The sequence below is a fragment of the Carnobacterium gallinarum DSM 4847 genome (assembly GCF_000744375.1).
Classification (GTDB): Bacteria; Bacillota; Bacilli; order Lactobacillales; family Carnobacteriaceae; genus Carnobacterium; species Carnobacterium gallinarum.
On record NZ_JQLU01000005.1, the window covers coordinates 461,372 to 576,714 of the forward strand.

The window sequence follows — 115,343 nt, forward strand, 5'->3', positions numbered from 1 at the left end:
TTAGTTCCTTTAAGCAGAGTAATTAACTTATAAACAAAGAACCAAACAACGATAATATCAACTATATTTAAAAAATTACGCCACGTAAATATTTGTGTCCAATCAAAAGACATACGTGCACCTCCAACATGTTCTTCGTGCCACTTGCACTTTATTATACCACAACTCCCTACGATACCTATTGAAAATTGTGTTTTCAAATAAGGTTAAACAATTGAATCCCTCATTTGCTTCTACATTTATTCAAAATAAACTTATTTTTTCCGTTTATTCTTCTTCCATCCATTATAACTAACTAGACCAATTAACCAAAAAACACATATATAGCTTACCCACGTTCCAATTTTAAAACCTTCAGGATAATAAGTTAATGAAATCGTATGTGTACCTTTATCCAGTGGAACTCCTATAAAATCACCTAAAACTTTTTTCAGAGCAACTGGTTTTCCATCAACTTCAGCCTTCCACTTCGTATCATGAGGAATCGAAACAAATAACACATCTTGATTTTTTTCAACTTGAACCTCACCTTGAATATTGCTTTCACTCCAACTAGATACCGCTAAACGAGTCTGTTGCAGTCTATTCGTCACTTCACGATAGACTGTATCATCCAGTGTTTGAATATTTTCTGATTCAACGATAACCTCTCGTTGACTTTTTATTTCAAGATAAAATTGTTTTCCGGCACTAAACTCACCAAGATTAATTAACGCTTGATTTGTCACCGCGACTTGTGGACTAATTTCTTTTCCATCAACGTACAGACGAATTGTTTGAAACTTTATCTTAGGTAAATACAGGTACGTCGGACCAGTTGTTTTAACTGTAACCATATAAGCATTAGTTGCAACACTTTGCGTAACATCCGTAGACTGGAATAACTTCTTTTGAGAACCAATAATACTTCCAACTAATCTATTCTGATTATCAAAAGGTCGCTCCTCTTTTAATTTTATTTCACTAAATTCTGATGGAACCATATACCCAATACTCGTCTCCATTTCTGGATGAAGAGGCAGAATCTGACCAAACTCACTTTTAGCAATTGCTAACTCTGTTCCTTTAGCTTGATAACTTCCTAAAACGTAACGAGTATTAAACAAATAATCCAAAAACGGCGTTTGACCAACATCACTAATTCGACGTTCATTCTTACTGAATAGTCCTAGTTTCCATAAACTATCTCGTAAATCTTCATTTAAGGTAGAACTATAATATGGGATACTATGATAATTGTAAAGAAAACTTTCATTATATCCATTATCTACACCCTTGATTGTATTTTTAATTCTATAAAGTCCCTGATCTTTTTCATCCATTTCATTTAACAACTGTGTGTAATTTTTCATATCTACTTGGAAACGCGTATTATCTGCTAATGGCGTATCAGCTAACATTTGGTGAAAATTATAACCAATCTCTAACGTAACCGTAGCAAATAATAACAACATAATCATTTTAGAAGATTTACCCCAGATTAATAATATAGAAGTTAAAATAATTGCCCCAGCAGAAACCCAGAATAAATAAGGCTGTAACGGAATAGCTGATTGAGACTGTATAAATTGGCTTAGCTTACTATTTTTTATAAGCCAAGGTACAATTAACCAACTATATACATAACCAATTGCCAGTAAACCAATCAAGGTTCCACTTATTTTTAGAATGAGTCTTTCCGATAGCTCAGAACGTTTCTGCCAGCTAGAATAACCTAATAAAATTAAGAAAAAGCTGAACATATAGGCATTACGATAAGGAAAACCAGCAGTTAACTGGAACATATGCCACACCGTATTAAAACTCTGCAACCAAAAACTTAGAAACAGCACAGCTAACATTGAAAAACTCAACCACTTTTCTTTCTTTGAAATTGATCCAATAAAGAAATAACTAACAGCCAGTAATAAAAACAAGCTACCAATAAAAATTGTCGGTAAATGGTCTAAACGACTAGTAAAATCAGTATTTTCAATTCCTAATTGTAAGAAAAAATCAAGTCCAAATGTAGGAAATGGTAAGAAAATTTTCCAATCAACAGCAGATTTACCTGTTTGAAGCATTCCCAATAAAGCGGGAATTAAAATAAAACTAGTTAAGCCTGCACCAATAATCGAGTACGTAATAAAGCTCAACCATTTTTTCATTGTTTGTTGAAAATAGTCTTTCAGATTTTTAAATTCAGTCTGTCTCATTGTCCAATAAATAAAATAGCTTAACGCAAACAAACACGTCATGTAACCTAAATAATAATTGCTGACAATCACTGCAAATAAACTAAAACAATAAAACAGTTTTTTATTTCTATCCACTAGATATTGAATACTTAGCGCAACAATCGGCAACCATATCAGGGCATCTAACCACATAATATTATAAAGATAAATACCTACAAATCCACAAAATGCATAACCTAATGCAAAAAACAATTGAGCTACTTCTACTTTTTGATAGGTTCGGCTTAGATAAAAAACTAAGCTCCATGAAATAAAACAAATCTTCAGCATAATCACAAGTGTCACCGCTGTAGCCAAATAGATTTTAGGCGTTACTAAAAAAATCAGATTAAAGGGGCTCATCAAATAATAGGCGGCTAATGGCAGAAAATCATCTCCCATGCCACTTGAGAATGAATACAACGGACTACCATTACCAAGCACCATTTCTTTAAAATAAGAAAAAAAGGGAACATACTGTGTTCCAAGATCACTCACTAATAAATTGGATTTTCCAAAGGGCGCCACTCCCATGCTTACAAAAACCGGAATCAAAATAAGTAATGGTAGTAGCAAACTAGCTAGTTGAAAAAGGAATCGTTTTTGTTTCATTTTTTTCTGCATCAAAAAACCTCAATTTCTAATAATAATTTACTTTTTTATGTAAACTTCACTACATATCACCTCTGTCACAAAAGGTGCCTCAGTTGTTTAGTATACCATCCAGATATTATAAATTCCTAAAGATATCTATTGAGAATACCATTAAGTTGATTAAATCAACTTTCTTCCTATATATTTTGGCAACAAAAAAAGTGCCTACGATAACGATATCGTAAACACTTAGTATGAGTCATGTAGGATTCGAACCTACGACCCTCTGATTAAAAGTCAGATGCTCTACCAACTGAGCTAATGACTCTAAAAAATGTAAAAGACGGGCAACGTCCTACTCTCGCAGGGGGAAACCCCCAACTACTCTCGGCGCTAAGAAGCTTAACTGCTGTGTTCGGCATGGGAACAGGTGTATCCTTCTTGCTATCGCCACCAGACAATATACATTCTTTAGATAAAAAAAGACTTATTTCTATTATAATGTGTTTCAAAGTGCCACACTATTACATAGAGGACAAGTTCTCATTACTACATACTTCAAATTAAAAATTTAAAGCAACTGGGCTAGCTGGATTCGAACCAACGCATAACAGAGTCAAAGTCTGTTGCCTTACCGCTTGGCGATAGCCCAATAATGGTGGAGGGGGGCAGATTCGAACTGCCGAACCCGAAGGAGCGGATTTACAGTCCGCCGCGTTTAGCCACTTCGCTACCCCTCCATAAAAATGAAAAGTTCGTTAAAATAAATTACTCAACGAAAGCTATTATAACAGGTTTTAAGAAAGTCTGTCAACACTAAAAAAATAATTTTAGTTGCTTCTTTTTTAGTGATTTTTTTCAACAACTTCATTAGTATAATATAGAATTTGTAAATTCGCAACCATTATTTTAAGAATTTTTATTTTTAATTTAAAATCCAAAAAAAACCTACCAGATTTGTACTCTGATAGGCTTTTATCTTAAAACATTTCATTCAGTCTACTAATTCCAGTTTACAAAATAGCTCACTAATTTTTTGATTAATGTCGGAGCCCCTTGTTCTTTTCTACGATTTCGCCATTCTGCACTACTAGCAACAATAATTAACAGCATTCCACCCAAAATCAGATACATCCACCAAGGAATAGTACTCCAAAATCGTCGTTGATTATACGCTAAGCTCAGTAGTATTCCAACACTGCCGCTAATGAAGTAAGATTTATATTTGAACATAAACCCTCCAATTACATACATCAAGGCTATAATCGAAAACGTCAATTGCTGAACTAACCCTCCTGTAACTAAAGCTTCTATCATTAAAATCACTAAACCAAATGCCACTACCCCAAACTCAACAAACAGATACTTGTCGATTACCTGCCATACTTTACGTAATAAAATACTGACTAAAAGAAGCGCAATCGTTACTTTTATAGATAGGATAGCAGATGAATACAACATTTCTTGCCAATTACCTACACACCAATAAGCTAAATCTGCTAAACTTACATAAAAAATCGTCTGTAAGAAAGATTTTTCCTTTTCCCCTGTTTCAAATTTGAAAAATGCTACTAGATATAACAGCAAATACAGAATCAAACCTGCTTCAAAATAAGGCTGACTTTCATTAGCCACTAACAGTCTTAAAAATAAATAACCAACACCGGTTAAAATCAGCGAAGTATCAATCTTCAGTGGTTGAATAACTAACAACGGCTGGCGTTTTACATAACTAATCATACTTCTAACTACAATAATCAGTAATAAAATACCAAAGTATCCGTAAAAGAATAAAGTTTGTAGTTCCCATGCAACCAGACAAAAAATTCCAATCCACAGTAAATTATCCACATTTCCTTTTAAATACGCTTTTAGATAAATCGTGATTATCACCCATGCAACTAGACTCATCATGACTTGTAACCACTCAATGGCACTATAACTCAAAGGAATATTTACAACTAATGCAATACAGCTCATTATAAACCCAATTGGTTCAATAATTTTTTGTCCTTTTTTAAATTTCCAATAACTAACCACTAATCCAGCCGCCAAGAACCAAATGATAAGCCCACTAGTAAGCCAAACTAACTCAAATACCTGACTTAGACTAATGAAAAAGAAATAACATAAAACTAGCAATAGTCCTAAATATCCCTGTTTGTTGCGCAATTTCCCAGTCAGTTTAATTGATATTCCGTAAATAAACATCGGCAAACAAAAGACTACTGGATTTGCTAATAAATCCCCGACATATAAAGCAATTACAAGGCTAATAACAAATAAAAAGTGAGACATACAACGACTATACCGTTTTAAATAATAAATTACTTCTACTTCTTTTTTCATTAAATAACTAGCAAAAAAGAATACACTAGCTAGCACCTCTAAATAGATAATTTGAACAAAACTTGAAGCATCAATTAGATAAAGTGGATAAACAAAAGTTAATGTAGCAAATAAAAGGCCACCTAAACTTCTAAATTTAAGTTGAATCTGATCTCTTAATAGATAACAAAAATAAACACCATATCCAAGAACGAAAAGTCCAAACCAATTAGCTGTTTGTGCTACAACTTGATTTAAAAGAACTAAACCACTCATTAGATAGAAACCACTCGCTACCAATTGGCTCGTCTTCACTAAATCTTTTTGTTTGACCAAATTCATCATCATGCTAAATAGTAAAATAACCAAACTTACTGCAACATAAGCCCAGGCCTGCTCTTGATAAAGAAACAATACTGGTCCACAAACAATTCCTAACCCCACTGACACACACCAAGCCATCACCTTTTGAGGAATGAGCTGAATGCGTAGTTTTGTCATTAAAAAGAGCAACCAAATCATTCCTAACCAGAAACTTTGTTCAAAAGCTGACATCTTCATAAAAATTGTATTACTTGCAAGTTGAAAAACAATCCAACTTGTAATACCTAAAGTTAACCAATTAGGCTGTAATCTTTTGATAACGAAGACAAGACTATATCCTAAGAGACTAACAATACACATCAGATAAGCAATCGTTTGTCGTGGAAATTCCATCAAGCTAAACATTGATCCACTGACTAAATAACTCATTAAAATCAAAAGACTAAAAGTTAAAATATTCTTTTTAAAAAGAAACATCTGGTACATTCCCGATAACAGAACAAAGAGTGCTATCCCCAATGAAATCCGCTCCACAGGGCTACCAATAGTTACTCCTTGGCTAGTTAACAAAATCCAACTCCCTATCACTAGTAGCACGAATAAGTTAACTAAATAAGAAAAAATCATTTGTCGACGAATAAAAAGATCCGGAATCTTTTCTAATAGTTTTAACTTCGTTAACCAGCTAAATGCTACAACCAACATACTTGCTAGCAAAACCAAAAAACTATCTGAAATAGTCGCATTTAAAAACAGAATAGATACAATTCCAAGATACATCAACACATTTCCTATTATCTGAAAAACTAATCCGAATCTTATCCGTTGAATCCCACAAATAAACCAAAGTATGCTAAATACGAAATAAGCTACTATGGAACTAATACTTACATTAAAGCTAGCCAACAACCAAAAACTACTGCAAATAATAACTAAAACTTGATAATTACTCCATTCATTTTCAAAAAATCGTATCACTGTTTTCCCTTTAAAATAACTGTTACTAACTATCAGCCCCATTATTAAAAAACCTAGAACTGCAATAGCCATTTGAGATGTTCCTGTAAGCATTATCGCCAGAAATACCTGTGTTAAATAAAATAATCCTAACGATAACCATCTGAAAATTTTTGACTGATAGACTTTCGCTACCCAATAATATAACAAAGTAAAACTACTACAAACAAGAAATCCCAATACATTTCGTCCATCTCCAGTTAAAGAAAGATAGGAACCAAATAATTGATAATACGCTCCACTAATAACGGTAATTGGTAAAAATAGAAAAGCTAACGAAACAAATGCAAAACTTGTTTGTTTAATTTTTAATTTATGGGCAACAAATCCCATTCCTCCAAACAATCCTGAGATAGATAAAATCAACGTAACTTTCATGAATGAGCCTAATATAAACCAACTGGTTGTTGCCAATACTAATCCACCTAATAATAACAGCACAACACCTAACGTAAGAATTAATGAAAGATTATGCTCCCGTCGTTCCACAGAAGTTCTCACCGCTGGTTTCTTTAAAATAGATGGAACCGGTGTTTCTTTTGCTAGAATTGGTTCTACCTCATCTTTTCTTGGTTCCCGATTGGAGTTTTTAGATTTTCCAACTAAACTATTGATAAACTCACGTCGCTCTAGTTCTTTCTGTTGATTCTTCTCAAAATCACTCAATTCATTTTTGGGTGCAGCAGCCTTTAACTTAAGCTCCTCATCACAATCCATTAAATAATATCGATAAGCATTTTTGACTTCATCAATTGAGTTTTCATCAAGATACTGACCTTTTCTCAGTTGTTCTAGCTCTTCTAAAAAAAATTTTTTTCGTTCACTATCCAAAGAATCAACTCCTTTTTTTAACTTGAATTTCCTTAGTAAAAAGCAACTCTATTAAAATAATAACTTATTTAACTTAATTATGCTATACCAAAAAAAAGAAAAAACTCTATATAAAAATAAGAATTTTTTCTTTCTATTACAAAATTAAATGAATACTACTTCATTAATAAATCTTTAATTAGTTGCACTTCCATTTTGGCACCAATCGCTAACGAACCTTCATTAATTTTAAACTTAGGATGGTGATTCATATAACCACATCCCTCTTCTACCGTACCACCACCAACAACAAAGAACGATCCTGGTACAACATCTGTATAAGCTGAAAAATCTTCGCCACCCATCATTCTCGGTGGAGTCATAATCGCCGCTTCACCAACCACCTTCATTGCAGCCTCACGGACCATCTCAGTTGCTGCCTCATCATTAATCACAGCACTGTAGCCTAATAGATAATTCAGTTCATAGGTTGCTCCATACATCTTGGTAATATGGTCAATCATCTCCTCGATACGTTGCTTAATATACAAACGTGTCTTAGGATCATTCGTCCGAACAGTTCCTTGGATTCTTGCCGTATCTGGAATGACATTCGCACTGCCGCCACTTGTAAATTCACCAATTGAAATAACTGCACTATCCAAAGCTGCAATATTTCTTGATACAATGTGATTTAGATTTGTCACAATTTCAGCCCCAATTAAAATCGGATCTACCGCTAATTCTGGCGTTGATCCATGAGAACCGACACCTTGAATCGTCAATTCAAATATATCAGATGCCGCAGTCAATGATCCTGAACGCACGCCAACTACTCCAACAGGAATCATTGGAAAAATATGAATTCCAAAAACCAAATCAACGTCTTCCATTACTCCGGCTTCGACTAAAAACTTCGCTCCACCAGGTGGTACTTCTTCCGCTGGTTGAAAAATGAATTTCACAGTTCCAGCAATCTGCTCCTGCATACCCGTTAAAACCTTACAAGCACCCAGTAACATAGCTGTATGAGTATCATGACCACAAGCATGCATTACACCCGGATTCTTAGATGGAAAGGCAACATCTGCTTCTTCTGTAATTGGCAATGCATCAATATCAGCTCTCAACGCCACTGTCTTCCCTGGCTTCGCTCCTTTCAAAATAGCTACAACACTATTCTCAATCGGTGTTGATAGCTCTAAATTAGGAAACGTGCTTAAAAGATCGTAAATATATCTTGCTGTTTCAACTTCATGAAAAGACAACTCAGGATTTTCATGTAAATGCCTTCTCCACTTCACCATATCTTCTACCGGTACCGTTACATGTTCTGTCATTTAAATCGCTCCTTTAATTCATCTATTTTTTTATTTTTAAAAATAAAATCACAACTCCAGATGCTACTCCCATAACTAAAAAGAATAAAAATGCTGTATAAAAACTTCCACCAGCAAAACGAACAAGCTCACCAATAGCGATAGGGGCAAATACGCCACCTAAAACACCACCTGTTCCAATTGTCGCATAACTTGGTGAAAAACGCTCGCCAACAAATAATTTCAAAGGCATACTCATTAATGTAACAAAAGCTACTAACATAGCAAAATTAGCAACACCTAAAAGTAAAATAAGTAATCCTACAGATTCTAACATATATACACCAATCATTGCTATACCACCAATTAAAGAGAACAGCGCAATAATTTGTTTTTCTTTTCCAGCAAAATATTTTCCAACTACGTAACTTCCACCTAACGCACCAACTAAAGCAAAAACACCACTTGCTGAACTAATTGTTCCCGCTTCCGTTAAACTCAATCCTCTTGCAGACGTAAAGAAAGTTGGCAACCAACTTGTAAAGCCATAAACTAATGAATTGATAAAAAATGCACAAATAGTTAAAATCCAAACACGAGAATCTTTCCAAACCATATTAACAGGCATTTTTGTTTTCACTACTACTGTAGTCTCTGAAGTTTTAGCATGCTCCTTTGGTAAAAATAAAACTAAAAACAAAGCAATCGCTAAGGAAAACCCTGCCATAATATAGTACGCAAAACGCCAGCCTGTATTTTCAATTAATGGTGAAACTAACAGTGGCCCAATAACTCCAGCAATCCCCGAAGAAGCTAACAAAATACCTTGAGCAAACGTTCGTTTCTCTAAAGGTAAATTTAATGAAATTTCCTTACTAGCAGAAGCTGGATAACCTGAATGAGCAATTGCCCCAGCCATAAAACGAATTGCCATAAAATAAAACAATGACATCCCAAAACCAAACAATGTCATGAAGATTGCAATAAATACAATAGAAGAAACCAATATCTTTCGTGAACCAATCTTATTATTTAACAACCCCATTGGTATTTGCATGAATGTATACCCTAGAAAAAAAGCACTCATTACCAGACCAGTTTGAGATGTTGTTAAATCAAATTCTTTTGCAATAGGAACTAAGGCTACACCAATACTTAACTTATCTACATAAATCATGATATACCCCAAAAACAAAGTAAATATCATTAAATTACTCTTACTTTCTTTCATTTCCCCTGTCATTCTCTCACTCCTTTTTAATCTATACTATTAAATATACTAATTTAATTAAAAAAAACAACATTATTTTAAGGCTAACAAACTTTTATTCATATAAATAGTTGAAAAGAATCTAAATATTTCATTCATGTAACAATAAAAAAATAGAAAACTCTTTAAAAATGGATATTCATTCTTAAATCTAATAAAAAAAAACTTTCTGTAATATAAATGTAAAAAAAGACTTGATAAAGTAATCTTAACTGTTATAATCGTAATATAGAAACAAATTAAAGGAGTGTTTTACTCATGAAAAAGCAAAAAGTTATTTTAGCTACTATATTAACAGCAATTTTTCTCTTAACAATTTATCAAAATAATACTGACAAAGCATTACCAGTAGTTTCAGCAAACACTATCTCTCAAACTAAAATAAAAGAATCTACTATCATTACTAATCCTGTAACTAATGAAAACGTAACGACTCAATCTGTAGTCGCTGACATAGATACTAAGAATAACTCAACTATAACATCTTCTGAAATTCCAATAGAATTAACACCTGAAGAAGCTGCTGCTTCTCAACAAGATCCTATTACTATTGATTTAACTTACCAAGGAACGTGGAAATCATTAGATGGTAGTCAAACGATTATTGGTGATTCTTCTGGCTTTAAATTTGATGGTGCTCCATTTGGCTGGTTAGTTCGCTATGCTAAAACTGATAATGCTTTAATTTTTGGCGATACTAATTACCGTACTTTCAGCGCTCGTCTTACAGATAACGATCACCTAATTATTGAAAAAATTGACGGTAGTCAAACAACAGAATTTACACGGGAATATCAATAAAAAAGATAGACACTCTCTGATGGAAATTGGAGTGTCTATCTTTTTTATTGATTCACTATTAATTAAGCCGTTAAATAAAGAACACATAGCCCTTTTTAATAACTCAACTTACTAACCTTCTGTATGTTTTAAGATAACTCGCTCATTCAATGGTTGAACTTCACGATTATTAGCATCATAGTATTTGTTGAATTCTTCAATCTGTTCTTTAGAAACTTCAACAGGAGTTTCCATCATATACCACTCAACATTCTCAGAAAGTGGTGGTGTTGTTAATGAACCTAAGTAATGATAATATGTTTTATTTGTTGGAAGCATGTCAGCAACTTGAATTGTTCCTGCAACTTCAGTTTTTTCACCTTTTTTAATATTTTTCAAAACACTATCAAAGCCAACATTAGCTTTACCTTCTTTGAAAAACACTCCAATTACAGCTAAGCGTCCATCTTGTGCTTTATTAACAAAATGCGCTTCAATCGGGAAATGTTCACCATTTAAAGTATGTTCACTCTCTGCGTGGAAATGAAATTGGTTTAATTCATAATTGCGACCATTAATTACCGCTTCACCCGTATCATTTACTTGAATGCTATGTCCATTATCGACTTCATCAATTACTTGATCCTTATAGTTCAAATCAAGAGTACCTGCATCTTTCATTGCCTCAGCCTTATTCGTTACAATATCAATTGGTGATTGTGAATCGCCAGACTCAAAAGTCCAGTCACTTTGATTACCATAGTCAAGGTGATCATCATGCCCCTCTTTTTTCTCTTCCTTTTCACTACTTACTCCTTTTTCGACCTGTGTACTACTTGTTGTACTTGCAGTATCCTTAGTTGTAGTGCTACAACCTGCTACTAGCCCCATTGAGACAAGAGTTACTGCTGTTAAATATTTTAATTTCATCTTTCATTCCCCTTTCAACTGAAAATAATAATAGCATATTTTCACTTAAAATTGGTTTATTCCTTTTTTTTTTTCTGATGCTTTTTTGGAAGTAATAAAAAACCATTTTTTTACAAATTTATGATAAACATATATTTATTGACATAGATTAGCACTATTCTTGATTAGAACAAGCTTTTCAGCTACTATGTAACTATAACAAGGTGTAAGAGAGTCTTCCCGTTTTCATTTTTTTATCTAACAATAAATAATTGAAATAAAAATATTTATGAATCAAATAGAATCATTATTAAAAACTTATGTGAATAAATCCGGAATTCTGAGTATTCAGGTAGGATTTTTAATTTAACTCAACATTCTATTCATTTTCATATTGAAAGAAAAACACTAAAAAAGTTGGATTATTTAGTGCTATTTGAAAAAAATCAACTGTTTACTTATAAAGATACTACAGACTTTCTCGTAATTACATGCATAGAGAATAAAAAATGTTCTTTTGAAGGAAAATATTTATCAAACTGCTATAAACTGACAATTCAAGTTTGTCCAACCTAGTAATCTCTGACTAGTCTACAAGCACTTAAGAGTCAACATTGTCACTATTTTATTGATCTAACTACAGCAAAATTAGATACTTCTCAACAACTAAATCATCTTTATTCTATAGAATAAACAAAAAAAGATTCTTTGAATTTTCATCAAAGAATCTTTCAAAAAAATGACCCGTACGGGAATCGAACCCGTGATACCGCCGTGAAAGGGCGGTGTCTTAACCGCTTGACCAACGGGCCATAAGCTTAATCTATTCATAAGCACAAGATTTATTATATAAAGAAAATGGCTATTTGTAAAGCAAAATTTTCATTTTTTTTAAATATAATAAAACATTTCAAATTCCGTTAGTTGATCGTTTAGCAATTGATTAAAAGAAGAACCTCTATTATTTTTATTTCTTCATGGATTCTACTTGCTTATCAGTCAAAAGAGGTATATAATCCCTAGTTTGTGGGCATAATTTTTTATCTAATTTTATTTATTAAGGAGTTATTAAAATGTGGAGTGTGATTAAGCGTTATTTAATTGGAAAGCCTTTAAAAACTTCTGAAGAAGGTGACCAAAAATTAGGACGTTTTAAAGCGTTAGCTCTTTTATCTTCAGATGCATTGTCTTCAATTGCATACGGGACAGAACAAATTGTTTTAGTTTTAGCTACTTTATCTACCGCGGCTATTTGGTATTCTCTACCATTAGCAGGATTAGTTTTAATTTTATTATTAGCACTTGTTATTTCTTATAGACAAATTATTCATGCTTATCCTCATGGTGGCGGAGCCTATATGGTTTCCAGTGAGAATCTAGGTAAAACTTCAGGTTTAATTGCTGGTGGTTCATTACTAGTCGACTATATGTTAACTGTTGCAGTTAGTGTTTCTGCCGGTACAGAAGCAATTACATCAGCTATACCTGCACTCTATAACCATCGTGTACCTTTAGCAATACTCATTGTTGTTTTAATCACTGCAATGAATTTACGTGGTTTAAGAGAATCTGCTTCATTCTTAATGTTTCCTGTCTATTTATTCGTAGCAGTTATTACCTTGTTAATTATCGTTGGAATTGCCAAAATAGCATTAGGTATGGCTCCTTTTCATGCTACCGCTACAGTTGGAGCCATTGTTCCAGGAATCACCTTAGGCTTACTATTAAGAGCCTTCTCCTCAGGTTCCTCTTCCTTAACTGGGGTTGAAGCCATTAGTAATGCTGTTCCTTTTTTCAAAAAACCACAAGCACAAAACGCAGCTGGAACATTAGCTTTAATGGGAGCACTCTTAGGTTTCTTCTTTGCTGGAATCACCTTTTTAAACTATTGGTACGGAATTATTCCAGTTGAAAAAGTAACCGTACTTTCACAAATCGGAACTTCTGTTTTCGGCAAAGGTTTTCTCTATTATTTATTGCAATTCTCTACTGCTTTTATTTTAGCTTTAGCAGCCAATACAGGTTTCTCAGCATTTCCTGTACTTGCTTACAACCTTGCTAAAGACAAATACATGCCACATATGTATTTAGCTAAAGGAGATCGCTTAGGATACTCTAATGGGATAATGACCCTATCCATTGGTTCCATCCTTCTAATTACCCTATTTAACGGTGAAACTTCACGTTTAATCCCATTATATGCTGTTGGCGTGTTTATCCCTTTCACCTTATCTCAAACAGGCATGATTATAAAATGGAACCGAGAACGACCTAAAGGCTGGTTCACAAAATCCATTTCTAATTTTGTTGGTGCCTTTATTTCCTTTTCAATTTTTGCTATTCTACTATTCTATCGCTTAAATGAGATTTGGCCATTCTTCATTATTATGCCAGTCATGTTGTTTATCTTTCATAAAATTCATGACCATTATCAAAAAACAGCATTGCAATTGCGCTTAGATCATTCTGTTCCTATCGTTTATGAAGGAAATACAGTAGTTGTGTTAATTAGCAATGTTACGAAAGTAACCAATCAGGCTTTAAACTATGCCAATAGTATTGGTGATAATGTAATCGCCATGCATGTTTCCTTTGATGAAAATCCTGAAAAAGAAGCTGAATTTATGATAGAATTCAAAAAGAATTATCCCGATGTCCGATTAGTCAATTTACATTCTTCTTACCGTACCATTATTCACCCAGTAGTACGTTTTGTAAAATTAGTTGAAGCCAAATCTACACAAAAAGGGTTTACCACAACTGTCTTAATCCCACAATTTTTACCAAAAAAACCTTGGCAACATATTTTACACAACCAAACAAGCTTACGCTTAAGAGCTGCTTTAGTTGCTAAAGAAAACATTGTTGTTTCTACCTACAGCTATCACTTTAAGAAATAAATAGATAGGCAAAAAAAGACAATAGGAAGAGTATCTTCCTATTGTCTTTTTTATAGCTCACTTTATTTTGCTTCAATATCTTGATATTCTGGTTTACGATCAAATTCAGCTCTTGCAAAAGGACACAAAGGAACAATTTTCTTACCTTCTACACGCATTTCATCTACAACACGTTTTACAAGTTGTCCGGCAATCCCTTGGCCACGTAGAGAAGGGTCTACAAAAGTATGATCCAAGATTACTTTTTCTGATCCTGCAGGAACATAAGTTACCTCAGCAATCATTTTGCCATTCTCATCATTTTTGTAAAAACGGTTTTCTGATTTTTCAAATTCCATTCATTACACGCCCTATCCTTTTTATTCTAACTCTATTTTAACACTAAGTTAGAAGATAGTCAGTAAATTAACTTATTTTTTATTTAAAAAAAAGGTTCTATAATATATCGTGTTGATGAGTGAAACACTCACCAACATTTCTTTGTTGAAATCAAAACCAAGAAATACTGATCCTAGTTAGACTAAAAGATCAAATTACTTTGGATTTAACCGAAAATTTATCTCGTAAATACATTGGACAAACCCCAAATGACTCAGATACAACCATTGTTCTTATTTTACGGTCAGCTAGTCCAAAAAAGGAAGATTTTTTACTCGATTGATAAAGAGCAAAAAAATAGACAGTGATAATTTCTTATCATGTCTTTAAAATTATACCATTATAAATAAAAAAAGCCACTTACCAGATTTGAACTGGTGACCCCTTCCTTACCATGGAAGTGCTCTACCGACTGAGCTAAAGCGGCAAATTTAGGTCTTTATAAAAAAAAATACTCCGCAAGTAGGACTCGAACCTACGACATCATGATTAACAGTCATGCGCTACTACCAACTGAGCTATTGCGGAATAATAAATATGAATCAATCTCGCGTGGCAACGTCCTACCCTCACAGGGGGAAACCCCCAACTACTCTCGGCGCTGAAAAGCTTAACTGCTGTGTTCGGCATGGGAACAGGTGTATCCTTCTCGCTATCGCCACCACACTTTTTTTCCGCCAACTTACGTTGCGACTCTTCGGCTGTTTCCTTCACTTTTCTCCTCATGTACATTAGTACATTCCGATGCTCGCTCAGTTACATCCTCGATTCACTTGCAATTTGTTGAAAAAATGCTTTGCTGATTCATTATTTAATTGAAAGAAATTGTTCTCTCAAAACTGGTACTGTATTAAAGTAAGTTGTTCTGTTGCCTTCTTCACCGTTTCTTTCTTGGTTAAGTCCTCGACCGATTAGTATTGGTCCGCTCCATACATCGCTGTACTTCCACTTCCAACCTATCTACCTGATCATCTCTCAGGGGTCTTACTTGCCGAAGCAATGGGAAATCTCATCTCGAGGGGGGCTTCACGCTTAGATGCTTTCAGCGTTTATCCCTTCCACACATAGCTACCCAGCGATGCTCCTGGCGGAACAACTGGTACACCAGCGGTGTGTCCATCCCGGTCCTCTCGTACTAAGGACAGCTCCTCTCAAATTTCCTGCGCCCGCGACGGATAGGGACCGAACTGTCTCACGACGTTCTGAACCCAGCTCGCGTACCGCTTTAATGGGCGAACAGCCCAACCCTTGGGACCGACTACAGCCCCAGGATGCGATGAGCCGACATCGAGGTGCCAAACCTCCCCGTCGATGTGGACTCTTGGGGGAGATAAGCCTGTTATCCCCAGGGTAGCTTTTATCCGTTGAGCGATGGCCCTTCCATGCGGAACCACCGGATCACTAAGCCCGACTTTCGTCCCTGCTCGACTTGTAGGTCTCGCAGTCAAGCTCCCTTCTGCCTTTACACTCTACGAATGATTTCCAACCATTCTGAGGGAACCTTTGGGCGCCTCCGTTACTCTTTAGGAGGCGACCGCCCCAGTCAAACTGCCCGTCTGACACTGTCTCCCGCCACGATCAGTGGCGAGGGTTAGAGTGGTCATACAGCAAGGGTAGTATCCCACCAATGCCTCCATCAAAACTGGCGTCCTGATTTCTATGGCTCCTACCTATCCTGTACAAGCTGTACAAACACTCAATATCAAACTGCAGTAAAGCTCCATGGGGTCTTTCCGTCCTGTCGCGGGTAACCTGCATCTTCACAGGTACTATAATTTCACCGAGTCTCTCGTTGAGACAGTGCCCAGATCGTTACGCCTTTCGTGCGGGTCGGAACTTACCCGACAAGGAATTTCGCTACCTTAGGACCGTTATAGTTACGGCCGCCGTTTACTGGGGCTTCAATTCTGAGCTTCGCCGAAGCTAACCCATCCTCTTAACCTTCCAGCACCGGGCAGGCGTCAGCCCCTATACGTCATCTTACGATTTTGCAGAGACCTGTGTTTTTGATAAACAGTCGCCTGGGCCTATTCACTGCGGCTGACCAATTGGTCAGCACCCCTTCTCCCGAAGTTACGGGGTCATTTTGCCGAGTTCCTTAACGAGAGTTCTCTCGCACACCTTAGGATACTCTCCTCGACTACCTGTGTCGGTTTGCGGTACGGGCAATTTCTTTCTAACTAGAAGCTTTTCTTGGCAGTGTGACATCAGAAACTTCGGTACTTAAATTTCCCTCCCCATCACAACTTATCCTTATAGTCGCAAGCATTTAACTCACGTCAAGACTTGTTGCTTAGACGCGCATATCCATCAGCGCGCTTTTCTTAGCCTACTGCGTCCCTCCATTGTTCAAACAAAAGAAACTGGTACAGGAATATCAACCTGTTGTCCATCGCCTACGCCTATCGGCCTCGGCTTAGGTCCCGACTAACCCTGGGAGGACGAGCCTTCCCCAGGAAACCTTAGTCATACGGTGGACGGGATTCTCACCCGTCTTTCGCTACTCATACCGGCATTCTCACTTCTAAGCGCTCCACCAGTCCTCACGGTCTAGCTTCGACGCCCTTAGAACGCTCTCCTACCATAGAACCAATGGTTCTATCCACAGCTTCGGTGTACTATTTAGCCCCGGTAAATTTTCGGCGCAGGGTCACTCGACTAGTGAGCTATTACGCACTCTTTAAATGATGGCTGCTTCTGAGCCAACATCCTAGTTGTCTAAGCAACCCCACATCCTTTTCCACTTAATAGTAACTTTGGGACCTTAGCTGGTGGTCTGGGCTGTTTCCCTTTCGACTACGGATCTTATCACTCGCAGTCTGACTCCCGGATATAAATCAATGGCATTCGGAGTTTATCTGAATTCGGTAACCCTAGAAGGGCCCCTAGTCCAAACAGTGGCTCTACCTCCATGATTCTTAATTCCGAGGCTAGCCCTAAAGCTATTTCGGAGAGAACCAGCTATCTCCAAGTTCGATTGGAATTTCTCCGCTACCCACACCTCATCCCCGCATTTTTCAACATACGTGGGTTCGGTCCTCCAGTGCGTATTACCGCACCTTCAACCTGGACATGGGTAGGTCACTTGGTTTCGGGTCTACGACCACATACTCATTCGCCCTATTCAGACTCGCTTTCGCTACGGCTCCGTCTTCTCAACTTAACCTCGCATGTAATCGTAACTCGCCGGTTCATTCTACAAAAGGCACGCTATCACCCATTAACGGGCTCTAACTATTTGTAAGCACACGGTTTCAGGTACTCTTTCACTCCCCTTCCGGGGTTCTTTTCACCTTTCCCTCACGGTACTGGTTCACTATCGGTCACTAAGGAGTATTTAGCCTTGCGGGATGGTCCCCGCGGATTCCGACGGAATTTCTCGTGTTCCGCCGTACTCAGGATACACAACAGAGTGAACTTTGTTTCAAATACGGGGCTTTTACCCTCTTCGGCAGACCTTTCCAGGTCGTTTCTTCTACAAAACTCATTTATGACTCTTAATGTCGTGTCCTACAACCCCAACAAGCAAGCTTGTTGGTTTGGGCTCTTCCCGTTTCGCTCGCCGCTACTCAGGGAATCGAATTTTCTTTCTCTTCCTGCAGGTACTTAGATGTTTCAGTTCTCTGCGTCTACCTCTACTAGCCTATGTATTCAGCTAGCAGTAACATTCTATAAAAAATGCTGGGTTCCCCCATTCGGAAATCTTTGGATCAAAGCTTACTTACAGCTCCCCAAAGCATATCGGAGTTAGTCCCGTCCTTCATCGGCTCTTAGTGCCAAGGCATCCACCGTGCGCCCTTATTAACTTAACCTTATTTGTTGGTACTGCTTCAGTCTTCATCGTCTTGTTCCTTCATTCACTTCTTACGTACGTTAGTACGCTTCGAGGCTCATTGCAGTTCAATCCTAAAATTCTGTTGCATTCCTGCACAAATAGTTTGTGTGGAAGATTTTATTGCTAAAACAATCCTGTTAGTTAATGTTTATTCATTATCTTACGATAAGAACTAATTAAAAAACTCATTTAAAACGCGGTGTTTCTCGGTTTCTTACTTAACTTACTTTTTTAATACAGTATCCAGTTTTCAAAGAACAAATTCAAGTAATCTAACAAAAGATTACTAATGGAGCCTAGCGGGATCGAACCGCTGACCTCCTGCGTGCAAGGCAGGCGCTCTCCCAGCTGAGCTAAGGCCCCTTTTTAAAAGGTATTTAATTAATTTAGTTCAAAAAAAATTAACCTCTCAAAACTGAACAAAATAAAGACGAATGTGTTGGGTTCCGTTAATTCCTTAGAAAGGAGGTGATCCAGCCGCACCTTCCGATACGGCTACCTTGTTACGACTTCACCCCAATTATCTATCCCACCTTAGACGGCTGGCTCCTAAAAGGTTACCTCACCGGCTTCGGGTGTTACAAACTCTCGTGGTGTGACGGGCGGTGTGTACAAGACCCGGGAACGTATTCACCGCGGCGTTCTGATCCGCGATTACTAGCGATTCCGGCTTCATGTAGGCGAGTTGCAGCCTACAATCCGAACTGAGAATGGCTTTAAGAGATTAGCTTGGCCTCGCGACCTTGCGACTCGTTGTACCATCCATTGTAGCACGTGTGTAGCCCAGGTCATAAGGGGCATGATGATTTGACGTCATCCCCACCTTCCTCCGGTTTGTCACCGGCAGTCTTGCTAGAGTGCCCAACTGAATGCTGGCAACTAACAATAAGGGTTGCGCTCGTTGCGGGACTTAACCCAACATCTCACGACACGAGCTGACGACAACCATGCACCACCTGTCACTTTGTCCCCGAAGGGAAAGTTCTGTCTCCAGAATGGTCAAAGGATGTCAAGACCTGGTAAGGTTCTTCGCGTTGCTTCGAATTAAACCACATGCTCCACCGCTTGTGCGGGTCCCCGTCAATTCCTTTGAGTTTCAACCTTGCGGTCGTACTCCCCAGGCGGAGTGCTTAATGCGTTAGCTGCAGCACTGAAGGGCGGAAACCCTCCAACACTTAGCACTCATCGTTTACGGCGTGGACTACCAGGGTATCTAATCCTGTTTGCTCCCCACGCTTTCGAGCCTCAGCGTCAGTTACAGACCAGAGAGTCGCCTTCGCCACTGGTGTTCCTCCACATATCTACGCATTTCACCGCTACACGTGGAATTCCACTCTCCTCTTCTGCACTCAAGTTCTCCAGTTTCCAATGACCCTCCCCGGTTGAGCCGGGGGCTTTCACATCAGACTTAAAGAACCGCCTGCGCTCGCTTTACGCCCAATAAATCCGGACAACGCTTGCCACCTACGTATTACCGCGGCTGCTGGCACGTAGTTAGCCGTGGCTTTCTGGTTAAATACCGTCAGGGGATGAGCAGTTACTCTCATCCTTATTCTTCTTTAACAACAGAGTTTTACGATCCGAAAACCTTCTTCACTCACGCGGCGTTGCTCCGTCAGACTTTCGTCCATTGCGGAAGATTCCCTACTGCTGCCTCCCGTAGGAGTCTGGGCCGTGTCTCAGTCCCAGTGTGGCCGATCACCCTCTCAGGTCGGCTACGTATCATTGCCTTGGTGAGCCATTACCTCACCAACTAGCTAATACGCCGCGGGTCCATCCATAAGTGGTAGCCGAAGCCACCTTTCCTTCAAGAATCATGCGATTCCTGAAACTATGCGGTATTAGCATCCGTTTCCGAATGTTATCCCCCTCTTATGGGCAGGTTACCCACGTGTTACTCACCCGTCCGCCACTCACTTGGTTAGAAAGCAAGCTTTCCAACTTCGTGCGTTCGACTTGCATGTATTAGGCACGCCGCCAGCGTTCGTCCTGAGCCAGGATCAAACTCTCATATAAAAGTATGATTAAGACCGAAGTCTTATGCTCATTTTTTTGACTTGCTAGCGAATATTTATTCACTTTTTTGTTTGTTCGCTTCAACCTTGTTGAAGCTCCCTACACATTTGGTTCGTCTTACTTTGTTCAGTTTTCAAAGGTCAATAGTTTGTTTTGACAACTTCTATATATTAGCAAATATATAAATGTTTGTCAACACTTTTTTAAAATTTGTTTTTTGTGTTAGACGCGAATACGTCGTAACGACATGTATTAATATACCAAGATATTCTGAATTCGTCAATAGTATTTTATACATTTTTTCATTTTTTTTATTTGATTCTATTTAATTCCTTGTGGTTATTGAATTTCAGTAGAAATAAAAAAGGATTTTATTCAAATTTAATTGTATAAAATCCTTTTTTATAAGTTTATTTTTCTTCAATTAAGTAAGAAAAATCTGTTTCATCTTGTTTCACAATTAAAAGTAGTCCATCTCCTAATGGCAATAGGCTACTTTCAATAGAAGGATGTTCCATAACTACTTCTAGAAAAGCATTTAATTTTTTGTGTATTGCTCTTGAGCGTTTTGGAATTTCTTCTTTAGGAAGTAAAATTGTACCACCTTGCAACACATCGTCTACTATCAACATTCCACCAACTCTTAATAATCGCATACATTCTGGGAAAAAATCGTAGTATTTTGATTTTGCGCTATCCATAAAAATAAGATCATATGGACCCGTTAATGTTGGCAAGATATCTGATGCTTGCCCTTCTAGTAATGTTACTTTATCAGTTAATCCTAAAGTTACATAATTTGCTTTAGCTTTTTCAATCATTACATCAAAACGATCTATCGTTGTAACATGTCCTTTTTCTCCAACATGTTGCGCCATTAAACTAGATGAAAATCCTATTGCTGCTCCAATTTCTAAAACTTGTTTAGGTTTTAATTGTCCTAATAATAAATTAAGAAACACAACTGTTTCATGTGGAATGATTGGTACACCACGTTCATTCGCTCCACGTTCAATTTCACCTAGTTCTCCTGCCAAAGGCTTTTGCTTTTTCCGAATAAAATCTAGCACATCTCTATTTACTACTGGTCTGTCCATCATTTCGTTAATTGCCATTTTCCTACCTCTTTCATCTATCATATAATCTAAATTTAGGATTGGATTTTTTTGACTAGAAATCTGTCTCATGTAACATAAGTCTGTTCTATTATAAATTCCTCTTTATAAAGAAACAAGCCTTTAATGAAATCTTTTTTTGCACTCGCTTCATTTCTTACTAAATATCTCTGTAAATATATGTGAAAACATTGTATCCTTCGCATTTTATGTGGTATCATCAAGTATACGTTCGAATTAAAAATTAACTAATTATACTTTATATAGGAGGATACCTTTATGTTAATCAAATCACTTTGTATTCCTAAGAAAAATTTAACGACTGTTAAAGAAACGGTTACTCTTCAAGAAGCAATTGAAATTTTAGAAGAATCAGGTTATCGTTGTGTTCCAATTTTAGATGAAACTGGTACGATTTTCCGCGGAAATATCTACAAAATGCATATTTACCGTCATAAAGCTAACGGTGGTGATATGTCCTTACCTGTTACTCATTTATTAAAAAATGCGACTAAATTTATCTCAGTTGATTCTTCATTCTTCAAAGTTTTCTTTACAATTAAAGAACTACCATACATTTCTGTATTAGATGAAAATAATCGCTTTTATGGTATTTTAACTCATAGCTCATTACTAGGCATGTTACAACAATCTTGGAGTGTTGATGCTGGAAGCTACGTTTTAACCATTGCTTCATCTGGTTTAAAGGGTGACTTAAGCAATATGACTAAAATTATTAACAAATATTGTACGATTGCTAGTTGCATTACTTTAGATGTAGAAAAAGATGAGTTAGTTCGTCGTACAATGATGACTCTTCCTGCTGGGGTAACCCAGGAAACTTTAGACCAAATTATTGAGCATTTAGACAAACGTGGTTTCCGTGTTGTTGAAATTGAAGATTTAAGTCGCTTGAATAGCTAATTTTTATAAAAAAGAGTGTACCAATTAACTGGTACACTCTTTTTTTGTTCTTTCATTTAAGCAAATACGCCTTTTCCTTCAATTCGATCGCTAAAGTGTAAAACTTTATCTAAATTTTTCATAATTGGCATACCAACCAATAAAACTGTCACTTCACCAATTACAACAGATGTATAACCGGCCCAAAATGGAACTTCTAGAGCAAGTAACAATTCCCATGCAATCAGAGTTGAACTTAGAGCAAATAAAACTAAAACTACTGACATTTTTAACCAAGTATTGTTTAAATACTTAATAATCATGACTGCCAACACTAGTGAAATTAGTGATTGACCAACACCAAATATCATATCGTATTGAATGATAGGAGACCCTAAGTTTGAAATTAATACTCCAGCAACAATTCCAGGAATATACTTTTTATTAAAGACAACTAGGTAATTGAGCATTTCCGCTACTCTAAATTGCACTGCCCCATAAGACATAAAAGAAAGTGCTAAGGTTATAACAACATAAATCGTTGCAATCGTCGCATTAATCATTAATGTTTTTGTTTTCATATTTTTCCTCCTAGTTTTTTTTCGTGGGATGGTATGAATGAACCACGTTTGTGTTTTTCTTGAAAATTAAATAGTCTAAAGTTTTAATCATTTAAGAATCACTAGTGGTTATTTTACGCGATTCGTTTCATGAATACAAGTTATTTTCTTAAGCAACTTCTCTCTTTAAATAAAATGCCTAAATAGATGAACTAAAAAAGCTACCTACATTTTAAACTGTAGGTAACTTTTTTAGCTTGGAAACAATAATTTTCCCAGAAAAAATTAAGTACATTTTTAGACGCTACTAGAAAGTCCGACACTCACTTCTAAAGCTTCATCAACTTTTTGCATTAATTGATAGTCTAATTGTGTTACTTTATCTTTTAATCGCTGTTTATCAATCGTTCTAATCTGTTCTAATAAAACAACTGAATCACGTTCTAATCCATGATTTTCAGCTGAAACTTCTACATGAGTTGGCATTTTTGCTTTTTGTATTTTAGCGGTGATTGCCGCTACGATAACGGTGGGACTGTAATGATTCCCCACATTATTTTGAATAATTAAAACCGGACGCATTCCACCTTGCTCAGACCCTACAACTGGAGATAAATCTGCAAAATAAACTTCCCCGCGTTTTACCATAGGTATTCTTCTCCTCCTCACTATATCAAATTAGGAAGTAGAGTAGCTGTCCTTAAATTACATTTGAACCTAATGTGCAGCAACTCGTCTATTCTTCATACATGATATTTTCTATTTTCCGACCGTCTTAAATACTTTCTATAAATCATCTTTATTGATTAACCATCTCTAGTTATTAACTGTGAAACATAATCACTCAGGTTTGTATGTAATGATTTTTCCAAATCACTTACAATTTCATTGATAGACTCTTGGTAAACGAGCAGTTAACCCACAGGTAATTTCATAATGAATAGTATCCAAATGCTCAGCTAACTCTTGCATCGTGACTTCATCCTGCTGACTCTTCCCCACTAGAACGACTTTTGTTCCCAAAGGAAATTCTTTCGGCAAGCGAATCATACACTGATCCATGCAAACTCTACCAACAATTTCACAACGGTAACCCTCTACCAAAACAGTTTGCCCTTGCAAGCTTCTTCGCCAGCCATCTGCATAACCAATTGGCAACGTCCCTATCCATTCGCCTTCTTTACTTTTATACGTGGCACCATAGCTAATCGTATCTCCTTGATGCATTTGCTTGACAGCCACTAGCTTAGTTTCAATGCTCATAGCTGGTTCTAATGCAAAGGGAAGTTCAAGCTCCTGTCCTGATGGATTCAGTCCATACATGGCGATTCCTAATCGAACAATACTTTTTTGATTGCCTAAATGCCATAAGCCAGTCGCACTATTTGCGGAATGAATATAAGGCGGAGCTTTTTTCAAACTCTTCACTAATTTCTCGAATTTATCAGCTTGACTCTCAAACAAATCAGCATTTTCAATATCTGCCGTAGCAAAATGTGTAAAAATGCCCTCAAAATTAAAGGCTTTTACCTTTGATAGATAAACCTCAACTTCTTGCACCTCAGCTATAGTTCGTAAACCAATTCGACCCATTCCCGTATCTATCGCCAAATGAATCGATAACTTTTCAGTACAACGACTACTCACTAATTGACGATTAGCATCTTTCAGCCAGTTCAAGCTACTAACATTCACTCTTATCTGATACTTTGCTAACAAATCAGCGTACTCAGCATCAACAATTCCTAAAATTAAAATAGGTTCCGTAAAGCCTGCATGCCTTAACTCTAGAGCTTCATCAAGAATAGCTACACAAAATCCGTTAACACCTGCCTGGCGAGCAATTTCTGCAACTTCCAATGCTCCATGCCCATAACCATTTGCTTTAACGACTGCATAAACTTCTGTATCTGCTTCTAGGTAGTTCATTTCATTTTTCAAATTATTATAAATAGCATCTTTATGAATAATGGCCACTGTATCTCGATGTTTACCAGATATCAATTAATTTCCTCCTTATTCTATTATTTTTTAATGCAAAATAATGCCTACTTCATTCTTTTTATTATTATGTCTCTAAAACTACTTGAGCAGCAGCAATAGCGGTTGTATGGGTAATCGAAATAAATGCATTTCCTTTAAATGGACTTTTGGTTACTTCAGGTTTTCCGTAATGATTATTTAAAATTTCAATATCTTGAAAACCGACTTTGCCTATACCTGTTCCTAAGGCTTTGGAAAAAGCTTCTTTAGCAGCAAAACGACCTGCTAAAAACTCAATCTGACGGCTTCCTTTAAAATCATTAAAAATGAACCATTCCTTTTCTGTTAGTACTTTTTTTGCAAATTTTTCACTTTTTATATATGCTTGCTTAATCCTAGAAATCTCAGTTAAATCTAAACCGATTCCAACAATCATTTTATCCCTCTTTTATGTATCTTTATTAGTGACTTATTTATCATTACATTATAATGTTTTCATAGTTTTTCACAAAGTTTAGTTAAAAACTAACTAGATGTAATTTTATCAAAAAAAAATTCATTTGTCATCTTTTATACTTCGTTTTTCTCTCTCTTTTTCAATTCTTTTTCTTCGTTATTTATTTTATAAAAAATCGTTTGCATTTTTTCCCTTTTATACACCGATTTTATACAAAGAAAAAGTCAGTTTCCCTTTTAAAAAGGAAACTGACTTTTTTAGTTTTAGTCTTCTTTATTACGGATAGTAAAGTTACGATCTCCGCCACTACGACGATTATCTGAAGATTTACTTCTGTTGTTTTTGCGAGCATCACTGCTTCCAGCTGAAGTTCCGCTACGTTTAGCATCTTTACTCCAGTTTCCACCACCGCCACTACGACGATTGTCTTTGCTTCCACCACTACGGTTTCCGCCACCACGACGATCTCCACCGCCGCTATTGCTTCCACCACGATATCCACCTTTACCACGATTTCCGCCACCACTGCTGCGACCACCGCCGCCGCCACTTCCACCTTTACGGCTTGGTAATGGACGTTCAGGGGTAATTTTAACAGGGATTTCACTAGCATCTTTAGAAATACTCTTCAAGAATGCTGCTGCGATATCTGTAGTATCATAATCTTCAAGTAATTGAGCTGCTGCTTTTTCGTAGCGCTCTAGTTCATTACTCTTGATTAATTCTTCAGCTGTTTCCATAGAAGCTTTTACTTGACCTTCAAAAGCTTCAGCATTTGTTGGTGGACGTAAAGCTGTCATTTTTTTCTTCGTTAAATCTTCAATCACACGTAGGTAGCCCATTTCATTTGGTGTAATGAATGTTACGGACATACCTTCTTTACCAGCACGACCAGTACGACCAATACGGTGAACATAGCTTTCTGGATCTTGTGGAATATCGTAATTGTAAACGTGAGTAACTCCTGATATATCTAATCCACGAGCTGCTACATCGGTTGCAACTAAAATATCTAAATCACCTTTTTTAAATGATTTTAAAACACTCATACGTTTTTGTTGTGATAAATCGCCATGGATTCCTTCAGCACGGTAACCACGCATTTCTAATCCTTTAGCTAATTCATCAACACGACGTTTTGTACGACCAAATACAATTGTTAATTCTGGTGTTTGAACATCTAATAAACGTGTCATAATATCAAATTTCTCGAAATCTTTACAGCGAACATAATATTGATCGATTAAGTTAGCTGTCATTTCTGTAGCTTTAATACGAACATGTTCAGGCTCATTCATGAATTTAACACCGATACGTTTAATTGCATCTGGCATTGTTGCTGAGAATAATAATGTTTGACGAACACTTGGAACTTCTTTGATAATTTTTTCGATATCTTCTAAGAATCCCATGTTTAACATTTCATCAGCTTCATCTAAAACTAAAGTTTCAACATGATCTAATTTTAATGTACGACGGTTAATATGATCAAGTAAACGACCTGGTGTACCAACAACGATATGCGGTTGATCTTTTAAGGCACGGATTTGGCGGCTAATATCTGCTCCACCATAAACTACTTGAACACGAACTTTTTTGTCACGACTTAAGCGGAACAATTCTTCTTGTGTTTGGATAGCTAATTCACGTGTTGGTGCAATAACTAATCCTTGAACGGTACGGTTAGTAAGATCAATTTTTTGTAACATTGGTAAACCAAAAGCAGCTGTTTTACCAGTACCTGTTTGTGCTTGACCAATTACGTCTTTTCCTTCAAGTGCCAACGGAATCGTTTGTCCTTGGATTGGTGTTGCTTCCTCAAAGCCTAGACGTTCAACTGATTGTAATAATTCGGGTGATAACCCTAATTCTGAAAATTTCAATTTTTTTCCTCCCATTTGGAAAACCTTTAAGAGAGATTTTTGCGAAATACAGGCGATGGATTTTTGTTTGAAAAATGCCTGCTGCTGTAACTCCATATAAAAACCTGGTGTCTGATGTACGAAAATTCGTACTACACCAGGCCCCTCATTTCATATCAAAAGCTTGGAGAATCTCCAAGCTTCTTTTCTGCTTATCTATTCACAAAACCCTCAACGGTTTTACTTTTTCTTTTATCTTAGCAATAGTAACATGAATACCTTTAGTTTTCAATCAATTTGAAGTAATGTTTCAATGAACACGTTTTCTACATTAGAAACCGTTTATAAAAACAGCATTATCTCCTTTGTAACAACAAATTTGAATAACCATTCCTATAAAAAAGAACCTAAGACAAAATGTCCTAGGTCCTCACTATTGTTTTTTAGTTGCGTCCGCCGCCGCCAAAAATTCTCAAGACAGCTAAGAAAATATTAACAAAGTCTAAGTATAGACTTAATGCACCACTGATAGCAATTGCGCCTAATGATTGACTATCCGCATAGTGGAAGTAAATTTCTTTTAGTTTTTGAGTATCGTATGCTGTTAAACCAACAAAGATTAAAACAGTAATATAGGATAGAACTAAGCTACCAATACCACTTTTCAAGAAAAAGGCATTTACTAAAGTAGCAATGATTAATCCAATCAATGCACTCCGTAAGTGACCACCTAAACTAGTCATATCTCTTTTTGTAACAAAACCATAGATGCTCATTGCTGCAAAAGTTCCAGCTGTAATCATGAAAGCTGAAGCGATATTGCCTAAAGAATACAGTAAGAAAATAGAGGATAATAAAATCCCATTAACAATTGAGAACGCAATAAACCCGACAACTGAAGAACCTGTTGAACGTAATTTATTCCCATTTGATGCTAATTTCATTACTAAGAAAATTTCTACTAAGAATAGTGCAATGAACCCAATCGGATTTCCTAAAACCAATCCTCTGATTAATGGACTTTGTGCCGCGTAAAATGCTGTAATTCCACTTAACGCTAATGCCAATGTCATATACCCATATACAGTTGCAAAAAAGCGACTTAAGCCTTCTGTAGCGACTTCTTTTCTTTGTGTTTGCATCTTACATCTCTCCTTAATTAATCTAAATTCATACTAGTAGTATACCAAAAAACAGCTGAATTTAACTCCGTCTTTGGACCTAGTCTTCTTATTTTAACATGTTTATTTTTTTAGTTCCATTACGACAGATAGTAAATCTGTTCCTAAACTTGATTTAACTAAAATATAATCTTTTTGATTGATACTGTTCTTTAATTGTTGAATCATAGCTTTCTTATCTTCAACAAAGTGATGAATCTGCTCAACAGGGTAGTTTATACTTAGCTGTTCTTTTAGATGGATCATTTCTGAACCAAATAAAAAGACTTCATCAATTGCATTCTCATGGATATGTGCTGCCACACTCGCATGCAATTCACTAGAAAGCTCTCCTAGTTCCAGCATATCTCCTAAAACAACAATTTTTTTGCCTGCCGTTTCTAACTCACTAAAATTATCTAACACAACTTTCATAGCAGTTGGATTTGCATTGTAGGCATCATTTAAAATCATACTTCCATTTAAGCCATCCAGCCATTCCGTACGATTTTTTGTCAGATTAAATTTTGCTAGTTCTGGAGCAGCTACTTCAACTGATATTCCTAACGTGAACCCTACCATCAAGGCAGCCATTGCATTTGTTACGTTGTAAGTGCCTAAAACTGGGATGCTACATTTGATCTCAGGTGCTACATTCGTAGTAAATTTAGTTTCGTACATTCCCGTTTCGATTTCAACTGGATAAATATTATTACTTTTAGCTGTACCAAAAGTTATTCTCTGTTTAGGTGCTAAGACTTTAACCAACTCAGATAAAAGCAGCTCTTCTCCTGGGTAAATTAATGTCCCGTCCTTTTTTAAACCAGCAATGATTTCCATTTTAGCAGCAGCAATCCCTTGGCGCGAACCTAAATACTCAATATGAGATTCTCCAATCATTGTAATGACGGCAATATCAGGTTGAGCTAATTTAGAAAGCAATTCAATCTCGCCTGCATGGTTCATTCCCATTTCTAAAATGACGACTTCTGTTGTTTCTGGCATTTCTAAGATAGTTAATGGCAAACCAATATGATTATTAAAATTCCCTTTAGTCTTATGAACTTGATATTTACTACGAATAACCGCTTCAGTCATATCTTTTGTTGTAGTTTTCCCATTGCTTCCAGTAATACCAACAACTTTTGGTGCTACTAGTTCTAAGTAGTATTTGGCCAAATCTTGCAAAGCCTGTAAGGTATCTGCTACTTGCAAAACAGGGAAATCAATTGGAGCTGTTTCTAGTGATGCACTCCAAAATGCAGCTACAGCGCCTTTATCGATAGCAGATTGAATAAACTGATGCCCATCATTTTCACCTTGTAAAGGTACAAATAATGCACCATCGGTTAATTTTCGTGAATCAAATTCAACCTTTTCGATTTTAATTGTTTCCCATTTAGTTAAATCATTCGTTGCCCCAACTGCTAAAGCAATTTCTTTTAAACTTAGTGATTTCATGTTCTTCCTCCGATAATTAGTCTTAAGTTTGATTCCACGCTATCAAGACAAAAAGCTGAACACTAAAGGCTCAGCTTTTATTTTTATTCGTCACTCTTCATTTGATAACTTTGACGTTCCTCATAACGATGTAGTGCCAGTTGAATGAGTTCTTCAACTAAATCACCATAACCTAAGCCAGTATTTTCCCACAATAATGGGTACATACTGAATTGAGTAAAGCCAGGCATTGTATTGACTTCATTAATAAAAATCTCATCATTTGCTGTGACAAAGAAATCACAACGACTTAAACCACTTCCATCTAAAACTTCAAAGGCTCCTGCTGCGTATTCTCGCAACTGACTAGATACCTCGTCTGATAACAATGCTGGAATCTGTAGCTTTACATCATTGTTAATATACTTTGAATCATAATCATAAAAATCAACTGATTTTATAAGTTCGCCAGGAACAGATGTATGAATATCTCCATTTCCTAAAACAGCTACTTCAATTTCTCTTGCTTCAATTCCTTGTTCCACCACAATTCGACGATCAAATTTTAAAGCTGTTTCAATCGCTGCAATGAGTTCGTCACGGTTTTCAGCCTTACTGATTCCAACACTTGACCCCATATTAGCAGGCTTAATAAACATTGGATAAAGCAAACTGCCTTCGCAACGCATAAAGACTTGTTCTTCATCTCGTAACCATTCATTTTTTAAAACTGCTACGTAAGGAACTTGTGGAATGCCAACTTGTTGGAATAAATATTTACTAATAATCTTATCCATGCCACAAGCACTTGCTAAAACGCCAGTTCCAACATAAGGCATATTCATAACTTCAAACAAACCTTGAACTGTACCGTCCTCTCCGTTAGGTCCATGAAGAACCGGGAAGATAACAGCGTCTTCTGCTTTAAGCGATGTTGGTTCGATTTCTACACCATAAGATTGTTCATTTAAATCAGCACCAAAAGATGCTTCTGCACTTTGTTTGAATATTAATAATTGATGATCTGAAATTGGCCCAGTAAGAATCGGACCTTTTAACCATTTTCCAGATTTTGTAATGTAAATAGGTTCAACTTCATAATATTTATAATAGACTTCCTTAGTGATTGAGAAAGCCGTTAAAATTGAGATATCATGTTCTGCACTTTTACCACCATAAATTAGAGAGATTTTCATCTAATACGTTCCTCCAAGTTTTACTTAAAGTTATTTTAAGCTTTATCTTTAAGACTTAATTCAAACGTATTGTACCATATTTTCGATGTCCTTGAAATAATAATTTCATTTAACAGATTTGTACTTTTGTTTAACTTTCCAACTTAATGTGAGGTTAGTTTAAGCCCAACTACGCCAATAATTACCATTCCAACAAAAATAAATTTGCGCCAATTACGACTTTCACCAAAGAAAACCATGCCCCACAAGACACTTGTTGAGGTCCCAATTCCAGACCATATTGCGTAAGCTACACCAATAGGGATAGTTTTTGAAGCTACAGAAAGTAGATATAAGCTTAATCCCATAATAAAAATTGAAAGTACACCGTATTTTTTCACTCTAAAACTATCTGATTTTTTTAGAAAGACAACAAAGCCTAGCTCACAAAAACCTGCTAAAATTAAAATTAAAATACTCATGTTTTATCGGTCCCTTCACTTAATTTTAACCCTAAAATTCCTGTTAGTAGAATAATCAATGCAACAATTTTCAAAAAACTAACGGACTCTCCTAAAAATATCATCCCCATAATCGCTGTCCCAGCTGTTCCAAGTCCTGTAAAAGCAGCATAAGCTACTCCGACACCTAATTTTTTCATGGCTTTTTCTAAAATAAAAAAGCTTATTCCAATAAAAATGATTGCCATGATACTAGGAACTAATTTTGAAAAACCATAGGATGCATCTAGATAATATGCCCAAATCACTTCACAAAATCCTGCAATAATTAAATATACCCATTCCATTTCTTATTCCTCATTTCTTATTTATTTTGAGTTTATTTGCCTTCATGTCCATTCCGACTCATCGTAATCACTCTCCTTAATACTTTTGTCATGTTTATTTTATTCCATAGTTCGTCCAAACTTCTTCATACGTCTTTGTATGTTTTGGTAGTAAGACTTCTTTAAGAACATTAGGTATATGATTCTTTAACATTTTTTTAAGACAAAGAACTTTGATCGGATTACAAAGCCTCTGGCGAGTTTTTGCCTATTGGGGTTTCTAAGGATTCCCCCCTAAGAAGCCCAACAACAAAAAAGACCCCAGAATGCATGGCACATTCTAAGGCCGAAATTCTCTAAAAAGTTCTTCAATTAGTTTTATAAAAAGCTTATTTTAAATTCTAGCTAATAGTGTTTCTGTTTCGTGAATGGACCAAACTCCACTTCCTCGATTGTAACAAATTGTAGCCAAACGGTCCTGCTCTGGAAATGGATTTCCAACTTCTCTTAAGCGATCTTCTGCTAAAAAAATTGGAATATCGTAAGAATCACCGTGGACTTCTAATTGTTTTAAAGAAAATAACGCTCCTTCTTTTAGGTAAGGAATAAGCTGTTTTACCATCTCTATTGGGATAGTTTTAATTTCTTGTGGCTTTTGAAAAAAAGAACGTTTTTCATTAATCTTAACAGTTAGAGCATTTGTTAAACTTAAACTCAACAAAGTAAAATATTGATCTAGATAACGATAATATACTTTAGTCATAGCATCAGGTAAAGTTAGGTAAATAAAATTATTTTGTAGTTTATAGTAAAACGGAGAGTGAAGATGAGTGTGCGCATGGGCAATGTATAATAACTCTGAAATTTCTACTGGAGTTAATTGTCGTAGCAATTCTAAACTCTCAAAATCAATCCATTTACTCATTTTTTCTGGGGATTTGCTACATTCATCAAAATGTCGATGAACATTTTCACGGCCTCGAATAATCCGAAATCCAGTATGAGATTCAAATTCTCCAACACCTTTTTTCGCATCCAATAACAGAATATTTTTAGGTGTTTGTTTTAATGAATACTGAAAATTGTCCATATCCATACCTTTACTTAACACATGATTCGTAACACTGTCTAAATACACATAAATATATTCGGTTGCCACTGCGCAAATCCTCCCCTAGTTTTTTTAATACCTTTATTGTACTACGAATTAAAACATTAATCTGTATCAATTGTATGATAAGTCTATTACAATCATTATTTGAAAACGCTCTATTACGTCAAACTGGTAACAATTGTTCTTACATTTTCTCTAAACGCTCGATTCGTTTTTCTGTTGCTGGATGTGTTGCAAACAAAGAATCTTTTGACTCTTTTTTCAATGGATTTTCAATATACAAGGCTGCACTAGTTGGATCAGCTGATTTCATTGGCTCACTTGCAGAAATCTTTCGTAAGGCTGAGATTAACCCTTGAGGATTTCGGGTCAGTTCAACAGCTGAGGCATCGGCTAAATATTCACGATTTCGTGATAGTGCCATTTGAGCCATAGTCGCTGCTAATGGCGCTAGAATCATAAATAGGATTGAAAGGACCATTAAAATAGCACCACCACCGGATTTGTCATTATCATTACTACTACGGCGACTTCCCCCAGTAAACCATAACATTCTTGTTCCAATACTAGCTAAAAGTGCAATAACAGCTGCTAAGGCTAACGCAATTGTTGACAAACGAATGTCATAATTACGGATATGCGAAACTTCATGGGCCATCACACCTTCTAATTCTTCACGATTTAATTTTTCTAAAATCCCTGTAGTACACGCAACTGAAGCATTTTCAGGAGAATTTCCTGCTGCAAAAGCATTTGGACTTGGATCATCAATAATGTATATTTTAGGCATTGGAATACGTGCAACAAGTGACAACTCTTCCACAATATTCCACAGCATTGGATAGTCTTCTTTGCTAGTAATTTCTCGACCTTTATTTAGCCCCATGACAATTTTTGTTGAATTAAAAATCATTAATGCCATATAAATCAAAGCAAAAACAGCTGCCAACACAATTCCCATCACAGCATTATTCCAATTGGCGTAGCCCACGGCTGCACCAATTAAAGCAACTAAGACAAAAAAAGCAAACATAACTAAAATGGTTTTTCGTTTATTTTCTTCAATTTGTTGATGTAACATCTCTTGTCCCTTCTTTCAATCTTAGCATTTTTTCATATGACTAAAAAAGTCCCTTGAAAAAGTCAGAGATTTTTCTCTGGAACCTTTAAGGGACCCACTTACTGAACAAATCATTCTAACTCTAACTATTGTAGTTAATTAATTAAAATGAAACCTTTGGAACTGATTTTTCTTCCACTGGTGTTTCTAGCATTTTTTCTTGTGTAAATTTATGAATTCCAGCTACAATATTACTTGGAAAAGCTTGAATTTTAATGTTATAAGTAGCCACACTTGAATTATATAATTGTCGAGAATAAGCAATTTTATTTTCAGTTGTCGTTAACTCTTCTTGTAATTGTTGAAAACTTTGATTCGCTTTTAAATCTGGATAACTTTCGCTTAAAGCAAAAATAGTTTTTAGAGAATCACTGATTTGATTTGACACTTGCATTGTTTCTTCATGATTTCCTTCTGGAATTTGAGTTAGCTGATTACGCATTTCGACTACTTTAGCTAACGTGTCTTTTTCATGTGCTGCATAACCTTTTACAGTTTCAACTAGATTCGGAATCAAATCATTTCTGCGTTTTAATTGAACATCAATCTGGCTCCACGCTTCTTGAACCCATACCCGAGCTTTAACTAAGTTATTGTAGCTGCTTATATAAAGTACCACTAATAATACTATGACTACTATTCCAATAATCCATCCCATCATATTCCACTCCCTTATTTTACTTCTTATTCTCATCCTACCAAATATACCCTTAAAAATAAAGTAAAGTTTCTTAATCTATTAATTATTTTATTTGTAACAAGACGGAGATGAGACAAAACTACTATTTTGAATCAAGATACGTTAACTAAAAAATAAAGAACTGCAAAAAATCAACATTTGTAAAAATGGATTTTTTGCAGTTTTCTCTATTTTAGAACTTATGTCCTACCTTGTCTTCATTCGTTAATTTATTCGCCTTCTAAAGGAGATTGTCCTAAGAATGCTTGTAACATCCAGATGTTTTTATCCACTTCTGTTTTATAAGCGATTAACATATCTTGCGTACAATCGTCACCAGCTTCGCCAGTTAATTCGATTCCTTCAGCAAGTTCATCACGTAATAAACGGTAATCACTAACAACTGATGCTACCATATCTTCAGCAGAAACTTTTTTAGAATAAGGTTTTTCTTCGATTGAAGCATGCTCTAAATATTCAGATAGGGTTGAATAAGGTTGTCCTCCAATTGCAATTAAACGCTCTGCAATCACATCGTTATTTGAATCAACGCTGCCAAATAATTCTTCAAATTTTTCATGTAATGTATAGAAGCTAGCTCCTTGTACATACCAGTGATGTTGGTGAAGTTTTGTGTAAAGCACCCCATGATTTGCTACTAATTTGTTTAAAATTGCTTTTACATCAATGTTTGTTTTTTGCATTGAACTCATCCTCCTATTTATTAGAAATAATTATTACTTTGTAATCATTATAAACTATCAAACTTATTTTGTCTAATTGTATTTTGTTACATTTTACAATTATTCGCTAAAGCTGATTTGTTACCTTCTTAACAATTATACCTTTTCAACTTTTTTATTTCAATCATTAACCTCTCTTTTTCAATTTGATTTCAATTTCGCTTTAATGCTAGAATAAAGTATAGAACTAATTTATTCATTCTACTGAAATTAACTCACACTAAAAGGAGAATTTTATGTATTTCATTAAAAACAAGCTATTTCCAACTCCTAATCAACTATATTCAGAACTTCCATTTTTTCAAAAAATCAGTATTGCTGATCTGCCTAATAGCTATTTAGCTTTACTTACAGAACAAAACGGAGGCTATCTGCGGTTAAACTCTTTGCCAACTTCAGAACCTACTAGAGATGGATTAGATTCCGTTGAGTTTCACTATTTATTTGGACTGCATTCAGAGTCAGCTACAAGTATTTTATTTCAACAAGACGATCATGACAAATTTTCATTACCTGATTATTTTATTTTTTTTAGTGTCAATGGGGATCAACTTTGGGCTTTTGATTATTCTAATCTAAAAAATAATGAACCTAGCATTCGATATATCGATATGGATACCGATCAGTGGTTACATATTGCTGATTCATTTGAGGAGTTTTTATATCTGCTTCATTCAGCTCCTTTAGATTTAAATGAAGAAAGAACGCTGACTCGACATGAAGCCAATCATAACTTTTTATTAGCTACTTCTGCCGAATTGGAATCTTTGCTGCTTCGCTTTGAAGATGATTTAGACAAGAACTGGTACTTCACTTGGCTACTTCAACTAGCTCAAAGTAACAACCAACAACTTCAGCACTTAGCTTTCTCAGCTTTTGAAACGCAGGTTCTTTATTTCCATCCGGTACTGCCTAAAAATACCCGAGAGCTTGCTCGTGTATTTGAAAGTCTTGCTCCAAGCGTAATTGATACTTCCGAACTTCAACAAGTTTTGAAAGAACTAAGATAAAGGGGTCTTTAAATGGTTAAATTACTATATGTTTGTTTAGGGAATATTTGCCGCTCACCGATGGCCGAAGCTTTTATGCAGCATGCTGTTACAAAAGCTGGACTAAAGGACAAATTCCAGATTGAGTCTGCAGCTACAAGTCGTTGGGAATCCGGAAATCCCCCTCATATCGGTACTAAAAAAATTCTAGCTACACATGGTATTGAAACAGTCAACATGTTCTCACGACAAGTTACAATTGCTGATTTTAATGAATTTGATGCTATTTATGGAATGGATCGACACAATATTGAGGATTTAAATTCCATCTGTCCTACTGAATTTCTTCATAAAATTCATTTATTTATGGATTCTGTCGAGGGAAAACAAGGACTGGATGTGCCAGATCCATGGTATACAGATAATTTTGCTTTAACTTATCAACTGATATCAGAAGGCTGCAGTGCTCAATTAAAACAATTACAAGACACTAAACTTGATTAAAAAAAACGATAAACACTTCCTAAAAAGGAAATGTTTATCGTTTTTTTATTTATTCATTTACGTGTTTTTTTCAAGATCAAAAGCCGCTTTCATTGCTTTTGTTGCTTTTTTCATTGGTACTTTTTTCTCAAATTCTCCCTGAATAACTAAACGTTTTGATCCATCTGGATTACAGGTTACTAACGTTACTAGCTTTTTCCCTTCAACATCGTCAATTAAATCTACTCGATCAGGATTAACAGTTTCTATAAAACTTGTTTTATAAACATAGATGTATTCTAAATCAGTTAGATAGATTTCATCGCCCATATTTAGTTTATCTAATGGACTAAATAACAAGCCTTTGTCAATCATATTGTGACCAGCTAAAGCGTAATTGCCCTCGCCCATCACTTGATCTGGTTTCATAGTTCCTGCTCCGACAGCTAAGTTATAATTAGAAATGCCTCTTGTAATTGGCAAATTAATTTTGACATCTGGAACTGCAATTCCACCAACAACTGCCATATCTGCTTGATATAAACGAGCACGAATAATATTACTAGCATCTAAATCAACAACTTTATCAAAATCAAAATCGCCATCACGTGTATTATTCTTCTTAATCTCAGCAGCCGTTACATTAGATACATTATTACTGGCTGACATTGTTTCTACTAACCAATTCTTAATAGGGTTTAAAAAGATTAGAAATAAACCTATGATTAAAAGCAGTATTGCCACAATGTTAATTATCTTACTTTTTGCATTACTTTTCTTTTTATCTTCTTTTTTATTAGGTCGTTTCATAGTTGTTCCTCATTTCTTAATGTTATCCTTTATTACAATAAGTATAACTTAGGTTTTATTAAAAAAACAGCATTTTGTTTGACTTTTAATTGTTTTTCCATAATTAAATGGAATAACTAATCACTAGTATAGCACAAAGTTTATCTGAGAGTCTTTTATTATTTTCAAATTCTTTTCGATACTTTTCTGACTTAACTTTGTCTTTTTTCCTCTTCTAAATAACCACGATTTACTAAGGGAGCAACTTTTTCATTTAATTTATGAAATTCTTGTAGATAATATTGAATTTCTTCCTCAGAGATAGGCATATTGTCTTGTTTTATTTTCTTTCTCAAAAATTCTTCCATTGCTTGAATCATCAAAAATTGTTTTTCTTCAACTTCTCCATAACTAAGCCCTAAATGAAAGTGGCTGGCACCCATTTTTAAATAAGAGTCTGAATCGATTCGTCTTGTTTCAATTGCTTGAATCCCATTGGTGATAGTCTGAACAATAGGCATACGATAATCTACTATGTACTCTTTTTCATGGGATTCTTGACTTAAATCTTTCACCACATAATTTTGGTACCAATACTCTGAAAATCTAAAAACGTTTTTCGCCATCAACTTAACGATACTATCTGAAATTCGGTCTTCCGTCATACCAGTAATCTCCTTTAAAGAGTCGGATATATTTCAAAGAGATACTCTCTATCCATCATTAACCTCTCAATATCTTCGTTCATTTAAAAACACTTAACTTTGTTAACATTTAATAACAATATGTGCATTCATTATACTTCTATTTTATCTAATAGTATAGTAGTTTTTAGACGAAAAAAATCTGTACATTTCAAAACCTTCTTATTTAAAATAACATTTCTTCAAGACAATTTTAAACATAAAAAAACAAGAATCTCCGATTAACTCCAAAGATTCTTGTTTTTTTGTTACTTGTTTAATTTAATTTTTGAAATGGATTGTAATCGCCAGTTATTGGATCCATCTTAGATAAGCTATTTGTTGATGTTGTATATTCAAACATTCCTACCATATTTGAAATTTCAGTATCTCCAACTGTATGATCGCGACGAATTTCAACTTGATAAACATCCCCGCTGCTTTTTGTTACGTAATATTGATTTTCACTACTGCTAATTCCAGTCATTTTTTCTACAGCTTGGATTACTTTAATAGTCTCTGGATCTGTCAGTACTACAGAATTATCTGAACTTGTTGAACTATCTGTAGAATCGGCAGACGATGCGCTAGAAGACGCATTAGCTGAGCTATCTGTAGCAGAAGAATCTGTAGTAGTAGCAGTGTTAGAAGCTACAACTGTCGATTCCTGTTTAGACAACCATTCTGCAATCTGATCATCAGAAGCTGTTTTAATATCTAATCCTGTTGCTGTTGCAAATTCTTTACCAATTAACTCAGAGTTACGTTCTTTTTTGTATTTAGAATTAGGAACAATTGCTTGTTCTTCTTTCACTTTTTCTGCTTGTGCTTGATTAATCTCTGTTTTTAAATTCGTTGCTTTTGTTTTTAACTCAGTAAATAATTCATTACTTAAATCTTTAGCTAGTAATTCATCAATTGTACCGGCTGCTTCGTTTAATTTTCCAGCATTATATTGTGCTTGGCTATCATCATATAATTTTTGATAATTTGCTTTTTGGGTCGTTAAAGTTTCGATCATTGTCGCTAATTTTTTACCAGCTTTTACTAAATCATTTGATCCTTTAGTTTCAGCTGTAACTTTTTCAACTTGGGTCTTAGCCTCTGCTAGTTCGCCTTTTTTGTAAGCTGCTTCTGCTGCTTGATAGTTTTTAGTTTGCTCTAGATATGTTGTTGCTGTTGCGTCTTTTGATTTAGCATTTAAAGCTTCATTGAAGGCCGTCTCAGCTTCTGAATAATTTTGATTGCCTATGTTTTGTTTACCTTCACGCATTGCTGTTTCATACTCACTATTATTATTAGAGGAATCTTTGCTACCACCACTAGCCCCACAAGCTCCTATAATAAACATACTCATTACTAACATAGAAATGATACTAAATTTACTCTTTTTCATCTTACATTCCCCTTTCAAATTCATAATTTCTTCTCCATCTCTATTATAACTGAATTTTGCTAAAAACAGGTTAATTATGAGAAAAATTAAGAGAAATTTTCTTTTCTTCACGGATACTGTTATTTTATAATTATTTCTCTTTCTAGTTTAGTCAATCATTTTTGTTTTTTTTATGCAACTAATAACTCCTTTACTAGCCGTTTTTTAATAGTATTTTAAGAAAAACAGTTAAAATCCAATCTTATTACTTTTATTTTCATTTGCTTTTCGCTATACTAAAGTAAGGTTCATAATTTATGTATAGGAGGTTATTTTTAATGTTTAAGAATACAATGAAAGAATTCAAGGAATTTGCTTTACGTGGAAATGTAATTGATTTAGCTGTCGGGGTTGTTATTGGAGCTGCTTTTAGCGCAATTGTAACGTCTTTTGTAAAAAATATTATTAGTCCAATGATCGCTGTATTAACCGGTGGCAATAATCTTAATAGCTTATCTGTAAATATTTTGAATGCTAAACTAACGTATGGTGCTTTCTTACAATCAATTATTGACTTCGTTATTATTGCATTTTCTATCTTCATTTTTGTCAAAGCAATCAACACCGCAACATCTAAATTGAAAAAATCAGAAGCGGAAGCTGAGCCAGAAGCAGAAATTAATTTAACAGAAGAATATTTAAAAGAAATTCGCGACTTACTTGCTCAAAATGATAAGACGCTTTAATTTTATTATAATCGAAAAAATGGAATGAATTTCCTCTTTTTTGAAGTAAAATGGCAGGAAACTAGAGATAGCTTCCTGCCATTTTATTTTATACATAGATTGACATAACTCAAGGTAAACCATCGGATTTCTATCTTTTTTTCTTAGGTATAAAAATGCAAAAGATTCTCCGTAATTTTTCATACTTCCTAATGCTCTGAAAATAGTTTTATGTTATGATAGGGCGAGTGAAATAAACGACAGTGAGGAGCTTTTAAACATGCAAGATTTAAATATCTCAAACCGCATTTCACAAAATTATAGCTTGCTTTCAAAAAAAGAAAAGGCCATTGCCGATTTCGTTCTTACAAAACAAGCAAAAATTGATGATATGAGTATCCAAGATTTAGCAGCGGCTGTGCATACTTCAAATGCGACAATTACTAGATTTTGCCATAAACTAAGCTACCGTAGTTTTGCTGAATTTAAAACTAAATTTTTTCAAGAACAACATATTAAACCAACAACTTTACAAATTCCTTCTAAAATTGCAGACTACTATAGTAGGTTGATTAGTTCCTCTGCTGAATTAATCGAACCAGCTGCTTTAAAGGATTTTCTTAAACGAATTCGATCAGCCAAACGGATTATCATTTGTGGCTTAGGTAGTTCGGGTTTAACAGCTACTGAATTTAAATATCAACTGATGCGAATGAACTTTAATGTAGATGCCATTACTGATCCACACATGATGTTAATGAACAGCGCCTTGTTAGATAAAGAAGATTTATTAATCGGTATTTCAAATTCCGGTGAGACAACTGCTGTAATTGATGCCGTTAAAATAGCAAAAAATGAAGCTGCCAGTATTTTTTCTATTACGAATCGAAACCACACAACGTTAACTAACTTATCTGATGGTGTCTTGTTCACATCAGGTATTCACAGTATTCCTGATGAACGCTTTATTAATAGTCAACTGGCGATTCATTTTATTATCGATATTGTTTGTTATACTTTGCTGGAAGAGGATACTTATTTTGCATCAAGAAAAAAAACCTTGGAAACTTTGAAAAAAAATCAGACGACTACTCTCTCTTAAGACTACTTTATAAAAATAGACATCCATTATACAGCAAAAATGCTGTTTAACGGATGTCCATTTTTTTGTATTATTTAATTGCGTCTACAAATATTTTTGTAATCAATTGTGGTCTGGTAATTGCACCACCTACAACGATGCTATGCACACCAAGCTCTTGGCAACGTTTAGCTTTTTCTGGCGTACTGATATTTCCTTCTGCAATCACTGGAATATGCACCTGATTCAATATTTCTTTTAATTTTTCAAAGTCATCGGCAGCCAAATCATCTTGTGCGGATTCTTCTGTATAGCCAACCAATGTTGTTGACACACAATCAAAGCCTAATCGTTCTGCTTCTAGCGCTTCTGATAATGTTGCGGTGTCTGCCATTAATAGTAATTGAGGATATTTTTGACGAATGGCAGCTACAAAATCTTCTAGCAATTCTCCATTTGGTCGTTTGCGACAAGTAGCATCCAAAGCAATCATTTCGCATCCAGTTTCTGCCAACTCATCGATTTCTTTCATGGTTGCAGTAATAAATACTTTTGAATCTGAATAGTCTCTTTTCACAATTCCAATGATTGGTAAATCAACTGTTTTTTTGATTTCAACAATATCTACTGCAGAGTTTGCTCGAATCCCACTGGCGCCACCTTCTTTAGCCGCAACAGCCATCCTTCCCATAATATAAGGACTATGCAATGGTTCTTGTTCCAATGCTTGGCATGATACAATCAATTTTCCTTTTACTTGATCTAGCATATTCATATTTATTCCCCCAGAATTTCTTCAATTTCATTTTTTATAACAGTTACTTGTGGTCCATAAATCACTTGAATACCGTTTCCTTTACGAATTACACCTTTACTACCGGTTGCTTTTAGGGCATCCTCTTCCACCAATGAATCATCTTTGACAGTAACGCGCAATCTTGTCGCACAACAATCCACATTGTCCAGATTAGCTTCACCACCTAAAGCTGCAATTACATCTAGCGCACGCTTGGCTCCATTTCCTGTCGTCTTCACTTCTTTTTCCATTTTATCTTCGCGACCTGGTGTTTTAAAATTAAATTTCTTAATCAATAAACTAAAGGTAAAGTAGTATAGGAAGAACCAGAAAATGCCGATTACAACTACGTACATCCAATGGGTTTTTGCCTCGCCTTGTAGAACTCCAAATAGCATGAAATCAATAAATCCTCCAGAGAACGTTTGACCAATTGTAATTTCAAAAATATGAGCAAGCATAAATGCTAAACCATCAAAGACCGCATGAACTACATACAGCACTGGTGCTACAAATAGAAATGCAAACTCAAGAGGTTCTGTAATTCCTGTTAAAAATGAAGTCAATGCTGCACTTAACATTAACCCACCAACTACTTTTTTATGTTCAGGTTTAGCTGTTCGATAAATTGCAAAAGCAGCCCCAACCAAGCCAAACATCATTGTAATGAAACGACCAGACATAAATCTAGCAGTCCCTTCAAAATATTGAGTGGTGTTTGGATCAGCAAGTTGCGCGAAGAAGATGTTTTGCGTCCCTTGCACTAAGGTCCCATTTACTTCCATTGTTCCACCTAAAGCAGTTTGCCAAAATGGTAAATAGAAAATATGATGCAATCCAAATGGACCAAGTAAGCGCAAGATAAATCCATAGAAGAAAGTACCGATATAGCCTGTTGCATTCACTACTCCACCAATATTAAAGATTACGCTTTGGAATAGTGGCCAAACAAAGTACATCACTACTCCAATAAAAATAGCCGTAAACGATGTAATAATCGGAATAAATCTTGATCCACCAAAAAATCCTAAGAATTGTGGCAACTCGATTTTATTAAATTTATTATGAAGAAATGCGGTAATAATTCCAATTACAAGTCCACCAAAAACACCCGACTCTAACGTTTGAATTCCCAATGTCATTCCCTGACCAACACTAGATAAATTATCAACAACCAATTTGTCGTTTAAACCTAACATCGCGTTAATCGTTGCATTCATCACCAAATAGCCAAGTAAAGACGCAAGTGCTGCTGTTCCTTTATCTGATTTGGCTAAACCAACTGTCACACCTACTGCAAAAATAACCGGTAAATTGGCAAATACAATATTCCCAGCTGAACTCATAATCATGAAAATAGCTTGTAACCACCCAATATTTAACATTGGGTAAGCGCTGACAGTATTAGGGTTAGAAAGAGCTCCTCCAATGCCTAATAGTAAACCTGCTGCTGGTAAAATTGCTATCGGCAACATAAATGACTTCCCAAATTGTTGAGCTTTCTCGAAAAAAGTTTTCATTTATACATCTCCTTTTAAAAATATTTTCATTTTCATATTACAACACGAAAACATTTTCGTCAATAGCAGATACAATGAAACTATTTTATTTTTAAAAGTATCACAAGATTGTCACAATTTTTATGAACTTCTGAATTTGATGCATAACGTCAAAAAAACTTGAGAAAATTCACTATCTGAATTTTCTCAAGTTTTTTTACAAAAGAGTGTGCTACTCATATTGCTTTTTTACTATTTCATTACAACCTAAATCTTATATCTAGAATTCACTTATTTCACTTTGACTAAGTAGTGCTACTTTTTGTAATATTTTTTCATTTTGATACGCATGACCAATTGCTTTAGCCGTTGCTAAGTAGTCACTTGCTTGATCTGGGTTATTTTGTTGATAGTATAGTTCTGCTATATCAAGATTGGCCTGACCTAAAAATAAACTTGAATCATAATTTAAGGACAGCTGAATTACCTTTTCTAAAAGATCAAGTGCAGTAAGATCATTTTTTAATCGCAATTCATTTTGTGCCCAATAATAATTAATTTCAATTATCTTTAATTGATCCCAACGTTCTAATTCTTTTACCTCTCCTACAAGCAAAAGTGCTTCCTCATAAAAGTAGCTGGCTTTATCGAATTTATGCATTTGTTGATAAGCAAATGCCGTTTCATATAACGCTTCTATATCAAACATTTCAATAAACAAACTGCGTTTTTGCATGCAAATGACTTGCATGTAATGAAATAAACCAACGCCATACTCTTGATACCCTCTAACATTAATTAGACCTAAATAATAATAGTAACGTTTCTGAATACTTAGGTTCGTTAATTCTTCAATCAATATATTTTCATTTATTTTTTGATAAGCTAATTGATAATCTTTCTCTTGTAATAATGCTTCTATCTCTTCAAACTGTATCATTAGACGGGCATTATTAGCTGCTACGGACGCTGGTAAAATACCTTCAAAATCAAAATTTAATGCCTTACTTAATTTTTTTATTGTAATACCATAAGGCATCACTTTTTTTGTCTCAATCTGACTAATAGAGGCTTGGGTTATACCAGTTAACTTAACTAGCTCTTTTTGAGATAAGCCTTTTCTGACTCTTAATTCTTTTATTTTATCTCTAAAATCATACATTGTACACTCGCTCCCATTCTCAATAATCTAAATTTACTTCATTAGAATTATTCACGAATGGATACGACCACTGTATCATTAACTTTCCAGTTCATTCCTTTTCCTCCCTGTGCCTATCTCCATTATATCATAAACGTTATGCTAATAAGATGTATATTTTAATTAAAGTAAGCTTGTGGACTATAATTTAAGAGAATATGTCAAAAATTTGTACTAACAGAATAGTTCTTCCTTAATTACTGTGAAGACTTCTCCTCTTCTCTCTAGCTTGCTTTCAATTTCTAAACATATTATACTGAATTATATAGTTATTTAATTAAGCTATTCTTATGTAATTTTCCCTATACATAATTAATTTTTAATTTTATTTTCAAAAAATTATCGTTATATATTAATTATAAAAAAATAGTTTGAAGCAAAATACTTAATAAAAGGAGATTTCCTAACTATGAAGCACTTTAAAAATGTTTTTGAACTTTACACTTTAGATTGGCGACGAATTTTTAAAAATCCATTTGCTACCTTATTAATTCTGGCACTAATTATTATCCCATCTCTTTACGCTTGGTTTAATATTGCCGCATTATGGGATCCTTATAGCAATACTAGTGAGCTACAAATTGCTGTGTACAGTGATGATAAGACAGCAAATTTTGAAGATACTAAGATAAATATTGGAGATAAACTAATCGATTCGTTACATGACAATCATAGTTTAGGGTGGGTTTTTGTTGATTCTAAAAATGACTTAACAAAAGGTGTAAAAAGTGGAAAATATTATGCAGGTGTGTATATTCCAAAAACTTTCTCTAGTGATTTACTTAGTTTTGTCAAAGGTGATTTAAAAAAACCCGCAATCGAATATAGTGTAAATGAAAAAATTAACGCTATTGCACCGAAAATTACGGATAAGGGAGCAACAACTTTACAAGAAACTATTTCTAAGGAATTTGTTGCAACAGTTAGTAAAACTGTAGTAAGCGAGTTTAATACGATTGGAATTGACTTAGAAAGCAATCTCCCTTCTATTAATAAACTTTCTAGTATGATTCTTGAGTTGAATAAAAATTTACCTACGATTGATGGTTATACAAAAGAAGTGCTAGATTTACAAACAAAAATGCCAGATATTAAATCAAAACTAGATAAAGCCAATGAGTTCGTTACTTATTTACCACAAGTTAATCAAATGACGCAAAAAATTGTTGAAGTCAATAATCTAATGCCTCAATTGGATCGAACAGGTGCACTTGTTCTTGATTTACAAGGAAAAATTCCAGAAATTCAAAATGCAGGGAAGCAAGTTGCTGAAATCGATCAAGATTTTGATGGGATTGCTTCAACTTTAGCTAGTGGAATTGACGAAGCAAATGGCGCTTTAACCGTTATTCAAGAAGTTCAAAAAATCATGCCCGATGTCACTAAGCTTGGTGAGCAAGCTAATGCAACTGTTGGAGCATCAAAAGAGGTTATCGAAAAAATCAAAACGGCGTTGGGTCCGATTAAAGATGCCATCGATACTGGTTTATCTATTCTAAAATCCATTGCCTCTTCCATTCAACGTGTAACAGATAGTTTAAGTCAATTTATTAGTAAAAATGAACTGACAGATGAAGATAAAGCTGCCATTACAACTAGCTTGCAAGCCTTAGTCACTCATCTTGAAACAGCTAATTCTATGTTAGATAACTTGATTGATAATTTAACCAAATTACAAGAAGCTGCTGGAAATAATGATTTGGATTCTGTAATCACTAATTTAACTACTATAAAAAATGCAAATAATGTTTTAATTCAAAAAAATCAAACATTAATTTCAGATATCCCTAACTTAACAACTGCCCAAATCCAAGAGCGGCTAAAAGAAATTAATGCTGATTCAACCACGATTTTCAATGATTTAAATCAAATTAATAATGATGAAATTAATGGAAGTATCACAAATCTAATTGATAAAATTAATGCCGGTTTGGATCAAGCTTCTACCGTTTTAAACTCTGCAACAACTGTTGTGCTACCTAATGTTAGCTCTTTATTAGACAGTACATCCTCAACAATTGCAAATGCTGTCGGTTATTTACAAAAATATCAAAAAGAATTGCCCGCTTTAAAACAAGAAATTCATGATGCCAATACTTTATTAAATGGAAATATGGATTTAATTGTTGGTGGCATTAACAAAGCTGCTGATTTTTATCAAAATGATTTTCCAGAATTAAAAGATAAACTTGGTAAGGCTAGTAGCTTTGTTCAAGATGAATTGCCTGGTATTGAAACAGATATCACAAAAACGTTAACTATGGTAAACGAAAAATTACCGGATGTTGAGAAAGCTTTGAATGCAGCAAGTGATATTATAAAAAATGATTGGCCTACTATTCGTTCTGGTGTCGAAAAAGCTGCTAAATTTGTTAAAGAACAGCAAGATAATGTTGATCTTGGCGAAATCATTAAGCTCCTTAAAGCAGATGCCAATTCAGAAAGTGATTTCTTAGCGAATCCAGTTACGATTGAGCAAAAAGCGTGGTACCCAATTCCAAATTACGGATCTGCTAGTGCTCCATTCTATACAGCTCTTTGTTTATGGGTTGGTGGATTGCTCTTCTCAAATATTGCCAGCACTGATTTTACTCTTTCAGAAGAAGATAAAAAACGTTTCTCTAAACGCGAGCAATATTCTGCTAGAATGCTTAGCTTCTTATCTGTAGGTTTCTTCCAAGCTCTGATTGTAGCATTAGGAAATCTCTATTTGCTTCATACCTATACGCTAGAAAAAGCGTGGTTTATCGCTATGACTATTTTTGTTGGGCTGGTCTTTATGTCTATCCTCTACATTCTCGCTGCTGTCTTTGGCAACTTAGGAAAAGGTATCGGAATTATTTTACTGGTACTCTCCATCTCTGGTGGTGGCGGAAACTTCCCGATTCAACTATCCGGTAAGTTTTTCCAATTTATCAATCCCTTACTCCCTTTCACTTATGCAGTGAATTTATTGCGCGAACCTGTTGGAGGAATTTATTGGCCAAATGCGATTAATTATGCGATTGTCTTATTACTATTTGGATTAGTATTTGGAATATTTGGGATTGTTTTCCAACCGTATATTGATGTTTATATTAAAAAACTCCATGCTAAAGTTCAAGAAAGTCACTTTTTCCATTAATAAACAGCCATGAAAATCAATCTTCTGATTTTCATGGCTGTTTTTATTCTATTCTAAAGGAGGTTTTTTAGACTTGTTTGACTCAAACAAACTCTTGCTAGCTACTAGTTTAAGGAGTAACTACCTGAATTGTCTTAATAATCTTATGTCCGGTAAATGGATTAATTACCGTCACTTCAATTGGTGTACCTAGTGAATATGGTTGCGTAAAATTAATCTTAAAGTTGCCAGATGCATCTGATTTCCCTTTATAAACTTTTACTTTTGCAAGTGTCGTAACCCGTACTTCAACAATGGCATTCGGAATAGTCAATCCACTTATTTTGCTATCTGCGGTTGTCACCCGATTGATTGACAACCTATCTGTCGCAATTACTATTCCTTTATAGGTTTTACTGTGTCGACCTTCGCTATCTTTAAGATATCCTTCGATTACGGTTCCAGCCGCATAAGAACTTTCTAATACAACAGTGAACGTTCCGTTGGATTCTACTTTTTCTTCAAAATAGTCATTGCCAATTTTTAAATACAAGGTCGTGTTTTTCTCTCCTGTTCCTTTCACAATTCTGTCGGTATCCAACATTTCAAAAATTACAGGCATCTCCAATTCGCCTTTCACAACAGTGATCTTAGCCGTTGCTGTTCCAATTCCATTGTCACTATCTACAACTTGATAACGCACCTCATACACTCCTGGTACATCTACATTGACATTATCAGAAATTACTTGCGTATTGGTTAATACCCCATCTTCTTTGTCATAGGCAGTGACACCTTCCAAAGGCTTAAACTCACTTCCAACTTCGATCGTTCTATCTGGTGCGGTAATCACAGGGAGTTCATTGGCATAAATGACGGTAATTTTAGCGGTTGCTTTCCCCACTCCACCATCGCTATCCGTTACCTCATACCGTACTATATACTCACCAGGAATAGCTGTATTAACGCCATCGAATTCGACTCGGATATCTCGTAAGAATCCATCTTCTTTATCGTAAGCTGTAACTCCTTCTAAGGGATTGAATTTACTTCCAACACGAATTGTTCTATCGGGTGCAGTAATCACAGGCAATTCATTTCTTTTAATGACGGTAATTTTAGCGGTTGCTTTCCCCACTCCACCATCGCTATCCGTTACCTCATACCGTACTATATACTCACCAGGAGTAGCTGTATCAACATTATCGAATTCGACTCGGATATCTCGTAAGAATCCATCTTCTTTATCGTAAGCGGTAACTCCTTCTAAGGGATTGAATTTACTTCCAACTTGAATTGTTCTATCGGGTGCAGTAATCACAGGCAGTTCATTTCTTTTAATGACGGTAATATTGGCGGTTGCTCGTCCAATAGCACCCTTGCTATCGGTTACTTCGTAACCCACTTGATACTTCCCTGGTTTTTGCATATTAACATTCGTATGTTCCACACGAATATCGGTTAATTTCCCATCTTCTTCATCAAAAGCTGTAACCCCTGCTAAGGCATCAAATTCACTCCCCACTTCGAGGGTTCTATCTGGTGCGGTAATCACAGGTAGGTTATTTTTGGGAATTACTGTAATTTTAGCAGTTGCTTTACCCACACCACCGTCGCTATCGGTTACTTCATAATAAACCTCATAATCTCCAACCTTTGTCGTATCTACATTATTGGACTTCACTTGAATATTTGTTAAAACCCCATCTTCTTTATCCTTGGCAGTAACACCTTTTAAAGCATCAAACACACTGCCTACTTCGATGGTTCTATCGGGTGCGGTAATCACAGGGACTTCATTGCTGGCAAGTTTTACGTCAAATGCTACTAAAAGCCTAAGAGCACCAGGTTTAATTGTTGTTCCTTGAAGTTCATATTTACCCGGCTGAAGAGATCTCACATCAAAATAAATATAACCATTCTCTTCCCTTCCACAGAACACGTCCGGATTCTCCCCCCCATCAATCTTAAATAAAATAAACTCATCATCAATATATCCCATTGGCCTTTTCACACGAATTCTCTTTGTTCGTGTTGTTACATGGTTTGTACTACTCAAATAATTAGCACTAGGTTCTACTACATCAGATATTTCAAAATTAGTGACAAATCTAGATAATTCGGCACCTTGAGGATCTTCCATAAGGGATTGAATTGCACTTTCTTGCATCATTGATTGATTTGGCAGATAAGACTCTAATGTAGTTCCTTGTACAACTGGTCCATCAAGTGTAGCTGCATCTGCATTAAGTTGACCTAACGTAATTCCACAACATAATACCGTTCCTATTCCTAGTAATTTTAAGTTAATCATTTCTCTCTCTCCTTTTCTTTACCATCCTTAAGTTATAAATAATCATCCCCTTCACTAATTAAGCGAATAAAAACTAGTGAAGGGGAAACCTGTTGAATCGCTCCAAATCCTTCAACAGGTTCGATTCTTTCTTGCTTTCGTACCAGTACAGTCATTAATTTTTTTGATAGTTCTCTTAAAGAGAATACATTTTTTAAGGAGCAACTACCTGAATTGTCTTAATAATCTTATGTTCGGTAAATGGATTAATTACCGTCACTTCAATTGGTGTACCTAGTGAATACGGTTGCGTAAAATTAATCTTAAAGTTGCCAGATGCATCTGATTTCCCTTTATAAACTTTTACTTTTGCAAGTGTCGTAACCCGTACTTCAACAATGGCATTCGGAATAGTCAATCCACTTATTTTTCTATCTGCGGTTGTCACCCGATTGATTGACAACATATCTGTCGCAATTACTACCCCCTTATAGGTTTTACTATGTTGACCTTCACTATCTTTAAGATACCCTTCGATTACTGTTCCAGCCGCATATGAATTTTCTAATACAACTGTAAACGTTCCGTTGGATTCTACTTTTTCTTCAAAATAGTCATTGCCAATTTTTAAATACAAGGTCGTGTTTTTCTCTCCGGTTCCTTTCACAATTCTGTCAGTATCCAACATTTCAAAAATTACAGGCATCTCCAATTCGCCTTTCACAACAGTGATCTTAGCCGTTGCTGTTCCAATGCCATTGTCACTATCTACAACTTGATAACGTACTTCATAAACTCCTGGTACATCTGGATTGACATTATCCGAAATTACTTGCGTATTGGTTAATACCCCATCTTCTTTGTCATAGGCAGTGACACCTTCCAAAGGCTTAAACTCACTTCCGACTTCGATGATTCTATCTGGTGCGGTAATCACAGGGAGTTCATTGGCATAAATGACGGTAATTTTAGCGGTTGCTTTCCCCACTCCACCATCGCTATCCGTTACCTCATACCGTACTATATACTCACCAGGAGTAGTTACATCAACATTATCAAATTCAACCCGGATATTTCGTAAGAATCCGTCTTCTTTATCGTAAGCGGTAACTCCTTCTAAAGGTTTAAACTCACTCCCTACTCGAATCGTTCTATCGGGTGCAGTAATCACAGGCAGTTCATTTCTTTTTATGACGGTAATATTGGCGGTTGCTCTTCCGATAGCACCCTTGCTATCTGCTACTTCATAACTTACTTCATACTCTCCAGGTGTATCCGTATCGACATTATAAGACGTCACTTTAATAAACTTTGTTAAATCCCCGTCTTCTTTATCCGTAGCCTTAACACCATCTAAGGGTTTGAAATCACTTCCGACTTCGATGGTTCTATCGGGTGCAGTAATCACAGGCAATTCATTTCTTTTAATGACGGAAATATTGGCGGTTGCTCGTCCAATAGCACCCTTGCTATCTGCTACTTCATAACTTACTTCATACTCTCCAGGTATATCCGTATCGACATTATCAGACGTCACTTTAATAAACTTTGTTAAATCCCCGTCTTCTTTATCCGTAGCCTTAACACCATCTAAGGGTTTAAAATCGCTTCCGACTTCGATGGTTCTATTTTTTGCGGTAATTACAGGCCCTTCATTTGGAGCGTCTTCTACATTAAATGCTGATAAAAGATCTCTTTGTCCACCTTTGTTTCCCTGAATTTGATGCTCCCCTGCATCAAGATCCACATAAAAATAAATATAACCATTCTGTTCCACTCCATCGAAATGCGTATTCTCATACGAATATAAAACAAATTTACTATAACCAGGTATTTTGTTAATACGAACTATAGTAGTATTTGTTGTTATATGGTTTGTATTACTCAAATAATTAGCCACTCCCGTTACCCCACTAATGTCATCTTGGACAAAAGGAAATAATCCTGCATCTCGAGGATCTTTTATAAGGGATTGAATTGGATTTTCTTGCATCATTACTTTATTTGGCAGATATGACTCCAATGTAGTTCCTTGTCCAGCTGTTCCCTCAAGTGTAGCGGCATCTGCACTAAGTTGACCTAACACAATTCCACAACACAACACCATTCCTAAGCCTACTAATTTTAATTTAATCATTTTTTCTCTCTCCTTTTCCTTCTTATTATTGAGTTATAAATAATCATCCCCTTCACTAATTAAGCGAATAAAAACTAGTGAAGGGGAAACCTGTTGAATCGCTCCAAATCCTTCAACGGGTTCGATTCTTTCTTGCAAGTACAACGACTGAGCAGAATAAACTGTACTCCCAGTCATTTTTACTTCTACTGATTAGCGTAATTGATCATTCATTTTCTTGCATAGTTGTCCTAAAAAAATTCTATCTTTATTTATTCTTTCACTTTTTTTATTATGGTCGTGCTGTTGTTTCTGCAACTTCACTTTTAATTCCAGATACTACTTGATAAACTGAAACGACTGCCCCTGACGGTAGAGCCTCAGTAAGATTGATTGAATAATTCCCAGCTTCATCTGCTAGTACAGGAGAATATACTTGATTATTTACTGTTAAAATAATTTGAGCATTTTGATCCCCAGTACCTGTTACTTTTCTATCCCCAGTGATTACTGCTGCAATCGTCGGCTTTCTTGGATAGATTTGAATTGCTTTTTTAAATTTACGTCCTGTAGTAGGATTTGTTACTTCTACTTCAATTTTAGAATCTGCTGGATAAGCTATTGAAAAGGCGATATCAAAATTCCCAGAATCATCTGAGTTTCCATAATAAGTTCTTTTACGTGAGTCCGTTTCCGTTACATCTTCAATGATTTTTGGATAAACTGAGACTTTAATATGCGCATTCGGAATAGTGATTCCAGTTATTTTTTTATCCTCTGACGTCACACGATTTAAAGAAATTACTTCTGCTGGCACAACTGCTGCATAGGTAATGTCACTTTCTTGATTAGTCACTGGATCTAGAATATATGCTTCAATTGGAGTTCCTACTGGATAGGTTTGATCCAATCTTAATTTGAATAAACCAGTCTTAGGAATATCTTCTTCATAGCTATCTTCACCAATCTTCACAAACAACGTAGTATTGGCACGTCCACGTCCAATTAAAATTTTACTTGTATCTGTTAATATTTCTAGATATGGGTTTTTAATTTTTGTTAGCTGAACTGATCCCTTATAGGTTTTACTGGTTCTTCCGTCATTATCTTTCACATAGGCTTCAATTGCTGTTCCTGCTGTATAGGTAGTGTCTAGGTTAGAAGAGAAGGTGCCGTCTTCACCAACTGATTCTTCATAATAATCAAGACCCATTTTTAAATACAGCGTTGTGTTCTTTTCTGCAGTTCCTTTTACAACGTTATCTGTATCTAACACTTCGTTAACTACGGGCATCGCTAACTCGATTTCCACAACCGAGATTTTAGCAGTTGCTGTTCCAACAGCTCCAGCACTATCCACAACCTCATAACGAACTTCATACTCGCCAATCTTGGCCGTATCTACATTATTGGACTTAACTGCAATATTTGTTAAAGCTCCATCTTCTTTATCCTTGGCAGTAACACCTTCTAAAGCATTAAACTTGCTGCCTACTTCAATTGTTCTATCTGGTGCTGTAATGACAGGAATCGTATTTTTTGCAATTACTGTAATTGTAGCAGTTGCTGTTCCAACAGCTCCGGCGCTATCGGTTACTTCATAACGAACTTCATATTCTCCAATTTTTTCCGTATTTACACCATTGGACTTCACTTGAATATTTGTTAAAACCCCATCTTCTTCATCCTTAGCAGTAACACCTTTTAAAGCATCAAACTCACTGCCTACTTCAATCGTTCTATCTGGTGCTGTAATGACAGGAACTGTATTTTTTGCAATTACTGTAATTGTAGCAGTTGCTCTTCCAACAGCTCCGGCACTATCAGTTACTTCATAACGAACTTCATACTTGCCAATCTTTGTCGTATCTACATCCGACTCAACTTTAATATTTGTTAAAGCCCCATCTTCTTCATCCTTAGCAGTAACACCTTCTAAAGCATCAAACTCACTGCCTACTTCAATCGTTCTATCTGGTGCTGTAATGACAGGAACTGTATTTTTTGCAATTACTGTAATTGTAGCAGTTGCTCTTCCAACAGCTCCGGCACTATCAGTTACTTCATAACGAACTTCATACTTGCCAATCTTTGTCGTATCTACATCAGACTCAACTTTAATATTTGTTAAAGCCCCATCTTCTTCATCCTTAGCAGTAACACCTTCTAAAGCATCAAACTCACTGCCTACTTCAATCGTTCTATCTGGTGCTGTAATGACAGGAACTGTATTGATTACTTTTTCAACTACTGTAATTTTAGCGGTTGCTTTTCCAATGGCTCCAGCGCTATCTCTTACTTCATATCGAACTATATACTCACCAGCTTCGTCTGGTTTAACGCTTGTATACACTACTTGAGTATTGGTTAATACTCCATCTTCTTTATCATAGGCCGTAACACCTTCTAAAGCATCAAACTTACTACCTACTTCGATGGTTCTATCTGGTGCGGTAATGACAGGAACTGTATTTCTAGCAACGACTGTAATTTTAGAAGTTGCTGTTCCAACCCCACCTGCACTATCTGTTACTTCAAAATTAATCTCATATTCACCTGGTTTGTATGGATTGACATTATGAGACTTCACTTCAATATTTGTTAAGTCTCCATCTTCTTCATCCTTAGCAGTAACCCCCTCCAAAGCATCAAAAACATCACCTATATAAAACGTTCTATCTGGTGCCGTAATCACAGGAAGTCTATTTGCTCTTTTTACCTCGAAAGCAACGACACGTATAATGGAACCTGGTTCAGATGGAACTCCATAAATCACATATTTTGAGTTAGGATTTAAAGAAACATTTCCAAAATAGACATAGTTACCAACTAGGCTTCCTACCATTTCCGGACCAGAATATCTATCACGATACATTTTATATCCTCTAAAGTTTCCAACTGGTTTATTAATCCGGATTGATGTGGTAAAGTCTGTTGCGTATCCCTCTGAATTGATATTATCAGCCAGTGGGTCAAGCGCCTTCCCCTCCACAGCAACAATAGGCTCCATATTTGAAATGTCACGATTTCCTAAAAGTACTTGAAACGCATCCTCTTGCGTAATTGTTTTTTCTGGCAGATAAGATCCGAGTCTAGCTCCTTGTACAACTGTTCCATCAAGTATAGCAGCATCGGCACTGAGTTGACCTAATGCGACTCCACAGCACAACACCATCCCTATTCCTACTAATTTTAAGTTAATCATTTCTCTCTCCCTCTCCTTAATTTATTATGGTTTTACTATTAGTTCTGCAACTTCACTTTGAACTCCAGCTACTACTTGGTAAACCGTAACAACTGCGCCCGATGGTAAAACTTCGTCAAGTTTTATTACATAATCCCCAGCCGCATCAGCTGTTCCAGCATATTCTTGATCATTTACCATTAGAACAATTTCTCCAAATGGATCCGCTAAACCTGTTACTTTTTTCTCTCCAGTTGTTAGCGTATCAATTGATGGTTTTTTTGGATAAACTTGAATCGTTTTCGTAAACTCTTTTCCTGTAGTAGGATTGGTTACCGTTACCTTAATAGTTGATCCTGCTGGATACGCTATTGAAAAAGCAATATTAAACTTGCCAGAAGCATCTGATTTTCCACGATAAATTCTGTCAGGTGTGGCATTGCTCTCCAAAGGAATTACATTTACTACAACATCGGCATTTGCAATGGTAGTTCCAGTTATTTTTTTATCCTCTGATGTCACGCGGTTTAATGAAATCGATTCATCTGCTACAACTACAGCATGAGTACTTTCACTTTCTTCACCAGTTGCTGGATCGGTAATGTATGCTTCAATCGGTGTCCCCACTGGGTAAGTTTGATCTAAACTCAGTTTAAATAATCCAGTGTCATGAATCTTTTCTTCATACTCATCTTCACCGATTTTCACAGTTAATTTCATATTGGCACGTCCGCTTCCGGTAATAACTTTGCTGGCATTTGTTACTCGTTCTAATAACGGTTTTGCAAGCACTGTTTGTTGAACAGAACTTACATAGCTTTGACTGATTCTCCCTGTACTATCTTCAACATAGGCTTCAATTACTAGTCCGGCTATATAGGTTTTATCTAACTTAATAGAGAAGGTACCAGATTCTCCAACTGACTCTTGGTACGTATCAAGACCTATTTTCAAATAAATAGTTGTATTTTTTTCAGCAGTTCCGGTCACAAACGTATCTGTATCTAATACTTTATTAACCTTAGGCATAGGCAATTCACTTTTGGCAACAACCGCAATCTTGGCAACGGCTGTTCCAATACCACCTGCGCTATCCACAACCTTATAATGTACTTCATAGTTACCAGGGATTCTATTGTTTACACTATTAGATACAACTTGAATTGCTGTTATTACCCCATCCTCTTCATCCACTGCAGTAACTCCTTCTAAGGCATCGAAGGGAGTCCCAACTTCAATCGTTCGATCTGATACTGTAATCACCGGAAGTGTATTTTTAAGCAGATCTACACTTGAAAAAGATTCAACTTTCTGACTATTCTCAATATTCAAAAAATCAAGGACTTCTAAACTTTGAAAACTTTCTACAAGCGGTTCAGATGTATCCGCCTTCACGTCAGATTGACTTAACACAACTCCACAACATAGCACAATACCTAAGCTCACTAATTTTAATTTATTCATTTTTCCTCCACACTCTCCTCATTATACGTATACTGCAATTCTACAACTTCACTTGTCGTTTCTTTTATTATTGAATAGATTTAATCTAAGCTACCTTTGAATAAAATTATTTTATGAATTATTTCTTAATACTCCTATTGAGTGATTTTCACAATCAATAGTATATAGGATACTATTTGTGTTCTACCTTTTTTATTAAGCGCTGCAATTCCATCAAAAGTATAAAAATACTTTCTAAAAAAATCCTGATCTCTAACCTAACACCTTAATCAATTAATTTGTTTGTATATAGAGCTTAAATCTAGCTCCTTATGCTACTATTTGAATCCGTTACCAACTAAAAAATTACTTTTACTATGAAACCATGCCAAATCCAACTAACTTCAATTTAATCATTTTTTACCTCCCTCTTTTTTATTTAACTTAAGAACTGTATCTAGAATTACGTCTTAAATTAAATATATTATACCGTGGAATTATTACTTGATTTGCTCTTTTTTTGTATTGTCCTCTCGCTAAATTCTGAAAATTCTCACAAATATTAATAAAACTCAAGTTTTTTTCATTTTTTCGATAAAAAATTATGTAAATCATAATTTTTTATTCGTTTTTTTTTAGACTATCCTAGATTTATTAGGGTTTCTTATTTATTTTAAGTTACTTACATCTAACTTTTTAAATACACGTAATAAGTTGTGATAAAAAAAACATAGGATTAAATGTCGTTTTTTTGTATAACCACTACACAAAAAATGATCAAATTAATTTTATTTATATATTATAATTAAATTTGTTAAAAATAATTTAAAGATAATATGAAAACAATTTTTTTATTATCTAATTAAGAAGGAGAGAAAAATGATTAAATTAAAATTAGTAGGCTTAGGAATGGTGTTATGTTGTGGAATTGCGTTAGGTCAACTTAATGCAGATGCCGCTACACTTGAGGGAACAGTGGGACAAGAAACTACATTGGAGTCTTATCTGCCAAATCAATCAACGACGCAAAAAAGTCCAATTAAATCCCTTATAAAAGATCCTCAAGGTGAAGAATTATCTAGATTTGTCACTATTTATGAGTTATCTGGGATAGAACCAAGTGCGAATTATTTAAACGGAAAGGGCTATGTAACAACAGAAACAAAGAGAATTCAGGTTAAATTTCCGCCAGATACTGGTGGTTACACGTTTAGTTTAATTGGGGAGCAAGGGGATCAGGTGTACGCAACCTATACTAAGGACTATGCTATTTTTGATGTGACATCTCTTAAGGCCTATCGCTATCAAATTATGGAACACATGAATGTTAGTGCAGGTAAATTACTGGCATCGTTTGACGTAAAAAATGCAAGCAATGAAGTCCCTGTGATTACCGCACCAGATAGAACTCTCGAAGTTGGAACTCCTTTCGATGCTTTAGAAGGTGTTACTGCCTATGATGAAGTAGATGGGAATTTAACAAATATTCAAATTGTGTCCAATAATGTAAACACGAGAGTACCTGGTAACTATGAAGTACATTATCAAGTTGTAGATAGCGATAACAACATTGGAACTGCCGTTGCTCAGATCACAGTTGTTGAGAAAAGTGAACTGGCTATCCCCGTAACCAATAAAGTATTGGATACAGATAAGGTCGTGACTGGAACGGCTGAAAAGAACACTACTCTCTATTTAAAAATGGGACTTGATATGTATAAAGAAACTGTTGGTGCAGATGGGACCTTCTCTCTTAAGTTAGATACTACCTACACAGGAGGAACATTAATTGAAGCCTATGTTGAAGATAGTGAAGGAAGAATCAGTAAAACATATACAGGCTCTGTTCAACAAACAAAAATTGAAAAACCATTATTAGAACAATTAACAAATAAAGATAAAGTTTTAAATGGAAGTGGACGTGCAAATACGACATTGGTTGTGAACATTGGCGAGGATGAGTATGAAGAAACGATTCACGAAAATGGATTATTCAAATCAAACTTAGATCAAACCTATCCAGTTGGGACTCCGATTGAAGCGTATATTTTAGATCCAGTAACCGGTCAAAAAAGTGATAGTACCCATGCAACAGTGATGGCAGCGGAAGTAATTTCTTTAAACCGTGTGACATCTGAAGATAAAAAAATAACCGGAAATACAATCGCAAATGCTGATATTAAAGTAAAGGTTGATTCAGCGATTGTTACACGTTCAAAAATCTATCGTGGGAAATCTGATGCTTCTGGAAACTTTAATTTAGATTTTTCAATAGCGTATTCAGCAGGATCAAGTATTGAGGTAGAGGTAACCAATCCTACTACAGGAAGTACGTTTAAAAAAACCATTCAAGTCTATCCAAAAAAACCATCAATTGATACGCTAACAACTGGAGAGAAAAAAGTAACAGGATTAGCAGATCCATTTGGTGAAATTGTTCTAATGGTGAATAATCAAGAATATGCTGAAACAGCTGATGCGATTGGGAACTATGTCGTAAAACTTGACGAAGTTTTACCATCGGGCGCGGTCGTTACAGTTTATCAAGTAGTAGATGGAATTAAAAGCGAAGTTGCAGAACTTGTAGTACAACCATAATAAAATAAGGAAAGGAAGAGAGAAAAAATGATTAAATTAAAATTAGTAGGCTTAGGAATGGTGTTGTGTTGTGGAATTACGTTAGGTCAACTTAGCGCAGATGCCGCTACACTTGAGGGAACAGCTGGACAAGGAACTACATTGGAGTCTTATCTGCCAAATAAAGTAATGATGCAAGAAAATCCAATTCAATCCCTTATAAAAGATCCTCGAGGTGCAGGGTTATTTCCTTTTGTCCAAGATGACGTTAACGGGGTAACGGGAGTGGCTAATTATTTGAGTAATACAAACCATATAACAACAAATACTACAATAGTTCGTATTAACAAAATACCTGGTTATAGTAAATTTGTTTTATATTCGTATGAGAATACGCATTTCGATGGAGTAGAACAGAATGGTTATATTTATTTTTATGTGAATCTTGATGCAGGGAAGCATCAAATTCAGGGAAACAAAGGTGGACAAAGAGATCTTTTATCAGCATTTAATGTAGAAGACGCTCCAAATGAAGGGCCTGTAATTACCGCAAAAAATAGAACCATCGAAGTCGGAAGCGATTTTAAACCCTTAGATGGTGTTAAGGCTACGGATAAAGAAGACGGGGATTTAACAAAGTTTATTAAAGTGACGTCTTATAATGTCGATACGGATACACCTGGAGAGTATGAAGTAAGTTATGAAGTAACCGATAGCAAGGGTGCTATTGGACGAGCAACCGCCAATATTTCCGTCATTAAAAGAAATGAATTGCCTGTGATTACTGCACCCGATAGAACCATCGAAGTCGGAAGTGATTTCAAACCCTTAGATGGTGTTAAGGCTACGGATAAAGAAGACGGGGATTTAACAAAGTTTATTAAAGTGACGTCTTATAATGTCGATACGGATACACCTGGAGAGTATGAAGTAAGTTATGAAGTAGCAGATAGCAAGGGTGCTATCGGAAGAGCAACTGCTAAAATTACCGTCATTAAAAGAAATGAATTGCCTGTGATTACTGCACCCGATAGAACAATTCGTGTTGGAAGTAAATTCAATCCCTTAGAAGGAGTTACCGCTTACGATAAAGAAAATGGATTCTTAAGAGATATTAAGGTCAAATTTGATAATGTAGATACGACAAAGACTGGCGAGTATAAAGTACAGTATGAGGTAACAGATAGCGATGGTGGTGTTGGAAAAGCAACTGCTAAAATTACCGTCATTAAAAGAAATGAACTCCCTGTGATTACCGCACCAGATAGAACAATCGAAGTCGGAAGTGAATTTAACCCCTTAGAAGGTGTTACTGCCTATGATGAAGAAGATGGCGTATTAACCAATACGCAAGTGATTTCTGATAATGTCAATCTAGATGTACCAGGAATTTATGAAGTGCGTTATCAAGTTGTAGATAGCGATAACGGAATTGGGACAGCCACCGCTAAGATTACAGTTGTAAATACTGAATTAGCGATGCCTGTAGTTAACGAGGTATTAAATACAGATAAAATTATCACTGGAACTGCTGTAAAGAACACGACCTTGTATTTAACTATTGGTCTTCATGAGTACAAAGTACTAGTTGGTACAGATGGTACCTTCTCTACTATCCTAGATAGTACCTATGCTGCTGGGACAGTGATCAAAGCCTATAGTAAAGATAGCGAAGGCAAAACAAGTAAAACGTATACAGGAATCGTTAATGCAAAAGATGTATTGTTACTAAATCAAGTGACAACCGCAGATAAAAAAATTACTGGAACAACGATACCAAATGTTGATGTCACAGTAGCTGTAGATACAGCAGATATTTCACGTTCTAGAATGTATCATGGAACATCAGATGCTGCTGGAAACTTTACTATCACGTTTACAAAAGCATATGTAGTGGATTCTACGATTGAAGTGACAGTAATCAACCCATCAACTGGACATGAACTCATCAAGTCGACTCACGTTGTTACTCCTTAAAAAGAATACAAAGGAAACTATGGTATGTAGTTAGCAAACAATTAAGATTACACTATGACTCCCTTAGACTAATAAAAAGACCTGAAAATCCAGAGAATTCTGATTTTCAGGTCTTTTATTAAGTTAACTTTAATTCGTCTTTCTTCTATATAATATAGAAAACAAAATAGAAGTTTATTTTATTATTCGGTCAATTCAGCCACACGTTGATAAAAAGCGGTCATTTCTTGTTGTAAGTTTATTTTTAGTCCTCGTAAAGAGTGATTCACTAATTGCTTATTGTCTACTAATAAACACCCATCGGAATAAACACTTTGGACATTACTGGCATTCGCTGAATAAACTAAAACAGCATATGGATCAAAAATAGGAAACATATTAACTGATTCTGTTTCAATAATCATAAAATCTGCTTTTTTCCCGACTTCTAATGAACCAATCTCTTTTTCTAATCCCACAACCTCGGCGCCACCCATTGTTGCGAGACGCACAATCTCTTTTGCTGGAAATGCACTGCGATCTTGCAAGTCCGTTTTATGGAAATTAGCGACTAATTTCATTTGTGTAAATAAATCAAGGGTATTGCCGCTACTTGGACCATCCGTCCCTAAACCAACTGAAATTCCTGCATCTAACATCGCTTTAATCGGTGCCACGCCTTTTGCGGACTTTGTGTTTGCTCCAATACAGTGAGCCACCTTGGTCCCTGTTTGTTTTAGCAGTTGAATATCTGCTTCTGTTACATGAATACAATGAGCGGCAATCACATGTTCTCCTAAACAGTCTAGCTTATTTAAAAATCCAACTGGGGTTAAATCATATTCTTTTTCAAAGAAAGCAACTTCATAATCCATCTCAGCTACATGAATCGTAAAAGGAACTTGCTTTTTTAGTGCCAATTGATTGGCTTCAATTAAGATATTCGGATGATTCGTATTTGTTGCATGAGGAGCAATTGCTGGCGTTAATTTTTTATGATTAATCCATCTTGGAATTAAGTCCTTCGCATAACTCAGCCCACCATGAGGCTTAACTGAATCACAAGTTGGAAAATCGATAATAGTTTCACCAAATATTCCTCGTATATCCATCTCATCTGCTGCTTCTAAAATAGCATCTTCAAAATAATACATATCTACAACTGTAGTAATTCCCGCTAACTGCATTTCTGCCAGAGCATATTTGGCACTATGGTAGGCCAATTCTTTTGTCATACAGGAATTCTCTAATGGAAATAAAAGTTGGCGTAAACGGTCTGGAGTATCATCTCCTAATGAACGAAAAGGAATCATTCCTACATGAGTATGGGTATTTACCATTCCTGGTAATAAAATGCCGCCTTTGCCATCTACAACTTGATCCCATTTTATTTCGGCTGTTAATTCAGCTAACTCACCTACTGCGACAATAAGCTCGTCTTCAATTAATAGGTAACCTTCTGGGTATTCTGAAAAATTAGCATTCATTGTTAAAATATAGACATTTTTAATCAGCGTTATCATAGTGACTCCTGTTTAACCAGAGGAATTCGTTCTTGCGTTCTAGTATTCATCATCCCAACATCTGTAATTTTAATTGCAGGTGACACTGGTAGTGATAGCGTTGAAAAGGACATAATCTCATTGGTGTTCACATAACCTAAGCGAACCATCGCTTGGCGAACTTCTTCTAACTGCTTACCTAACTCCTCTAATGGCGCAATGCTTAAAATTCCACCTAATGGCAATGGACATGTAGCCGTTGTTGCTTCATTTTCAACAACAACATAACCTCCTTGCAAATCAATAATGTGATGTTGAGCCACTTGCATATCTGCGGCATCTGTTCCCATCACCATCAAATTATGATGATCATGAGCCCAAGTTGTTGCAATCGCGCCTTTATTCGTAATTGTATTTTCAACAAGTGCGTAGGCAATATTTCCATTGATTCCATAACGCTCCATTACAACTAACAACGCCAAATCCGTACTTTCCCAATCTAAATAACCATCTTTAACAGGAATTGCTCGTTCAACGCACTCTGTAAAGGTTCCAACTTGTTGAATTTGGATGACATTACATAAAACAGCATCTTTTTCTGTTGTAACTGGAATTCTAAATCTTTCTAAATCAGCTTTTTCACATTGAACTGAATGGAAAAATTCTGCTGGAAAAGCTTCTGTTTTTTCAGGCGTTTTAATTGGTTCACCTTTTGTATGAACTAATTTCCCGCTCTTATAAACTTGGTTAATGGAGAATTCTGTTACATCATCTAGTAAAATAAAATCAGCCATATGACCTGGAACAATTGCTCCACGATCTTGGAATCCCATTCTTCTTGCCGGTGTATACGTACTTGTGTAAATCGCTTCTTCAACAGGCATACCACAATCAATCGCTTTTTTCACAATTCCATTTAAGTGACCTGTTAATAAATCATCTGCCATCACATCATCTGTGATTAAGGCAACATATTCATAAAAACTATGTTTCACAATTGTTTCGATATTTTCTTTTGTGATTGACTTCCCTTGCATCTCAATAAACATCCCATTGCAAATCTTAGTATAAATAGATTCTGGACTTTGATGGGTATGATCAGCTGTAATTCCATGATAAATAAAGTTAGCCAAATCTTCTTCCCAAATCTTAGGCACATGTCCTTCAATCGGCATATTTGGACGTAGCTCTTTACATAATGCAATAATTTGATTGATTAACGAATCTGGATCACTGACAATATCTTTAAAGTTCATCACTTCACCTAGACACATAACTTTAGGCGATGCTAACAATTCTCGAACTTCATTTAATCCAATAATCCCACCAGTTGTTTCTAAATCTGGGTTGGTAGACGGTACTGACGAAGGAATAGCATAAAAAATATCAAGCTCCGTTTCTTCCTTTAGAAAAGCCTCGACACCTTCAATTCCAAAAACATTAGCAACCTCATGAGAATCTGCCACAATCGTTGTTACCCCATGATAAAGTGCTGCTTTTGAAAAAATTGAAGGAATCGTCATTGAACTCTCAATGTGCATATGACTATCAATTAATCCAGGAATCATGTAACGACCTTTAGCATCGATTGTCTTCTCAGCAGCTAAATAAGTTAATTCTTCAGGAGTAATATAGTAAAATTTCTCTCCACGAATAGCAACATTTTTTGATTCAAACTTACGAATAAAACTATTAAAAACTTGAGCATTGATAATGACTAAATCTGTCTTCATATTAGTTATTCCTCCATTTCAGATAGAAAAGCTTCTAGTTTCTAACAGCTATTGTTAAAAAATTAGAAGCTTTTCGATTTTATTATTGATTTAACGTTTTATTCCATTTATCAATCCAGTTTTTTAAGTTTGCATTTACAAAATCAAAATCAATAACTTTAGCGCGTTCTGCAACAGCACCATACGTTTTATCTTTAGCTGTTTCATCGTCTAAAGTAACATTTTTATTCGTTGGTGCTTCATTTAATGATTTAGCTGTTTTTTCTTGTAATTCTTGGCTAATTCTCCAATCAATAAACTTTTCTGCTAATTCTTTATTTTTAGAATTTTTCGTTACATTGATTGTATTAAAGTTTGCATATGTTCCAGATTTTGGCACAACATAAGCTACATTGGCATCTGCTTGAGTCACCATTGGAACCGCAAAATCACCAACAACAGCTGCTACAATTTCTCCTGATTTAAACATATTCGCTAAATCTGATGATTTTCCATATGTTTTCACAACGTTCGGTGCTAAGTCTGTTAAACCTTTAAACGCAGCTGTTCCTTTGTCTTTTTCAAGATTGCCTTTTTGTTGATCGTTTGCTAAATACAACATTGCTGGTCCATATGTTGTGGCAATATCAGGAATTGACACTTTGCCTTTTAATGAAGAATCCCATAAATCAGACCACTCTTTAATTTCTTTACCTGCTTTTTCTTTGTTGTACACAATCCCAATACTATTCATTGAGTATGCAGGACCTGCTCCGTCTTTCGATACTTCTTTGGCGGCATCTGTTAATTGATCCATATTTTTAACCTTTGAAGCATCTAACTTTTCAAAAAGTCCAGCTTCAACACCCTTAGCGGCATTCGATTGAGATAATTCAATCACATCTACATTTGAATTAGGGTTATTTTCTAATTTTGTATAACGCTCTGAACTAGTACCTGTTTCCACAACAATCTTCACATTATTTTCTTTTTCAAATGGAGCAAAAACGTCACTTTTAACAACTTCTTCGCTTAAACCAAATGTTGAGATTACTAATTCCTTAGGTGCATCTTCTTTGGCTGCACTGCTACCACATGCTCCTAATACTAATCCACTTGCTAAAATAAGCGTTGATACTATTCCAAATTTTTTCATTTTCACTTCTCCTCTAATTCTATTTATATGATTGATTAAACTAAAACTAATTTAGCTGCTGGAATGTGTAATTTCAGCGAGTCATTCACTTCATAAATCGTCGTTCCATAGCCATTTACTAATAATGTTCCTAGGGTTGTTTCAACTTCGTATTGATAACTTTTGCCTAAGAACGTTCGTACTAAAACTGTACCAGAAATCAAATTCTCTGTTACATGATCAGCAGCTTCAACAATCTCAATATCATCTGGGCGAATCGTACCTGTAGGAGCATCCCCTTCAAATAAACGTGTTGCTGTTAATGTATCGCCAGCCTTTGTTTGATAAGTAGTTTGATCGATTTTTGTTAAGTTAAAAAAATTCTCAAATCCAATAAAACGGGCAACAAATTCAGTCTTAGGGTTGCTATAAATTTCTTCTGGAGAAGCATATTGTTCAATGACACCTTTATTCATAACCGCTACTTTATCTGAAATTGAAAAACATTCTTCTTGATCATGCGTAACAAAAACTGTCGTAATGCCTAATTGTTGCTGAATTCGTTTAATTTCAATCCGCATATTCACACGTAATTTCGCATCTAGGTTGCTTAATGGTTCATCTAATAATAATAATTTTGGTTCAATGACTAACGCTCTAGCCAATGCCACACGCTGTCTTTGTCCACCAGATAATTGTTTTGTATAACGGTCACCAAATTCTTCTAAACCACAGACTTTCAAAATTTCTGCTACTTTTTTAGCAATCTGCTCTTTTGGCTCTTTTCTAAGTTTTAAACCAAACCCAACATTTTCCTTAACTGTTAAATGAGGGAATAACGCATAACTTTGAAAAACCATTCCAAAATTACGCTTATGAACAGGAACTTTTGTTAAATCTGTTTCATCTAAAATAAATTCACCTTCATTAGGCTCAATTAAACCGGCAATCACACGTAACGTCGTCGTTTTTCCACAACCACTTGGTCCTAATAATGAAACTAGTTCACCTTTTTCCATTGAAATATTCAGTTCTTTTAAAATATTTGCTTTTCCATCATAACTGACACGAATATCTTTTAAATCCACAAATGACATCTTGCTGCTTCCTCCTTCTTCCTTAAGCAATTGCTGCTAGTCCTAATGTTTTTTCGATAAGATACATCAAGACAATCGTTCCTAACATCAACAGCACAGAAATAGCTGATACAGTTGGATCGTAATTGTATTCAATATAATTTAATAAAGTTGTGGGTAACGTTGAAACTCCTGGTCCTGATAAAAACATTGACACGGGAATATTATTAAATGAATTGATAAAAGCTAACATAAATGAAGCAAAAATTCCTGATGTAATATTTGGAATAACCACTTTACCAAACGCTTTTAATTTAGTACAACCTAATGTCCACGCGACTTCTTCAATTGAAAAATCTAGTTGCTCCATTGAAGAACCGACAACTCGAATAATGTACGGTAGGCTAATTAAGAAATGACCTAATAACAAACCTTGAAATACTGGTAACCTCAAACCAATGACAACAAATTGGAAAAGTGAATATCCTACTACAATTCCAGGAACAATCGTTGGAGAAAGAAAGAAACTTTTTAACCAAGCACGTCCCTTAATTGAAGACCTTGCTAAGGCATATGCTGCTGGAATCCCAATAATTAAAGCTAAAATAGTTGCTAATAGTCCAATTTTGAAACTCAATAAAAAGCCATTTACAAATGTATCTGATGTAAAAATATTGCTATACCATTTAAAGGTAAATCCTTCGATAGGAAATTGAATCGTTGCATTCTCACCAAAAGAAGTAACCGCAATTAATACTAGTGGTAAAAATAAAAAGGCAAAAACAAAGCCTACAATAATCGTTAATCCTTTTTGCTTACGCATTTACTTCTTCACCTCGTTTGTCTACCATTTTCGCAATCCAATTAAAGACTTTCATCACAATCATTGTCGTAACAATCATTACTAAAGCAATCACACTTGCGCTAGTCCAGTCCCCTAAAGCCATTGCTTTTTGGTATAAGAATGTTGCTAACATCATATTTTTATTCCCACCTAATAATTGAGGTGTTGTATACGCCGTTAAAGTTCCTGTGAAAACTAAGACACTTCCCACAATAATGCCTGGAACACTAAGAGGTAAAATAACTTTGATAAAGGCCGTTAAACGATTGGCACCTAATGTTTCGGCCGCTTCCATAATTTCTAAGTCAATGTTTTCAATAATCCCAACTAAGGTCATCACCATAATTGGTAAGAATAAGTATACCGAACCGACAATAATTGAAAATTCTGTATAAAGCATTACAATTGGTTCTGAAATCACACCAATCTGCATTAAAAAGTTATTAATTACACCATTTTGCCCTAGAATATTAATCCAAGCAAAACTTCTAATCACCGAATTGGTTAATAATGGAAACAAGGTTAAAGCCATTAATAAACTGCGCCATTGCTTGGGACATCGTGCAATGTAATAAGCTGTTGGTACTCCTAAAATGGCTGAAACCAACGTTACAATCAGTGAAACCCGAATAGTCCGAATAAAAATTCCTAAATTATAACTATCACTAAAAAACGAACGATATGCTTCTATTGTAAATCCACCATTAAAAACAGTTGGAACTAATATAGAAATCAAAGGCATTACTAGAAAAAAGATTAAAAGAATTAGACCTGGGGCTAAAATCAGGTAAGGAATCCTTTTATTCATGGTTAACTCCTCCTTATATTAAAAAAACCTAACATTTACCATTGTCATTCATTCTATTATTAATAAATACGTTTTTATTAGAACTTGTTTTTAGTTACAATAAAACGACTTAATAACACTAAAATGAACTCAATGACCTTATTCAGTATAACAAACTCATAAAAAAAAACAAAGATAAATCGAACTCTTTTAATATCGTTCGTATTTAACGTTCGTGTTTTGTTGAAAGAATTCATATTTAAACGGATTTCCATTTTTTTGAAATAGTGCTAAATTTGTCACATTTTTTCTATTGACTAAAAATACACAAAAAAGCTGATACAACTAAATTCAATAGTGAGTGAATTTAATCATATCAGCTTTACGCTATTTTTTATTCGCCAGTAAAGTTGGGATCAAAGTAGTTTTCGCGTTTTAATCCTTTTACACTTAACATGATACAAAAGCTAATTAAGTAAAGTGTCGCTAGAAACAACATGACCGCCATTAAATTGTATTTATCTAATAGAAATCCGATAACGACTGAAGAAAATCCTCCAACCGCTCGCCCAGTATTAATAATTACATTATTAGCCGTTGAACGAATGTGCATTGGATATAACCGGCTTACAATCGCTCCATATCCAGCAAACATTCCATTAGCAAAGAAACCAACAACTGCTCCACCGATTAACATTGTCCATTGATTGGTAGCAAAAACAAAAAGAAAGACCGAAACTGCGGAGACTAATAAGAAGACAGAATATGCCAAACGCGCACCTAAGGTATCAAGAATTCGTCCAAATAGAAGCATTCCCAAGCTCATTCCAATAATAGTTGCAATCATCCATAATGATGATCCTGAAACCGATAGTCCCAACTGCTTTTGAACAATTGAAGGTAGCCAGTTCATTAAACCAAAGTAACCTGCAATTTGGATGATAGCCATAATCATTAAAGAAATCGTTTGACGCGCTAAGTTAGGAGTCTTAAATAGCTCTTTTAGCGATGCTGATGGTTGTGTCTCCTCCAACTGACTTGCCTTCCATTCACTACTTTCATCTAAATGATTGCGAATAAAGAAAGTTAAGACAACTGGCAATAATCCAAATAAAAATAAGGCATTCCAGCCAAAAGTCGGAATAATAATTGCAGCTATAATCGCGGCAAGGATTGAACCTAATTGTCCAGTAATCGCTACAATTGAAGTCATCTTCCCTAATTTTTCTTTAGGAAAAGCTTCTGCTACAATCGCCATTCCAATACCATACTCTCCACCTGCACCAATTCCAGATAAGAACCTAAATAAGTAAACGAGATAAATATTAGACGCAAAATACATTGCTCCAGTTGCTAAAGCAAAAATTAAAATTGTATAAGTAAAAATTTTGATGCGTCCATATCGATCTGCCAAGATACCAAAAGTAACGCCACCTAATAGCATCCCCACATTGGTAATGGAGGAAATCAGACCCGCTGCTGCGCCATTTACGTGTAAATCAGCAATAATTGAGGTTAAGGCAAAAGTTAAAAACATAATGTCCATGCTTTCTAAGCCTAATCCTGCCGCTGATGAAGCTAGCACTCTTTTTTGATAAGGGGTCATTGATTTTGAGCTGTGTGTCGTTTGTTTATTCATTTTCATTTTTCCTCCTAAAACGAATGATCTCTGCCATTCATTATTTTATATTCAAGTTATTATACGGTGTCTAACTACAAATTACAATAGAACTTTTTACGCTGCATTATGTAAAAAAACACGTTAACGTTATTTTATTCCTCTATTTTTTCCATGACGCTCTGTCTCACTCATTATATTAGAAGATTCAAAATGACTACGTAGTTGACTTAAATAAGGATCTTCAATCCCAAATTCTTTTTTTATTGCCTCACTAACCCAGAAGTATTTTAAATAACTGATAATTTCAATTAACGTATAACGGGGCAATACGAACTGCATTTGAATTAGAAATTGATGAATAATATTAAAGGGCTCCTCAATATGAACCGTTACTTCTTTAGCAAAAAATCGATTCATAAAGTGCATAATAGAACGTTGAATGTGATAAATTGAAGCCGCATGCTCGATTCGTTTAGTAAAACGCTTTAAACTAATAGGTAAAATAACACGATAATTATTTCGACAAAATAAGTATGTTTCTTTAGAACCTTTAATTTGCTCACTATCCACTACTTGATGCAAGGCTAGCCAACTTGTTAGTGGGTGACTTTTCCCAAAATCTGGTATAAAGCAACTATCTCCTACTAAATACGGACAAAACTTCGTAATCCCTAACATCTTGCCTAAATGCTGAACCATTTCATATGAAACACCTTGTTGTTTGAAATAACGATTCATAATCTCCAATGTTGTTTCTTTTGTTTTTATAGGGGCCAAACCAATCCGATGAATCATACTTTGGTACACTTCATCAAACTGACTAATATTTTGCACATATAACGTTTCATAGTCAATCTGAACTCTTGAAATTTCTTGCGCCTGCATAAGTAACTCTGTAATATTTTTTTGGCTAATATCAAGCGAAGTCACTGGCTCATGTGAAAATAAATAATCGGCTTTATTTAAGTAGTAAGGTTGATGTTTTTTCTTGTTACGATAATACTCTACTTCTTTTTTCAAAGAACGAAATCCTTTTAAATAATACTTTTTCAATTCCTCCTTTTCTCTTGTATCGTAAGGTTCTTTTTTCATAACCATCTCTCCTTCATTATTTTTCACTATTTTAAAAATAAATTTTTTAATATTACTATTATACCCGTTATCAAACTATTCGTCTTGATTAAATTAAGAAATCCAGACTTATCCACTCTAAATTTTGACCTTAATTTGACAATTAATTTTTTAAAATAACAAAAAAAACTTATGATTAAAAATCATAAGTTTTTTGTTAATAGTTATTTAAAGTGCTTTTCAAATAGTAAGCCTTTTTCTAGTTGTTCCTTCGTTAACTCTATGCCATTCCATTCCCTAGCCGCCGTAAACCGATTCATTCGATCCATCAGCAACATATCTGTCTCACTAATTTCAAAATCAAGCTCAAAATTCTCTCTTACTCGCTTAGGATTAGCTGATTTTGGAATCACATGATAACCATGCTGAATGGCCCACTTATTTAACAATTGAGCAATACTGACAGAATAGTTCTCACATAGTTGATCCAATTGCTCTTTTTCTGCACTAGTTAATGCCGATTCCGGATAAAAAGGATTGGGACTAAAATACGGTTTTATAATCGAATATCCAGTTAGCTTAATACCTTGAGTTTGACAGTATTTTTCAAGATCTAACGAACGCGTTGTTGGTGAGCATACAATTTGGTTGCAATAAGGAACTTTTCCTGTTTCAGCTATTAATGTTTGAATTCCTTTAATTGAAAAATTTGAAACCCCAACATGTTGAATGATTCCTGCCGCTTGCAATTCTAATAACTCTTTGTACGCACTACTATTTAAGCTTTCTTCCGCTGCTTCTGCGTGAAGTAAAACCAAATTAATAGAGTCTACTTGCAAACGTCTTAGTGATTCATACACCGATTCTTTGACATATTTTTGATAATTAACTGGTGTTACCTTCGTTGTTAAAAATAACTTTGATGGATCTATTTCCAACTCTTTTAAAATTATACCAATATCATACTCATTATTATAAACTTGGGCCGTGTCAATATGTTGGTATCCAGTATCTATTGCTGCCTTTATTGATGACTTCAATTCATCAAAGTCTGTTAATAACCATGTACCTAAACCTACTAATGGCAATTCTTTAATTGTCATTGGGATCGCCTCACCTTCTATGATAAGTATATAATTTTTCACTTGCCAACACTATTAATTGCGCTTCTCAAAATAAGTTGAGTGCTATATAGAGACATTCCCTTAGACCGAATTTATTATACTGGGCTATCTGACATTATATTTTTGAAATATAGCTAGATATAATCAGCAACTTAGATGTGAAAAAACTATTTTTAATTTTTCACAGCCTCTTTCTTTATCTATTTTAAGAATAATTAGTAGAAGGAAATTGCTCAATAGAAATCATAAGTAAATTAGTAATATTTGTAGACAAGTCTTCAATCGACTCTTGGCAACCATGTTCTAACCAGTTCATATATATTTGAAATATTCCTTGAGTTATGTAGTAAATTATCGTTGTATTTACATTAACAATGAATATTTGAGGGATTGCGTCTATAAAATGTTGATAATATAGATCATATAGTTGCTCTTTAAATGTACTTTTCTTAATAAGTTGGATTAGATTTTGTTGTTCACTCTTTAAATAGTCCATAATCTCAACCGTATTCTGATAGGATAATTCATAAACTCGTTCTTTTGTAAATGATTCTATTAATAAATAATCATGATTTTTAGTGAATAAAGACTGAATGCTAGTTAGATAATCCTCTACTAAGGATTGCATAACATCATATTTATCTTTGAAATGATTGTAAAAGTAGGTTCGGCTAATAAATGTTACATGGGCAATTTGCTTTACAGTTATTTGCTCAATCGTTTGAGTTGATAGTAACTTTAATAACGCATTTTGGATGTCTTTTTTAGTTTTATTTATAGACATTAGTCTATAATCACTCCTTTATTTTTTACTATATAACTAGTAAAACACAAGATGGGAATTGGTGCAATAACAATTCATATTTATAATACATATTCATTGATTCTTCTATTATCAAACAAAAAAGTAGGTGAGAAATTTTTCTTTCTCCCCTACTTTTTGATTTTTATCATTTAGAATTCAACGTACTCTTTGTTAGTCTGCTTTTTCTAATTTAGCACGAATCTTTTCTTCTTGTCCAGACATTCGAGCATAGTTGTAAAAACGAATTTTTGCATCAGTGACTGTTTTTTCAAATAAACGATCAGCCACATCTGGATTGGCTTTGAATAAGGATGAGAAACGTGTTTGCGTCAGCATAAAGTCTTTCATTTCTGGGAATTGCGGTTTTTTATAATCCAAACTCATTGGATTTTTTCCTTTTTCCGCTAATAATGGATTAAAACGATACAACGCCCAATATCCTGAATCAACCGCTTCTTTCGTTTCTTTCAAAGCATTTCCCATTCCACCAATGAGACCGTGAACGATACAAGGTGTATAGGCAATAATTAATGACGGTCCGGGGAATTTCTCCGCTTCTTCAATCGCTTTAATTGTTTGAGCTTGATTAGCTCCTAAAGCGATTTGAGCTACATAAACATTCCCATAACTCATCGCCATCATACCTAAGTCTTTTTTAGAAACATACTTTCCACTTGCTGCAAACTTCGCAATTGCTGAAGTTGGAGTTGCTTTAGATGTTTGTCCACCTGTATTGGAATACACTTCATTATCCATTACTAGCATATTCACATCTTCGCCACTTGCTAATACGTGATCGATTCCGCCAAATCCGATATCGTAGGCCCAACCATCGCCACCAATCATCCATTGACTAGGTTTTACAAAAAGATCTTGTTCTTGATAGATAGCTTCTAATAATGAATTGCCGTCTTTTTCTTGTAGCAAAGCAAATTTCAAATTATTCGCTCTTTCTTTCGTTTCTTCTCCATCATTGATACCATTTAGCCACTCTTCAAAAGTCTCTTTTAAAGCCTCACTAATTTCACCGGATTCAATGGCTTGAACCATTTTGACAGCAATTCCTTCACGACGACTTTGATGTGCCAGATGCATTCCGAAACCAAATTCAGCGTTATCTTCAAGTAGTGAATTGGACCAAGCAGGACCACAGCCTTCGTGATTGGTTGTGTAAGGAGTAGCTGGACTTGATCCGCCCCAGATTGAAGAACATCCAGTGGCATTAGCAACCATCATGCGATCCCCAAATAACTGCGTTAATAATTTAACATACGGAGTTTCTCCGCAACCAGAGCAGGCACCCGAAAATTCAACTAACGGCTGTTCAAATTGTGAACCACGAACTGTATTTTTCTTAAACGGATTTTTCTTGGCTTTTAAAGTCATTGAAAAAGCCCAATTTACAGCTTGCTCTTTTTGTTCTTCGTATGGACGCATTTTAATGGCTTTTTCTTTGGCTGGACAAGCGGCTACGCATAAACCACAGCCTGTACAATCATCGACAGCAACTTGAATGCGATATTGAACTCCATCTGCACCACGGATATCACGAACAATATACCCAGCCGGCGCTTCTTCCATTTCAGCTTCATCTGCCAAAAACGGGCGAATTGCTGCATGAGGACAGACAAATGCACATTCATTACACATGGTACAATTTTCTGGAATCCATTCTGGAACTTCTAAAGCGACGCCACGTTTTTCATAAGCTGCCATCCCAACTGGAATCTCACCAGTTGTCATTCCATTATCCATTAACGTCCCAACACTTAATGCATCGCCTTCTTGACGGTTCATTGGCTCTAGAATCTTAAAGACAAACTTTGGTAAATGATGAGTATCACGTTCTTCACTAATTTCTGTTTCTTGGCTCCAGCTTTTGGGAACCTCAACTTGATGAACTAAACTAACTGCTTGTTCAATAGCCTCAATGTTTTTCTCAGCAATAGCAATTGATTTTCGTCCGTAAGTTGCCATAGCATCTTCTTTTAGCAATTCAACTACTTCGCCAATCGGCATAATGCTAGTTAGTTTGAAAAAAGCAGTTTGCATAATCGTGTTGATTCTGCGACCTAGTCCAACTTCATTGGCTAATTTAACCGCATTAATTGTATAAAATTTAATCTGATGGTCCGCTAAATATTTTTTTAAATCATGAGGCAACATTTTTTCTAGTTGTTCATCATCCCAAGCAGTATTTAATAGGAAGGTTCCTCCATCTTTTAACCCTTTAACTAAATCATATTTGTTCAAATAAGCAGCTGTGTGGCAAGCAATAAAGTCTGCTTCTTCAATTAAGAACGTCGATTTAATCGGTTCATCTCCAAAGCGCAAGTGAGAAACAGTGAGTCCACCTGACTTTTTAGAGTCATAAGAAAAATACCCTTGAACATATTTGTCTGTATGATCGCCAATTAATTTGATTGCTGATTTATTTGCCCCAACTGTTCCATCGCTACCAAAACCCCAAAACTTCGCTTGGTATGTTCCAGCAGCCGTCATATCAATGTCTTCACCTTTATCTAGTGATAAATAGGTGACATCATCTTCAATTCCAACAGTAAAGCGCGTTTTCAAAGGTGCTTCGCCAGCCAAGTGATCAAAAATTCCTAGAATATGTGCCGGAGTTACGTCTTTTGAACCTAATCCATAACGACCACCAATAATTACTGGGCGTAAATCCGAATCATAGAACGCACTTTGAGTGTCTAATAAAAGTGGTTCTCCACCAGCACCAGGCTCTTTCGTACGATCCAAAACAGCAATTCGTTCTACAGTTTTAGGAACTGCTGCTAAAAAGTTCTCAACCGGAAAAGGACGATACAAACGAATATTTAACAACCCAACTTTTTTGCCTTGACTATTTAAATAATCTACTGCTTGCTCAATTACGGGAGTAACGGAACCCATTGCGACAAGAATATCCGTAGCGTCTGTTGCACCATAGTAATTCACTAAATCATAATCTGTTCCACGCAATTCATTAATCTTCGTCATATATTTTTGAACAATTTCAGGCAAACGAAGATAGTGGATATTGATTGTTTCTCTTTGTTGAAAATGAATATCAGGATTTTGGTTTGTCCCAGAAACCGTTGGATGATTTGGATTCATCCCATTATGACGAAAGACTGTCAGAGCGTCTTTATCAATAAGACCTTCTAATTCATCGTATTCTAACACTTCAATTTTTTGAATCTCATGACTCGTTCTAAAACCATCAAAGAAATTCATAAATGGCAATGAACTTTCAATCGTCGCTAAATGAGCTACAGCTGATAAATCCATCACTTCTTGAACACTGCCTTCTGCTAACATAGCAAAACCCGTTTGACGAGCTGCCATAACATCTCCATGATCGCCAAAAATATTTAAAGCATTCGTTGTAACTGCGCGACTAGCCACATGGAATACAGTTGGCAATAACTCACCCGCAATTTTATACATATTGGGAATCATCAATAATAATCCTTGTGAGGCAGTGTAAGTCGTTGTCATTGTTCCAGTTTTTAATGAACCATGAACTACACCTGCTGCACCAGCCTCTGATTGCATTTCGACAATTTTAACAGGCTGACCAAATAAATTTTTCTTGCCATCTGATGCCCACTGATCCACAAGCTCTGCCATTGTTGAGCTCGGCGTAATGGGGTAAATCGCTGCGACTTCAGTGAAAGCGTAGGAAATATAAGCCGCTGCTGTATTTCCATCCATTGTTTTCTTTCTTCTCACCATGTTCTCCTCTTTTCATTTTTGGAAAAAGCAGGAGTTTCCCACATCTTCCCTCTATTTTAAATGATTTAATTTGTGCAAAAATAACTTTCCATTAACCCTTTCATTTTAATACTTTTAGTTGAATAACGCAACGTTCTGAACATTTTTTCACAAATTTATTTACTTACTCTTCACGTTTTTGTACGATTTTGATAGTGGTTGAATGTTAAACTATATTTTACTGCCTTCAACTCTTTATAAATTCATTATTTTTTCTTAAGAATTAATTAAATAGCATTCGTCATACTAATTAAGTAACGAAAAACCTATGATAGAAATGGATGATTCCAATGAAAATGTTAAAACGAATATTCCTCAGCTTAATTGGTTTAGGGTTAATGGTACTGCTGATTATCGGCAGTTTAATTTATTCTGGAACAAAAAAGACACCTGTGGAAAATGCAGATACGATGATTATTCTAGGAGCACAAGTGCGAGGAAATCCTGCTGTTCCAAGTGCAGTTCTACAAGAACGATTAGATGCCGCTATTCCTTATTTAGAAAGAAATTTCACTACACAAGTAATTGTCACTGGTGGAAAAGGACCTGATGAAACATCAACTGAAGCGAGTGTTATGGCTGACTATTTAGTCAAAAAAGGGATTGCCGCTGAACGAATTAAAGAAGAGTCACAATCAACAAATACTAAGGAAAATCTTAAAAATGCGAAAAAAATGGCTGATTTAGGTAAGACAGTCATTGTAACTAGCGATTTTCATTTATATCGGGGTTTGCTCTTAGCAAAACGTGAGGATATTACAGCATCTGGTCTGCCAGCAGTTTCCCGAAGTTCTGCCACTTTCAAGAGTTATTTACGAGAATTAATCGCTTTACCATATGGAATTCTCTTTGCTTGGTAAACTAACTCTTGTAGTTTTTTGTCACTTTGATTAAAATAAAGTAAGAACAATTCTATACTTACTTCTATAAAAATAATGAAAAGCAGGTGGACTAGATGGGATTATTTAGTGGATTGATTAGTAATGCTAGTGATAGTGATAGTGATGCAACTCGTAAAAAATTAGCGGATGTTTTATTACCTAGTGAAAATATCGAGTTAGCCTATAAACTTGTTCGTGATATGATTGTCTTTACTGACAAACGTTTAATCATCATTGATAAACAAGGAATGACTGGCAAAAAAATCTCGTATAAAACGTATCCTTATCGTAGTATCAGCCGATTTACTGTTGAAACTAGTGGACATTTTGATCTAGATGCAGAATTAAGTATTTTTATCTCTTCTGCAATTGAGCCTGCTGAAACTTTGACCTTCTCAAAAGATCGTCATATTGTTGAAATTCAACAAGCATTAGCCCAGGCAATCTTATAAACAGCTCCAAAGCTTGAATCTTTTTTCAAGCTTTTTTGTATAGTCAAATAAAAAGACTAGCTTTTTTTTGATTTTTGTTTACAATATAATAAGTAATACCATCATGATTTGTAACTTATACTAAAGAGGTGTAAGTAGCCAATCATTATACCAAATATTAATTGCTTAAAATTATTTTGTGAAAAAAAATGCAATATAAAATGGATTGGGGTTAGCAAGATGGATGAACACATTAGAAAAGAAATTCTTGATTTTATCTGGAGTGAACGTTTATTGGATAATGCAGATTTACAAAGTACACCAGATGCCGAGGAACATGCCATTCGGATTGTAAATAAAAAAGGAGAAATTATTGATGTCAGCCTAGATTCATCTGGGGAAATGCATTTAATGCATCCTGAAAAATCAATTTTCGCCTTTGAAAAAGATGAAAATAACAAATGGAAACCAACCTATTTTAAACGATTAGGTGCCCATGGTCAGCCAGAAGAACTCTTTAATTTTTAATTTAGATATCACTAAACTCTGTAAATTTTTGCCCTTAGTTATCAAGGGAAATTTACAGAGTTTTTTTCTTCTTCAAATTTAATCCCCCCATTTTTCCGACCATTTATGCACTTCTGCCAAAATTGCATTTAATGCAATCCCTTTGTCAGTTAATTGATATTCAACTCGAATAGGAGATTCTGGATAGACTTTACGAATAACAATTCCATTTTCAGTTAACTCTTTTAGCCGTTGAACTAAAATACGATCACTAATAGTGGGAATTGTTTGAGCTATATCTTTGTAGCGTTGTGGACCGTCTAATAAAACATCTACAATTAAACCCATCCATTTTTTATCGAAAATCGAGAATACTTCTTCCGCATTTTGGTAACTATTGTTTAGTTCCTTACCCATTGGTTTCACCTCTCTTTGTTAGTATAGCACTAAAACTTACAAATAGTAAGTTAATTGTTTTTTTCACTAACTGATAACCTAATAAAAAATGACTCATATTAAGAGATTCTTCTCCTAACACAAGTCAAATTTTTTCATTTTCATTTTAAAGATAGCACTGTTTCAGCAATCTCAACTCCATTGACAACCAAAACTATCCGATGTTCACCTACATAATGTTTCCGCGTCGTTAAGTTCTTCCAATCATGACTTCGTTGTCCCTTAATCAAAGTATTCCCAGCCACTTTTTGTTCAGATAGGAAAAATAGCTTACGCTTCGCTTGTCCATTCGCCTTCACAAAATAAATACCATACTCCATTCGTAATTTTAATTCCTCGCCAGTATTTACTTGAAAGTGATAACTTAGTTTACCTTTGTCCCCAATGGTTATTTCTTTTGGTGTTACTGTCAATTCGGCCAATTCAATTCGCCCCAGAATTGCTGGATAGCCAAAGAGAAACATAATTTCTGGGACAGCTTGCTTAATCAGCGTTCGGCAGCCTTTACGCAAAATCCAATCTGTTTCCGTAGTCTGTCCTTGCCATTTTTTAACAATCTCAACTATTCTATCAGGATGATCTTTGGCAATATCATTTAGATTGTTCGCCACACTTTTTTGAACATAAAGCTCCGAATCAGATTTTAGCAACTCTACTATCGCCAACACAGGTTCAGGATCTTCTTTAAAAATGCCTAACGCCTGTCCCCAAGGTAATCTTGGTCGGCAACCTTCACTAGCTAAACGACGCAAATCAACATTATCCGATAAAGCCCACTGTTTCATCTGAGTCATTCCTTTAATAGGATTCAATAAAATAAACGGACGAATCGCAAACTCTGATGATGATTTCTGAGTAAAACAAGCTAATGCCTCCATTGACAAATCCCAATCCTTTTCTGCTAAGCCATAAACTTCAACAAAATCTGGAAAGAAAAGATATGGAAAACCATGACATTGATCGGCAATTGCAAATAAAACAGCCAACTTCCTTGAATAATCGCCTTCTAAATTAGCTTCTAACATTGTTGAAATTCGACGCATTCGCTCTTTAAGTTTTAGTTCTTCCCATGAATCATCCATAACGGCTACTACAAATTCGTCTATATTAAAATAGGGCGCTGCTCCTTTAACTTTTCCTGCAAACTCTATTAGAAACTCTTGATGGTACATATCTTTTAACGCTGTTACCATAGTGACTCGCTCCCTTAAAATAACTATCTTCTAAAACTAGTTTAACAGAACAAAGTAGACAACTGGTTGTCAGTGTTATTGCGATCTTAACTCATACGTAGTTTTTTCTAAGCAATAGCGTTCAACTACTGACCAGTTAATAGCTACTCCAATTCCATCAGCTGTTGGAACGGTCATTGTACCTGCTGTTAATTGAAATTCCGGCTGAATAATGTCTTCTTTAAAATAACGATTAGAGGCGGAGATATCTCCTGGAAATTTAAATTCAGCTCGTGAAGCTAATGCGATATTGAATGCTCGTCCAACACCTGCCTCGAGCATGCCACCACACCATACTAACAGATCATTTTGTTGGCAATACTCCGCAATATCAATCGCCTCTTGTATCCCACCAACACGAGAAAGCTTCAGATTAATCCCACGACAACTCCCTAACTCCTTAGCTAATTGAACATCACCTAAACAACGAATATTTTCATCTAGGCAGATTCTTGTCACCATCTGCCGTTGCAGCCAAGCATGATCAACAAAATCCCGCACACCAAAAGGCTGTTCCAACATTTCTAAATTATACAGATCTAATGCTTTTAAAACAGCCAAATCCAACCGTGTATAGGCTGAATTTGCATCGGCCATTAATCGTAAATCAGGAAAATGCTTTCGTACCGCAGCAATGGGTTCCACATCAAATCCCGGTTGGATTTTTAACTTTACTCGTGTATAGCCCTCTGCAACATACGCTGCTACGACTTGAATTAACTGCTCTAAATCCGGTTGAATCCCAATACTAACACCAACAGGAACCTGTTCGCCTACTCCACCAATCAAGTTCTGAATGGACTTTCCTTCCTGTCTACCATATAAATCCCAAATAGCTGTTTCAATAGCAGATTTCGCCATCTCATTGCCACGAATTCCAGCGAATAACGAACGAATCTCACAAGGATGTTGAATCTCTTGCCCTTTTAATAATGGCAACAAATGACGAAGTAAAATAATTCTAGCCGTCTCTTCTGTTTCCTCCGTATAATCCGGCACCGTAAACGCTTCTAGCTCACCGTATCCTTTGTATCCTAAGCTGTCCTCAACTTCAATTAGAGTAAAGTTTTTATTCTCCATTACCCCATAACTAGTTCTAAAAGGAGTTACTAAAGGCATTTCTAATTGATAAAGAGTCACTTTCGTAAGTCTCACATCTCTACCTCCTAACTCTTACTCATCCTCTTGATTGCTAATACTGATTAAAATACTTGCAAACTCTTGTGGTTTCTCAATATGAATGGCATGTCCGGCATTTTGAAACTCAATAAGTTCACTATTTTTAATGAGTTCATTCATTTCTATAGCTATTTTTTTAAATTTATTATCCAAGGAACCTACTAACAAATAAACAGGCATATTTAATCTAGATAATTCTGACCAATAGCTTGGTTGGTTACCAGTCCCCATTTGGCGCAAGCTTTCTGCTAAACCCACAGCTTCCTGACTTAAGCGTTCTTCTTGAATTTGTTTTTGCGTAGCTTGATTCAAATTATTTTGTGTAGCAAATAATGGCAAACTTTCCCATTCAATAACAAATGAGTCCACTCCATTTTGAATTATTTTTTCCGCCAAATTTTCATCAGAAACTCTTCGCTGCTGTCTCTCTGCTTCTGTTTTTAATCCAGGAGAACTACTTTCTAAGACTAATTGCGCCACCATTTCTGGATAAATTTCCGCAAAAGCTAACGCCACTCGCCCTCCCATTGAATAACCAAGCAGATTAACTTTCGGTATTTTTAATTCTTCTAATATTAATTTTAAGTCTAAACATTGTTGTTGTATCTGATAACGTTCCGCTGAGATATCTGACTGAAAGCTACCACCGTGTCCTACTAAATCCACTGTCAAAATCGTATCATGTGGCATATTTTTTCTATTAGTTGAAAAAGTCTGTTGTGTTCCAGTAAATCCATGTAACATCAGCCATGGAACTAAACGAGCATTGGTTCCAGTTGTCAACTGATACTCATAACTTAATCCTCGAATGAGTGCTTTCATTGATTCAAACCTGTCAAACCAGCAGCGACTTTAGCAAATAGTGCTTTATGAGCCTCCAGATTTTCATAACGATTGGTCCTAATTTCAATAATATTCAAGCCTTTATTAAAACTCACATGATCCAATGCATCATAAAGTTGCTCCCATTCCGTTACTTCATGGTAATTGGCACTATATAAATCTGCGACTTTCCCAAAATCTAAATTCAACTCTGTCCCAAATAAGGTTTCAAAATACTTAGGCAAATTAGCTTGTGGCAAGAAAGAAAAAATGCCACCACCATTATTATTCACTAATACAATCGTTAAATTAATCCCATATTTCTGTGCCATCAACAACCCATTCATATCATGGTAGAAAGATAAATCACCAATAACTAAAAACATAGACTGCTGAACGGTTGCTCCCCCTAATGCCGATGAAATCACACCATCAATTCCATTCGCACCTCGATTTGCCATCAATTTCACTTTTTTATCAGTCTTAGCAAAAAAAGTATCCACATCACGAATAGGCATACTATTGCCAATAAATAAACCTGATTGATCCGGCAAATTTTCACGTAATAAGGCAATTAAAGCACCTTCGTTGATGCCATCCGTAGTATCTAGATTCATTAATATAATTTTTTTAGTTACTTGGTTTATATCTTGCCAATTTGTTAACCAAGATGCATCCGTTTTTGTCGTAAAACGTTGACTAAATTCTTCCACTAGAAAATGTTCATCACAATGAATTAAATCTGTCGCGGCCTTCATTGGATCTTTCCACTCTTCACCTGGATCAACTAAATAATAAGGAATTCCTTCAAATGCTTCCAACCATTTCATTAATGATTTTGAAACAGGCATAGCTCCAAATCGAATAATGACTTCTGGAACTAAGTTTTCTACTAAATCAGGTGTTCTTAAAAAGGCATCATATTGATCTATCACAGTATTTTCAGTTTCGCCATAACTGCGTAAACCAGATAACGGGTCTGCAATAATCGGCCAACCAATTTGTTTGGCAAAGGCGGCTAATTTTGCTGGAAAAGCTTTTTTATCTAACGGTCCAGCAACGATTATCCCTTTTTTCCCTGAACAAGCGGCAATAATTTTATCAATTGTTTGAATCGAAATTATTTTATGAGAATAGTAAATATGCACGTGTTCTGCCAAAGTCTGATTAGAAAAAGGAGATGGATCTAACACAGGGACCAATGGCTCACGTAAAGGAAAATTCAAATGAACGGGACCACGAGGAACAGTCATGGCGATATCAACAGACTTGCTGCCGTGCCATTTAGCATAACGTAGCATCTCAACAGAATTCTCTGGCAAGGCCATATCAACAAAGGTCTTCACATGAGTACCATATAAATTAATTTGCTCAATTGCTTGAGGCGCTCCTACATTGCGTAATTCAGGTGGACGGTCTGCGGTTAAAACAATCAAAGGAATCGTTGATAGCTTCGCTTCTGCAATTGCAGGGAAATAATTCGCAGCTGCCGTTCCTGATGTACATAGTAAGACAACGGGTCGCTTAGCTGCTTTAGCAATTCCTAACGCAAAAAAACCAGCGGAACGTTCATCGATATCTACATAAACTTTTAACGTTGGGTGTTCTGCCATTAATAAGGCAAGTGGCGTTGAACGTGATCCCGGACTAATGACAGCTTCCTTCACACCTGCTTGCACTAATTCTTCCACAAATGTCGCTAAATAATCAGTCATTGCTTGATTTACTTTACTCATTTTCCATTCCTCCTAAAGCTCGCAACATTGGTTGAAATTTAATTCCTGTTTCAATTAATTCTTCATTTGGTTGAGAATCTGCTACAATCCCACAACCAGCAAATAATAGACTTTGAGAGCCTGTAATTAGTGCTGAACGAATACCCACAGCAAATTCACCTTGATCGGCTGCATCAATCCAACCAATAGGAGCACCATAAAATCCACGATTATAAGGCTCTTTTTGACGAATAATCGCTAAAGCTAAATCCGTCGGCACACCTCCTAAAGCAGGTGTTGGATGCATCATTTGAACTGCTGATAAAAAAGGGATTCCTAACTTTCTAGTTCCAGTTAAAGTTAAAAATAAGTGCTGAATATCACGATTTTTTAATAAAGTTGGTGCGCCTGACAAACGAATATTCTCAGAGAATTGTTTCATTGTTTGGCTAATCATTTCTACTACTAAGTGATGTTCATGAACATTTTTATGATCGGCTAATAATGCAGAACCAATCTTTTCATCTTCTGATGGGGTAGCGCCTCTTGGGGCCGATCCAGCAACACAAGCGGAATAAAATTGATTGCCTTCTACTGATAATAACCGTTCTGGAGTAGCTCCAATAAAAGTTTTTTCTCCATTTTCAAGCACAAAAAAATAACTGTTTTGCTGCGTAGCTTTTAATTTTTCTAAAACTGTATTCGTATCAACTTTTGTTTGATGCTGCAACAGCATTTGACGCGATAAAACAACTTTTTTTAATTCAGAATCCTGCTTAATTGCTTCAACGGTTTCTTCAACTGCTTGTAACCATTCTTCTGTTGCTAACTCTGTTTTAGACACAATGCTCGATTGATGTTCTAATGGAATTGGTTGGTTTATCAAAATTTGCCAATTAGAAAAAATTCTTTGCGTTTCTTCAATTAAATTACTTTCGGTTACATAAAAATTAAATGTACTAAAAGTTTGTGTTGGCGTTTCTGTTACTAAATAAGTTGGCAAACTAAAATAAGCCTTTTTAAATTCCTGCCATTCGCTAGTTGTTTCTACATGGGAATCAAAAGGAAATCCACCAACAAACAGCGCTCCTGTACCTAAAACTTGGTGGTTGCTAACTGTTTGGATCATTAATTCTCGTTTAAATTGAGTTAATTCTTGATAACTTTGACGGTTATTTTCCGATTGAAAAATCTCAGTTTGACCAATACCAGCCATTGTTAAGGTTTTTTGAGGATTTTGCCAAAAGATACGTGTTCCTTGGTAAAGAGAACTCCCTTTTTTAAATAAAGTCATAGCATCTATCTCTTCTAATTCAATAACATAGCTAATCAATATTTTTGAGTGAACTTTTAATTTCTCTTTAGCCTCTTCTAATAATTCATTTGGCAATTTCAACATGATTCTTTCGCTCCTTCTACTTTTAAAACTCATCTATCCTATTATAACAAAATCAGCATAAAATTACTGCAAACAAGCAAGATATCCAAAAAAAGACTAGGAGCCATTTAATTTAGATACCATTAAATAACTTCTAGCCTAATAATATTTTCTAACTAACTTTCTCTTACTTCTTCAATCGATTGCGTTTTAAGGTCATAATATTGCTTGTTGCAAAAATAAGAATTCCAACCCAAATACTGCTAAATGCTACTAATTGTGGCAATTCAAAAGTTTCTTTGAATAAAAAGACTGCCGATAACAACATTAATGTAGGCGCAATATACTGTAAAAATCCTAATAAAATATAAGAAATATTCTTTGCTGCTTCCGCAAATAAGAAAAGTGGAATTGCAGTAACAATCCCTGCACCCATCACTAATAGATTGATTGGTGCACTAAAGGTCATAAACCCTTCTGGTGAAAAGAAAAGTAAAAAGAGAATAGCAAAAGGCATCATCACTAATGTTTCCAACGTTAATCCTGTAAATGAACTAACTTTTGCGACTTTTTTAATCAGTCCATACAGACTAAATGTTACGGCCATTGCCAACGAAGACCATGGAATAACACCATTTTGTAATGCCAAAGCAAACACACCCAGCGCCGCCAATAAGCAAGCAACAAATTCAGCCCGGCCTAAACGTTCTTTTAAAAATACTGTCGCCAAAACAACATTCACTAAAGGATTAATATAATAACCTAAACTAGCTTCAATAACTTGACCACTTCCTACAGAAAAAATAAAAATAAACCAATTAACACTAATAAGTATAGCCGCTAAAATAATGGCAATTCCTCTTTTTCGATCACGAACCAGTGCTTTTGTTTCTACTAAAAATTGATTAAACTTTCCAGAAATAACCAAGATTGCTATCATAAAAATAAAAGACCAGAAAATTCGATAACATAGAATTGATAATGCAGATACTTCCCCTAGACTTTTCCAATAAAAAGGCAATACACCCCACATGACATATGCTGTCAATCCAGCAATAAAGCCTTTTTTCTGATTCTGTATATGTTCTTCTTTCATTTAGCACATCCTCTCTATAGTTGATTATAGCTTTTTTCTATAAAAAATAACATAAAAAAATAGATGAGGTTAGCCTTAGCTAAATTGTAGTGACTCACAAAAGTTAAGCATTTAAGTCTAACTTTTGTGAGTCATTACAAATCTCATCTTTTTTTACTAGTAGTAGGAATTTCAGACATATCCAACGTATCATAAAAATTTCCATATGAATTCAGTTTATCTTTTTGTTCGTGTTTAATAAAATAGTAATTTCCAATTTTTCGTGGATTTATGACTTCATCAAAAAATTCCTTTGATTCATTCACATATTCTTCGTAATGACGGTAATCTTTTTTGCTTAAATTAAGAGTATCACGACATTTGCTCCATTTAAATGGTAAGTATTTAACTTTTTTTCTTAAATTTAAGAAATCAGCTTTTTTAATCATCGTTGTTCCAGCTTTTGAATTCGGTATATATTGAATCGCTAAGCTCATCATTTCAGAATTATTTTGTGATACTCCGGTTAACTCTGAAGAAACTTCTTTAGATGAATGGGGTGACTTAGTTGAATGCTTTTCCCTGCTATTATTAGCATTAGTACGTTTTTTAGTTGCAACTTGTCCTCGTTCAATCTTATCCGTTAAAGTCAGCAATGCTTCATAATTTTGATTTTCTAAATTCAGTAGCTTTTCAATTGTTGCAGTTAATACATCGATCTTTGTACTTTGCTCTTGTAATCGTTGATCCTGTTTTTCTAACTTTCCTAAAATATCAGATACTTCTTCTTTTTTTACTTCTGAGGAATTAATCATTTTTGTACTTTTGGAAAATTTGTCATAAACTGCAGCTGTATAGGACAATTTTTTATTTTGTTTAATCGCAAGTATCTCTTCAATCTCATTCATATTTCCGACAGTATACAAACGTCTATTACGATTATCTCGGTAAAAATACTTTGGGTTCATGACAGTTTTTTCTATAATGCTTGATAACTTTTTTAATAACGTTAAGTCAACATCTAACTCTCGTGCCACTTGACTAGATGAATAGTATTCCATTTCCTCCAAAATTCATCACTCCTTCGATTTATACTTCTATTAAATTTTACCCATTCAATTTCCTTTACTAAATGCTTATGTTAATTTATGTCATTCATAACAGTTTTTAAAAATTAAGTATTAAATTTATTAAGATAACTACAAGTATCTTATACTAAATCATAGCATTTTGTGATACTTTCATCAAGGGAATTTCGTTTTTAAATTATACATTAGTAACAGAATAAATAAAAAATAGCTAGTTAGTAGAGGTGGCTTTCACTGTAACAGTTTCATATAATAACTTTGAATTCATTTAATGTTCAGTAGGCTTTTATAGAGTTCATTTCCTAACCTCTTTATTTTCCAATTTATTTTTAATGAATTCTTGGTTTAACTTTAAAAAAAGAAATAGCGTTTTTTCAACCTAATTAAAAGAACCTATAAACCTCTATGGTATGAGATAAATAGGTATGTTTTGGATATAATGGGAATGAAGCATATTATCATTACAAAACAGGAAACATTCAATGAAGCATATTATCATTACAAAACAGGAAACATTCATGGTACCTGTTTTATTTATTTTCGTATTTCTCTTTAGAACTAGTTAAATATTCTTGCCAAGATTCTTCCATATTTCTTCCATCTATTGATGGCATATACCCAATAAATCCAGCCATGTCTTCTGGGTAATCAAAATCCGCATAAATTTCTTCAACTTTTTCATTAAAGTTATCATAATCAGATTTTTTATCATGAAGCTCTTTTAAAATTACATATCTCCATTTATCTTCTATAGCTTGATTATCTTCAAAGTTCTCTAACTTACTTAATTCATGGATATACGGTAAGATATCTTCATATTCAGTAGCGATTGCTACTTTTAAAACTAAATCAAAACCTAGAATTCCTTCATCAAGAATATGTGTAGCATAATTTATAACATCATTTCTACCAATTATATTGTTTTCTACTCCAAATAATAATTCTCGCCAATCCCATTTAATTTTAGCTTGAGAAAAATCAAAAAAACCATATTTTCCACTCATATTTAATAGCCTCCTTTAGGTACTTTTTGATTCGGAAAACCTGTAATTTTACCACCGCCAATAAATCTCTGGTGAGTTATTTTTCCAGTTGAATCCAAAACGTATTCATATATACCATCTAATCCATTCAACTTCCCTAGCGATTGAAGTACTGAATAAGACTTACCATCACCACCAGTAAAACTTGTCACTCGTCCTTTAGCAAGCTGTTCTTCTGTTATAAAACTTGCAGACCTGTGGACGGGATCATCTTTCAGCCCACTGCCAATTCTTTCAGCATTAGTTATTTCTTTGGAAGCATAATCTCCCTTCAACTTTTCAAACTGAGATAAATCTTTTGTAGATAATTCAGATCCGCCGACTTTTTCATTCTTTACAGTGGCACTGCCTTTTACTGTGGTTACCTTATACAAGGCATAACTAAACCCTAAAACTTGAATGGCTTGTCCCAATTCAGATTCATTTAACCAATTGACACCATCTTCTACACTCTGTGCACTGGAAACAATTTTTCCCAGTGTTTTATTGTAAACTTCACCAGTTACATAATTGTACCCATTTCTCCAACCATCTTTTACTTTAGCATCCCAAGCACCTTGAGTAATAAATTCAAATGAATCCGCATCTAAATATTTACCTGCCTTGGCTAAATATTGATACAACTCTGGATTCATAACACCTTTTCCATTTTTTTCTAATTGCCAAGATACTTTAGGATTTCCATCTGCATCTATGTAAATCATAGCATAAACTTTATATTCTTTTAACTCTTTTTCTTTTTCTTCATCTATCCCTTTTTTCTTATCATCGTATGCTTTCCAAGAACTATTAATATCTCCAGCCCAATCCAAGTTTAATCCCATCGTTGAAAAGATTCCTGCCGTTTGATTCCAAGCTTTCCCTTCGGCTAGAATACTAACACCAGCTTCTAATGTTGCCAATTTAGATTCTAGTTCATCAAATATTTGAATAGAGAAATAATCATATTCTCTTAAACTATCTAATTTTCGGACTGTTTGTTGACGCATTTCTTGTAATCCATCAATCATTCTTGCATTAAAACCAACCGGATCAACTATAGAATCGAGCATTTCACTCAATCGATTATATTGTCGAATCCGTTCTTCTAAAACAGATTCTTGTAAACTATTTACATCCACTTGATCTAAATACCGATTTAGGAACTGTTGATTCGCTTCTATCATTCGTTCACAGACTAAGATAAACCCTTTTGTAACAGGCATATAAACGGTATTGAAATAATTCTTCATTGAATCGTAGGTTGCCCCTTTTAAGCTAGGTTCAATAATAATGGCACTTAACGCTTGTTGGATTTGTTCCATTGTCGCTACGGTTGACTGACAATTAGAATTAATGGACTGAACTTGTTGACGAACTTCGCCTACATACATATTACTACTCATTTAGTCGTCTCCTTTTTTAGGAGCTCTTTTTTTTCAGCCATTAAATCCGTTTCTTTTTGATAAAGATAACTATTTTCACGTTCTAGTTCATCTAAATCTTCCTCATATTGATTCCAAAATTTACTTTGACAACTAGAAACCTCATCAAAAATAGATTCAGATGTATACCTCATTTCTCCCTCTTTCCAAATCTCTTTGTCCTCGTGAAAAGAATTAGTCACTTCTTGGAAAATAGTGGCAACATCCTCTTTCTTGCGATAATGTTCTGTAAAAGCACGTCTATTATCATCTAATTGCTCCGTAATCTTCCTTAGTTCATACGTTGCTTCTTCAACGGTTTGATTGTTCATTTAGACTTCCCGTCCAATGCTGCAGGAGTCATTAAATTTTCTAATTCTTTATTCATCACCTCAAAATCGCTTGCGACACTGTGAATATTTGCAATATCTCGTATTAATGCTGCCGCAAAAGAACTCTTTAATCCCTGCTGTTTTTCTGTTAAAGAGACGGATTTGCCGTTCCCTTGTAAAGTAGTTAGTGTCGCTGTTTGAATTTTCTTTCCTTGGTTTAATGGTGCTACTGAATTAGATAAACTGGTTGCTAATGCACTTGCTTTGTTTAGATCACTTTGAAACGTAGCCATAAAATTTACCTCGCTTTAATTATGATAAATTTAATTTTAACATAATTAAATTCAGCTTACAAATCGATCGTTATTTATTTTATTTTTTTATCAATCTGCTATTCATATGTATTTTTTTAAGTTTTTTTATTGAATCTATTTAGTAATAATTGTATGCTTCAATATCATACTTTTCTACATCATTTTTAATTGTATTCATAAGGCTATTATTCCCATTTGAATCCGCCATTACCATAGCGTGCAAATAAAATTTTTCATACTCCGACTTGAAAATCCCTATCATTTTTCCGAATTTCAAACGTTGCACGACTAACATATATGTGTATGTTTTGAAAAGCGCTTAACACCGTTTTTCTACGCTGCTTTAATTGACCTTTTGTCTTAGCTGCAATAATCAAATACATTCCATATTCCACATAGGGTTCCTTATTTCCAATTTTTTTAGATAAATTATCAAGAGCAATTTTGCCTCTATAATGCGATCTTGTTATGTGCTTCCTGTATTTGTGAGCTTCTTTAATAATATTCGACGTACGCGCCCTAGAACGCTCCATTTTAGCACGTACACCCATAGAGCCATTCACATCTGTAAATTCTACTTTTATTCTTAAATCCACTTGGAAATTGAAATTTTGTACAATCTCTCCAATGTTAAGTAATTGGCAATCCACTCAAAAACAATAATTATTAAAAAATGGATTCGGCAAAGACGGTAATTCTAAAAATTTAATTTTTACTAACAAAAATAGTAAAAAAACCGACTATATATATTTAACATAGGGGTCAGAAATTATGAAATATTTACAAAAAAAGTCCCAAATTAAGAGACTTAACATTCATGGTTTTCGTATATATAAATGTTTAAACCAAGGTATTCGATTTTTATTTGTCGAAAAATAATAGCCTATAAACCCTAATAATACAAGGTAAATAGGCTATTAATCATTTTTACTTTCGGTACATTTTAAACTCTAAAAATAAATCATTGTAAATCCCTAAATATTTTGAGCCCAAATCTTTATATACTTCTAAACGGGACATGGTTTCATCTGATGGATATAATTGTTCATCTTTGGCAATTTCCTTTGGTAAATACTGCATCGCCGCTTTATTTGGTGTTGAATAGCCAATATATTCAGCATTTTGAGCCGCATTCTTGGGTTCTAGCATAAAATTAATAAACGCGTAGGCAGCTTCTTTATTTTTAGCTGTCTTTGGAATTACAAAGTTATCAAACCAAAGATTTGATCCTTCACTAGGAATCACATAATGAAGATTTTTGTTATTTTGTAACATCTCAGCTGCTTCACCTGAAAAAGTAACAGCTACACTACTCTCCTCTTGTACCATATACATCTTAATTTCATCGGCAACAATGGCCTTAATATTTGGTGTTAAATCACTTAATTTGGCAGAGGCTTCATTTAATTGATTCATATTCTTACTATTTAGTGAATAACCCAAACTATTCAATGAAAGTCCGAGAACCTCTCTAGCACCATCAATCAACATCACATTGTTTTTTAATTCTGGTCGCCACAGATCATCCCAGTGCTGTATATCTTCTTTTTTGACAAATTTATCATTGTAAATGATTCCTAAAGTTCCCCAGAAATATGGGATTGAATACTTATTTTGTTTATCAAAATCTAAATCTAAAAAACGCGGATCAATATTGTTCAAACCTTTGATTTTCGATTTATCTAACGGAATCAACATATTCTCCTTCATCATTTTCTGAATCATATATTCACTGGGAATTGTTAGATCGTAGGCTGTTCCACCTTGTTTAATCTTAGTAAACATGGCTTCATTTGAATCAAAGGTTTCGTAAGAAACTTTATAAGTTGTCTCTTTTTCAAATTTTTTGATTAAATCCGGATCAATATAGTCTCCCCAATTATACAAAGTTAAGACATTGTTTCCAGCAAATCCTTGTGCTTTTTCTAACTGCTTTGTCGTAAAAAATAACACGCCGCACAAAGTTAAAATTGCGATCATAAAGGTTCCAATTCGTTTCATTGCATGTTCACCGCCTCAAGATTGCGTTTATGACGATTCTTTTGTTTTTTACTGATATTCCGTTGTTGAATAACGTAATAGCCTGAAACTAGAACTAATGAGAATAAGAACATCATGGCGCTTAGGGCATTAATTTCAAGACTAACTCCTTGTCTTGCACGAGAATAAATTTCAACGGATAGTGTCGTAAACCCATTTCCCGTTACAAAGAAAGTCACAGCAAAATCATCTAAGGAATAAGTGAAGGCCATAAAAAAGCCAGCTAAAATTCCTGGTGTAATACTAGGTAAAACAATACGACTTAGTACTTGGAGTGTGTTTGCCCCTAAATCACGGGCTGCCATAATCATTGAATCATTCATTTCCTGTAGCTTTGGTAAGACCATTAAGACAACGATTGGAATACTAAAAGCAATATGAGATAACAACACAGAGCCAAAACCTAAGCCTAAACCAAGAAAAGTAAAGAAGATTAAGAAGCTAGCTCCAATAATAACATCTGGCGAAACCATCAAAATATTGTTAAAGCTTAATAAGGTATTGCGGGCTCTGCGACGTTTCGTATAATAAATACCCATTGCTCCAAAAGTTCCAATAACCGTAGCAATTAGTGCTGATAAAAAAGCAACTAATAACGTATTTAAGACAATCGTAATCAGCCGTGTATCGGCAAAAACTTCTCGATAATGATCCCACGTAAAACCTGTAAACTCATTCATATTGCCACCTGAGTTAAAGGAATAAAATATCAAATAAAAGATGGGGGTATACAATAGTAAGAAAACTAGGACTAAATAAATAGTTGACCATTTAAATTTCATTTGTGTTTAGCCCCTTTCTTTTTCTTCTCACCCGTTGCCAACATAATTAGAATCATTGCCACAATTAAAACAACACCAATAGTCGAACCCATTCCCCAGTTTTGTGTCACTAAAAAATGTTCTTCGATAGCTGTTCCAAGGGTAATTACCCGATTCCCACCAATTAAACGCGTTAGCATAAACAATGAAAGCGAAGGAATAAATACTGCCTGAACACCACTTTTCACACCATTCAATGTCAGAGGGAAAATAACACGGCGGAAAGTTTCAACATTATTTGCCCCTAAATCACGACTAGCACTAATATACGAAGGATTTAATTCTTGAATCGCATTAAAGATTGGCAAAATCATAAACGGAAGCTCAATGTACGCTGCAACAAACATAAAACTAAAATCAGTAAATAAAATCTGCTGCTTCGCAATTCCAAAGAACTCTAGAAAATGGTTCACACTACCATTCATGCTAAAAATCCCAATAAATGCATAAGCTTTTAATAACAAATTAATCCAAGTTGGTAAAATAATTAACATTAGCCAAAGTTGTTTGTGTTTGGTTTTATTTAAAAAATAAGCCGTTGGATAACTAATGAGTAACGTGAAAAAAGTAATTAAAAAAGCATACCAAACAGAGTTAAAGGTCATCTTTAAATAGGTGCCTGTCGTGAAATAAATTTTATAATTTTCTAAAGTAAATTGACCATTTACATCAAAAAATGACTGATAAATAATCAATAATAAGGGTGCAATAACAAACAGCATCAACCATAAAACATAGGGAATAAAGTAAAATAATTTAGATTGTTTGGTCACAATTTCCCCTCCTTAGTCCTCGTCATAGCTCTCTAAACGAGCATCAAATTCTTCTTCAGTTTCACCAAAACGCATTACATGAATATCTTCTGATTCAAAGAAAATTCCGACTTTAGCGCCAACCGTTGCTTTCTTAGTTGAATGAATAACCCACTCGTTGCCTTCTGTATCTTGACAAACAATTTCATAATGAACTCCTCGAAATAATTGGGTTGCTACAGTAGCACTTAATTTGCCTTGTTCAACAGTTGTAATCGTCAAATCTTCTGGACGCAAAACAATCTCTACAGCTTCATTAGGCTTCATCCCTGCATCGACACATTCAAATGTATGCCCCACAAATTTCACTTCGTAGTCCTGCACCATCTGACCTTTGACAATATTACTTTCACCAATAAAGTTCGCTACAAAACGATCAATTGGCTCATCATAAATATCAACAGGAGTGCCACTTTGAATAATTTCGCCTTTATTCATAACAAAAATCTCATCACTCATAGCCAATGCTTCTTCTTGATCATGGGTAACAAATACAAAGGTAATTCCCAAACGACGCTGCAATTCACGTAATTCATACTGCATTTCTGTTCGTAATTTTAAATCCAATGCCGATAAAGGCTCATCTAACAATAACACCTCTGGTTCATTGACTAATGCTCGAGCAATCGCTACACGTTGACGTTGTCCACCGGACATTTCACTAATTCCACGCTCTTCATAACCAGGCAATTGCACCATTTTCAATACTTCCTTAACCTTTTGTTGAATGACTTTTTTATCCATTTTTTTAATCGTCAAGCCAAAAGCAATATTATCAAAAACATTCATATGAGGAAATAGAGCATAATCTTGAAAAACCGTATTTACCTTACGTTTATTTGCAGGAACATCATTTACACGCTTGCCATCTAAGATAATCGTTCCTTCTGAAGCCTCAGTAAATCCGGCAATTAAACGTAATATCGTTGTCTTCCCACAACCTGAAGGCCCCAATAAAGTATAAAATTTCCCTTGTTCAATCTCAAAATTAATACTTTTCAAAACTGGCTCATCATCATCATAACGCTTCATCACATTTTCAAAAGTAATAATTGTATTTTTTGTCATTATAATCGCACTCCTTATTATTAAAAGTTGAGGGTTCTGTATTAGCTTTGAATGAAAAATAGGAAAATTGAGGGAAAGTGTCCCTTTACTTTCCAGCTATTTTATCTTTTTTCCGAAGAGCTAGAACCCGAAACTAGCCAGATTAAAAGTTGAGGGTTCTGTATTAGCTTTGAATGAAAAATAGGAAAATTGAGGGAAAGTGTCCTTTTACTTTCCAACTATTTTATCTTTTTTCCGAAGAGCTAGAACCCGAAACTAGCCAGATTAAAAGTTGAGGGTTCTGTATTAGCTTTGAATGAAAAATAGGAAAATTGAGGGAAAGTGTCCTTTTACTTTCCAGCTATTTTATCTTTTTTCCGAAGAGCTAGAACCCGAAACTAGCCAGATTAAAAGTTGAGGGTTCTGTATTAGCTTTGAATGAAAAATAGAAAAATTGAGGGAAAGTGTCCCTTTACTTTTCAACTATTTTATCTTTTTTCCGAAAAGCTAGAACCCGAAACTAGCCAGATTAAAAGTTGAGGGTTCTGTATTAGCTTTGAATGAAAAATAGGAAAATTGAGGGAAAGTGTCCTTTTACTTTCCAGCTATTTTATCTTTTTTCCGAAAAGTTAGAACCCGAAACTAGCCAGATTAAAAGTTGAGGGTTCAACACGAATTCTTAAATCAGGTTCTATCTTACAAATAAGATTTCGTCACAACAACGAGTAATTTACTCTCCCCATCAAAATCATTTTTAATTTGATGATTCTCCGTGGCATGATAATAAATCGTTTCACCTTGTTTCGCATAATACCGTTTTAAACCAATTTCCACACAAACAGATCCAGCAGTGACATAAGCAAAAGTTTCTGCTAAAGATGGAGGAAACTCTTTAAATTCTCCTTTTTCTTTAAAAGACAACAATATTGGCTCCATTTCATTTTCATTAGATTCTGGAACTAGCCATTGAATTTCATAGCCCTTTTCTTCATCCTCAAAACTAGTCATTTCATCTTGAGTATAAACTACTCGTTGTTCTTTTTGACCTTCATCAAAAAAGTCTTTTGGACTACATCCCAATACTTCTAAAATATCAAAAAAAGTTTCTAACGAAGGGGAACTTAAATCACGTTCTAACTGAGATATGTAGCCCTTGCTTAAATCCGTTCGTTCACCAAGCTCTTCTTGGGTTAAATTTTTTTGAATCCGTAAGTTCTTAATTCGATTCCCAATCTCCACTGGTTTCACCTCTAATTCAATCTGCTTTATTTATCTATTACAAGTTTACTCACAGTAAACTTCAAACCACTATTGTTTAGTTATAGTAAACTTTTAGTTTACCTAAACCTTTTCTTATTATACAGCCTTTTTTTAGAAAAACAATAGAAAATTCTAAAAATAAATCAATTAATTAAATAACAAAAAAAGCTCGCCGAAGGTTTATAAGTAAACCTTTGGTGAGCTTTTCTTAAAAAGCTTTATTCTTCATCGTTAATATCTATTACAGAACTTTCTGTATAGTTCACAAAACGGCGTAATTGAATTGCTAATTCACGGCTGATATCGCCATGCTCAAACATTTTTTGAATATCTGTTCGCTCTGCATTCAATGCTTTTAAACGTAATTCTTGCAATTGTTGATCGTATTCTTCTGCATAATCTTCACCATATCGTTTAATTCGTTCAATCTTATTACGATATTCCACAATTAAATGATAGGCAATTGTTTTGTTAACTTTATCTGCTTTCTTACGTTCTTTTTTCATAAAACGAGATAAAACTTGAATCGCACTCTTAGCAGCTTCTTTTTCTAATTCCAAGCGTTTATGATACTCTTTTTGATACGCTTCCTTCTTACCTAAGCTCATTAACATCTTAAAGTTTTTACGGTAAAAACGACGAGCAAATATCCACAAACGATTAAATCTAGAAGACCAATCACTATTTAAAGCATTTCGACGACGAGCTAAAACAGTTAAATATTGATCCGCGACAGCTTTTTCAACTTCGCCTGATTCTTTTAATTCTTTAACCTTTTCAACTTCTGCATTAAATGCCATCAAACGAATATCTACTTCTTCTTTTAAAAATTTCATGATACTTTCTTTACTGTTATATTCCATTTGTAAACGTCGAATCATGTGATTATATTCATGAATTAAATCATACGAAGCCATTCGATTTTCTGGTCGACTTTCTTGCTCAATTGTCCGAATCGCAATTTGCATAATCCGAATTCTCGCTTGTGCTTCTTTTAATTCATCCTCTTTAGGATCATCTAAAACGGATGTTTCTGGGAAATCAATTAATTCATCTCCTGATGTTTCAAAACGTCTTTTAGAATTCGTTAACAGAGGCAAGGCAATTGTCGCCGCGATTAAAGTAGCAACAATAACACCTGAGGCCACAAAAAGCATTACCGAACGTTGTGGAAAAGCAACTCCTGAATCCAGTAAATAAGGTACTGATAAAATCCCTGCCATTGTTACCGCGCCACGAACACCTGTCAATCCTGACATTAGTGCAATTTTAAAATTCGGCTTCACTTCAGATTTGTTTTTACCAAAAGAAAAACCAAACCACATATAGCTATACGTCCAAACAATTCGGGAAATTAAAATAACTAACCACAGCAACAAAACATAGCCGAACAAAAGATAATTAGACATTGATTTATTTTCCAAAGCAGTACTCATTGCAAATGGTAATTCAATTCCTAAAATCAAGAACATCATCCCATTTAATAAATAAATAATAACATCCCACGTTCGTTCTGTAACAATCCGTACCTCTGCCATTCGATTTTCTGTAACTGTTCGTTTGCTGTTAGCTACTACACCAGCCGCAACAACCGCAATAACACCTGAGGCATGAAACATTTCTTCAACAATAATGTAAATAATAAATGGAGTTAATATTTGAATTAAAGTATGTAAGACTACATCCTTAATCCCTTGCATACTGAGCCATTCTTTTAATGCAAAAATTAAAAGCTCTAAAATAACACCTAAAATACATCCAACAATCGCCATATAAAAGAAATCTAACGTTGCTGCTTTCAACGAGAATACACCTGTAACTGTAGCGGCAATCGCGTACTTAAAGGCGATCAAGCCACTAGCATCATTGACTAAACTTTCACCACGAACTAAGCGTAAAACCCCTGTTGGCAATTTTACTTGTTCCGCAATCCCATTTACCGCAACTGGATCTGTCGGAGATAAAATCGCAGCTAAGGCAAATGCTGCAGCTAGAGGCATTTTCCCACCAGTTACAAAATACATAATATATCCACCAATTAAGGTTGTTAAAAAAACTAATAAAATTGAATTTCCAAAAATCGGAATTCTTAAATTCCATAAATCCCGTTTAGGATAATGTCGTCCATCATTATAAAGTAGCGGAGCGACAAATAATAACATAAACCAACTTGATTCTAATTCAATTTGTGTTCCAAATACTACTGCAACAACTAACCCTAAAGCAATCTGAATTAAGGCTGTTGGAATCGAAACGATATAGTGACTAATAATATTGGAAATTACCACTAATACAAATAAAATTATTGCACCTTCTAAAATAGGCAAAAGCAATCTCACTTCCTTTTTCTTTCTACTCTTAATTATACCATAAAATAGACAATTGTTTTTTTAAGTGTTTATTTTATTATGAACAAGTCAAATTAAGTTAATCAGAAAAAGCCCTTTTCAATTAAAAAAGAGCTTAACAAGGCATGCTTGTTTCATCAAATTACACTACACGAACGATCATTTCTTGTAGTGTAATTTGATTTTTAGTAACGTCAAAAAATGGACAAATCCTACACACTATTTCACTATTCATTTTTATTTTCTGGTTCTCTGTAAAATCAACACTACTCAGTGAACGAACAACATCAGCAAAACTTAGTTGCATTATAAATTTGTCACCAGAGAATAACTAAACATTCTTCATCGGTAATCGCAGGGTTATCAGGATAATTACGAGCTAAAATCGGCATTCCTCTACGGATGTTCTTATCAGGCAAACTTGCAAAATAAATTATTAAAGATTGCCCCACAGAATCTCCCATAAGAATACGTTCAATTTCCGAACTTATTTCATAGTCTTTTTTACTAATAGATCGACTCAAATATTAAAAAGGATTATAGAAACGGCTGCCGTTTAGATAAATTAAGGCAAAACTTAGAACAGTTAATAAAATAACTAGCCCAATCGCTATATAATCAAGCTTGTGATACGGTCGTTGAGTATACCACGTTCGTTTTTTATTTTTCCCAAAGCGACGCAACTCCATTGCCGTACTAATCACATCAATTCGTTCTAAACTAGAGAAAATCAATGGCAAGACAATTCGACTAGTCCCCTTTAGACGAGCAATTGGTTTGCCTTTTTTCGACATTTCAAACCCTCGAGCTTGTTGTGCTTGAGAGATACTAAAGAAATCTTCTTGTACATCAGGAATATAGCGTAATGCCAATGCAACAGCATAACTAATCTTATAGCTTAAACCAAGTCGATTCAGACTTGAAGCAAATTCACTAGGATTCGTCGTTAATAAAAAGATAATCGCTAATGGAACTGTGCAAAAATATTTTAAAATCAAGTTAAATTCATAAAATAGTTGTTCACTTGTTATACTATAACGTCCAATGCCCTCTAATAATACCGTTCGTGAGCCATACAAGTCCACTCCATATTCAGGAGCAAACAAATAAACTGCTAAAAGATTTAATAGCGAGAAAAATAAAATAAACTTCATTACAAAAGAAATTTGACGCCAACGAATTTTCGATACTCTAAATAGAAAAATTGAAAAAACACTCATAAATAACAAGAATCTTGTGTCATAAGTTGTCATAATTGCCACCGATAATAAGATTAAAGCAATCAATTTAGAGGCTCCATTTAAGCGATGAATCGGTGTTTGATCTGGAATATATCCTAGTAATTGTTGGTCACTCATGGCAAACGCACCTCACGATCATACGCAATAAATTTTTTCGTAAAGCCAAAAGGATCTTGCATACCTAAAGCTTTAGCAAAAGTAAATAATGATGTTTCTTTTAATGAGGCTTCATGAATCAGACCATCATTGGTTAAAACATCTACTGACTCTGTATCTGCTAATAACTGTCCATTAGCAATAACTAATGCCCTTGTTGTGTATTCCAGCATCAAATGCATATCATGGGTAATCATTACCACCGTCACACCTTGCTTATTCAGCGTTTCTAAAAAATTCATCATTTCAGTATAATGTTTAAAATCTTGTCCTGCTGTCGGCTCATCTAAGATAATCATCGCAGGATTTAGTACCAAAATAGCTGCAATCGTTACTCGCTTCTTTTGTCCAAAACTCAATGCGGAGATTGGCCAACTACGAAAAGCATACAACCCACAAATCTTCAGCACACGATGAACACGTTTTTCAATTTCTTCTGGCGCAACACCTCTTAATATCAAACCTAAGGCTACTTCATCAAAAATCAACGTTTTAGAAATCATTTGATTTGGATTTTGCATCACGTATCCAATCTTATCTGCACGTTCTTTAATCGATAATTTAGTAAAATCTTCGCCTAACCAATTCATTGAACCCTCTTGTAATCCAACAAAACCACAAATCGCTTTAGATAATGTTGATTTTCCCGCACCATTTTTTCCAACAACACTGACCATCTCTCCTTTATGAAAGGTCACAGATACGCTGTCTAATACTAACGGACGATCTTTATTATAACGATACGACAATCCACTAAGCTCTAATAAAGGTTCATGATGAGTTGGGACATTAAAATCAGGAATCGCAGCCAACCACTGTTCCATCTCTTCTTTTAACTTTGGACCAGCAACTTTATGAATATCTGAAATTTCTTGTAGTTCAGCTAAGTCAATTCCTGCGTATTTCATAGCCGTAATGTATAACGGTTCTCGAATACCTGTATCAGACAAAATATCTGATTTCAATAATTCATCAGGAGTACTATCCGAAATAATCCGTCCTTCTTCAAAAACAAGAATACGATCAACTTCACAGTGTAAAACATCTTCTAAGCGATGCTCAATAATGACAATGGTCGTTTCAGATTGTCGATGAATTTCATCAATTAACTCAATTGCCTGCTTTCCAGATGCAGGATCTAAATTAGCTAAAGGCTCATCAAATAATAAAACAGGTACTTCATCAATTAAAACTCCCGCCATTGAAACTCGTTGCTTTTGTCCACCAGACAAATCTTGCGGACGTTGGTTTAACTGTTGATCAATATCCACAACTTTTGCCCACTTATGCACAGCTTCTAACATTTTAGTTTGTGGCACACAATCATTTTCTAATGAAAAAGCAATATCTTCTGCAACTGTTAATCCAATAAACTGTCCATCTGGATCTTGTAAAACCGTTCCTACCTCAAAAGATAATTCAAATAAACTTGATTTTTGTAAATTTTTCCCATTAATCTCAACCGACCCCTGGATTTCACCAGCAAATGAATGTGGAATCAAACCGTTAATACATTGAGCAAAGGTTGATTTTCCAGACCCACTTGGTCCAACAACAGCTATTTTTTCACCTTCATATATGGTTAAATTAAGGTCGCATAAAGTCGGCTCTGCTTGACTATCGTATTGAAATGTAAAGTTGTCAAATATAATTAACGGCTTCTTCATTGCCAAGCCCCTCCCCTTTAAGTTCACAAAGTCCTTTTTCAAATCAACTTTTATGATCCTTTAATCAACATAAAGTTATAGCATTAAATATTGATACTTAATATTCAATGCTATAACTTTATAGTCTAACAGCTGAGTGAAATCACTCAGCTGCCTCTGTATTTTACCATTTAATCAAGCTTTTTTAAACTACCTTTTTTCGTTCTTGTTGCAGCATATGCAATCATTAAGCCAGTACCCAGAACTCCAACAGAGAGGCTATTGGCAATAATTGTGACAACCCCTTGTGTATAAACCTTTGAAGCTGGTTCACTATAAATTAAAACATCCAAAGTTGGTGCAATCAAACCCCAAACAGCCATGTTTCCAATAACTTGATACGCATTAAAACGAATAATTTCTTTTTTCCCAAATTCACCAGCAGCTAATTTGATTTTTTGACCTGCAAGTCCAAAAACAACTCCAATAATTCCTGAACAAACAACCCAACTCCACCATACTCCACCTGTTGTTAGGTCCTTTAATGTATGACCAATCAAACCAATTAACCCACCAGCTATTGGACCATATAACACACTCATTAATGCTAAAAAGGGATACGTTGTTTCTAAGTTCGTATTAGGAATGCCCGTTGGAATCATCACAAAACGCCCTAGTATAACAAATACCGCCGAACCAATTCCAATGGCAACAATGGTTTTAATCGAAAAATCTTTTTTCATCCTTATTCCTCCTTGTAATAAAAGTTGAGGGTTCTGTGCCAGCTTCGACTGAAAAATAGGAAAATAGTTGGAAAGTGTCTTTTTACTTTCCCTCTATTTTATCTTTTTTCCAAGAAGCTAGAACCCGAAACTAGACAAAATAAAAGTTGAGAAGATTTAACAGTCTTGAAAAAAAGAGAGGACATTCATGCAAAATACTTTTACTTTGCTTTGAAATTGTCTTCTTTTCATCAAAATACCTCTCTACTATATTTTAATTTTACTCAAAAATAACTTTCGGTGCTTTACGTAATTGAATCGTCCACTCTGTTCCCGTTCCAATATGATACAAACGTGAGAATGAATCTTGGTTAACTGCCACGCCGATATTCACTAACGAATTCACATAAACTAACGGCTCCCCAATATTCACATCAGCAAATGATTTCGCAAACATCATGATATTTTGATACACTTTTTTCCCTTGGTGGAAAATAGTTACTTGAATTGAATCTTCATGAACAATGCCAGCTTGTTTAAATAACGCTAAAGGAATATTGCTCCATAATGAACCAAAACGAATATCTAATACATCAATACTTCCCGTCAAAATACCATTTTCTTCTTTAGCATCGATTAAATCTAATGCTTTCATACTATCTTGTGGCACAACTTCACCTAATTCAGCAAAGTTAATCTCACCACTTGCCAAACGGGCGCCATTGTACGCATAAATATCTCTTCCATGGAATGTATGACTTTCTTCTGAATGAGGCAAACGACTCACAACTTCATCAATTGCACGGACTTCACGAATTCCTTGATAATGTTTAATATGAGTTAACGAGCCGTTATCTGGAGTAATAATAAAATGACCAGATTCTGTTTCACAAGCAATACTACGGCGATCACTTCCAACTCCTGGATCAACTACAGAAACAAAAACTGTTCCCTTTGGCCAGTATTTCACTGTTTGCAACAAACGGTATGAGGCTACCCAAATATCATATGGTGGAATATCATGTGTTAAGTCCTCTACTACAACCTCACTACTAACCATATGTGCCACACCATACATAGCGCTTACTGCTCCATCACCTAAACCAAAATCTGTTTGTAAAACTAAATACTTGCTCATCTACTATTCCTCCTATTTATACTTAATAACTGTTTTAAGATGCAAATGGGCATTCCTCTCAAATGAAGAAATGCGTCAGTCCTTTATTTTAATATTTTCTTAACTAAATTTCATTTTAATTTTTTTTACATAAATAGTCAATAAATTTATATATAAATAGGAATATTCCTGACATAAAAACGAACTTTAACTTTTATAACAAACAAAATCGTTCATATATAATTCGTGTTTTTAAATTAATTTAGGTTTTTGATAGGTTAATTTGAATGATTATTCTATTTGATAAAATTCTTTCTTAGAAATCTTCCTCTTTAGATCAGTAAAATTAAAAGAAGACTATACTTTGATAGCTAAACCAACGAACTTACTAGCAGAGATCCTAACCGATTTAATTGATCATTTTGAAAAAATTAATTAGACTTCCACATAATCGTTGTCAAGTGATCATTGTATCCAGAAAGGAATAATATGGAGACCGAGACATCAGTTTTAACATTGAAAAAACTGCAAGAAATCCATTTTTACAAATGGTGATTTCCTGCAGTTTCTTATTTTTTATTTAATTGATTTTTAGCCCAAATAGCCGCTTTGTCTCACTCAGTTTAATTATCTTCCAAAGGAATTTTATTTGCTGCTAGAACAAATGGTGCCCAGATAATGAAGGCTACAACTAAATTAACTAAGGTTAAAACAATCGCGCGCCAATCTCCTGCTGTTGCTAAGAATCCACTAATTCCTGCTGGTGTCACCCAAGGGATACTTGCTACAACTGGGTTGACTAATCCAGACATCGTTGCAAAGTAAGCAACAGTTGCTGTTGCCATTGGCGCTAAAATAAATGGAATCATATAAAGCGGGTTTAACACAATAGGCATACCGAACATCGCTGGTTCATTAATATTGAAAATACCAGGCCCGATTGCTAATTTCCCTACAACTCTTGAATCTGCCCGTTTCGATAGGACTAAAATCGCTACAAGAAGCATTAACGTAACTCCTGCTCCACCAGGCCAAACAAAAGCTTCAAAGCTTCCAGCAACCCATTTGTAAGGAATTTTTGCTCCTGTTTGTTGTGCATTAATATTAGTCGTCATCGCACTACCATAAATAGTTTGTAATACGGGTGCCATTACATTTGTCCCATGAATTCCGAAGAACCATAACAAATGAACTAAGAATACAATAATTAAAACTGCACCAAAGCCTTGCGAAAGCTCAAGTAATGGAGCTTGGATTGTTTCGGTAATCCAATCGATAATCGGCATCCCCATATATGTTGTAAATAAATAGTTAATAATTGCACAGACATATAGCGCCACACTAGCTGGAATAATCGCCGCAAAAGCTTTAGCTACTGCTGGTGGTACTGAATCTGGCATTTTAATTGTAATTTTTCTTAACATTAGTTTAGAGAAAATAATTGTGGCAATAAATCCAAAAATAATTGCTGTAAATAGGCCTGTTCCGCCCATATGTTTACCAAAGTTAAAGTAACCCCATGCACCTGCACCGATTATATTGCCATCTTCAACTGTTCCACCTGCTGTTGTAATCATGTCGATGGCTTTTTTCGGTAATTGACCTTCCACAGTTAAAGCTGTCGCAGCAGTTTGTGTCAGTCCCATAATAAAAGCCGCTAGAGATACAACTGCTCCAGAAAGCGCATCAACATTATAGGCACGAGCCAAGTTATAACCTAAGGTCGTTGAAAAAATAACTGCCATAACTGCTAATGTACCTGTCCAAACATATCCATTAACAGCTACAACCGGTGCCATAAATTCTACAAATCCTGTCCAACCCCATGTAGTTGGGAAATCTCTAAAAAATACATTTAATAATACAGCTACTGATCCAGCCATTGTCGCTGGCATTGTGCCAATAAAAGCATCACGTAAAGCTACTAGGTGCTTCTGTGAACCAATTTTTGATGCAACCGGAATAATATGTTTTTCTAACCAATTCATTAATCCATTCATTTTTCTTAACCTCCAAAGTTTAGTTTAAGGATGTTTGTCCAACAACCCTAATGAATTTTAATTATTTTGTTTCATTTGCAACTTTTTTATACATATCAACAATCTCTTTTGCTAAATCAAGAAAAGTAATCGCATTCATTAAATGATCTTGACTATGAACCATCAATAAAGTAACTTGAATATGATTGCCTTGCGCTTCTTGCGTTAACAGGCCTGTTTGAGAATGATGTGCTTCAACAAGTGATTTATCTGCTTCTACTAATTTACTGTCTGCCAATGTAAAATCGCCTATTTTTGCTGCTTGAATAGCCTCCATTGCATCACTCTTCGCATTTCCCCCATTAATGATTAACCCCATAATTGTTTCTAAATTAACCTCTTCTGCCATTTTTCTCCTCCTTTAATTTATTTACTCACTATATTAATAAGCAAGTAACGTGCCAATCAACTCATAACGTTATAATCTTTGGTAGCGCTATCTTTTGAACGTTTTTTTAAACTACACACTTATGTAAAATTAGTTTACACACAAACTAAGGAACTAAAAAAGCCTAAAATAAATTTATTTTAGGCTCAAAAAATAAATTTAGTTTACAGACTCTTTAATTCAATCACCTTACTTTTAAAATCACCATCTAGATCATGATTCAAATATAATCCAAAATTCATTAATTCATCTCCAGAAAAAAGGTCTCCATTTATCTGATACACTTTTTGCGAATCCAATCCTTGTAGCTGAACTTTTACAAATGGTTTTGAAACTTCATTGAGGATTTGATAGAAAAACAGAATCGCCTGATCTTTTGCCGCATCTACAAATACCCATGCTGTATAGTGACTTTCAAAAGGACTAATTAAACGATAAAAATCGCCAAATTGTAGCAGTTTTCGATTTTTTTGGTACCAAGCGATATTCTCTTTCACAAGTTCTAAGTCTGTCGTAGCTTCTTTTTCTAAATTTAACATGATTCCTAGATTCGCTGACATAGCTACATCTGCCCGCATTTTTGTATCTGTAATTCTTCCCACTTGATGATTGGGACTTTCTGATAGATGAGCGCACGTCATAATTGGCGGAAAGACTAAACTCGTCCCATATTGAATTTTCAGTCGCTCCACTGCGTCGGTATTGTCACTAGCCCAACTTTGTGGCATATAATAAACCATTCCTGGGTCATAACGACCGCCACCACCTGAACAATTTTCAAATAAAATATGCGGAAAGCTAGTTGTTAATTCTTCTAACACTTCATACAATCCAAGGATATAGCGATGGGCTGTTTCCAGCTGCTGCTGTGGGTTCGCTCCAAGAGAACCAACCTCTGTCATATTTCGATTCATATCCCATTTGATATAATCAATTGGAACAGTACTTAGTATTTGAATCAATTGCGCCTTAATTTCGTCCCGAACTTCTTGTCGACTAAAATCCAAAACTAGCTGATTACGCCCTTGAGAAGTTGGGTAATCTTTAATCTGAATATGCCAATCTGGATGTTCCTTAAATAATTGGCTCTGTTGAGAAATCATTTCTGGTTCAAACCACAACCCAAATTTCAAGCCTTCATTTCGGATTTTATCGGCGACTCCTTTTAAACCATTTGCAAGCTTTTGACGATTCACAACCCAATCACCTAAAGAAGTTGTATCATCATTTCGTTCACCAAACCACCCATCATCCAAAACAAAAAGTTCAATTCCTAATTCATTGGCTTTACGTGCTAAATTCACTAACTGAGTTTCATCAAAATCAAAATAAGTTGTCTCCCAATTATTAATTAAAACAGGGCGCTCCTTAAACTGATGCTCTCCTCTTGCCAAACGCTCACGGTATAGATGATGGAAAGTTTGCGACATTCCATTTAGACCAGTATTTGAATAAACTAGCACAACTTCTGGTGTTTGAAAAACCTCTTTTTCTTGCAACTGCCAAGAAAAATCATATGCATTAATTCCAATTAAAACACGAGTTTGTTGGTACGTATCAACCTCTGTTGTAATTTGAAAGTTGCCACTGTAAATAAAATGAAAACCATAAACTTCACCAGATTTCTCAGTTGCTTCAGGTCGCATCAAAGCAATGAATGGTTGTTGATGCGTGCTACTAGCTCCACGTTTACTATCAAGGGTATGAATCCCCATCATCAGCGGATCACGCTTTAACTGCTTTTCTCTAGACCACGCACCTGGCATCTGTACTAAATCAAAATGAGCATCTGGAAAATCAAGACACGCACTTAACCCCCGATTTAAATAAACCGTTTCTGTTCCTAAATTTTCATATTGAATACTCTTTGTAACGACACTTCTGTTTTGATAAATGGTGTAACTCAAGCTTGCTTTAACCTGTCTAATTGAATCAATTAAATGAATTACTAATGTCTCAGCTTCCTCAGAATCAACTGCATACGTTGCTGGTAACCCTGTTAATTTTGGCTTTCCTTGAATAATTTCATGAGCTTCATATTTAAATTGAGTAGCTTTCGTGCCATCTGGATAAGTGATTTCAAAAAGCGGTTCGCGGTAATCACCAGAACCTTGTCCAGGACATTCCTGCAGTACAGTGTCTAATGAAAAATTACGATCTGGCCAATTCGCTGGATTTGGTGAGAAAGAGGATCGATCAATTTTAGGATAGGGGCTTTTTTGATAAAAGCTCTGAATTCTCGCTCCAAAATAAACTTGAATTAAATAGTCTTGATTTTCCAACTCCATCACATAGCTTATTTCCTTGTTAAATAAATGAAACTGTTGCTTTTCTTGATCATAATAAATGCCCATTTTATTTGCTCCTTTATGCTTCACTTTAGTATTAATCCTTTGATCCAGTTGTTGCAATGCCTTGAATAAATTGCTTTTGGAAAATTAAATAAAGTAGTATCATCGGAATCGTAGCAATCACAGATCCCGCCATTAGTTGAGGATAATTCGTTGTATATTGACCTTGCAGTAAAGCTAAACCTGAAGATAACGGCATTTTTTCTGGTGACATATTGACAATTAATGGCCACATCAAGTCTTTCCAAGCAAACAATGCTGTAAAAATAGAGAGTGAAATTAAAGGTGCTTTCGCTAAAGGTAACATCACCTTAATAAAGGTTTGACCAATCGTACAACCATCTAAAATTGCAGCTTCTTCTAGTTCATCCGGAATACTCATAAAAAACTGGCGCATTAAGAATGTTCCAAAAGTACTAGCAATACCAGGTAAAATTAATGCTGTCAACGTATTTACCAAGCCTAATTTGGAAATTAATAGATACTGTGGCAACACAAATACTTGTCCCGGAATCATCATTGGCAATAAAATCAACATAAAAATCATATTCACACCAGGAAACTTAATTCGTGCTAAAGCATACCCTGCCATCGCACTAAATATAGTCGATATAATTACCCGAACGACAATCATTACAAATGTATTATAGAAGAATTTTGTAAACGGTAAGGTCTGCCAAACATCAATAAAATTCGTTAAGCTCCATGTAGCAGGAACTATCTTTGGGGGAAATGCTAATGATTCTGTCAATGTTTTAAAGGCTGTTAAAATACTCCAAATAAAAGGCAGTACCATAATAAGCGCACCTAAAGTCAATAAGACATACACTATTAAATAGTTATTTTTCTTTTTTTTAAACTCCATAACGTTCTCTCCTATCTATAATGTACCCATTTTTTCTGAAGTTGCATTTGAATAAACGTACAGAACATAATAATAACTAATAAAATAATCGCAATGGCTGCACCGTATCCTTTATCATTATTGACAAACGTCGCTCGATAAAATAAATAAACAATTGATTGTGCTGATTTTATCGCTGGATTTGCCTTGTCTACCATCATAAAGATCAAATCAAAGACTTGAAGGGCTCCAATAAATGAGGTAGTTACTACAAAAAATAAAGTCGGTGACAACATCGGCAATGTAATACTGAAAAACTTCCGAATACTGCTGGCACCATCAATTTCTGCTGCTTCATAATAGGATTTTGGAATATCTTGTAAACCGCCGAGTAAAATAATCATATTATAGCCCACGCCCGACCAAATCCCGACAATCATCACCGCGATTAAAACAAAATGACTATCGCCAATCCAGTTAGGTCCGTTAATTCCAATTAACGAAAGTAAATAATTAATCAAGCCATAGTCAGAGTTATACAACCAACGCCAAACCATTGCAATGGCTGCTGGAGCAGATACAACGGGGATAAAATAAAGAACTCTAAAAAAAGATTTCCCTTTAATTTTTGTATTCAGGAACACCGCCGTTATCAGAGATAAAAAGGTACCAATAGGAACTGTAACCACAGTATAGATTGCTGTATTCCAAATTGAACTGGCTAAATCTTTATCCTGAAAAGCTTTTATATAATTTTCAAAACCGATCCATTTAGGAACGCCTAAACCTTTAATTTGATTTAAACTAAAATAAAATGTTTGAATAATTGGCCAAATATTCATAATCAATACAAATAATAGAGTTGGCGCAACTAAAATAAAGGCCCAAAAATATTTTTGACGATTGCGTTTTGAAAGTGCGCTTTGCTTCATTGACATTCACCTCTTATTTAAGAACACTAAGAACACAGCTTTGACTGTGTTCTTAGACTGTCTATTTATTTTTGATCCATTGCTGCTTGAATTTCTTTAGTCATTTCCTTTGCACCTTTTTCAACAGCTACTTTTCCAGAAAAAATATCCATCATCCATTCTTGTTCAATAGTTACCCAATCTACTCTGGATTCCACATACATCGAAGAATGCCCATATGTTTCAGCATCCACAAAAACTTGTGCATCAATTGTTGGGAATTTTTCTACCCAAGGAGCTTGTGTGTCTTTATAGGCAGGTATTGCCGCACCAGATTTCGCTTGAATCAAATTGCCTTCCTTAGAACCCATAAATTCAACAAATTTCCATGCCTCATCTGGATTTTTTGTATTAGCTGCAATCCCATAACCCATTCCAGAAGCAACAGAACCTTGTTGTTCTTTCTTTGGCATTGGTGCTAAATCAACATTTAAACCATCAATTGATAAATATTCATTGCTCATCCACGAACCTGCCGTAATCATTGCCGCTTTGCCAGATTCAAAATACTGATCAGGAGTTGTATTGGCAAAATCTGAGGTACTTGGTGAATATCCTTTTTCAATAAAGGATACCCCATACTTAATTGCCTCAATTGATTTTTCACTATCTAATAGACTTTTCTTACCGTCTTTAGAAACAATATCTGAACCATTTTGCCATAATAAGTTGTACCAAAAATTTTGACCATCTGCTGGCGCCAACATTCCATAAATTGATTTGTCCTTATCGGTTAATTTTTCCGACGCGCTCATCCAGTCGTCCCAAGTCCAGTTTTCATCTGGATAACTAATTCCTGCAGCATCAAATAAATCTTTGTTATACCACAATGCCACTGTACTATAGTCTTTTGGTAACGCCAACTGCTTTCCGTCAATATCAAAAACCCTTGTTACAAATTCTGGATAATTGCTTAACTCAACAGAGCTTGCTTTAATCTTATCGGTCATATCTAACAAGGCATTGCCTTCTGCAAAACTATAAACTTGATCCGGATGCATCCAAAAAACATCTGCCATATTCCCGCCAGTTGCTGCAGCCTGCAATTTTGTCCAATATTGATCCCATGGAGTTACCTCAACCGTCACCTTAGTTGATGGATTTTCTTTCATAAAGGCTTTTGCCATATCTTCCATACCAGCTTTTTGGTTAGAATCCCATATCGAGAAGGTCAAATCAACCTTACCATCCGTTCCCTTGGCTTTCCCCCCTCCACTACAACCCGCAACTACTACTAAAAGAACTGCTAAAAATGAAACAATCAACCACTTCTTCATTCTAATACCCCTTCCACTTATCTTTTTCCATAAAAAACTTTGTACGCGCTTACTTTTTTAAAATTCTTATACTGTAGCTCTTACTTCCTAGCTACAGTATAAGAGAAATCATTTCTGTTTAAAATGGACGATATATGCCAAAAGCTAGACTATCTTACAAAATATCTCCATTTTTAAACAAGCACAGAAACGCTAATTCACAGTAAATTGATAACAATCTTCTCGTAGATAATCTACTTGAGGATGGAGAATTATACTGCCAAATCCTTGATGATTTGGAGCATCAGGTAATCCTTGCATTTCTAACGCAATTCCACCATGTTTTTGGATTGTAGCTTGATTTTCCGGAGTGTTTTCCCCTGTAAAATGATTTCCAGTATAAATAACTATACTTGGAGCGGTAGTCTTAAAATAAACTTTTCGTCCAGACGGATTATGAGACAAACAACCATCATACAGCTGGTTTCCCTCTAAGATAAAAGGATGATTCAGCCCCTGTTGTTGCCTAACCTGTATGTCTTGGCTTTGAAGACAGCGGCTTAATATTTGTTTTTTTGAAAAATCAAAGACTGATCCAGTTACTTGTACCAACTCTCCTGTCGGCAAATTCTCTTCATTAAGAGGTGCAAAAAGTGAACTATTCAGTTGCAACTCATGATTAGCTATTGTTGCCTCATTTCCACCTGAAAGATTAAAATACGTATGATTTGTTGGATTAAGTATTGTTGTTTCATCCGTTTCAGCATGGTAGCGTATCTTCAACTGATTTTCTTCAGTTAACTGATAGTCAACAGTCACTAGTCTATTTCCAGGGTAGCCCTCGCATCCAGCAGGTAAAACTAAGCTAAAACAAACATAACTTCCTTGAGTATTTTCATTCATTTCCATTTTCCAAAACTGATTATCAAAAGCATGACTTCCACCATGACAATGATTATTCCCTTCATTTTGTTCTAGCTGAATCAATTGCTGTTCCTTATACCATTGTCCCAACGTAATTCGCCCAGCAACAGGACCAATTGTTGCACCAAGATAGGTTCGTTCTGTTAAATAATCCAATGGCTTAGCTAAATTTAAAACAACATTTTCTTGTTCCCCTTGATTATTTGGAAACATCAAACCAATTAAGGATGCCCCATAATTACTTAGAGTTGCTTTAAATCCATTGTTATTTTCTAATTGAACAATACTAATTTTTTGGTGTGTATTCGTTTGAATAATTTCTTGGCTAATTTTCATCTTACTAACTCCTTAGTTATCCCTTAAAAAGTTGAGTAGGTGAACGAATCCTCTACTCAACTAATCTGTTATTCTCCTTCAGCTAAAGCTAAATGACGAATTGCTCCTTGATGATCTGGTACAACTACTAAGATTTCAGTCAACCCTTCAATTGCTGACTTTATTTCTCCTAAACCTAGCTGCCCTAAAGCAATTAAATACTGACAATAAATTCGATTATTTTGTTGAATATCTTCAGTAAATACTACAGTTTCTGGTAATGATACAGCAAAATAGTCATAGCTTACTTGATCAAACAGATGTTGCTGCCCATATGCAATTAATTTATGAAAACATGCGTTAGCCTTTTGTTGATTTCCTAATTCAGATTGAGCCATCCCTTGATACAACAGACTATCTGCAGGCTGATCGTAATAATAAAGAACACTCTCAGGCTCTGTAATCCCTTCTGTTGCTAGTTCAAAATAGTGGATAGCTTGCTCTTTTTCCCCTATTTGTTGATAGATTTTAGCCATATAATAATAGGCAATCGTATCTTGTACATTCGGCAATTTACCTTCCCCTAGAAAATGCGGAAACTCCATAGATGCGCTTAACTTTTCTAATGCTTCTTGAGGATTCTGATGAGCTTCAAGTTTTGCCAACTCAATCAAAGCATAAACATATTGCCCACTAATTTTCCCTTCTCCACCTTCCCATGGATGAAATTGTCGCGAAGCAATTAAGTCAAAAGCTTTCTGATGTTTACCTAGACTATTTAATAACGTAATATACGTTCCAAATAAATCATCTCGTTTTTCAGTCGTTTGGATATGAGCTTCTAAAATTGCTATACGATTTCCAATAGGACTCCCTTTTTTAGCTGCCAATAAATCTTGTTCTAACAACAGACGTGCATCGGAACTATCTAATTCCGTTGCTGTGCTAATCAACGCCTGACTTTTTGGCAGATCCTGTGTTTGGTTGTAATATGCAAAGGATAAATTACGATATACAGTAGGAAATTCTGGTACTAATTTCTTACTAACTTCCCATAGCTTGATTGCTTCTTGGTAGCGGCGTTTATCATAAAATAAATTACCTAAATAATACTGAGCATAGCCTGTTTTTTCAGGCTGTAAGGCTATTACTTTTTCCAAAATAACGATTTCCATTAAGCGATTGGGAAAACAGTAGTCAGAACTAGCTTGTTCTCCTCTATTAATTTGTGCAAGAGCCTCAGCTTTTTGATCTAGCTGACTATAAATATACGCTTGATAGTAAGAAATCATCGGATTCCTAACAGGGCTACTAGCTAAAATAATTAATGCATCCTGATAAAATCCTGCATTTATATAATCTAAAGCCACTTCCAAATAATTATGCACACTGCCTCGCATCACTTGATGCCATTTTGCCAAGCTTTCTTGAGCTACTCCACGTTCATAATGACTTCCTAAGTCTAAAGGATCTATGGCAAGATTAGCTTGAATCGGTTCATTTATATCTAGCTTTTGATGTCGTAAAATTGTCACTTGTAATAAACGTGCCTTCATATGATGTTGATTCTTCACTAAGGCTTGTTCTAAAAATTCTAAAGCACTAGCAAAATTTCCATCCAAAGCCTCTAGACAAGCTAACTGATAGAAAG

At 35.1% G+C, this 115,343-nt stretch carries 89 protein-coding genes, 7 tRNA genes, 4 rRNA genes, 1 pseudogene and 1 riboswitch (2 of these 102 running past the window's edge); of the genes and pseudogenes, 13 read left to right on the forward strand and 88 right to left on the reverse strand.

Annotation, left to right across the window (positions count from 1 at the left end):
- The 9 genes from cdaA to BR43_RS07105 all read right to left on the reverse strand — a co-directional run.
- Positions 1-113, reverse strand: partial view of a diadenylate cyclase CdaA gene (gene cdaA, locus BR43_RS07065; protein ID WP_034560583.1) — the start only. 730 nt of this gene lie to the left of the window's left edge; 113 of the gene's 843 nt are visible here — the first part of the coding sequence; its start codon is at positions 111-113; its stop codon lies beyond the left edge, outside the window.
- A gap of 141 nt (positions 114-254) precedes the next feature.
- Positions 255-2,840: a YfhO family protein gene (locus BR43_RS07070; RefSeq protein ID WP_034560585.1), complete on the reverse strand. Its 2,586-nt coding sequence runs from the start codon at positions 2,838-2,840 to the stop codon at positions 255-257.
- 225 nt (positions 2,841-3,065) lie between these two features.
- Positions 3,066-3,138: transfer RNA gene (locus BR43_RS07075), tRNA-Lys, on the reverse strand.
- Between the two features lie 14 nt (positions 3,139-3,152).
- Positions 3,153-3,268 (reverse strand): 5S ribosomal RNA (gene rrf / locus BR43_RS07080).
- Positions 3,269-3,390: 122 nt separating this feature from the next.
- Positions 3,391-3,462: transfer RNA gene (locus BR43_RS07085), tRNA-Gln, on the reverse strand.
- A gap of 4 nt (positions 3,463-3,466) precedes the next feature.
- Positions 3,467-3,550 (reverse strand) — tRNA-Tyr (locus BR43_RS07090).
- A gap of 262 nt (positions 3,551-3,812) precedes the next feature.
- Positions 3,813-7,310: a hypothetical protein gene (locus BR43_RS07095; protein WP_034560587.1), complete on the reverse strand. Its 3,498-nt coding sequence runs from the start codon at positions 7,308-7,310 to the stop codon at positions 3,813-3,815.
- Positions 7,311-7,465: 155 nt separating this feature from the next.
- Positions 7,466-8,629, reverse strand: coding sequence for an amidohydrolase (locus BR43_RS07100; RefSeq protein ID WP_034560589.1), 1,164 nt, complete (start codon positions 8,627-8,629; stop codon positions 7,466-7,468).
- A gap of 22 nt (positions 8,630-8,651) precedes the next feature.
- On the reverse strand, positions 8,652-9,851 hold the full coding sequence (locus BR43_RS07105; RefSeq protein ID WP_034560591.1) for an MFS transporter: 1,200 nt from the start codon (positions 9,849-9,851) through the stop codon (positions 8,652-8,654).
- Positions 9,852-10,136: 285 nt separating this feature from the next.
- On the opposite strand from BR43_RS07105, the gene BR43_RS07110 reads away from it, so the two are divergent.
- Complete coding sequence (locus BR43_RS07110) at positions 10,137-10,679, forward strand: hypothetical protein (protein ID WP_034560593.1); 543 nt, start codon at positions 10,137-10,139, stop codon at positions 10,677-10,679.
- A 111-nt stretch (positions 10,680-10,790) separates the two neighbouring features.
- Here the strand turns inward: BR43_RS07110 and BR43_RS07115 are convergent, their stop codons facing one another.
- Both BR43_RS07115 and BR43_RS07120 read right to left on the reverse strand, forming a co-directional pair.
- Positions 10,791-11,588, reverse strand: a complete 798-nt coding sequence (locus tag BR43_RS07115; RefSeq protein ID WP_034560595.1) for a carbonic anhydrase — start codon at positions 11,586-11,588, stop codon at positions 10,791-10,793.
- 719 nt (positions 11,589-12,307) lie between these two features.
- Positions 12,308-12,379: transfer RNA gene (locus BR43_RS07120), tRNA-Glu, on the reverse strand.
- Positions 12,380-12,640: 261 nt separating this feature from the next.
- Here BR43_RS07120 and BR43_RS07125 point away from each other — a divergent pair.
- The gene (locus BR43_RS07125; RefSeq protein ID WP_034560598.1) at positions 12,641-14,467 is read left to right on the forward strand and encodes an APC family permease; all 1,827 of its coding nucleotides are present in this window, start codon (positions 12,641-12,643) and stop codon (positions 14,465-14,467) included.
- 62 nt (positions 14,468-14,529) lie between these two features.
- Here BR43_RS07125 and BR43_RS07130 read toward each other — a convergent pair whose 3' ends face one another.
- The 8 genes from BR43_RS07130 to BR43_RS07165 all read right to left on the reverse strand — a co-directional run bounded on the left by BR43_RS07130 (position 14,530) and on the right by BR43_RS07165 (position 21,811).
- Positions 14,530-14,805, reverse strand: coding sequence for a GNAT family N-acetyltransferase (locus tag BR43_RS07130; protein WP_034560601.1), 276 nt, complete (start codon positions 14,803-14,805; stop codon positions 14,530-14,532).
- 394 nt (positions 14,806-15,199) lie between these two features.
- A tRNA-Thr gene (locus BR43_RS07135) sits at positions 15,200-15,272 on the reverse strand.
- 27 nt (positions 15,273-15,299) lie between these two features.
- Positions 15,300-15,373: transfer RNA gene (locus BR43_RS07140), tRNA-Asn, on the reverse strand.
- 22 nt (positions 15,374-15,395) lie between these two features.
- Positions 15,396-15,511 (reverse strand): 5S ribosomal RNA (gene rrf, locus BR43_RS07145).
- A 225-nt stretch (positions 15,512-15,736) separates the two neighbouring features.
- Positions 15,737-18,657 (reverse strand): 23S ribosomal RNA (locus BR43_RS07150).
- Between the two features lie 313 nt (positions 18,658-18,970).
- Positions 18,971-19,043: transfer RNA gene (locus BR43_RS07155), tRNA-Ala, on the reverse strand.
- Between the two features lie 98 nt (positions 19,044-19,141).
- Positions 19,142-20,696 (reverse strand): 16S ribosomal RNA (locus tag BR43_RS07160).
- The 16S, 23S and 5S rRNA genes sit together here with 3 tRNA genes alongside, the layout of an rRNA operon.
- 410 nt (positions 20,697-21,106) lie before the next feature.
- Positions 21,107-21,811, reverse strand: coding sequence for a class I SAM-dependent methyltransferase (locus tag BR43_RS07165; protein WP_034560604.1), 705 nt, complete (start codon positions 21,809-21,811; stop codon positions 21,107-21,109).
- 279 nt (positions 21,812-22,090) lie between these two features.
- Between BR43_RS07165 and cbpA the strand changes: the two genes are divergently transcribed.
- Positions 22,091-22,735, forward strand: coding sequence for a cyclic di-AMP binding protein CbpA (cbpA, locus tag BR43_RS07170; protein WP_034560606.1), 645 nt, complete (start codon positions 22,091-22,093; stop codon positions 22,733-22,735).
- Between the two features lie 56 nt (positions 22,736-22,791).
- On the opposite strand, the gene BR43_RS07175 is transcribed toward cbpA, so the two are convergent.
- From BR43_RS07175 to BR43_RS07240, 14 genes are all read right to left on the reverse strand, one after another.
- Positions 22,792-23,295: a QueT transporter family protein gene (locus tag BR43_RS07175; protein ID WP_034560608.1), complete on the reverse strand. Its 504-nt coding sequence runs from the start codon at positions 23,293-23,295 to the stop codon at positions 22,792-22,794.
- 4 nt (positions 23,296-23,299) lie between these two features.
- Positions 23,300-23,347: riboswitch (PreQ1 riboswitch) on the reverse strand.
- Between the two features lie 224 nt (positions 23,348-23,571).
- Positions 23,572-23,922 carry a type II toxin-antitoxin system PemK/MazF family toxin gene (locus BR43_RS07180; RefSeq protein ID WP_034560610.1) on the reverse strand — a complete coding sequence of 117 codons (351 nt, stop codon included), beginning with the start codon at positions 23,920-23,922 and terminating at the stop codon, positions 23,572-23,574.
- Positions 23,923-24,159: 237 nt separating this feature from the next.
- Positions 24,160-25,278 carry an alanine racemase gene (alr, locus tag BR43_RS07185; RefSeq protein ID WP_034560612.1) on the reverse strand — a complete coding sequence of 373 codons (1,119 nt, stop codon included), beginning with the start codon at positions 25,276-25,278 and terminating at the stop codon, positions 24,160-24,162.
- Between the two features lie 64 nt (positions 25,279-25,342).
- Positions 25,343-25,693, reverse strand: coding sequence for a holo-ACP synthase (acpS, locus tag BR43_RS07190; RefSeq protein ID WP_034560615.1), 351 nt, complete (start codon positions 25,691-25,693; stop codon positions 25,343-25,345).
- Between the two features lie 284 nt (positions 25,694-25,977).
- Complete coding sequence (cshA, locus tag BR43_RS07195; RefSeq protein WP_034560617.1) at positions 25,978-27,597, reverse strand: degradosome RNA helicase CshA; 1,620 nt, start codon at positions 27,595-27,597, stop codon at positions 25,978-25,980.
- Between the two features lie 422 nt (positions 27,598-28,019).
- Positions 28,020-28,718: a Bax inhibitor-1/YccA family protein gene (locus BR43_RS07200; RefSeq protein ID WP_034560619.1), complete on the reverse strand. Its 699-nt coding sequence runs from the start codon at positions 28,716-28,718 to the stop codon at positions 28,020-28,022.
- Positions 28,719-28,820: 102 nt separating this feature from the next.
- Entirely contained in the window at positions 28,821-30,197 is a 1,377-nt protein-coding gene (locus tag BR43_RS07205; protein ID WP_034560622.1) for a UDP-N-acetylmuramoyl-tripeptide--D-alanyl-D-alanine ligase, read from the reverse strand.
- A gap of 83 nt (positions 30,198-30,280) precedes the next feature.
- On the reverse strand, positions 30,281-31,372 hold the full coding sequence (locus BR43_RS07210) for a D-alanine--D-alanine ligase (protein WP_034560626.1): 1,092 nt from the start codon (positions 31,370-31,372) through the stop codon (positions 30,281-30,283).
- A 143-nt stretch (positions 31,373-31,515) separates the two neighbouring features.
- On the reverse strand, positions 31,516-31,833 hold the full coding sequence (locus BR43_RS07215) for a DMT family transporter (RefSeq protein WP_034560628.1): 318 nt from the start codon (positions 31,831-31,833) through the stop codon (positions 31,516-31,518).
- Positions 31,830-32,159, reverse strand: a complete 330-nt coding sequence (locus BR43_RS07220) for a DMT family transporter (protein ID WP_034560630.1) — start codon at positions 32,157-32,159, stop codon at positions 31,830-31,832. Before BR43_RS07220 ends, BR43_RS07215 begins: the two co-directional genes overlap by 4 nt.
- A 373-nt stretch (positions 32,160-32,532) precedes the next feature.
- A complete protein-coding gene (locus tag BR43_RS07225; RefSeq protein ID WP_034560631.1) occupies positions 32,533-33,297 on the reverse strand; it encodes a hypothetical protein in 765 nt (254 codons plus the stop codon).
- A gap of 139 nt (positions 33,298-33,436) precedes the next feature.
- Positions 33,437-34,333 carry a zinc metalloprotease HtpX gene (gene htpX / locus BR43_RS07230; protein WP_034560633.1) on the reverse strand — a complete coding sequence of 299 codons (897 nt, stop codon included), beginning with the start codon at positions 34,331-34,333 and terminating at the stop codon, positions 33,437-33,439.
- A gap of 142 nt (positions 34,334-34,475) precedes the next feature.
- Positions 34,476-35,033, reverse strand: a complete 558-nt coding sequence (locus tag BR43_RS07235) for a LemA family protein (protein WP_034560635.1) — start codon at positions 35,031-35,033, stop codon at positions 34,476-34,478.
- A gap of 248 nt (positions 35,034-35,281) precedes the next feature.
- Positions 35,282-35,755, reverse strand: coding sequence for a Dps family protein (locus BR43_RS07240; protein ID WP_034560637.1), 474 nt, complete (start codon positions 35,753-35,755; stop codon positions 35,282-35,284).
- A gap of 275 nt (positions 35,756-36,030) precedes the next feature.
- Between BR43_RS07240 and BR43_RS07245 the strand changes: the two genes are divergently transcribed.
- Both BR43_RS07245 and BR43_RS07250 read left to right on the forward strand, forming a co-directional pair.
- Entirely contained in the window at positions 36,031-36,804 is a 774-nt protein-coding gene (locus BR43_RS07245; RefSeq protein WP_034560639.1) for an SMI1/KNR4 family protein, read from the forward strand.
- A 12-nt stretch (positions 36,805-36,816) separates the two neighbouring features.
- Positions 36,817-37,287: a low molecular weight protein-tyrosine-phosphatase gene (locus BR43_RS07250; RefSeq protein WP_034560641.1), complete on the forward strand. Its 471-nt coding sequence runs from the start codon at positions 36,817-36,819 to the stop codon at positions 37,285-37,287.
- 57 nt (positions 37,288-37,344) lie between these two features.
- Here the strand turns inward: BR43_RS07250 and BR43_RS07255 are convergent, their stop codons facing one another.
- The 3 genes from BR43_RS07255 to BR43_RS07265 all read right to left on the reverse strand — a co-directional run bounded on the left by BR43_RS07255 (position 37,345) and on the right by BR43_RS07265 (position 40,134).
- Complete coding sequence (locus BR43_RS07255; protein WP_034560643.1) at positions 37,345-38,076, reverse strand: class A sortase; 732 nt, start codon at positions 38,074-38,076, stop codon at positions 37,345-37,347.
- A 191-nt stretch (positions 38,077-38,267) separates the two neighbouring features.
- Complete coding sequence (locus BR43_RS07260) at positions 38,268-38,720, reverse strand: hypothetical protein (RefSeq protein ID WP_034560645.1); 453 nt, start codon at positions 38,718-38,720, stop codon at positions 38,268-38,270.
- 295 nt (positions 38,721-39,015) lie between these two features.
- On the reverse strand, positions 39,016-40,134 hold the full coding sequence (locus BR43_RS07265) for a hypothetical protein (protein ID WP_245617836.1): 1,119 nt from the start codon (positions 40,132-40,134) through the stop codon (positions 39,016-39,018).
- A gap of 317 nt (positions 40,135-40,451) precedes the next feature.
- Between BR43_RS07265 and mscL the strand changes: the two genes are divergently transcribed.
- Complete coding sequence (mscL, locus tag BR43_RS07270) at positions 40,452-40,859, forward strand: large conductance mechanosensitive channel protein MscL (RefSeq protein ID WP_034560649.1); 408 nt, start codon at positions 40,452-40,454, stop codon at positions 40,857-40,859.
- 259 nt (positions 40,860-41,118) lie between these two features.
- Positions 41,119-41,940, forward strand: a complete 822-nt coding sequence (locus tag BR43_RS07275; RefSeq protein WP_034560653.1) for a MurR/RpiR family transcriptional regulator — start codon at positions 41,119-41,121, stop codon at positions 41,938-41,940.
- 70 nt (positions 41,941-42,010) lie between these two features.
- On the opposite strand, the gene BR43_RS07280 is transcribed toward BR43_RS07275, so the two are convergent.
- The 3 genes from BR43_RS07280 to BR43_RS07290 form a co-directional block, all read right to left on the reverse strand.
- On the reverse strand, positions 42,011-42,694 hold the full coding sequence (locus BR43_RS07280) for an N-acetylmannosamine-6-phosphate 2-epimerase (RefSeq protein WP_034560655.1): 684 nt from the start codon (positions 42,692-42,694) through the stop codon (positions 42,011-42,013).
- Between the two features lie 2 nt (positions 42,695-42,696).
- Positions 42,697-44,235, reverse strand: a complete 1,539-nt coding sequence (gene ptsG / locus BR43_RS07285) for a glucose-specific PTS transporter subunit IIBC (protein ID WP_034560657.1) — start codon at positions 44,233-44,235, stop codon at positions 42,697-42,699.
- 259 nt (positions 44,236-44,494) lie between these two features.
- Positions 44,495-45,376, reverse strand: coding sequence for a helix-turn-helix domain-containing protein (locus BR43_RS07290; protein WP_034560658.1), 882 nt, complete (start codon positions 45,374-45,376; stop codon positions 44,495-44,497).
- Positions 45,377-45,824: 448 nt separating this feature from the next.
- Here BR43_RS07290 and BR43_RS07295 point away from each other — a divergent pair, with 448 nt between their 5' ends.
- The gene (locus tag BR43_RS07295; protein WP_034560660.1) at positions 45,825-48,539 is read left to right on the forward strand and encodes a YhgE/Pip domain-containing protein; all 2,715 of its coding nucleotides are present in this window, start codon (positions 45,825-45,827) and stop codon (positions 48,537-48,539) included.
- A gap of 109 nt (positions 48,540-48,648) precedes the next feature.
- On the opposite strand, the gene BR43_RS19045 is transcribed toward BR43_RS07295, so the two are convergent.
- The 6 genes from BR43_RS19045 to BR43_RS07315 form a co-directional block, all read right to left on the reverse strand.
- Positions 48,649-50,832, reverse strand: coding sequence for an immunoglobulin-like domain-containing protein (locus tag BR43_RS19045; protein WP_051933858.1), 2,184 nt, complete (start codon positions 50,830-50,832; stop codon positions 48,649-48,651).
- A 32-nt stretch (positions 50,833-50,864) separates the two neighbouring features.
- Positions 50,865-50,987: a hypothetical protein gene (locus BR43_RS20595; protein WP_281173958.1), complete on the reverse strand. Its 123-nt coding sequence runs from the start codon at positions 50,985-50,987 to the stop codon at positions 50,865-50,867.
- 38 nt (positions 50,988-51,025) lie between these two features.
- The gene (locus tag BR43_RS19050; RefSeq protein WP_051933859.1) at positions 51,026-52,948 is read right to left on the reverse strand and encodes an immunoglobulin-like domain-containing protein; all 1,923 of its coding nucleotides are present in this window, start codon (positions 52,946-52,948) and stop codon (positions 51,026-51,028) included.
- Positions 52,949-52,981: 33 nt separating this feature from the next.
- On the reverse strand, positions 52,982-53,125 hold the full coding sequence (locus BR43_RS19865) for a hypothetical protein (RefSeq protein WP_157463971.1): 144 nt from the start codon (positions 53,123-53,125) through the stop codon (positions 52,982-52,984).
- Between the two features lie 94 nt (positions 53,126-53,219).
- Positions 53,220-56,132, reverse strand: a complete 2,913-nt coding sequence (locus tag BR43_RS19055; RefSeq protein WP_051933860.1) for an immunoglobulin-like domain-containing protein — start codon at positions 56,130-56,132, stop codon at positions 53,220-53,222.
- 24 nt (positions 56,133-56,156) lie between these two features.
- Positions 56,157-57,575: an Ig-like domain-containing protein gene (locus BR43_RS07315; protein ID WP_034560663.1), complete on the reverse strand. Its 1,419-nt coding sequence runs from the start codon at positions 57,573-57,575 to the stop codon at positions 56,157-56,159.
- Between the two features lie 858 nt (positions 57,576-58,433).
- On the opposite strand from BR43_RS07315, the gene BR43_RS07320 reads away from it, so the two are divergent.
- Positions 58,434-60,152 carry an Ig-like domain-containing protein gene (locus BR43_RS07320; protein WP_034560666.1) on the forward strand — a complete coding sequence of 573 codons (1,719 nt, stop codon included), beginning with the start codon at positions 58,434-58,436 and terminating at the stop codon, positions 60,150-60,152.
- A 27-nt stretch (positions 60,153-60,179) separates the two neighbouring features.
- On the forward strand, positions 60,180-62,108 hold the full coding sequence (locus BR43_RS19060; RefSeq protein ID WP_051933861.1) for an immunoglobulin-like domain-containing protein: 1,929 nt from the start codon (positions 60,180-60,182) through the stop codon (positions 62,106-62,108).
- A gap of 182 nt (positions 62,109-62,290) precedes the next feature.
- Here BR43_RS19060 and BR43_RS07330 read toward each other — a convergent pair whose 3' ends face one another.
- The 11 genes and pseudogenes from BR43_RS07330 to nifJ form a co-directional block, all read right to left on the reverse strand.
- Positions 62,291-63,610 (reverse strand): amidohydrolase, encoded by a 1,320-nt coding sequence (locus tag BR43_RS07330; protein WP_034560668.1) that lies wholly within the window; start codon positions 63,608-63,610, stop codon positions 62,291-62,293.
- Positions 63,607-65,322, reverse strand: a complete 1,716-nt coding sequence (locus BR43_RS07335; RefSeq protein ID WP_034560670.1) for an adenine deaminase C-terminal domain-containing protein — start codon at positions 65,320-65,322, stop codon at positions 63,607-63,609. The genes BR43_RS07330 and BR43_RS07335 overlap by 4 nt, the downstream gene beginning before the upstream one ends.
- 82 nt (positions 65,323-65,404) lie before the next feature.
- Positions 65,405-66,457, reverse strand: coding sequence for an ABC transporter substrate-binding protein (locus BR43_RS07340; RefSeq protein ID WP_034560671.1), 1,053 nt, complete (start codon positions 66,455-66,457; stop codon positions 65,405-65,407).
- A 35-nt stretch (positions 66,458-66,492) separates the two neighbouring features.
- Entirely contained in the window at positions 66,493-67,533 is a 1,041-nt protein-coding gene (locus BR43_RS07345; RefSeq protein ID WP_034560673.1) for an ABC transporter ATP-binding protein, read from the reverse strand.
- A gap of 22 nt (positions 67,534-67,555) precedes the next feature.
- A complete protein-coding gene (locus BR43_RS07350) occupies positions 67,556-68,335 on the reverse strand; it encodes an ABC transporter permease (protein WP_034560675.1) in 780 nt (259 codons plus the stop codon).
- Entirely contained in the window at positions 68,328-69,164 is an 837-nt protein-coding gene (locus BR43_RS07355; protein ID WP_034560677.1) for an ABC transporter permease, read from the reverse strand. Before BR43_RS07355 ends, BR43_RS07350 begins: the two co-directional genes overlap by 8 nt.
- Before the next feature lie 373 nt (positions 69,165-69,537).
- Positions 69,538-70,782 (reverse strand): MFS transporter, encoded by a 1,245-nt coding sequence (locus BR43_RS07360; protein WP_034560679.1) that lies wholly within the window; start codon positions 70,780-70,782, stop codon positions 69,538-69,540.
- Positions 70,783-70,911: 129 nt separating this feature from the next.
- A complete protein-coding gene (locus BR43_RS07365) occupies positions 70,912-71,856 on the reverse strand; it encodes a competence protein ComK (RefSeq protein WP_034560681.1) in 945 nt (314 codons plus the stop codon).
- Between the two features lie 203 nt (positions 71,857-72,059).
- Positions 72,060-72,938: an aldo/keto reductase family protein gene (locus BR43_RS07370; RefSeq protein WP_034560683.1), complete on the reverse strand. Its 879-nt coding sequence runs from the start codon at positions 72,936-72,938 to the stop codon at positions 72,060-72,062.
- Between the two features lie 226 nt (positions 72,939-73,164).
- Complete coding sequence (locus tag BR43_RS07375) at positions 73,165-73,743, reverse strand: TetR/AcrR family transcriptional regulator (protein WP_034560685.1); 579 nt, start codon at positions 73,741-73,743, stop codon at positions 73,165-73,167.
- A 201-nt stretch (positions 73,744-73,944) separates the two neighbouring features.
- Positions 73,945-77,499 (reverse strand): annotated as a pseudogene (gene nifJ, locus BR43_RS07380) (pyruvate:ferredoxin (flavodoxin) oxidoreductase); the annotation flags it as partial.
- A gap of 329 nt (positions 77,500-77,828) precedes the next feature.
- Here nifJ and BR43_RS07385 point away from each other — a divergent pair.
- The 3 genes from BR43_RS07385 to BR43_RS07395 all read left to right on the forward strand — a co-directional run bounded on the left by BR43_RS07385 (position 77,829) and on the right by BR43_RS07395 (position 79,378).
- Positions 77,829-78,398, forward strand: a complete 570-nt coding sequence (locus BR43_RS07385) for a YdcF family protein (protein WP_034560688.1) — start codon at positions 77,829-77,831, stop codon at positions 78,396-78,398.
- Positions 78,399-78,493: 95 nt separating this feature from the next.
- Entirely contained in the window at positions 78,494-78,871 is a 378-nt protein-coding gene (locus BR43_RS07390) for a PH domain-containing protein (protein ID WP_034560690.1), read from the forward strand.
- Positions 78,872-79,090: 219 nt separating this feature from the next.
- Complete coding sequence (locus BR43_RS07395) at positions 79,091-79,378, forward strand: hypothetical protein (RefSeq protein ID WP_034560691.1); 288 nt, start codon at positions 79,091-79,093, stop codon at positions 79,376-79,378.
- Positions 79,379-79,456: 78 nt separating this feature from the next.
- On the opposite strand, the gene BR43_RS07400 is transcribed toward BR43_RS07395, so the two are convergent.
- The 32 genes from BR43_RS07400 to BR43_RS07550 all read right to left on the reverse strand — a co-directional run.
- On the reverse strand, positions 79,457-79,774 hold the full coding sequence (locus BR43_RS07400) for a winged helix-turn-helix transcriptional regulator (RefSeq protein ID WP_051933862.1): 318 nt from the start codon (positions 79,772-79,774) through the stop codon (positions 79,457-79,459).
- Positions 79,775-79,914: 140 nt separating this feature from the next.
- A complete protein-coding gene (locus BR43_RS07405) occupies positions 79,915-81,006 on the reverse strand; it encodes a DNA alkylation repair protein (protein WP_034560694.1) in 1,092 nt (363 codons plus the stop codon).
- Positions 81,007-81,081: 75 nt separating this feature from the next.
- A complete protein-coding gene (gene menC, locus BR43_RS07410; RefSeq protein WP_034560696.1) occupies positions 81,082-82,200 on the reverse strand; it encodes an o-succinylbenzoate synthase in 1,119 nt (372 codons plus the stop codon).
- An 18-nt stretch (positions 82,201-82,218) separates the two neighbouring features.
- Positions 82,219-83,046 (reverse strand): 2-succinyl-6-hydroxy-2,4-cyclohexadiene-1-carboxylate synthase, encoded by an 828-nt coding sequence (menH, locus tag BR43_RS07415; protein ID WP_034560698.1) that lies wholly within the window; start codon positions 83,044-83,046, stop codon positions 82,219-82,221.
- The gene (gene menD / locus BR43_RS07420; protein WP_034560700.1) at positions 83,043-84,782 is read right to left on the reverse strand and encodes a 2-succinyl-5-enolpyruvyl-6-hydroxy-3-cyclohexene-1-carboxylic-acid synthase; all 1,740 of its coding nucleotides are present in this window, start codon (positions 84,780-84,782) and stop codon (positions 83,043-83,045) included. Before menD ends, menH begins: the two co-directional genes overlap by 4 nt.
- The gene (locus BR43_RS07425) at positions 84,775-86,160 is read right to left on the reverse strand and encodes an isochorismate synthase (protein WP_034560701.1); all 1,386 of its coding nucleotides are present in this window, start codon (positions 86,158-86,160) and stop codon (positions 84,775-84,777) included. The genes menD and BR43_RS07425 overlap by 8 nt, the downstream gene beginning before the upstream one ends.
- A gap of 166 nt (positions 86,161-86,326) precedes the next feature.
- Positions 86,327-87,235, reverse strand: a complete 909-nt coding sequence (gene rarD, locus BR43_RS07430; protein WP_034560703.1) for an EamA family transporter RarD — start codon at positions 87,233-87,235, stop codon at positions 86,327-86,329.
- Positions 87,236-87,378: 143 nt separating this feature from the next.
- On the reverse strand, positions 87,379-88,275 hold the full coding sequence (locus tag BR43_RS07435; RefSeq protein ID WP_245617895.1) for a hypothetical protein: 897 nt from the start codon (positions 88,273-88,275) through the stop codon (positions 87,379-87,381).
- Between the two features lie 557 nt (positions 88,276-88,832).
- Positions 88,833-89,306, reverse strand: a complete 474-nt coding sequence (locus tag BR43_RS07440) for a DUF2247 family protein (RefSeq protein WP_034560707.1) — start codon at positions 89,304-89,306, stop codon at positions 88,833-88,835.
- 2 nt (positions 89,307-89,308) lie between these two features.
- A complete protein-coding gene (locus tag BR43_RS19065) occupies positions 89,309-90,730 on the reverse strand; it encodes a T7SS effector LXG polymorphic toxin (RefSeq protein ID WP_051933863.1) in 1,422 nt (473 codons plus the stop codon).
- Positions 90,727-91,080, reverse strand: a complete 354-nt coding sequence (locus tag BR43_RS07450; protein ID WP_034560709.1) for a DUF3958 family protein — start codon at positions 91,078-91,080, stop codon at positions 90,727-90,729. The genes BR43_RS19065 and BR43_RS07450 overlap by 4 nt, the downstream gene beginning before the upstream one ends.
- Positions 91,077-91,373, reverse strand: a complete 297-nt coding sequence (locus tag BR43_RS07455) for a TIGR04197 family type VII secretion effector (protein WP_051933864.1) — start codon at positions 91,371-91,373, stop codon at positions 91,077-91,079. Before BR43_RS07455 ends, BR43_RS07450 begins: the two co-directional genes overlap by 4 nt.
- Positions 91,374-91,627: 254 nt before the next feature.
- The gene (locus BR43_RS07460) at positions 91,628-92,044 is read right to left on the reverse strand and encodes an ASCH domain-containing protein (RefSeq protein WP_169741031.1); all 417 of its coding nucleotides are present in this window, start codon (positions 92,042-92,044) and stop codon (positions 91,628-91,630) included.
- Between the two features lie 277 nt (positions 92,045-92,321).
- Positions 92,322-93,374: an ABC transporter substrate-binding protein gene (locus BR43_RS07465; protein WP_425393649.1), complete on the reverse strand. Its 1,053-nt coding sequence runs from the start codon at positions 93,372-93,374 to the stop codon at positions 92,322-92,324.
- Positions 93,375-93,391: 17 nt separating this feature from the next.
- A complete protein-coding gene (locus tag BR43_RS07470; RefSeq protein ID WP_034560717.1) occupies positions 93,392-94,216 on the reverse strand; it encodes an ABC transporter permease in 825 nt (274 codons plus the stop codon).
- Positions 94,213-94,977 (reverse strand): ABC transporter permease, encoded by a 765-nt coding sequence (locus tag BR43_RS07475; RefSeq protein ID WP_051934047.1) that lies wholly within the window; start codon positions 94,975-94,977, stop codon positions 94,213-94,215. The genes BR43_RS07470 and BR43_RS07475 overlap by 4 nt, the downstream gene beginning before the upstream one ends.
- A 63-nt stretch (positions 94,978-95,040) precedes the next feature.
- Positions 95,041-96,135, reverse strand: a complete 1,095-nt coding sequence (locus BR43_RS07480) for an ABC transporter ATP-binding protein (RefSeq protein ID WP_034560721.1) — start codon at positions 96,133-96,135, stop codon at positions 95,041-95,043.
- Positions 96,136-96,810: 675 nt separating this feature from the next.
- Positions 96,811-97,353, reverse strand: a complete 543-nt coding sequence (locus BR43_RS07485; RefSeq protein ID WP_034560722.1) for a helix-turn-helix domain-containing protein — start codon at positions 97,351-97,353, stop codon at positions 96,811-96,813.
- 239 nt (positions 97,354-97,592) lie between these two features.
- Positions 97,593-99,701: a cation:proton antiporter gene (locus BR43_RS07490; protein ID WP_034560725.1), complete on the reverse strand. Its 2,109-nt coding sequence runs from the start codon at positions 99,699-99,701 to the stop codon at positions 97,593-97,595.
- Positions 99,702-100,039: 338 nt separating this feature from the next.
- Positions 100,040-100,246: a hypothetical protein gene (locus BR43_RS20155; RefSeq protein WP_169741032.1), complete on the reverse strand. Its 207-nt coding sequence runs from the start codon at positions 100,244-100,246 to the stop codon at positions 100,040-100,042.
- Between the two features lie 3 nt (positions 100,247-100,249).
- A complete protein-coding gene (locus BR43_RS07495; protein ID WP_034560727.1) occupies positions 100,250-101,080 on the reverse strand; it encodes an energy-coupling factor transporter transmembrane component T family protein in 831 nt (276 codons plus the stop codon).
- Positions 101,077-102,786, reverse strand: coding sequence for an ABC transporter ATP-binding protein (locus BR43_RS07500; RefSeq protein ID WP_034560730.1), 1,710 nt, complete (start codon positions 102,784-102,786; stop codon positions 101,077-101,079). Before BR43_RS07500 ends, BR43_RS07495 begins: the two co-directional genes overlap by 4 nt.
- Positions 102,787-102,956: 170 nt before the next feature.
- Complete coding sequence (locus BR43_RS07505) at positions 102,957-103,508, reverse strand: ECF-type riboflavin transporter substrate-binding protein (protein ID WP_034560733.1); 552 nt, start codon at positions 103,506-103,508, stop codon at positions 102,957-102,959.
- Between the two features lie 259 nt (positions 103,509-103,767).
- Positions 103,768-104,625 (reverse strand): SAM hydrolase/SAM-dependent halogenase family protein, encoded by an 858-nt coding sequence (locus BR43_RS07510; protein WP_034560735.1) that lies wholly within the window; start codon positions 104,623-104,625, stop codon positions 103,768-103,770.
- 602 nt (positions 104,626-105,227) lie between these two features.
- Entirely contained in the window at positions 105,228-106,604 is a 1,377-nt protein-coding gene (locus BR43_RS07515; RefSeq protein WP_034560737.1) for a PTS sugar transporter subunit IIC, read from the reverse strand.
- Positions 106,605-106,665: 61 nt separating this feature from the next.
- Entirely contained in the window at positions 106,666-106,992 is a 327-nt protein-coding gene (locus BR43_RS07520) for a PTS lactose/cellobiose transporter subunit IIA (RefSeq protein WP_034560739.1), read from the reverse strand.
- A gap of 203 nt (positions 106,993-107,195) precedes the next feature.
- The gene (locus tag BR43_RS07525; RefSeq protein WP_034560741.1) at positions 107,196-109,385 is read right to left on the reverse strand and encodes an alpha-galactosidase; all 2,190 of its coding nucleotides are present in this window, start codon (positions 109,383-109,385) and stop codon (positions 107,196-107,198) included.
- Positions 109,386-109,416: 31 nt separating this feature from the next.
- Complete coding sequence (locus BR43_RS07530; protein WP_034560743.1) at positions 109,417-110,247, reverse strand: carbohydrate ABC transporter permease; 831 nt, start codon at positions 110,245-110,247, stop codon at positions 109,417-109,419.
- Between the two features lie 11 nt (positions 110,248-110,258).
- A complete protein-coding gene (locus BR43_RS07535) occupies positions 110,259-111,158 on the reverse strand; it encodes a carbohydrate ABC transporter permease (protein WP_211252915.1) in 900 nt (299 codons plus the stop codon).
- Positions 111,159-111,223: 65 nt separating this feature from the next.
- Entirely contained in the window at positions 111,224-112,474 is a 1,251-nt protein-coding gene (locus tag BR43_RS07540; RefSeq protein ID WP_034560746.1) for an ABC transporter substrate-binding protein, read from the reverse strand.
- Positions 112,475-112,666: 192 nt separating this feature from the next.
- Positions 112,667-113,713: an aldose epimerase family protein gene (locus tag BR43_RS07545; protein WP_051933866.1), complete on the reverse strand. Its 1,047-nt coding sequence runs from the start codon at positions 113,711-113,713 to the stop codon at positions 112,667-112,669.
- A gap of 68 nt (positions 113,714-113,781) precedes the next feature.
- A protein-coding gene (locus tag BR43_RS07550; protein WP_034560747.1) for a DUF5107 domain-containing protein crosses the window boundary here: on the reverse strand, positions 113,782-115,343 show its 3' portion. The gene runs 1,720 nt beyond the window's last position; only the last 1,562 of its 3,282 coding nucleotides appear in the window; its start codon lies off the right edge, out of view — the gene reads right to left on this strand; its stop codon occupies positions 113,782-113,784.

Excerpts from the sequence above, each read along its gene's own strand:
- BR43_RS07315 (WP_034560663.1), bottom strand. The coding sequence starts at position 57,575 with ATGAATAAATTAAAATTAGTGAGCTTAGGTATTGTGCTATGTTGTGGA.
- mscL (WP_034560649.1), top strand. The coding sequence starts at position 40,452 with ATGTTTAAGAATACAATGAAAGAATTCAAGGAATTTGCTTTACGTGGA.
- BR43_RS07370 (WP_034560683.1), bottom strand. The coding sequence starts at position 72,938 with ATGACAATTAAAGAATTGCCATTAGTAGGTTTAGGTACATGGTTATTA.
- BR43_RS07475 (WP_051934047.1), bottom strand. The coding sequence starts at position 94,977 with ATGCTGTTTGTTATTGCACCCTTATTATTGATTATTTATCAGTCATTT.
- BR43_RS07295 (WP_034560660.1), top strand. The coding sequence starts at position 45,825 with ATGAAGCACTTTAAAAATGTTTTTGAACTTTACACTTTAGATTGGCGA.
- menD (WP_034560700.1), bottom strand. The coding sequence starts at position 84,782 with ATGAGTAAAGTAAATCAAGCAATGACTGATTATTTAGCGACATTTGTG.
- BR43_RS07070 (WP_034560585.1), bottom strand. The coding sequence starts at position 2,840 with ATGCAGAAAAAAATGAAACAAAAACGATTCCTTTTTCAACTAGCTAGT.
- BR43_RS07355 (WP_034560677.1), bottom strand. The coding sequence starts at position 69,164 with ATGAATAAAAGGATTCCTTACCTGATTTTAGCCCCAGGTCTAATTCTT.
- ptsG (WP_034560657.1), bottom strand. The coding sequence starts at position 44,235 with ATGAAAACTTTTTTCGAGAAAGCTCAACAATTTGGGAAGTCATTTATG.
- cbpA (WP_034560606.1), top strand. The coding sequence starts at position 22,091 with ATGTTAATCAAATCACTTTGTATTCCTAAGAAAAATTTAACGACTGTT.
- BR43_RS19065 (WP_051933863.1), bottom strand. The coding sequence starts at position 90,730 with ATGAGTAGTAATATGTATGTAGGCGAAGTTCGTCAACAAGTTCAGTCC.
- BR43_RS07400 (WP_051933862.1), bottom strand. The coding sequence starts at position 79,774 with ATGGGTAAGGAACTAAACAATAGTTACCAAAATGCGGAAGAAGTATTC.
- BR43_RS07215 (WP_034560628.1), bottom strand. The coding sequence starts at position 31,833 with ATGAGTATTTTAATTTTAATTTTAGCAGGTTTTTGTGAGCTAGGCTTT.
- BR43_RS07210 (WP_034560626.1), bottom strand. The coding sequence starts at position 31,372 with ATGAAAATCTCTCTAATTTATGGTGGTAAAAGTGCAGAACATGATATC.
- BR43_RS19055 (WP_051933860.1), bottom strand. The coding sequence starts at position 56,132 with ATGATTAACTTAAAATTAGTAGGAATAGGGATGGTGTTGTGCTGTGGA.
- BR43_RS07100 (WP_034560589.1), bottom strand. The coding sequence starts at position 8,629 with ATGACAGAACATGTAACGGTACCGGTAGAAGATATGGTGAAGTGGAGA.
- BR43_RS07515 (WP_034560737.1), bottom strand. The coding sequence starts at position 106,604 with ATGAATGGATTAATGAATTGGTTAGAAAAACATATTATTCCGGTTGCA.
- BR43_RS07165 (WP_034560604.1), bottom strand. The coding sequence starts at position 21,811 with ATGGCAATTAACGAAATGATGGACAGACCAGTAGTAAATAGAGATGTG.
- BR43_RS07220 (WP_034560630.1), bottom strand. The coding sequence starts at position 32,159 with ATGGAATGGGTATATTTAATTATTGCAGGATTTTGTGAAGTGATTTGG.
- BR43_RS07360 (WP_034560679.1), bottom strand. The coding sequence starts at position 70,782 with ATGAATAAACAAACGACACACAGCTCAAAATCAATGACCCCTTATCAA.
- BR43_RS07520 (WP_034560739.1), bottom strand. The coding sequence starts at position 106,992 with ATGGCAGAAGAGGTTAATTTAGAAACAATTATGGGGTTAATCATTAAT.
- BR43_RS07200 (WP_034560619.1), bottom strand. The coding sequence starts at position 28,718 with ATGCAAACACAAAGAAAAGAAGTCGCTACAGAAGGCTTAAGTCGCTTT.
- BR43_RS19045 (WP_051933858.1), bottom strand. The coding sequence starts at position 50,832 with ATGATTAACTTAAAATTACTAGGAATAGGAACGGTATTATGTTGTGGA.
- BR43_RS07240 (WP_034560637.1), bottom strand. The coding sequence starts at position 35,755 with ATGCAAAAAACAAACATTGATGTAAAAGCAATTTTAAACAAATTAGTA.
- BR43_RS07260 (WP_034560645.1), bottom strand. The coding sequence starts at position 38,720 with ATGACGGAAGACCGAATTTCAGATAGTATCGTTAAGTTGATGGCGAAA.
- BR43_RS07115 (WP_034560595.1), bottom strand. The coding sequence starts at position 11,588 with ATGAAATTAAAATATTTAACAGCAGTAACTCTTGTCTCAATGGGGCTA.
- rarD (WP_034560703.1), bottom strand. The coding sequence starts at position 87,235 with ATGAAAGAAGAACATATACAGAATCAGAAAAAAGGCTTTATTGCTGGA.
- BR43_RS07465 (WP_425393649.1), bottom strand. The coding sequence starts at position 93,374 with ATGATCGCAATTTTAACTTTGTGCGGCGTGTTATTTTTTACGACAAAG.
- BR43_RS07235 (WP_034560635.1), bottom strand. The coding sequence starts at position 35,033 with ATGATGGGATGGATTATTGGAATAGTAGTCATAGTATTATTAGTGGTA.
- BR43_RS07350 (WP_034560675.1), bottom strand. The coding sequence starts at position 68,335 with ATGCGTAAGCAAAAAGGATTAACGATTATTGTAGGCTTTGTTTTTGCC.
- BR43_RS07250 (WP_034560641.1), top strand. The coding sequence starts at position 36,817 with ATGGTTAAATTACTATATGTTTGTTTAGGGAATATTTGCCGCTCACCG.
- BR43_RS07505 (WP_034560733.1), bottom strand. The coding sequence starts at position 103,508 with ATGAAAAAAGATTTTTCGATTAAAACCATTGTTGCCATTGGAATTGGT.
- BR43_RS07425 (WP_034560701.1), bottom strand. The coding sequence starts at position 86,160 with ATGTTGAAATTGCCAAATGAATTATTAGAAGAGGCTAAAGAGAAATTA.
- BR43_RS07180 (WP_034560610.1), bottom strand. The coding sequence starts at position 23,922 with ATGGTAAAACGCGGGGAAGTTTATTTTGCAGATTTATCTCCAGTTGTA.
- BR43_RS07545 (WP_051933866.1), bottom strand. The coding sequence starts at position 113,713 with ATGAAAATTAGCCAAGAAATTATTCAAACGAATACACACCAAAAAATT.
- BR43_RS07405 (WP_034560694.1), bottom strand. The coding sequence starts at position 81,006 with ATGGTAACAGCGTTAAAAGATATGTACCATCAAGAGTTTCTAATAGAG.
- BR43_RS07535 (WP_211252915.1), bottom strand. The coding sequence starts at position 111,158 with ATGAAGCAAAGCGCACTTTCAAAACGCAATCGTCAAAAATATTTTTGG.
- BR43_RS07130 (WP_034560601.1), bottom strand. The coding sequence starts at position 14,805 with ATGGAATTTGAAAAATCAGAAAACCGTTTTTACAAAAATGATGAGAAT.
- BR43_RS07480 (WP_034560721.1), bottom strand. The coding sequence starts at position 96,135 with ATGACAAAAAATACAATTATTACTTTTGAAAATGTGATGAAGCGTTAT.
- BR43_RS07175 (WP_034560608.1), bottom strand. The coding sequence starts at position 23,295 with ATGAAAACAAAAACATTAATGATTAATGCGACGATTGCAACGATTTAT.
- BR43_RS07435 (WP_245617895.1), bottom strand. The coding sequence starts at position 88,275 with ATGGAATACTATTCATCTAGTCAAGTGGCACGAGAGTTAGATGTTGAC.
- BR43_RS19050 (WP_051933859.1), bottom strand. The coding sequence starts at position 52,948 with ATGATTAAATTAAAATTAGTAGGCTTAGGAATGGTGTTGTGTTGTGGA.
- BR43_RS07205 (WP_034560622.1), bottom strand. The coding sequence starts at position 30,197 with ATGAAATCACTAAGTTTAAAAGAAATTGCTTTAGCAGTTGGGGCAACG.
- BR43_RS19865 (WP_157463971.1), bottom strand. The coding sequence starts at position 53,125 with ATGACTGGGAGTACAGTTTATTCTGCTCAGTCGTTGTACTTGCAAGAA.
- BR43_RS07450 (WP_034560709.1), bottom strand. The coding sequence starts at position 91,080 with ATGAACAATCAAACCGTTGAAGAAGCAACGTATGAACTAAGGAAGATT.
- BR43_RS07345 (WP_034560673.1), bottom strand. The coding sequence starts at position 67,533 with ATGTCATTTGTGGATTTAAAAGATATTCGTGTCAGTTATGATGGAAAA.
- BR43_RS07530 (WP_034560743.1), bottom strand. The coding sequence starts at position 110,247 with ATGGAGTTTAAAAAAAAGAAAAATAACTATTTAATAGTGTATGTCTTA.
- menH (WP_034560698.1), bottom strand. The coding sequence starts at position 83,046 with ATGAAAGCACTCATTCGAGGATTAAGTTATGAGTATCAGTTGACAACT.
- BR43_RS07265 (WP_245617836.1), bottom strand. The coding sequence starts at position 40,134 with ATGAAAAAGAGTAAATTTAGTATCATTTCTATGTTAGTAATGAGTATG.
- BR43_RS07105 (WP_034560591.1), bottom strand. The coding sequence starts at position 9,851 with ATGACAGGGGAAATGAAAGAAAGTAAGAGTAATTTAATGATATTTACT.
- BR43_RS07455 (WP_051933864.1), bottom strand. The coding sequence starts at position 91,373 with ATGGCTACGTTTCAAAGTGATCTAAACAAAGCAAGTGCATTAGCAACC.
- BR43_RS07330 (WP_034560668.1), bottom strand. The coding sequence starts at position 63,610 with ATGATAACGCTGATTAAAAATGTCTATATTTTAACAATGAATGCTAAT.
- BR43_RS07385 (WP_034560688.1), top strand. The coding sequence starts at position 77,829 with ATGAAAATGTTAAAACGAATATTCCTCAGCTTAATTGGTTTAGGGTTA.
- BR43_RS07110 (WP_034560593.1), top strand. The coding sequence starts at position 10,137 with ATGAAAAAGCAAAAAGTTATTTTAGCTACTATATTAACAGCAATTTTT.
- BR43_RS07495 (WP_034560727.1), bottom strand. The coding sequence starts at position 101,080 with ATGAGTGACCAACAATTACTAGGATATATTCCAGATCAAACACCGATT.
- BR43_RS07395 (WP_034560691.1), top strand. The coding sequence starts at position 79,091 with ATGGATGAACACATTAGAAAAGAAATTCTTGATTTTATCTGGAGTGAA.
- BR43_RS07390 (WP_034560690.1), top strand. The coding sequence starts at position 78,494 with ATGGGATTATTTAGTGGATTGATTAGTAATGCTAGTGATAGTGATAGT.
- BR43_RS07440 (WP_034560707.1), bottom strand. The coding sequence starts at position 89,306 with ATGAGTGGAAAATATGGTTTTTTTGATTTTTCTCAAGCTAAAATTAAA.
- BR43_RS07470 (WP_034560717.1), bottom strand. The coding sequence starts at position 94,216 with ATGAAATTTAAATGGTCAACTATTTATTTAGTCCTAGTTTTCTTACTA.
- BR43_RS07500 (WP_034560730.1), bottom strand. The coding sequence starts at position 102,786 with ATGAAGAAGCCGTTAATTATATTTGACAACTTTACATTTCAATACGAT.
- BR43_RS07255 (WP_034560643.1), bottom strand. The coding sequence starts at position 38,076 with ATGAAACGACCTAATAAAAAAGAAGATAAAAAGAAAAGTAATGCAAAA.
- acpS (WP_034560615.1), bottom strand. The coding sequence starts at position 25,693 with ATGATTGTTGGAATCGGTTTAGATTTAACTGAGATTTCTAGGATTAAG.
- BR43_RS07540 (WP_034560746.1), bottom strand. The coding sequence starts at position 112,474 with ATGAAGAAGTGGTTGATTGTTTCATTTTTAGCAGTTCTTTTAGTAGTA.
- BR43_RS07280 (WP_034560655.1), bottom strand. The coding sequence starts at position 42,694 with ATGAATATGCTAGATCAAGTAAAAGGAAAATTGATTGTATCATGCCAA.
- BR43_RS07125 (WP_034560598.1), top strand. The coding sequence starts at position 12,641 with ATGTGGAGTGTGATTAAGCGTTATTTAATTGGAAAGCCTTTAAAAACT.
- BR43_RS07365 (WP_034560681.1), bottom strand. The coding sequence starts at position 71,856 with ATGAAAAAAGAACCTTACGATACAAGAGAAAAGGAGGAATTGAAAAAG.
- BR43_RS20595 (WP_281173958.1), bottom strand. The coding sequence starts at position 50,987 with ATGACTGTACTGGTACGAAAGCAAGAAAGAATCGAACCTGTTGAAGGA.
- BR43_RS07245 (WP_034560639.1), top strand. The coding sequence starts at position 36,031 with ATGTATTTCATTAAAAACAAGCTATTTCCAACTCCTAATCAACTATAT.
- BR43_RS07375 (WP_034560685.1), bottom strand. The coding sequence starts at position 73,743 with ATGTCTATAAATAAAACTAAAAAAGACATCCAAAATGCGTTATTAAAG.
- BR43_RS07525 (WP_034560741.1), bottom strand. The coding sequence starts at position 109,385 with ATGGGCATTTATTATGATCAAGAAAAGCAACAGTTTCATTTATTTAAC.
- BR43_RS07275 (WP_034560653.1), top strand. The coding sequence starts at position 41,119 with ATGCAAGATTTAAATATCTCAAACCGCATTTCACAAAATTATAGCTTG.
- BR43_RS07340 (WP_034560671.1), bottom strand. The coding sequence starts at position 66,457 with ATGAAAAAATTTGGAATAGTATCAACGCTTATTTTAGCAAGTGGATTA.
- BR43_RS07320 (WP_034560666.1), top strand. The coding sequence starts at position 58,434 with ATGATTAAATTAAAATTAGTAGGCTTAGGAATGGTGTTATGTTGTGGA.
- htpX (WP_034560633.1), bottom strand. The coding sequence starts at position 34,333 with ATGTTACATCAACAAATTGAAGAAAATAAACGAAAAACCATTTTAGTT.
- BR43_RS19060 (WP_051933861.1), top strand. The coding sequence starts at position 60,180 with ATGATTAAATTAAAATTAGTAGGCTTAGGAATGGTGTTGTGTTGTGGA.
- BR43_RS07290 (WP_034560658.1), bottom strand. The coding sequence starts at position 45,376 with ATGTATGATTTTAGAGATAAAATAAAAGAATTAAGAGTCAGAAAAGGC.
- BR43_RS07510 (WP_034560735.1), bottom strand. The coding sequence starts at position 104,625 with ATGAGCAAGTATTTAGTTTTACAAACAGATTTTGGTTTAGGTGATGGA.
- BR43_RS07335 (WP_034560670.1), bottom strand. The coding sequence starts at position 65,322 with ATGAAGACAGATTTAGTCATTATCAATGCTCAAGTTTTTAATAGTTTT.